The organism is Streptomyces iranensis (assembly GCF_017874715.1).
GTDB classification, from domain to species: domain Bacteria; phylum Actinomycetota; class Actinomycetes; order Streptomycetales; family Streptomycetaceae; genus Streptomyces; species Streptomyces iranensis.
This window is the reverse complement of record NZ_JAGGLR010000015.1, coordinates 115,343-230,685: the sequence shown is the minus strand read 5'-3', so window position 1 is coordinate 230,685 and position 115,343 is coordinate 115,343. Positions and strand designations below refer to the sequence as shown.

Below are 115,343 nucleotides of genomic sequence, written 5' to 3'. Positions count from 1 at the left end.
GAAAGAGAAGTGGTGGTGAACGACCGTCACCCGTCGGGGGCCTCTCCGACCGTCCCCGCTCCCGACGCCTCGTATCCGTACGACGAGGCTTACGGTCAACGGCAGGACACAGCGCACGGCTACGTCGGGTACGACGGGTACGACGGGTACTCCACCGGCAACTTCGCCCACCTGGCCACCGCCTATGGGGACGGTGACCCGCTCTACGGCGACAGCGATCCGCTCTTCGGTGCGCTTCCGGGCGCCTATGACGGCGGGCAGGGCGCCCACAGCGGTCAGTACGACGCCTCGCAGTGGGCCACGGTCGACCAGCACCACCAGACCGGGTCGTACGCCACCGGCCACTACGACACGGCCCATTACGACTCCGGCGCCTACGACACCACCGCTATGTGGGCCGCCTCCGGCTATCACCTGCCGACCGGCATCCCCGCCCAGCAGGACGCCGAGACCGGCGCCCAGTGGGATATCGGCGCCTGGGACACGGGCGCCACCGGCCATACCGAGATGCCGGATCAGTGGGGCCACGGCGCGGGGTACGAGGCCGGGGCGTACACCTCAGGCGTGGACACCGGTCAGACCCAGGTCTGGGACACCTCCGTCTACGGGACCGTGGACGAGGCGCGGTACGACAATTCGGGGCTGAACCATCCGGGCTTCGACCAGCAGGGGGTCGACCAGCAGGGCTTCGACCAGCACTCCGGCTTCAATCAGCCCGAGCACGAGCCCAACGCCTACGACCAGACCGCCGCGTTCGAACAGGCCGTCATCCCCGAGCAGCCCGGCGCGTTCGAGCACACCGCCGTCTTCGAGCACACCGCCGTCTTCGAGCCGGTCGACGAGCCCGACCAGCCGTACGGCCCCGGCCCCGGCCCCGGCCCCGGCCCCGAAGCGGAACCTGAACCCGAGGCGGCGGTCATGCGGGAATCCGCCCCCTCCCCTCGCCGGGAGGCGAACCGCGGCCGCCGCCGTACCACCTCGGCCCGCCCCAAGCGCTCCGCGCTCCTCACCGTCGCCGTCCCCTCCGTCTGCGCCCTGGGCGTCACCGCCGTGGCCGCCGCCTCGGTCAGCGGCGTGGGAAGCGACAAGAAGGACGAGTCCACCACTCAGGCCGCCCCCGACACCGCGGCGGCCCCCGTGAAGCCCTCCGTCGCCAACAGCAAGCTGGACTCCCAGCTCGCCGGGGTCCGGGAGGGCGCCGACGACTTCCGCGACCGCGCCAGCCGCACCCAGGAGCGAATCGACCTCCAGGCGCGCCAGGCCGCCGAGAAGAAGCGCAAGGCGGCCGAGGCGGCGCGCAAGGAAGCGCTGCGGCCGAAGTTCGCGCTGCCCGTCGCCCAGCACGGCCTGAGCGCCCAGTTCGGCCAGGCCGGTATCAACTGGATGTCGGTGCACACCGGCATCGACTTCCCGGTGAGCTACGGGACGCCCGTGATGGCCGCCACCGACGGCACCGTAAAGACGCAGTGGAACGACGCCTACGGCAATATGGTCATTCTGACCAGCCCGGACGGCACCGAGACCTGGTACTGCCACCTCAGCAGCGCCAAGATCCGCTCCGGGACCGTCAAGGCCGGGGACACCATCGCGTACTCCGGGAACTCCGGTAACTCCACGGGCCCGCATCTGCACTTCGAGGTCCACCCCGGCGGTGGCGCGGCCATCGACCCGCTGCCCTGGCTGCGCGGCAAGGGCCTCGACCCGACCTGATCCGGCAGGGCCGCCGACAGCCCCGCTGTAGCGCGCCCACCGGCGCGCTACAGCCTCGGCGTCCAGCCCCGGCCGGCCCCCGCTACAGCTTCTCCACCGGTGCGTACCGCAGCAGCAGCCGCTTCGGCTTCTCGTCGCCGAAGTCGATCGTCGCCTCCGCGTTGTCCCCACTGCCCTTGACCGCCACCACCGTGCCGAGCCCGAACGAGTCATGGGTGACCCGGTCGCCGATGGCCAGGGCGACCACCGGGCGCTCCTTGGCCCGCCGGGTGGCGAACCCACTGCCGCCGGTGCGCGAACGCGACGTCGACATACCGGACGACAGCCCCGACGGCGGGGTCGAGGCGATGCCGCCCATGGACGCGGACGGGGTGGCGGGCCCGGTGCGCCGCCAGCGCACATACTGGTCCGGGATCTCCTCCAGGAAGCGGGACGGCGGGTTGTACGCGGGCTGTCCCCAGGCGCTGCGCATCGTCGAGCGGGTCAGGTAGAGCCGCTCGCGGGCCCGGGTGATGCCGACATAGGCCAGCCGCCGCTCCTCCTCCAGCTCCTTGGTCTGGCCGAGCGCCCGCATGTGCGGGAAGACGCCGTCCTCCATGCCGCTGAGGAAGACGACCGGGAACTCCAGGCCCTTCGCCGTGTGCAGGGTCATCAGCGTGATCACGCCCGAGCCGTCGGTGTCCTCGTCGGGGATCTGGTCGGAGTCGGCGACGAGCGCGACCTGCTCCAGGAAGTCCGCGAGGGTGCCGGGGTTCTCCTCGCCGCGGTCCTGCTCGAACTCCAGGGCCACGGCGGCGAGCTCCTGGAGGTTCTCGATCCGGGTCTCGTCCTGCGGATCGGTGGACGCCTGGAGCTCGGCCAGATAGCCGGTGCGCTCCAGCACCGCCTCCAGGACGGTGGCCGGGCCCGCCCCGGACTCCACGATGGTGTGCAGCTCCTCCATGAGCGTGTTGAACCGCTTGACGGCGTTGGCCGAGCGGGCCGCCATGCCGTACGCCTCGTCGACCCGGCGCAGCGCCTGCGGGAAGGTGATCTTCTCGCGCAGCGACAGCGCGTCGATCATGGCCTCCGCGCGCTCCCCGATGCCGCGCTTGGGCACGTTCAGGATCCGGCGGAGCGGGACGGAGTCCTCGGGGTTGGCCAGCACCCGCAGATACGCGAGGACGTCCCGGACCTCCTTGCGCTCGTAGAAGCGCACACCGCCGACGACCTTGTACGGCAGCCCGACGCGGATGAAGATTTCCTCGAAGACACGGGACTGGGCGTTGGTGCGGTAGAAGACCGCCACGTCCCCGGCCTTGGCGTCGCCCGCGTCCGTCAGCCGGTCGATCTCGTCGGCGACGAACTGGGCCTCGTCGTGCTCGGTGTCGGCCACATAGCCGGTGATCTCGGCCCCGGCGCCGGCGTCCGTCCACAGGTTCTTCGGGCGGCGGTTCTCATTGCGCTCGATGACCGCGTTGGCAGCGCTCAGGATGGTCTGGGTCGAGCGGTAGTTCCGCTCGAGGAGGATCGTCCGCGCGGTGGGGTAGTCCTCCTCGAACTGGAGGATGTTACGGATCGTGGCGCCCCGGAAGGCGTAGATCGACTGGTCGGCGTCGCCGACCACGCACAGCTCGGCGGCCGTGGTCTCCTCGGTGTCGGTGCCCACCAGCTCGCGCACGAGTGTGTACTGCGCGTGGTTGGTGTCCTGGTACTCGTCCACCAGGACGTGCCGGAAGCGGCGGCGGTAGTGCTCGGCGACGTCCGGGAACGCCTGGAGCAGATTGACCGTGGTCATGATGATGTCGTCGAAGTCCAGCGCGTTGGCCTCGCGCAGCCGCGCCTGGTACATCACATACGCCTCGGCCAGCGTCTTCTCAAAACCGTCCGATGCCTGCCCGGCGAAGGTCTCCTCGTCGATCAGCTCGTTCTTGAGGTTGGAGATCTTGGCGCTGAAGGACTTCGGCGGGAACCGCTTGGGGTCGAGATCCAGATCCCGGCAGACCAGCGACATCAGCCGCTTGGAGTCGGCCGCGTCGTAGATCGAGAACGACGAGGTGAAGCCCAGCTTCTTCGACTCCCGGCGCAGGATGCGGACGCAGGCGCTGTGGAAGGTGGACACCCACATCGCCTTGGCCCGCGGGCCGACGAGCTCCTCGACGCGCTCCTTCATCTCGCCCGCCGCCTTGTTGGTGAAGGTGATGGCGAGGATCTGGCCGGGGTGGGTGCCGCGGGCGCCGAGCAGATAGGCGATGCGGTGGGTGAGCACCCGGGTCTTGCCGGAGCCGGCGCCCGCGACGATCAGCAGCGGCGAGCCGGTGTGCTCCACGGCGGCCCTCTGCTGCTCGTTCAACCCCTCGAGCAGGGCGGACGGGTCCACGGCGGGCCGGGCCGCGCCGTCCCGGTAGTGGGCCTCCCGGTGCACGGGCGCGTCGAAATCGCCGCTGAAGAGGTGATGCGGCACGTCCTCGGCACCACCGTGGCCAGGGTGCGCCGAATCCTCGGGCGGCGGTGGCCGCTCCTCGTCCGGAGAAGGCCCGAGGTCCGCCAGGAAGCTGTCGTCAAAGAGGCTGCTCATCGCTCCCCGAGTCTAGGCCGCCCCACTGACAGCCGACGCCCGAACATCACGAAACGGTTTCGGGCAAAACGGCTACCAGTCTTCACAGGAGCCCCACGTGTTGGCTACCGTCCTGCGTCAGGCGGCCCGGAAGATCCGTCGGCGAACCACGTCGGCACGGGCGGCCTCCGCCGAGTCCGTTACGCCGTGAGGCGCCCGGAGCCGGGGACCCGCCCTCCTGGCCCCTTCGGGGAGGAGGGGCCCTCGCAACACCGGGGTGAATCGGCCCGACCGGTATGGCACGCGAGTGCCGTCCGGACACGGCCGTAGGGCAACCTTCCGAACCGCCCGAACCCGACAGCTAACCCGGTAGGCGGTCCACGGAAGGAGTCGCCTCCCTTGGCGTCGCACCGCAAGCCGCGGAGCCGAATACCCGCCCCGCTCACCGGGTACAGCCGCCGTACGGCCGTCGGGTTCACCACGGCCGCCCTCGCATCCGTCACCCTCCTCTCCCAGTCGGCCAACGCCGCGCCCACCGATCCCAAGCCGGCCGCCCAGTCGATCGAGAAGGTGAAGGAGAAGGTCGACACCCTCTACCACCAGGCGGAGACCGCCACCCAGCGCTACAACGCCGCCAAGGAGCGCACCGACCAGCAGCGGGCCAAGGTCGACAAGCTGCTGGACTCCGTCGCCCAGCGCACCGAGAAGCTCAACGAGGCGCGGCGCATGCTCGGCACCTACGCCACCGCCCAGTACCGCGACGGCGGAATGGCCCGCTCCGCCGCGACCCTGCTGTTCTCCAACGATCCGCAGGACGTCTTCGACCAGTCGCATCTGATGGACCGGATGACCGGCCGGCAGAAGCAGGCCGTCGACGACTTCCAGAAGCAGCGGGTGAAGGCCGCCAAGGAGCGCGGTAAGGCCGGCGAGAGCCTCGCCTCGCTGACCGCGTCCCAGAAGCAGCTGAAGGTCCAGAAGAAGACCGTCCAGGGCAAGCTGACCGAGGCCCGGCGGCTGCTGGCGAATCTGACCGCCAAGGAGAAGGCACGGCTGGCGGCGATCGAGAAGAAGAAGGCGGAAGAGGCCCGCCGTAAGGCCGCCGAGCTGGCCGAGAAGCAGCGGCAGGAGGCGGCCGCGCGCAAGAAGCAGCAGGAGCAGAACGCGGACGGCTCCGGTTCGACGGCGCCCTCCACGCCCTCTGTCCCGGCCAACAGCTCCAAGGCGGCCCAGGCCATCGCCTTCGCCAAGGCGCAGCTCGGCAAGCCGTACGTCTGGGGCGCCACCGGGCCCAGTTCCTTCGACTGCTCGGGGCTGACGCAGGCGGCCTGGAAGTCCGCCGGGATCTCGCTGCCGCGCACCACCTGGGACCAGGTGAAGGCCGGTACGCGCGTCTCGACGTCCCAACTCCAGCCGGGCGACCTCGTCTTCTTCTACGACGACATCAGCCATGTCGGCCTCTACGTCGGCGACGGGATGATGATCCACGCGCCGAAGCCGGGCGATGTGGTGAAGAAGGCGCCGATCACGGAGATGCCGATCTACGGGAGCGTGCGGCCCTCGTAGGGCCCTGACCCCGACGATGCCGCTGCCCGGGGCCGGACCCCGGGCAGCGGCATCGTCTCGGCTCAGCGGCGCCGTCAGCGCCTCGCGGCGCCGTCGGTGGCTCAGGTGCCGGGCTTGCGCCCGTAGACGTACACGTCGTCGCCGTTCTTCAGCAGGCTCCAGTACTTCTTGGCGTCGCCCTTACGCATGTTGACGCAGCCATGGGAGCCGGGCGGCGACCATACGCTGCCGGCGATCGAGTGAAACGCCTGGCCGCCGTCGAAGAACTGGCTGTAGGGCATGGCGACCTTGTAGAGCGTCGACCAGTGGTCGATGTTCCGCCAGTAGACCTTCTTCAGCCCGGTGCGGGTCTCGAAGCCGTCCCGCCCGGACCGCACCGGCACCGGTCCGTAGACCAGCCGGGAGCCGTCCTGGACCCAGCTCAGCTGGCGGGTGAGGTCCACGCAGGCGATACGGCCCTTGTTGGTGGGGCACTTCCTCGCCGCGTTCGGATTGTGCCCGGCGGCCTTCTGGGCGCTGATGAGGCTCATCACGCCGGAGGTGATCGGGCCCGCGTAGCCGATCGTCGGACTGATGCCGTGGTCGATCTGGAACTTCTGGATCGCGAGACAGTCCGCCCGCGACTGCCGCCCGTCCACGGGACGGCCCAGGAACCGCTCGGCCTGCTTCTGGTACGGCCCCGCGGTGGTCGTGCACGACGACGCGGCCATGCTCACCGGTGTCACCGTGCCGGCCGACCGGCCCAGCGGCCGTGCCTGAGCCTGCGCCGGACCGGCGACGGCCACCGCGAGCGGCATCGCCATCCCCGCCAGTCCCAGCGCGACGCCCATGCGCCGCCTATGACTTCTGACTGCCCCCACTACCCCCATTGGCCACTCCTCTCGACTGCCTCGCTCTTTACTAAGACAGCTCGCGAGTGCAAACGGTTGCCTCGGGATCGTGTCGCAATTGCCTTGGGATTACCCCCAGAACATTAGTTCGTCAGGTCCACAGCACGGCGATGAAGATGTTTGCCGTTGTCAAGGCACCCACCGCGCCGAAGGCGGCCGACTCTACCTTCTCCTCGTCGCGCTTCACATAGACCAGGCCGAGGATTACGACCAATAGCGCCAGCTTTATACCGATTTTGACGGTATTGACGCTGTTGTCGTCCGCCTGATTGAGCCCGACCAGCGCCACGCCGGTCACCAGCATGGTCAGCGCGCCGTGCAGCATCGCCGGGATCATCCGGGCCTCGCCCGCCCGCGCGGCTTTGAGCTGCGCGAAGAAGCCACCGAGCAGCGCGCCGATGCCGACGATGTGGAGGCCGACGAACACGTGAATGAGTACGTCCATGGCTCCGGAGACTAGCCGCGCGCATATCATCGCCCGGCACTCGGGTGGGGCCCTATCACCGCTTCGATCACGGCCGCCCCACACTCCCCACCACCCCACTCGCCGGGCGATCAGCAGTCGTCACGGGATCGACGAAATCCGTGCACTCCCGTTCAACCCCCCGCACGGCCCCCACTTTCCGGCCTAGCTTCCTCCTCCAGGTGGCAGTCCGCTTCCCGTCAACCGAGGGTCCCCGCCTCATGGCGGACTGCCACCTGCCCGTCCGCTCCCCACAAGGGTCCAGGATCTGCCGAATGTCCTGGATTGCCCAAACTGGCTTGCCCAAGAAAGACCAGGTGAACCGCCGCAGTGGCGTCGCACAGGAAGCCCAAGCAGCGCTCGCTCACCAGCAGCACCGCCCGCGCGGCCGCGCTCCTCGCCCTCACCGGCGCCGCGTCCGCCACCCTCCTCGACGGCACCGGGCACGCCGAGAACCGCCTCACCCCCGCTCAGGTCAAGGCGAAGGTCGATGAGTACCAGCGGGAGGCCGAGGAGGCCACCGAGAAGTACAACGGCGCGAGGGAGAAGGCCGACAGGGCCCGCCGGACGCTGGAGGCGCTGCGCGACCAGGCCGCGCGCCGCACCACCCGGCTCAACACCGCGCGCAACGCCCTCGGGGCCTTCGCCACCGCCCAGTACCGCTCGGGGACGATCGCCCCCGCCCTCCAGCTCGCCCTGTCCTCCTCCCCCGACCAGTACCTGCAGCGCGCCTCGCTCGCCGAGCGCGCGGGGAGCCGCCAGGCCGCCCTGATCGCCACCATCGGCCGCCAGGAGCGGAAATTACGCCAGGTCCGCGGCGAGGCGGCCGACCGCCTCGCCGCTCTGCGCGCCTCCCGGACGACCGCCGCCCACCACAAGCGGACCGTCCAGGAGAAGCTCGCCGCCGCCGATCGCCTCCTCGACCGGCTGACCCTCGAGCAGCGGCAGCGCCTCCTGGCGGCGCGGGGCGGCGACAAGGCCGCCGACTCCCTCGCCCCCGCCGCGGGCCGCGCCGCCCGCGCCGTCACCTACGCGTACGCGGCCCTCGGCAAGCCGTACGTGTGGGGCGCCACCGGCCCCCACGGCTATGACTGCTCGGGGCTCACCCAGGCCGCCTGGCGCGCCGCCGGGGTCGCCCTGCCCCGCACCACCTACACCCAGATCAACGCCGGACAGCGCGTCACCCGCGATCAACTGGCCCCCGGGGACCTGGTCTTCTTCTACTCCGGGATCAGCCATGTCGGCCTCTACATCGGCGGCGGCCGCATGATCCACGCCCCGCACCCCGGGGCCCCGGTCCGGTTGGCCTCCGTGGCGGACATGCCCTTCGCGGGGGCGGCCCGCCCGGCGTAGCGGTCCCCCGGTCCCGGCCTGGTGACACAAGGCAGACTGGCCGCATGCCACGCGAAGCCGAAATCGGGCCCGAACCCTCCGTCGTGCTGTCGGGGTACGGCCCGGTGGGCCGGGCCTACGCCGAGCGGCTGATCGGCGGCGCGCTGCCGCTGCGGCTCGCCGCCGTGCGCACCAGCGCGGCCGAGGGGCTGCCGCCGGAGCCGCGCACCGGCTGGGGCCCGCTGCCGCCGCTCGCCGAAACCCTGGAGCGTACGGGGGCGGCGGTACTGGCCCAGGCCGTGCCGTCGTCCCCTGCGGTGCGTGAACAGGCCGCCGCGGACGCGCTGTCGGCCCTGCGCCGAGGCGTCCATGTGGTGACCGCCACCAAGAGCCATCTGCTCAGCCACTGGGGCGAGCTGGGCCGGGCGGCGGCCGAGGGCGGCAGCCGCATCCGGATCTCGGGCGCCACCGGAGCCGCCCTCCCCACCGCCGACCTCGCGCGGATCGGGGTACGCGGCCTCGGCTGCCGTACGCTGCGCGCCTGCCCCAACGGCACCGCGACCTTCGTCCTGGACCGGCTCGTGGACGGCGACGCGCTGCCCGACGCGGTCGCGGAGGCCCAGCGGCGCGGTATCGCCGAGGCCGACCCGACGGCCGACCTCTCCGGCGCCGACGCGGCCGTGAAGGTACGGCTGTTGGCGGCGCTGCTGTGGGGGTGGGACGCGACGGCCGTAAGGACGGAGGTCGGCCTGGGGATCGACGCCGGGACGGCGGAGACGGCCCGTACGGCCGCCGCGCGGGGCCGCCGTCTGCGGTCGGTCGCGACCGCGACCGCCGATGAACCCCTCGTCGTGCGTGTCGCGTTGGAGGAGACGGAACCGGGCGACCCGCTGTATGCCCTCAGGGGCCCCGAGAAGGCCGCCGTCTACGGCTGCCCCGAGGCGGGCGACATCACGGTGAGCGGCGGCCGCTCCAGCCCCCTGGGCGCGGCGCTCGCCATGGTGAAGGACACGCTGGATGTGGCGGGGCCGGTGGGTTACGGGTTCGCCTGAGCGGCGGTCTGTCGACGGAGGGGGAGGCGGAGGGGGTGACGGCGCTCTGTCGGCGGGGTACGGGGGATGACGGCGCTCTGTCGGCGTGGCGTCGGTGGCGACCGTAAGGCTGACACGCGTTCAACGTGAGCCCCATGGGGCACCGTCCCCGCCCTTACGAACGCAAGGAGCCCCCGCATGCCTTCCGCGGCCCCGACCGAATCCCCGACCGAGCGGTGGGATGTCCACAGCCTTCCACGGGCCGACGGACAGACCTTTCTGGTGACCGGAGGCAACGCTGGGATCGGGTACTTCGTCGCCGAACAGCTCGCCGGTACGGGAGCCACCGTCGTCCTCGGCAGCCGCGACCCGGGCAGGGCGGACGCAGCCGTGGCCTCGATCCGCTCCCGGGTCCCCGGCGCCCGGGTGCGTCATATCCCGCTGGACCTCGCCGATCTACCGTCGCTCGAAGCCTCCGCGGAAGCGCTGGGATCGGGCCGCCTGGACGCGGTCGTCCACAACGCGGGGGTGAAGTTCGACCAGCCGCCCCGCCGGGAGACCGGGGACGGCCATGAGGCGATGTTCGGCATCAACCACCTCGGGCACTTCGCGCTGACCCACTGGCTGGCACCACTGCTCACGGCCGCCCCCGAGGGCCGGGTCATCACCACGGGCAGCTTCGTGGCCACGTCCGAACGGCTGGATCTGGACGACCTCGAGAGCACCCGCGACTACGAGCCCGAGCGCACCTATGGGCGCTCGAAACTGGCCCAGATGCTCTTCGGTTTCGAACTCGACCGACGGCTGAGGGCGGTCGGCAGCACGGTGCGGAGCGTGGTCACCCACCCCGGCGGCGCGCTCGACTCCCTCACCCCGTCCCGCCCGCCCCTGCACGTCCGCACACCCGGCGAACGGCTGCGGGGTCTGCCCGCCGGAATCCTCGTCCAGGGCAAGGACGCGGCCGCCTGGCCCGCCGTACGAGCGGTCCTCGACCCGTCCATCACCGGCGGCGAACTATGGACCCCGCGCCACTTCGCCCTTCGCGGCACCCCCCGCCGCCGCCCCGTCCGAGGTCATCTGGCGGACGCGGAAGTCGCGGCCCACCTGTGGTCGGCAAGCCGCGACCTGACGGGGCTCGAACCGCGGTTCGGCCCGGCGTGAGGCCCGGCGCGAGGCTGGGCGTGCGGCCCGGCGTGCGGCTGGGCGATCAGGGCGCGTAGTCCTCGCGACCCGCGGTCTCAGGCCCGGCTGCCGCCGTCCACGCGGAGGACCACGCCCGTCACATAGGAGGCGCGGTCGCTGAGGAGCCAGGCCGCGGCCTGGGCGATCTCGTCGGGGGCGGCGGCGCGGCGGAGTGGGGCGTGGGTGGTGATGCGCTCGACGATGCCCGGGGAATCCTCCTCCCATGCGCGGATCATCTCGGTGAGGGTGGCTCCGGGCGCGATGGCGTTGACGCGGATGCCCTCCGGGCCGTACGTGACGGCGGCGGACTCGGTGAGGCTGTTGACCGCGCGCTTCATGGCGCCGTAGGCGGGGAGTTCGGGGTTGCCCATGAGGCTGCCGACGCTGGAGTTGTTGACGATGGCGCCGGTTCCGGCGGTGGCGCGGATGGCGGCGACCTCGGCGTTCATGGCCAGCCAGGGGCCCCGGAGGTTGACGGCGTAGACATGGTCGAAGTCGGCCTGCGGCAGCTGGTCCATCGGGCCCGGCTGCTGGACCGTCGCGCCGTTGTTGAAGGCCACGTCGAGCCTGCCGTACAGCTCCACGGTCCGGTCGACGGCGGCGCGGACGCTCGTCGCGTCGGCCAGGTCGCACACCACGTGATCGGCGGTGCCGCCGGCCGCGCGGATCTCCTCGGTGACCGTCTTGAGCTCGGCCTCCGTACGGGCCGCCAGCAGCACCCGGGCGCCCTCCCGGGCGAAGAGGCGGGCCGCGGCGGCGCCGATGCCGCGCCCGGCGCCGGTGATGAAGGCGACCTTGCCCGCCAGGAGCCCGGCGGTCGGGGTGAGGGGCGAGGCTTCGAGAGTGGTGTTCGGTGTGTCGTTCATGCTTCCGAGACTGCTGCGGGCGCCGGGGCCCAACCAGGCACCGGCTGTACCTGGCTGAGCCTCCGGCCGTCCGCGCACACTGAAGGCGTGGACAGACGAGAGCTGGCGGCGTTCCTGCGCAGCCGACGTGAGCGGATCACGCCCGCCGATGTGGGGCTGCCCGCCGGGACGCGGCGCCGGACGCCGGGGCTGCGGCGCGAGGAGGTGGCGCAGCTGGCGTTCATCTCGACCGAGTACTACACGCGGCTGGAGCAGGCCCGCGCCCCGCGCCCGTCCCGCGAGGTGCTGACCGGGCTGGCCCGCGCCCTGCGGCTGGGCGACATCGAGCGCGATCATCTGCACCATCTCGCGGGCGCCCCTCCGGGCCCGCCGGCCGGGCCCTCCCGCGAGGTGCGGCCGAGTATCGCGAACCTGCTGCGGCGGCTGCCGAACGCGGCGGCGATCGTGCTCTCCGCGACATATGAGGTGATCGCCTGGAACGATCTGGCCGCCGCCCTCATGGAGGACTTCTCCGCCCTCTCGCGCCGCGACCGCAACTTCGTCCGCCGCGCCTTCCTCGGGCCGCACCCGGACGGGCGGCGGCTGTACGGGGTGTCGGACGCGGACGAGTTCGCCCAGACCTCGGCCCAGGGGCTGCGCGCCGCGGCCGCCCGCTACCCGGAGGACCCCGAGGTGACCGAGCTGGTGGCCGAGCTGCGCTCGAGGAGCGAGGAGTTCGCCCGGCTGTGGGAGTCCCACGATGTGTCCGCCCAGCCCACTCTGTGCAAGACGCTGCACCATCCGCTCGTCGGGCCCATCACCGTCAACTGCGATGTGCTGGACATCGCCGACCGGGATCAGCGGGTGATCATCTACACCGCCGACCCCGGCTCACCGGCCGAGGAGGCGCTGCGGCTGCTGTCGGTCGTCGGCACGCAGCGGATGGGGGTGCCGGGCTGACCCGCCGCGCCGTCCGTTCCGCTCCTGCTACTGCTCCTGCTCCTGCTCCTGCTCCCGTTCCTGCTCCCGCTCCCGCTCCCGCTCCCGCTCCCGCTCCCGCTCCCCAGGCTCAGACCAGGCGGCGGGCCGTCGCCCAGCGGGTCAGCTCATGCCGGTTGGAGAGCTGGAGCTTGCGGAGCACCGCCGAGACATGGCTCTCGACCGTCTTCACCGAGATGAACAGCTGCTTGGCGATCTCCTTGTAGGCGTAACCGCGCGCGATCAGGCGCAGCACCTCGCGCTCGCGCTGGGTGAGCCGGTCCAGGTCCTCGTCCACGGGCGGGGCGTCGGTGGAGGCGAAGGCGTCGAGGACGAAACCGGCGAGGCGCGGGGAGAAGACCGCGTCGCCCTCGGAGACCCGGAAGATCGCGTCCACGAGATCGGTGCCGGTGATGGTCTTGGTCACATAGCCGCGGGCGCCGCCGCGGATGACGCCGATGACGTCCTCGGCGGCGTCCGAGACGGACAGCGCGAGGAAGCGCACCGGGCGGTCCTGGTCGGCCATCAGCGAGGCGCTGCGGCGCAGCACCTCGACGCCGCCCCCGCCGGGGAGGTGGACGTCCAGCAGCACGACCTCGGGGCGGGTCGCGGTGATCACGGTCACGGCCTGGTCGACGTCGGCCGCCTCGCCGACCACCTCGACGCCGGTCCGGGCCGTCTCCCCGATCTCGGCCTGTACCCCGGTGCGGAACATGCGGTGGTCGTCCACGAGCACCACGCGCACCCGCCGCGCCGCCCCGGCGTCGTCCGACCCGGAGCCCCCGGCTCCCGCCGGGCCGGGCGCGGCGCCCGGCACACGCTGCGCCCCGGGGCCGCTCGTCGCGTTCGTACCGCCCGTAGCGTCGGTCATGTCGTCGCCGCCCTCTCCATCTCCAGCTCCACTTCCGTGCCCCCGTCCGGCACGGATCTCAGCCGCGCCGTGCCGCCGTTCCGCTGCATCCGGCCGATGATCGATTCGCGTACGCCCATCCGGTCCTCCGGCACCGCGTCCACGTCGAAGCCGGGGCCGCGGTCGCGCACGGAGATGAACACCGTGGCCCCCTCGACCTCGGCGAAGACCTGGACGGCCCCGCCGTCGCCACCGTACTTGGCCGCGTTGACCATCGCCTCGCGCGCCGCCTGTATCTGTGCGCCCAGTTTCTCGTCCAGGGGGCAGTCGCCGACCACCACCACCTCGATCGGGACGCCGTGGTGGTCCTCGACCTCCGCCGCCGTCTTCTTCACCGCCTCCGCCAGGGTGTCCGGCTCCTCGGCCTCGTCCTTGCCCGTGCCCTCCGGCCGGTAGAGCCACGCGCGCAGCTCCCGCTCCTGGGCGCGGGCGAGGCGGGCGACCTCGCGGGGGTCCTCCGCGCTGCGCTGGATCAGGGTGAGGGTGTGCAGCACGGAGTCATGGACGTGGGCCGCCACCTCCGCCCGCTCCTGCGCGCGGATGCGCATCAGCCGTTCCTCGGAGAGGTCCTGCGTCATCCGCACCACATACGGGCCCACCAGCAGCGCGATGCCGACAAGGACAGCCAGGGCCGCCTGCAGCACGGCCCCCAGATGCTTGGCCGAGCCCTGGAGGACGACGATCCCGGACACCCCGGCGGCCACCAGCACGACCCCCGTGGCGCCACGGGCCAGCGGCAGGACCCGCTTGCTGCGGCTGAGCTCGACCCACTGGGCGCGGCGGGCGTTGTCCGCCTGGCGCCAGAAGAGGGCGGCGCCCGCGCCGATGAGGAGGAGTGGCCAGATGTAGGTATTGGCGCGGCCGAGGTGGAAACCCTGGACGAAGATCCCCATGCCGACGAGAAGGGCGACCAGGGCGATGATCTGGCCCCGCTCCGGCCTGCGGGCCAGGATCCGGCGGCGGCCGTCGGGGCCCACGGCGGTGAGCGGACGGCCGGTGGTCGTCTCCACGCCGCCGACGCCGAGCGGGACGATGAACCAGAAGAGCGCGTAGACGAGCGCGCCGAACCCCTCCGCCATGAACAGCGCGATGAAGACGATCCGCACCCAGGCGACCGGCAGCCCGAGATGCCCCGCGAGCCCGCGCGCCACACCGCCGAGGAGGCGGCCCTCGGCACTGCGGTAGAGCTTGCGCGGGGGTGGCTCGGGGGCCGTGGGGGGCACTGCGGCGGTCATGGCTCGATCGTCACACGCCCGGCCGACAACGGGCATCAGGGTCGCCCCTGATCGTTCCCCGACCTGCGGCCCGGAGGCCGGGAACCAGAGACCGGGGGCCAGGGCCCGGGGACCGCCGCGCTCAGGGGTCGCCGGGCCCCGGGGTCCGGCCGCCGTCACCCCGCGGCAGCGCCCGCGGCCCCCTCAGTCGTCCGGCGTCGCCCTGCCCGACCGGCGGCGGAACGCGTACGTGAGGGCCGAGGTCAGGGCCGCGACGCAGAGGCCGCACAGGAGGGCCGGAAGGGCGATCTCCGGGCGGACGTCCCACTCCCCGGCCGCGTCCATCCCGTACGCGGCGGCCACGCCCAGGATCACCAGCCCGGCCACCAGCTTGCCCGGCTCGAACGGATGGCGGGACCGGTCGGGGGCCGCGTGCCCCAGCGGGTGACCGCGCGAGTGGTCGGCCCGATGACCGAACCGATGACCGAACGAACGGCGCCTCATGAGCGCTTCACCTCCACCGCACCCAGCCCCATCTCCAGCTTCAGCGAGACCGTGCCCTCGGCCTTGCCGCCGCCCACCGGCTCCAGGGTGAGCTTGCGCTCCCGGCCCGGTCCGATGTCGACGTTGTGCTTGTCCCGCTTCGCGCCCGGCAGCCAGATGTCGCCGATCCCGACCTCGATGTCCAGCCTCACCCGGGCGTCGCGCGGGACCGTCACGGCCAGTTTGCCCGCGCCCATCTCCACCCGGCTGGAGACGGAGCTGCCCGCTTTCAGGGGCAGCCGGTCCAGCTTCAACTCGGCGACGCCGCCGCCCAGCTCATAGCCGTCGCGCAGCGACGCCACGGAGGTCGGGGCCCAGGTGCGCCGGGCCCAGTCGGGGGTGACGGCATCGGGGAGGGCGGCCGCGCCCGCCAGCAGCGCGCTCGTCAGCAGCGCGAGGAACACCGTGCCGCCGCCGGCCCGCCCCCAGCGGGAGCTGATGACGAGGGCGAGCCCGAAGACGCCCAGCGCGCAGGCGAACCCGATCTCGAGGCTGGTGCCCAGCGGCTGCGAGGACCATCCCGCCCGCGCCCCCACCACGGCGGCGGCGACCGCCACCAGGAAGGCCCAGCCGCCGATGGAGGCCCGGTCCGGCACCCGGCGGGCCCGCTCCGCCTTCGCCTCCCGCTTGTCGTACGGGCCGTCGTCCGGCCCCCACAGATAGCCGGTCCGCGACCCGGCCCCGGCGCCGAGCGGCCCGGTCGTACCGTCCTTGACGATCGGGTCGCGCCACCAGGAGGGGCCGGGGCCGCCGCGCGTGGGCGGCGCCTTGGTCTCCGGCGGCGCGTCGGCGACGGCCTGGGCCGTGGCCGCGTCCACCGCGCCCACGCTCTCCGCCTGCCGCCGGTGGTGCGACCAATAGCCCGCACCGGCCGCCGCGAGGGCGAGCATGAACGAGAAGTACATGACGCCGCCGTTGTTGACCATCGACAGGAAGAGCCCACAGCCCACCAGCGCCACCAGCACCGCCGTCAGCCCTGGGCCCTCGACCCGGCCCGAGAGCAGTCTGCGCCCCTCGTTCTCGTCCTCGCCGTGGAACGGGATCAGCAGCCAGCAGAACCCGTACACGATCAGACCGAGGCCGCCCGCGACGGCCAGCACCGACAGCACCACCCGGAAGATCACCGGGTCCAGATCGCAGTAGCGGCCGAGCCCTCCGCAGACCCCCGAGATCACCTTATGGTCACGACTGCGCCGAAGGGGCGTCTGTGACAGGCGGGAACCGGACGCGGCCTCGGCCTCGTCCGCCACGGTGGGTGCTTCGGTCATGCGTCCATGGTGACAACAGGGCCGTACTCGCGACATCCGGCATGCCCCTAGGTCTTCCCTGAGATCTCCCCGGGGGTCACGGCGGCTATCGTGTCGCATCGAACGTGTGCGGGAGGGGAGAGCGGTGTCGGACGAAGGCCACCTGATAGCCGGACGTTACCGCCTGGTCGAGAAGATCGGCCGTGGTGGCATGGGCGAGGTGTGGCGCGCGGAGGACGAACTGCTGGGCCGCCAGGTCGCGGTCAAGCAGCTCTATGTCTCTCCGCACCTAGCCGATGACGAGCTGACGACCCTGCACGAACGCACTCGCCGCGAGGCGCGCAGCGCGGCCCGCATCACCCACCCCAACGTGGTCGTGGTCCATGACGTGGTGGACCACCACGGACTGCCGTGCATCGTCATGGAGTACGTGCCCTCCACGACCCTCGCCGACCTGCTGAAGGACGGCGGACGCGTCTCGCCGGACGAGGCCGCCCGCATCGGCCGCGGCATGATCGCCGCGCTGCGGGCCGCGCACGCGGCCGGGGTGCTGCACCGGGACGTCAAGCCAGGCAATGTGCTGCTCGGCCCCGAAGGCCGGGTCGTGCTCACGGACTTCGGCATCGCCATGGCCACCGGCACCTCGACGCTGACCAAGACCGGCGAGGTCGTCGGCTCCATCGACTACATCGCGCCCGAGCGGGTCAGGGGCCGCAAGCCCGGCCCCGCGTCGGACCTCTGGGCGCTGGGGGCGACGCTCTATCAGGCGGTCGAGGGGCGGCCGCCGTTCCGCAAGGCCACGGCGATCGAGACGGGTTACGCGATCGCCGTGGATCCGCTGGACCCGCCCATACGTGCGGGCGCGCTGACCCCGTTGATCGAGAGCCTGCTGGCCAAGGAGCCCGAGCTGCGGCCCACGGCCGAGGAGACCGAACGGACCCTGCGGCTCCCGGCCTCGGAGCCCGAGACGACATCGCTGCAGACCCCGCCGCTCGATACGACCACCAAGAATCCGCCCCTCGACGCGACCATGAACCTGTCGACGCGGCGGGAGCCCGGTACGGGCACGGACCGGGCCACGGGCACGGACGCGCACGCCGCGCCGAACGCGCCCACGACACCGACCCCGTATCAACACACGACCCACACACCGAGCACTCCGCACAACGCGATGAGCGCTCCGCACAACCCGCTGAACGCTTCGCACACTCCGAGCACACCGCACGCGTCGGACCCACGGTTTCCCTCGCACCCCCCGGGCACCGGGAACACACCCGGCTCACAGCACACCCCGCCCACGCCCACGCCGTTCACCGCCTCGACGCCGTCCATGACCGCCCAGACGCCGGTGACCCCGCCCGCCCCCGCTCCGGCGCGCAAGAGCCGTAAGGGGGTGTGGACCGCCGCGGCGACGTCCCTGGCGGTCGTGGCCGTGGCGGGCGGCATCTATGTGTTCGGCCTCGACCACGACAACGGCGGGGGGAACGGCGGGGGGTCCTCCGCCACGGGCAAGCCGTCGGCCGCCCCGACCAGGCCGTACAACGCGCCGTCCGGCTACCACATCGTCACCGAGAAGAAGTTCGGCTTCTCCCTCCCCATCCCCGACGGCTGGACCCGCCAGGAGCAGAACGACCCCGACGGCAACACGGTCGACCGCACCCAGGAGGTCCGCTACCTCGACCCCAACGGGCTGGCCGGTTTCAGGATCAACGTCCTGGACTTCGCCTCCGGCAACCAGGTCCAGCACTTCGAGGACCTCGAGGTCGCGTTCAAGGACAAGAGCGAGTACCCGATCTACGAGCGGCTGCGGCTGCAGGAGACGAAGTACCAGGGCATGCCCGCCGCGATCTGGGAGTTCAAATTCCGCGGCGAGGTCCGGATGTTCCGCGCGATCGACCTCGGCTTCGGCAATGAGGGCGACAAGGAGTACGCGATCTACCTGAGCGCCCCGGACGCGGACTGGAGCACCTACCGGCCGATCTTCGACGAGGTACGGAACGGCTTCCGCATCATCAAATGACGGGGCAAGACCCGGGGGCACGGGCACGCCCCGCGTGAAGAGGCGCGCCCCGTGAAGAGACGCGCCTCCCGTGAGAGCCGCGAGCTATGCGAAGAGCCGCGAGCCGTGCGAAGAACCGCGAGCCGTGCGAAGAACCGCGAGCTATGTGAAGAGCTGCGAGCCCTGACGGCGCCGGCGCCGGGAGATGACGACGTCCAGGGAGAGATACGGCGCCCCGGCCAGCACCAGCGGCAGCCACGCCATCAGATAGGCCAGGTCGTTGCCGTAGTAGTACGGGTCCGACTGCCAGCTGACGGTGAGCCACAGGCTCAGCGAGATCAGCGCGCCGCCGAAGGCGGCCAGGCGGGAGAGGAGGCCCACCAGGATGCCGAGGCCGACGGCCAGTTCGCCGTAGGCCATCGCGTAGCCGAAGGCGGTGGGGTCCTTGAGGGCCTGGTCGACCAGCCACGGCACGGCCGAGGTGTCCCGCACCTGGCGCATCAGCTCGCCGATCGAGCCCGAGCCCGAGTCGGACAGGAAGGCCGAGTCGGTGAGCTTGTCGATTCCGGCGTAGAGGAAGGTGACGCCGAGGAAGATCCGCAGCGGCAGCAGCGCGTAACGGCCGGCGGTGGCTCTGATCCCCATGGGCTGCTGCTGCCCGCCTATACCGCTCACGCCACCCATCCCGCCCATACCGTGCACGCTCCCGCCGCTGCCCGCCGTACCCGAACCGGCCATACGATCCGCGTGTCTCATGCCGCCCGCCTCTCCCGTCACCCCGCCGTTTGGTTGCGTGTTCGACGAAACCATACGGAGCGGCCGGCCGGAACGACTCAGTCCATAACATCGATGGGATAGCGGTTGGTCTCCGCCCCCGAGGCCGTCACGACCTGCACATCCACCCGGCCCGGCTCCACGTCCACCGGGACCGGCACGGTGAGCGCGGTGTCCGTGGGGCTGCTGAAGCCCCCGGCCACCGGGACCAGCGGGACATGGACGTGCACCGTGCCGATGCGGACCATCAGCTTGGCCAGCCGGTCCGGGTCCTGGGCGCCCGGCGGGACGAAGCCGCTGCCGCGGACCTCGATGTCGTCGCCGGTGCGGATCGGGGCGTCGCGGTCGATGGCGCCCTCCTCGGGGAGGGCCCGTACGACGGACAGCACGGTCGGGCGGCCGCCCTCCGCGTACTTCCCGGTCAGGTACATCACCACCGACACGGCCGCCAGCAGCGCCAGGCCCCACGGCACATCGGGCAGCCGCCACGGCTCGCGGGCGAGGCGGACCGCGGTGAAGGCGAGGGCCACGGTGTGGACGACGACGTACTGCACATCGGCGAAGCTGCCGCGGCCCGCGTCGTCGGTCAGCAGATCGGCGGCGCGCGGGCGCACGGCCCGCACCTTCTGGAGCCGCTGCGCCCGCACCCGGGCCGCCACGACGAGCCGCGCCAGCACCGCGGCCGCACACGCCAGCGCGGCGACCGTAAGGAGCCCGGCGGTGTGGCCGAGGGCGAGCCCGTCGGTCAGCCGCTGCCGGTCGCCGGGGGCCACGGCCAGCTCGACGCCGAGCACCAGCACCGCGAAGACCGCGATCAGCAGCCAGGCGGCGGCGACGGTACGGGAGGTGGAGAGGCGGTTGTCCTCGCCGACGAGCGGGGCGAGCGGGCCGCCGTCCGCGCGGTGCAGCCGGGCGGCGAGAGTCAGCAGCGCGGCGGTGACCACGGCGGCGGTGAGCCCGGCCGTCCGCGCGACCGACCAGCCCGCGCCGATCGCCGTGGCCAACTGGCCGATCAGCAGCGCCCCGGCCGCGCCCCACACCACGAACACCGTGCGCAGCCACACCCGGTGGCGCCAGGCCGAGGTCTCGGCGCGGCCGCTGTCGGCCATCGAGCGGGCCGCGTGGGCCAGCTCGTCCGAGACCCACTGCCGGGACGCCCCGGCCGAGTGGGCGAGAGCCTTTGGAAGGCCCTCTCCGGCCGCGAAACGCTCCCGTAGGGCCACGAACGTGGCCACGGCCCTCCGGTGGCCCTCACGGGCCCCCTGAGGGCATTCACAGCCCTTGTGGCCGTGCGGGTGCCCATGAGGGTGCTGGCCTTCTGCCGTCGTGGCGTTCTCCGCCTGCTCCACCGCCACGCGGGTCGCTCCGTCGTTCACTCGTTCCGTACGGGACCGCGGGTTCGCACGGCACCGCTCAACTGACATGTGTTGAGAGGGGATTGTGCCGCACCGCGGAGGGTGTCAGCTCAGCAGGTCCGGCTCATCGCGGGTGATCTGCAGATACAGAGGTTGATAGTTGATCCACGCCACAAGATCGTTTCCCAGCTGCTCACGCGTCCGCATCGCGTCGGCGTAGTCGATGGGCACCGGCTTGCCCGACGCCTTCGCGGTCAGCTGCACCTGGGCGGCCCGCTCCATCGTGATGAACCACCACGCGGCCGCGTCGACCGAGTCCCCGACCGTCAGCAGACCGCGATTGCGCAGGATGAGGGCCTTGTGGCCGCCGAGCGCGGCGGCGATCGCGCGCCCCTCGTCCTCGTCCACGACGACCCCCGTGGTGCCCCCGTAGACCGCGTGGTCCTCGAAGAACGCGCAGACCTCCTGGGTGATCGGCTCCAGCGGCTCGCCGAGCGCGGCCAGCGCGCGGCCGTGCACCGAGCGGCTGTGCGCGACGGCCACGACGTCCGGCCGCGCCTGATGCACGGAAGAGTGAACGACAAAGGCCGCCTGGTTGACGTGGGCGCGCCCCTCGACCACCTGGCCCGCCTGATTGACGAGGAGCAGATCGCTCACGGTGATGTGGCCGAAGGGCATGCCGAACGGATTCACCCAGTAGCAGTCGGTGAACTCCGGGTCCCGCACGGTGATGTGGCCCGCGACCCCCTCCTCGTACCCGAACCGCCCGAACAGGCGCAGCGCCGCGGCCAGCCGCTCCTTGCGATAGCGGCGCTCGTCATGGGGCGAGGTGTGCTGCGGGGGCATGGTGAACCGCAGTTGGTCGGTCGGTATCGGGGTGGGGGTCTGCGGCTGGTTCGTCATCGGCAGCTCCGCTCCTCTGGTGTGCTGGAGCGGAAGCTACCTCTGGGTATCGCAGGAGGCCAGAGTCAGGACGGTGCGGGGCGGGCCTCGGCGCGGGCCGGTCACTCCCACTCGATGGTGCCGGGCGGCTTGCTGGTGATGTCCAGCACCACTCGGTTCACCTGGTCCACCTCGTTGGTGATGCGGGTGGAGATCCGCGACAGCACGTCGTACGGCAGCCGCGACCAGTCCGCCGTCATCGCGTCCTCCGAGGAGACCGGGCGCAGCACGATCGGGTGGCCGTAGGTGCGGCCGTCGCCCTGGACGCCGACCGAGCGGACATCGGCGAGCAGGACCACCGGACACTGCCAGATGTCGCGGTCCAGACCGGCGGCGGTCAGCTCCTCGCGGGCGATGGCGTCGGCCTCGCGCAGCAGGTCCAGGCGCTCCTTGGTGACCTCGCCGACGATACGGATGCCCAGGCCCGGCCCCGGGAAGGGCTGGCGGTGGACGATCTCGTCCGGCAGGCCGAGCTCCTGCCCGACCATCCGCACCTCGTCCTTGAACAGCCGGCGCAGTGGCTCGACCAGCTGGAACTCGATGTCGTCGGGCAGCCCTCCCACATTGTGGTGGGACTTGATGTTGGCGGCGCCGGTGCCGCCGCCGGACTCCACCACATCGGGGTAGAGGGTGCCCTGGACCAGGAACTCCACGTCCTCACCGGCCGCGCCCGCCTCGGCCACCAGCTCGGCCTGCGCCTGCTCGAAGACCCGGATGAACTCCCGGCCGATGATCTTCCGCTTCTCCTCGGGGTCGGACACCCCGGCGAGCGCGGCAAGGAACCGCTCCTCGGCCTCGACGACCTTCAGCTGCACTCCGGTGGCCGCCACGAAGTCCTTCTCGACCTGCTCGGACTCGCCCTTGCGCATCAGCCCATGGTCCACGTAGACGCAGGTCAGCTGGTCGCCGATGGCCTTCTGGACGAGGGCGGCGGCCACGGCGGAGTCCACACCGCCGGACAGCCCGCAGATCGCGCGCTTGGTGCCGACCTGCTCCCGGATCGCGGCCACGGACTCCTCGACCACATTGGTGGTGGTCCAGGTGGGCTCCAGGCCGGCGCCCCGGTAGAGGAAGTGCTCCAGCACCTGCTGGCCGTGGGTGGAGTGCATCACCTCGGGGTGGTGCTGCACGCCGTACAGCCTGCGCTCGTCGCATTCGAAGGCCGCGACCGGCACCACGTCGGTGGACGCGGTGACGGTGAAGCCCTCGGGGGCCTGGGAGCAGGCGTCGCCGTGCGACATCCACACCTGCTGCTCGTCGGGGGTGCCCGCGAAGAGCGTCGAGCCCTGCTTGGTGACGGTGAGCGCCGTACGGCCGTACTCCCGCGCCCCGGTGTTGTCCACGGTGCCGCCGAGCGCCTTGGCCATCAGCTGGAAGCCGTAGCACATGCCGAAGACGGGGACGCCCGCCTCGAAGAGCGCGCGGTCGAGCGTGGGCGCGCCCTCGGCGTAGACCGACGAGGGGCCGCCGGAGAGGATGATCGCCTTGGGGTTCTTGGCGAGCATCTCGGCAACCGGCATGGTGGACGGAACGATCTCGCTGTAGACCCGGGCCTCACGGACCCTGCGGGCGATGAGCTGGGCGTACTGCGCGCCGAAGTCGACGACCAGGACGGTGTCGGGGGCGGCAGCAGGGGACGCTGATGGCACTTCGGCGGCCTTCCGGCGGTGGTGGCGTGCGATGGAACATGACTGCGGTGGAACATGACTGCGGCGGGGCCACGGCTTCGGGGCGGGACCACAGGTTTGGACTTTCGATTCTAACGGGCCCATAATCGACGCCATGTCCACGCACATGACCTTCGTCTTTACCTATGGCACCGGCCCGTCCGGCTGCCATGGTCGTGCTGCGTAAACACTGACAGCGACTTCCCAGGCGCCCCGGGCCGGCAAGGCCCGGGGCGTTCTGTCTTCTCTCCGGGTCTCGACCGGACTCCAGGGCTCCGCGACCCGGACCAGGAGATACGGACATGAGCAGCAGCGTTTCGGCCACAGAGGCCGCCAATGTGATCGGCACCGCGCGGGAGCGGATCGACGCCCTCGACGGGCAGATCCTCGATCTCGTCCGGGAGCGGATGGCCGTCTCGGCCACCGTCCAGGAGGCACGGATCGCGGCGGGCGGGCGGCGGGTGCACCTCTCCCGCGAGATGGAGATCCTCGACCGCTACCGGCAGCGGCTGGGCAAGCCCGGCACGACGCTCGCCATGACGCTGCTGGAGCTGTGCCGGGGCCGGGTCTGATCCCTGGCCGGGTCTGATCCCTCCGCCCTCGCGGCCACGGGCAGGCCTTCACCGTCCGGGATGAGCCCTTGACGCGGACCGGGGCCGGGGGTCACGGGCAGGCGAAGGGCCCCGGGAGCGCCCGAACGGGGCGGGCGCCCCCGGGGCCCTAGGCGGTCAGCACCGGCGTCAGGGCAGCGCCGGTGCTGAGATGCGGCGCCGGGGGGTTGCGCCGCTGGCTTATGGGGCCCGTATGTCAGGGGTGTCTGAACGGCGTACGCCCGCGTGGTCGGACCAATGTCGGGGTGTGACCGGGGGCGTTTTCCCTCTCAGCATCGTGGTGGATGCGGAGCGCCGGGCGCAACCGTTTCGACCGGATACGGTCGGCCCCAGGCGTCCCCGGGGCCGACCGCCCTTAGGTGGTGACCGGGCTGCTGTCCCCTGCCGACCGGTCACCTCGCCGAAGCGAGGTCCCACGACGGGCCGCCTGAATCACCACAGGGGCCGCGTCTCATCGCTGCGGCGGATCTGAGCCACGCGTGGATTTTCCGGGCCGCTCCTGGCTGGCGCGGCACCGGGCACAACGAGCCCGCGCGCGGGCCGGTCACGCGCCGTACGGGTGATGACGTGGGAGGCAGGGCGCCCAGCGCGGATTCTGTGACCATTCTGTGAGCAACTGTGAAGGCAACCTTTCAGCCATTCGCCTGGTCATGTACGTGCAAACGCAGGGCCATACCCGCGCCCCACCGCGACGGCCTCCCACACGCGTATCGCCCACCCCGGCGATGCGTACGGACCCAGAGAGGTCTTCATGAAGCTTCGCCGCGCCCTGGCGGCCGCCGCAGCGACGGCCGCCATAGCCCCCGCCGCGCTTCTCGCGGCCCCCGCTGCCTTCGCGGAGACGCCGAGCGAGAGCCCGTCGCCGTCCGCCTCCGACACCGTGACGCCGTCCCCGGAGGACCCGGCGCCGTCGGAGACCCCGACCGACGATGCCACGCCGACCACCCCGGCGCCGTCCACGAGCGCCACCCAGGCTCCGACCCCCGGCGACCCCTCCGGCACTCCCTCGTCCACCCCGACCGAGACCGCCACCCCGACCCCGACCCCGACCTCGACCGAGGGACCGGGCGAGGGCGAGTGCGCGGACGACGGGGACTACAACGAGGACCCGGAGCTCAGCACGACCCTGGTCGGCCTGCCGTCGAAGGTCGTGGCGGGCAGCGGCTTCCACGGCTTCAAGTTCCAGGTGAAGAACGAGTCGGACCGCGCCTACCAGCGGGTCGACTTCGGGGTCTTCGCGGGCACGGTGCACGAGTCCGCCCCGGACGGGACGGGCAAGTACCTGACGCTGCAGTACAAGGACCCCGAGTCCGGCGCCTGGAAGGCGATCTCCACCGACGAGAGCGACCCGGGCTCCGGCTACGTCGGCTACACCGATGTGCGCCCCCACGAGACCCTTACGGTCGACCTCCGGCTGAGCGTCGCCAAGAGCGCGCCCGAGGGCTTCGGCTACGCCATCAGCGTCGGCGTGTACGCGGACGACGAGGGCAACTGCGTCTACTCGACCGGTGAGTACTACGAGTTCGACGTGCTGAAGGCGGGTTCGACGCCGGGCGATGTGCCGCCGGCCGACCCGAAGCCGCAGGGTGGCAAGAAGCCGCTGCCGCACAAGCCGAAGGGCGACACGGAGATCAGCCCGCAGGGCAGCCTGGCCGAAACGGGTTCCTCCTCCGCGCTGCCGATGATCGCCGTGATCGGCGGTGTGGCGATGGCCGCGGGCGGTGGCGCGGTCTTCGTGGTCCGTCGCCGTCGCGCCACGGTCTGACGGTCCTCGCGACGGTTCCGAGGGGTGCCGTACGGGCTGGTCTCCGGCCCGTACGGCACCCCGGCGGTCAGGCGGGCGGCGGAGCCCGTACGGCGCCCCGGCGCTCAACTGCCCGGCGCTCAGGGGCGCGGCGGGACCTTCGGCACCGGCAGCAGCGGGAGCCTCAGCGCCCCGAAGGCGTCCGCCGGTACGGCGGGGCTGCGCGGCGGGACGGGCCGCAGGCGCTCGTACGGCGCCTCCGGGGCCGGACGCGGGTCGGACTCGCCCTTGTTGGGCCAGAGGGACATCGCCCGCTCGGCCTGCGCCGTGATGGTCAGGGACGGGTTGACGCCCAGATTGGCCGAGACGGCGGCGCCGTCGACCACATGGATGCCCGGATGGCCGTAGAGCCGGTGGTACGGATCGATGACGCCCTCCTCCGGGGACGCCCCGATCGGGCAGCCGCCGAGGAAGTGGGCGGTCAGCGGGGTGCCCATGAGCTCTCCGACATTGCTGCCCGCGAAGCCGTTGATCGAGTCGGCGATGTGGCGGGCGGCCTCGGCGCCCTCGGGGATGTGGTCGGGGTTGGGCTCGCCGTGGCCCTGGCGGGCGGTGAGCAGCCCCTTCCCCGGTCCCTTCGGCTTGCGGTAGGTGGTCAGCGAGTTGTCGTGCGTCTGCATGACGAGGCCGATGATGGTCCGCTCCGACCAGCGGCGGTTGGACAGCGAGCGCACGGCCAGGGTGGGATGCCGGAGGTTGGCGCCCAGGAAGCGCAGCCAGCGCGGAACACGCCCGCCGTGCGGGATCTGCAGGATGGAGAGCATCCCCATCGCGTTGGAGCCCTTGCCGTAGCGGACGGGCTCGATATGGGTGTTCTCGTCCGGGTGGATGGACGAGGTGATCGCGACGCCCCGGGTGAAGTCCGCCCGCCCCTCCCCGCCCCGCGCGCGGCGGTAGCGGCGGTCGGTGGTCTGCGCGCCCACCAGGGCCTCGGAGTTGGTGCGGGTGAGGACGCCGAGCCGCTCCGAGAGGCGCGGCAGCAGCCCCTTGTCCCGCATCGTGTGCAGCAGCGTCTGGGTGCCGTAGGTACCGGCGGCGAGGACGACGTACCGGGAGCGCAGCGCCTTCGGCTTGCCCTTACGGCGGTTGTCGGTCGGGACGGTGGTGACCGTACAGCCGCCGTGGGGGTCGTCGCACAGGGCGACGACGGTGGTCATCGGGTGGACCACGGCTCCGGCCCGCTCGGCGAGGTGGAGATAGTTCTCGTTGAGCGTGTTCTTGGCGCCGTGGCGGCAGCCGGTCATGCACTCACCGCACTCCGTGCACGCCTTACGGGACGGGCCCGCGCCGCCGAAGTACGGATCGGGAACGGGCCCGCCCGGCGCGGCCTTCGTGGTGCCGTCGGCGTCGTGGCCGTCCCCGAAGAAGACCCCCACGGGCGCCATATGGAAGGTGTCGCCCACGCCCATCTTCTCGGCGGCCGCCTTGAGGTGGACATCGGACGGGGTGAGGGTGTGGTTGAGGCGCGCCCCGAGCATCCGCCGCGCCTGGTCGTAGTACGGGCTCAGCTCCTCCCGCCAGTCGGTGATGTGCCCCCACTGGCGGTCCCGGAAGAACGACTCGGGCGGTACGTAGAGGGTGTTGGCGTAGTTGAGCGAGCCGCCCCCGACCCCGGCGCCCGCCAGCACCATGACCTTGCCCAGGACATGGATGCGCTGGATGCCGAAGCAGCCGAGGGCCGGGGCCCAGAGGTAGTTGCGGAGGTCCCAGGAGCTCTTGGGCAGGGTTTCGGGGGTGAACCGGCGGCCCGCCTCGAGGACGCCGACCCGATAGCCCTTCTCGGTCAGGCGCAGGGCCGACACCGATCCGCCGAATCCCGAGCCGATCACGATCACGTCGTAGTCGAAGTCACCGTCGTCGGCGAAGTCCTCGTCGTGGCCGGGCTCTCGCACCCGCTTTTGGGCAGACTTCTCCCCTGACACTGGTACCTCCATTGAAATGTGCTGGTCAGCGCAGGCGCAGTGCCTTGAGCGCACGCAGGCTGCGGGTCATGAAGTCCGCGTATTTCTCGTCCGTCATCCCGAAGGCCGGGCCGAGCGGCATCAGCCGCTGCTGGGCGACCGTCTGCGGTTCGGTGAACCTGAGGATGCCCTCGGAGCCATGGCGGCGGCCGAGGCCGGAGTCGCCCATGCCGCCCATGGGCGACGCGACGCTGCCAAAGGCGGCGGCGTAGCTCTCGTTCAGGTTGACGGTGCCCGCGCGCAGCCGGGTGGCGATCGCGCGGCCGCGCCGGGAGTCCTTGGTCCAGACACTGGCGTTCAGACCGTAGGACGTCGCGTTGGCGCGCTCGACGGCCTCGTCCTCGTCGCGGAAGCGGTAGACGGAGACGACCGGGCCGAAGGTCTCCTCGGTGCAGACGGCCATCGGGGACTCCACGCCGTCCAGGATCGTCGGCTCGTAGAAGTACGGGCCGATGTCGGGGCGGGCGCGGCCGCCGGCGAGCACCGTGGCGCCCTTGGAGACGGCCTCGTCCACATGGCGGGTGACGGTCTCCAGCTGGCGCTCCGAGACGAGCGAGCCCATCTCCGCCCCGTACGCGAGGGCGGTGCCGAGCCGCATGGCCTTCGTACGGGCCGCGAAGCGCTCCAGGAAGTCGTCCGCGATCGACTCGTGGACGTACAGCCGCTCCATGGAGATGCACAGCTGCCCGGCGGAGGCGAAGCTGCCGCGCACCGCGCCGTCGACCGCGCGGGCGAGGTCGGCGTCGCGCAGCACCAGCATGGCGTTCTTACCGCCGAGTTCGAGGGAGCAGCCCACCAGGCGGGCGGCGGCGGCCTGGGCCACCTCGCGGCCGGTGCGGGTGGAACCGGTGAACGCGACGTAGTCGGCGCGCTCGACCACTGCGGGACCCACCACCGGGCCGTCCCCGATCGCGATCTGCCACACCCCGGCCGGAAGTCCGGCCTCGACCATGAGCTCGCGCGCCCACAGGGCGGACAGCGCGGTCTCGGTGTCGGGCTTCATCACCACGGCGTTGCCCGCCACGAAGGCGGGGATCGCATCGCCCACGGAGAGCTGGAGGGGGTAGTTCCAGGGCGCTATGAGGCCCACGACCCCGCGCGGCTGGCGCAGTTCGGTGACCTTGGTGAGGGTGGGCACCGCGCCCAGATGCCCCTTGGGGCGCAGATACGCGGGCGCCTTACGGCCGTAATGGCGGGCCACGATGGCGACGCCCTGGACCTCCTCCTGGGCGTGCAGCCGGGTCTTGCCGGTCTCCAGCTGGATCAGGTCCAGGATCTCCGGCTGGCGGCGCAGCAGCAGGTCGTGGAAGCGCAGGAGGACGGCGGCGCGCCGCCGGACGGGCGTCGCGGCCCAGGCCCGCTGGGCGGCGCGGGCGTTCTCAAAGGCGGTGGCGACGTCCTCGGGGGTGGACTCGGGCAGGGCGGCGGCGAGGACTTCCCCGGTGAACGGGGTGTGGCTGACGGTGGTGCCGCTGCCGCCGACGCCCCGGGTGAGCCGGGTGACCAGCTCGGGAGTGACGACGTCGGCGGCGGTGCGGATGCCTTCGGGGGCGACCGGGTTGCCGACGCCGCCCTGCGTGATGTGCGAGTCCGTCATGGGGGCGAGGGTAGGCCCGCCCGACGGCTTTGGGTACCCGGCGGTAACAACTTTCACCCCGTGGCCCCGGGCGGACCCGTCCAACTCCCTCAGAGCTTGTCGATCTTCAGATTCCGCACGACCCGCTCGTAGAGCTCCTCGCCGTCCCTCTGGGCGTCGCCGTTGGCGGGCATGGAGACCGTCAGATCCCAGGCGACCTTGGCCTTGTTGACGTAGAGGTGATCGCGCTTCACATACCGGATGGGGTTCTTGTTGCTGCTGGTGCCGTACGGCAGATAGGAGGTGGTGACGTCCCGCGCCTCCTTCCCCTGCTGCTTCGACCCGGCCTTCTCGCTCTTGGCCTCCTCGACCGTCGCCCCGCCGCCGTCCTTGTAGAAGGCCACGATCTGGTCCGCCGCCGCGTCGAGGTCCGCGGGGTCGTTCTCGCCGTCGGGGGTGGACCGCCGCAGGGAGACGCTGAAGACACCACTGGGGTCGTAATACGTGACCACCGGGTTGTCCGAGTCGCTGTCGTCCTGGACCCGCCGGTACTCGCCCGGCACGGCCAGGGACGCGCCCACGACATCGCGCTCCTCCCGGACCGTCCAGCCCGACGGCAGCCCCTCACTGGAGAACGGCTTCATGATCGTGAGCACCAGGGCGGCCGCCACCACCAGCACCAGACCGCCAAGACCGAGCTGCGCCTTACGGTTCTTGTGCAGGATCGGCGGCACGAAGCGGCTGCCCGCGGACTGCCCGCCGCCCGGCGGGTATCCGGCCGTGGCGAGCATGGTGGGCACCGACTGCGGCTCCCGCGCCGCCGCCGCCAGGGCCTGCCGCACCTCGGGCACCGCCGGGCGCGTCGCCGGGTCCTTGCGCAGCAGTTGCATGATCAGCGTGGCGAGCGGGCCGGTGGCCCGCGCGGGGACCTGCGGTTCGGAGCCGAGCACGGCCTGGAGGGTCGCGGGGGCGTGGGAGCGGCGGAACGGCGACATGCCCTCGACGGCCGCGTACAGCACGACGCCGAGCGACCACAGGTCGGACTCCGGCCCCGGCCGCTGGCCCAGCACCCGCTCGGGCGCGATGAACTCGGGCGAGCCGACGAAGCCACCCGTCTCGGTGAGCCCCTGCTCACCCTCGATCTGCGCGATGCCGAAGTCGGTGAGCACCACCCGGTCGCTCCGGCCGAGCAGCACATTGTCCGGCTTCACATCGCGGTGCAGCACGCCCGCCTCATGGGCCGCCGCCAGCGCGCCGAGCACGGCGAGGCCGATCCGGGCCGCCTCGCGCGGATCCAGCGTGCCCTCCGTCAGCCGGTCGCCCAGCGACTGGCCGCGCACCAGCTCCATCACGATCCAGGGGCGGCCGTTCTCCACCACCACGTCGTGGACGGTGACGACGGAGGGGTGGTCGATCCGCGCCGCGGCGCGCGCCTCGCGCTCCATCCGCTGATAGACGGTCTGCCGCTCGCGCTCGGGGAGATGGTCGGGAACGCGCGGCTCCTTGACCGCGACATCGCGGTCCACGATCTGGTCGTGCGCCCGCCAGACGGTGCCCATACCGCCGTGGCCGAGGCGGGAGACGAGCTGATAGCGGCCGCCGATGAGCCGCCCGCTGCTCGGGTCCTGCGCGGCGGGCCGGTCTCCGGCGGGCGCCGCTTCGCCAGGCCGCTGTCCGGCGGGCGGCTGGGCGCCGCCGCGCGGATCGGCGAACCGCGTCGGCTCGTACGCGCCCCGCGACGGCCCCGCCGCCCCGGCCGCGGCCTCCTGGCCCGGCCGCTGGGCCCCCTGGAACCGCTGGGCTCCCTGGGGCGCCTCATGTGCCTCGGGCGCTTCATGTGCCTCGGGCGCCTCGGGTGGCGGCTGCGGCGCCGGCACCGGGGCGGCCGGAGCGTGCGGTGGCCGCAGGCTGTAGCTGGTGGGCTCGTTCGCCCGTCCCCCGTCGTTCGTCATGCGCCCATCATTACCCGGTCGGCGGCACCGCTGTGGAGGCGCCGTGGGCGCTCGTGACAAAGCCGTTGCGACGTCATTCAGTTCGCCGCGCCGGGGCGCGTGAACGTGGCGGCGGCGGTGTCGAAATGCCGCTTGCCCAGGGATTTCTCACCCACGGGGGCGGATAGCCACAGGTCGTACATTTTGCCGTCTTCGTTCCAGCTCAGGTCGTATGTCTGCCGTGAGCCGCCGTCGTCGGCCGAGCCGTTCCAGATGAACGCCCACAGGGCGGCGGGGCGGCCGTTGTGCTCGGTCTCGATGACCTGGCCGCTGCGGTAGCCCGGATAGTCCTGCGGGCCCTTGGCGTCCGCCTTACGGCTGAGCCCGAGCGGGCCCTCGGGGCTCTGCTCCTGAACGTGGATCCCGATCCGGAACTCCATACCGGGCGAGTTGTAGTAGACCCGGGGCGCCTTGTACTCGCGGGCGAACCCCTCGGGCACGGCGAGCGAGAAGCCGACCGGGTCCTTGACCAGCTCATAGCCCTCGGGAATCCGGTCCGACGGGTTCGCCGTGGACTCGGAGTCCTTCACGGGCCGCTGCGGCGCCTTCTCGGGGGCGCTCGGGCCCCGCGAACTCCCCTTGTCGGCGCTCTGACTCGTACGCCCGCCCAGCGCCGCGTCGCCGTCACCGCCCCCGTCGTCCAGCAGCGCCACGACGCCCGCGGCCACACCGGCGAGCGCGACCACCGCCGCGGCCGCCATAAGGACGGCACGGCGACGCCCGCCACGGCCGGAACGGGACCGGGCGGCGGGGGCGGCCGGGGCGGCCACGGGGGCGGAGGCGGCCGGGTGCGCGGAAGCGGGGAACGGCGCGGGGGAGGACACCGGAGACACCGGGGGCGGCGCGGGTACGGAGGCCGACGAACCACGGCCGTCCCGCCCGAACGGCACGCTGGGCTGGGTCGGGGTGTACTCCAGCGGGATCTCCGGAGTGTCGCCCACCTCCTGGGCCATCAGCAGCATCCGCTCGACCTCGTCGGCGCTCAGCCGCTCCTCCGGAGCCCGCCGCAGCAGCCCCTCGACGACCGGCGTCAGGGGCCCTGCCGCCTCCGGCACGGGGATCTCGTCGAAGACGACGGCGTGCAGCACCCCGGCCAGCGACTCGCGGTGGAACGGGGATTCACCGCCCACCAGCGTGCAGAGCAGCACCCCGAGCGACCACAGGTCCGACTCCGGCCCGGTCCGCCGCCCCGACATCCGCTCCGGCGCGGTGTATTCGGGCGAGCCCACGAACGAACCGGTCTCGGTGATCGTGGTGGACCCGGTGACCTGCGCGATCCCGAAGTCCGTCAGCACGACCCGGCCGGTGCCCGACTCCACCAGCACATTCGCCGGCTTGATGTCGCGGTGCAGCACCCCGCGCATATGCGCGGCGCGCAACGCGCCCAGCAGCGCGGCCGCGATCCGCCCCGCCTCACGCGCCCCGACGGGACCTTCCGCGCCCAGCCGGTCGGCGAGCGAGCACCCGTCGACCAGCTCCATGACGATCCAGGCGCAGTCGTCCTCCTCGATCACGTCGTGGAGGACGATCACGTTCGGATGCTTGATCTGTGCGACGGTCCGGGCCTCGCGCAGGGTGCGCTCACCGCGCAACTGCGAGTCGAAGGCCGTGAGCCCCTCGTCCACATGGAGTTCCTTGACCGCGACATCGCGGCCCAGCAACTCGTCGACGGCCCGCCAGACCGTGCCCATTCCGCCGCGTCCGAGCCGTGTGGCCAACCGGTAGCGGTTGGCGATCAGACGGCCCTCTCCCCCGGTACCCATGGGCTCATCTTGCCTCACGACACCGAGGCCCTCGAACACCGGACCACCAACCCGCCCGCACGGGCGATTGAGTCCGGGCGTGCCATACGGAAGTCTAGGATCCGCCGATGTTAAAGGGGCGGACCGCGGCCGCCCCTTATCGGGCACCTTCGCGCTTCCGGCCCCTGAGGTCTTCCGGCCGGGGGCACCTCCCAGCGGTAGCTGGGGGCGAGCCGAAGGGGCGCGTCGCTGTCGAAAGGGAGTCGCGCGCAGGGAGCGAGGACTGCGATCGACATGCGGCTCCGCCGCGTGGGCGACCGAGCACGTCGACCGTCGACAGGGGGCACCTCCCAGCGGTAGCTGGGGGAGGCTGAAGCGCCCCGGAGGCGAACCGAGCCTCAAAAAAGTGGGCCGCCCCGCAGCGGGGGTCCACGGGGCGGCCAGTCAGAGGGGGACGGGAAGGGTCAGCCAGTGACCTTCCACGTCCGGGAGCCGCTGAGCAGCTTGCGCAGGGCCGGGTCCTTCACCGCACTCGTGGCGTCCGTCGCCTTCGCGGTGACCTTGTGGGTCGTCCCGTCGCTCGGGACACCCAGCGACGCCGGGGTCACGCTCGTCCTGCCGTTCGCGGCGGTGACCTCCGCCCCATCCACGTACCACTTCAGCGACGCGCCCTCGGGCACGTCCACCTCGATGCCGGCCGACCGTTTGACGGCCGTCGCGGTGGCCGTACGGCTGCTGAGCGCGCTGGCGTGGCTGTAGAAGCCCGCGATCATCGCCTCGCGGCCGGGGAGGCTGAACTCCCGGCCCAGGGTGCGCATGATCGAGTTGTCGGTGGGGCGGTTGATGCCCTTGGGGTAGTAGCGGCCGCCCTCGTAGGCGCCGACCGTGCCGCCGTCGGGCGAGGTCTGGCCGATCCAGCGGTACCACTTCTTCTGCTGGGCGGTCAGCTGCGCCGCGCTCAGCTTGGTGGCGTTGGACTCGGCGGGCTCGGCGCCCGTGTAGGTGCCGTACTCCGGGTAGAAGTACTCGTCGGCCAGCTTGCCGAGCGAATGGCCGGTCTCGTGGACCGCGATCTGGTCGGAGTCGGCGTGGTCGGAGGCGGCGGTGGCGATGCCGTCATAGCCGACCTGCGAGGTGAGGGTGTAGCCCGCGCCGCCGTACTTGGTGGAGTTGGACAGCACGACCACCAGATCGGCCTGCGGCGCCTTGGCCGCGTACGACTCGACCTTGGCGGTGTCGACGCACAGCAGCCGCTCGATGTCGTCGCACCAGAAGTACGAGCCGAGGGCGGTGTCCTTGACGACGTCCTTGGACGGGTCGCCGGAGACGCCGGACTGGTTGGAGACGGCGTCCACCGTCCAGACGTTGAAGAGGTCCTTGTACGAGGCGTAGGGCTGCACGGCGGACATCTGCTGCCACTTGGAGCGCGCGTCGGAGTGGAAGTCCTCCTGCTGGCCCGCGGTGTAGCCGTCGCCGATGAAGACGACGTCCAGCTTGTCGGCCGTGGTGCCGTTGTCGACGACCGAGCCGACCTGGCCGTCGGCGGCGGCCTCCTTGGCGGACAGGGAGCGCGCCGCGCGGGCCAGCCGCTCGGGAGTGGCGGCCGGGGCCTCGGTGTGGCGGGGGTGGCCGCCGGGGCCGGTGAAGTACTCCACGTCCAGGGCGCGCTGCGACGAGGCGGCGTCAGCGGCGGCGGCCGAGCCGGACGCTCCCGGCGACGCCGTGGCCGGCGCGGTCATGGCCGCGGCCGCCGCCAGGGCGATGCCTCCGGCGACGGCCGCGGTGCGCAGGGGGATGCGGCTGCGTATGCGGCTCCGTATGCGTCTGCGCACGGTGACTCCCGAAGTCCTCGCGATAAGCGGCCAGTTAAGCAGGATTAATTCGCCGCTCAACCTAAGGGGTCCGGGTGTCGGGGGCAATGGGAATTAGGGAAGTGGCTAGGAAATCGGGCACCGCACAACCATGCGGCGCGCTCCTCGCTCAACCCCTCCCCTCCTCCCGCCCAACCCCGCCCGACCTGCCGCTCGGCCGCTCCCCGCTCACCCCCTCCCGTCGCGCGCCAGCCGCAGCAGCCGGTCCAGCACCCGGCGGCCCCCGGCCCGGATCCCGTCGTGCTCGAACTCGTCCGTCACCCAGGTGCGCATGGACCGGATCGCCCGCGCGGTGGCCAGGGAGTGCTCCGTGTCCACGTACAGGTCGTCGTGGTAGATCACGGCGGCCACCGGCACGGTGTTACGGGCCAGCCGCTCGGTGTCGTACAGCGGGCCCCAGCCGGTGCGCGCGGCGAACAGCTCGGCGGTGCGGGCGAGCGGGCGCAGCGCCGCGTGGGTGTCCAGCATCCAGGGGTGCACCGTCTCGCCCGTAAGGAGCACAGGACGGTCCTCCGCGACCGCCTTACCGGCGTCGAACGCGGGGAATTCGGCGCGGACCCGCTCCGCGGCCCAGTCGGTGGCCCGGCCGTCCTGGGCGTAGGTGGACTCCAGCAGGAGGCTGAAGAGCGGAATGGCGGCGCGGGAGAGCACGGCGGCCACCTGCTCGCGGAAGGCGTCGCTCAGCCGCGGCCCGTCGGCGGTGGGCACGAACGCGTCCTCCAGCAGGTAGTGCAGCCGGTGCGAGCCGTCGCCGGCGCCGAGCAGGAAGCCGAGCTGCTGGAGGGCGGGGACGGTGAGCCGGGTCCCGTCCGTCAGGACCTCCTCGTGGTCGGCCAGATGCCGCACCAGGGCCCGGACGGTGTCCGCGTCCCGCGGATAGCGGGCGTAGTGGGCGAGGGTCTTGCGCTCCATCCGCGGATAGGCGGTCCGGTAGACGGCGTCCGCGTCGGTGCCGGGGTCGATCGCGGGCAGCCCGCCGGCCAGCAGCACCGCGTCCAGCCCCTCGGGCGCGTGGGACAGATAGCTCACCGCACAGAAGCCGCCGAAGCTCTGCCCGAGCACGGTCCACGGGCGGTCCCCCATGAGCCGCCGCCGGATCAGCTCACAGTCGCGGACGATCGCGTCGGCGCGGAAGTGGGAGAGGTACTCGGCCTGTTCCCCGGGTCCGCCGCGCAGCGGCAGCGTCTGGCGGTTGGCCGGGGTGGAGCGGCCGGTGCCGCGCTGGTCGAGGAGGAGCACGCGGTATTCGTCCAGCGCGCGGTCCAGCCAGCCGGAGCGGCCCACCGGGCGGTCCGCGCCACAGCCGGGCCCGCCCTGGAGGTAGACCAGCCAGGGGAGCCGCTCGCGCTCGGCGGCGGATTTGCCCGCGGCGACGACCTCTCGTGCGTAAAGCCGGATCAGCTCGCCCTCGGGAGCCTTATGGTCGAGCGGTACGTCGAAGTGATAGTCGGCGAGGAGCAGTTCCGGCTGACGGACGGTCGTCACGGCGCCCGACCCGGTCGGTACCGCTGTGCTTGCCTGCTGCATCCTTCAATCCTCACGTTAAATGGACTTAGCCCGGCGATTAAGTTACCGCCGGGGAGAAGAGGGCACGGTGGCCGACAGAAGCGCCGGTGACGGGCGGACGGCGGGAACGGCGACGGGGGCGGCCGGGGCGGAGTCGACCGCCGAGATAGGGCGCCGGGTGCTGAGACTGCGTACCGAACGCGGCTTCACCCAGCGGCAGCTGGCCGAGCCCGCGTACACCGCCGCCTATGTCTCCACCCTCGAGGCCGGGAAGGTGCGCCCCTCCGAGGCCGCGCTGCGCCATCTCGCGGACCGGCTCGGCGTCAGCTACGAGGAGCTGACCACCGGCCGCTCGCCCCGCGACGCCACCCGGCTGCGGGCCGCCGTCACCGACGCCCGGCGGGCGCTGGCGACCGGCGCCGCCGAGGACGCCGCCGTGCTCTTCGCGGAGGTGCGCGACGAGGCGGAGCGGCTCGGGTTCGCCGAGGAGCGCTCGGCGGCCCTGCTGGGGCTCGGCGACTGCGCGCTGGAGACCGGTGACCTCACCGTCGCCCGCGACCACTTCGAGGCCGTGGAGGGGCTGCTCGCCGGGGAACCGCTGCCCCGCCGGATCCCGGCGATCCGGGGCCGGGCCGTGGCCCATCTCCTCGCGGGCGAACTGCGCTACTCCTGCTATCTGCTGGAGAGCTCCATCGACGAGCTCAACGCCTCGGGGCTGCACGACCCGTACGCGCTGCTGCTGCTCTATACGGCGGCCATCGCGCCCTATATGGACATGGGGGCGCACGCCCGTGCCGTACGCGCGGCCGAGTTGGCGCTCGCGCTGGCGCCGAGCGTGGACGACCCGGGGCTCATCGCCCGGATGCACCGCGGGGTGGCCCGCACCCTGATCGCCGAGGGGCGGACGGCCGAGGCCGACGCCTCCCTGGCCAAGGCGCAGGAGCTGTACGAGCAGCTGCGCATCCACACCGACCTGGCGCACTGCCACTGGATGCGCGGCTATGTGCACGCCCAGGACGGCAATCTGGAGCGCGCCGAGCGCGAACTGCGCACCGCCCGCGACATGCTGGCCTCCAAGCGGGCCGCGCTGTTCACCGTGCAGGTCGAGGTCGAGCTGGCGGATGTGCTGCGCCGTCGCGGCCGTACGGCGGAGGCGGAGGCCCTGCTGCTGCCGCTGCTGGCGAGCTCCCCCGCCGCGGGGCCCGCGAACACCGCCGGAGAGCCGGACGCGGCGCCGGGTGAGGCGCCGGGCGACGCCGGGCCGGGTGAGGCCGGGCTGACCGCCGACCGCGGCGCGGTCCACGCGGGCGGGGCCCACCGGCTGCTGGGCCTGATCGCGGACGAACACGGCGACGCCGAGGCCGCGGAGGAGCACTACTGCGCGGCGCTGTCCCTGCTCGAACGCACCGGCGCGGCCGGTGACCTGGCCGACCTGTGCCGGCTGCTGGGCGATCTGCTGCGCCGGGAGGGCCGCCAGGAGGCCGCGATGGACGCCTACCGCACCGGGCTCGGCCACCGCGCCGCGCCCGGCACCACCACCCTGGGCCCGGCCCCCGCCGAGCCCCCCATGTGAGGCGTCCATCGGCCCCTCCCCGCCCCCACCGACCGCCCGCCCGGCCCCTCCCCGTAGCTTCTCGGGGGCCGGCCGGCGCCTGGGTCGCCGGGCCGAGCGCCTGGTCGGGGCGCACCGCACGGCAGGCGGTCGGAGAGACGAACAGGCCGCCGCGTGTGGGGGTCGCGGCGGCCTGACCGCGGCAACGCCCCGCTGCCGGGTCCGCTGATCGCGCATCGGGAGGCACTCCGGCGCGGTCACGGGGCTGGGGTTCGGGACGACCCCACGGGGTGGTGCGGCTTGCGATCCACTCTGCCCGCTGGGAGCCGCCGGGGAAATCCACCATTGGTCTGCCGTCACCCCCGCCGACCGGCGGGGGTGTTCCCTCCCACTGACGGAGCCAACCACTCCATATTCGCTCTCGGATGAGGCAGGCTGTCCGGACAATGGGCATGACAGCTGAGGACAGGGAGCGGCCGGTGATCCGTGTGGCTGTAGTGGACGACGAGGCGCTCGTACGATCCGGTCTGCGACTGATCCTGGGCACGGCCCCGGACATCGAAGTGGTCGCCGAATGTTCCGGAGCCTTCGCGGTGGACACGGTGCTGGGCAGCAAGGCCGATGTGGTGCTGCTCGACATCCGGATGCCGGACGCCGACGGGCTCAGCGTCCTCAGACAGTTGCGGGCCGCGCCCGCCTCCCCCGCCGTGGCGATGCTGACGACCTTCGACGTCCAGGAGTACCTGGCGGCCGCGCTGCGCGCCGGGGCCGCGGGCTTCCTCCTCAAGGACACCGATCCGGAGCAGCTCGTACGGGCCGTGCGCACGCTCGCCCAGGGCGGCAGCGTCCTCGACCCGGCCGTCACCCGCGCCGTGATCGGCGGCTATCTCGCCGCCGAGGCGGAGGCGACGGCCGCCGCGGCCGTCGAGGCGCTCACCCCGCGCGAGCGCGAGGTGCTGACGCTGCTGGGCGAGGGCCTCGCCAATCCGCAGATCGCCGAGCGGATGGGGCTGGCGCCCAGCACCGTCAAGGACCATGTACGGGCGGTGCTCGGCAAGTTGGGGGGCCTCAACCGCGTCCAGGCGGCGATCGTCGCCGACCGCGCCGGGCTCGTCACCAGCCGTCCGCCGATAGGTGGCCCACGATGAGCGTCTCCCCGCTGCCCCCGCCCCGGAGTTCGTCCCCCGGCACACCGGGCACACCGGGCACACCGAGCACACCCGGCACACCCGGCGCGTCCCCGGCCGCGTCGCCCGCGCTCGCCTCCTCCCTCTCCTCGCCGCCGCCCGCCCCGGCCTCCCGGCGGCGGCCGCCGCAGGGGCTCATGCGCTGGGGCTCGCTGATCGTCCCCGTCCTCCTCGCGGTCGCCGACGCGCTGCTCGTCAACGGCGTCACCTTCGGCCTGGAGCTCAACGTCTCGCTGGTGGCGGCGGCCGCGCTGCTGGTGCGCCGGAAGCTGCCCGCGCTGGTCTTCCTGGTCACGCTGCCGGGAATCCTCATCGGCTACGTCTGGTTCGCGCCGATGATCGCCCTCTACACGGTGGCCCGGCTCCGCCCCGACCGGCGGCTGCTGGGCATCTCCGCGCTGCTGCTGGCCGCCGCGCACTTCATCCCCTGGCCGGTCTCCGACTTCGAGTCGACCGCGTACCGGGAGAACACCCTCACGCTGATCGACGCGTGTGTGACCTCCGTGGGACCCATCGCGCTGGGCCTCCTGGTGCGTACGCGCGGGGAGCTCGCCGCCCGGATCGAGGACCTGACCCGCAGCCGCCGCCACGCCGACGAGCTGATCGCCGAGCAGGTGCTGTCCACCGAACGCGCCCGGCTCGCCCGCGAGATGCACGACGTGGTCGCCCATCAGGTCAGCCTCATCAGCCTCCAGGCCGGTGCGGTGCAGATCAGCGCGGAGGACGCGAAGGCGCGGGAGGGCGCGCGGACCATCCGCGAGCTGTCCGTGCGGACCCTGGACGAACTCCGCCATATGGTCGGCATCCTGCGCGCGGCGGGCGGCGACCACGAGGAGCTGACCCCGCAGCCCCGGCTGGCCGATCTGCCCCGGCTGATCGAACTCAGCGCGCTGAACGTCAGCTTCGAGACGGACAGCGCGACCCAGCGGCCGGACCACTCGGAGGCGGTGGAACGGGCCGCCTTCCGCATCGTCCAGGAGGCGCTCACCAACGTCCGCAAGCACGCGCCGGGGGCGCGGGTGACCGTACGGGTCAACGACGCGCAGCCGGAGGGACCGGAGGCGGCGGACGGGCCGGAGGCGGCAGAGGGGCCAGGGGCGGCAGAGGGGCCGGGAGGGGATCGCGAGGCGGTACGGGGAACGGCTCGCGGACCGGCGCCCGGGGCGGCTCAAGCGGCGGAGGAGACCCGGGGCCTGCGGGTCGAGGTGCGCAACGGCCCGCCCGACGCCTCCGCCGTGGCCCCGGGGCTGCCGGGCGGCGGTCACGGTCTGGTCGGGCTGCGGGAGCGCGCACAGCTGCTGGGCGGCACGCTGGAGGCCGGGCCCACGAAGGAGGGCGGCTTCGTCGTACGGGCCGACTTCCCCAAGACCCCGCGCGTCGCGGGTCCGGCGGCATGAACGGGCCGCGCGGCGCCCTGGGCGGGCATCCGGGCGCCCTGGGCGGGCGTCCGGGCGCCCTCGGCGGATCGGTGGAAGTCGGCTGCGGTTCGGTGGCGCCCCGAAGGGGCGCGGGCTGTGTCGATGTGCGGCTCCGCCGCGCGGGCGCGACCAGCCACGACGGCGCCGCGGACGATCGACGGCAGGTCGGGGCACTGCCGGCGGAGCGCTCAGGCCGACAGGGGGTCGACCGCGTCCTCGTCGTCCTCGTCCAGCTCCGTGGCCGCCCCCAGGTCGGGGTAGACGTCGAACAGCCGCCGCACTCCCAGGGCCGCCAGCACCCGGTGCACATGCGAACCGTGCGCGGCGTCCTGCGGCGGCAGGATCAGCCGCAGCCGACCCGAGCACGACCGCATCAGCCGACGCGCCGCGATCAGTACGCCGACCCCGCTGGAGTCGCAGAACCGGACCTCCGAGAGGTCCAGAACCAGCCAATGGCGGCCCTCGGCGACCGCGTCGTGGACGTGTTGCCGGACTGCGGGCGAGGTCACCAGGTCCATCTCTCCAGAGACCTGGAGAACGACCCACTCCCCCCGCCGGTCCTCCATCACCTTCAACGTCACGCGCCCGAAGCCCTTCGCTCGCCGCTAACCGGAATTCGCTGTTCCCGGGCGGCTGCCCGCCCGTCGGCGCATGAAACTCCCCCAGGCATACGCCTTGAGGGACGACCCTATGCCGCGCCGAAGCGTTTCGTCTCCCCGATCCTGCGCAAAGCGACCGTCCCAATACCATGCGCGGCCTCGTTCTCACGCACTTTGCCTGATGGACGCGTGTTGTGAGAGCCACCGGCATTACATTCGATATGAACGTGGGCATAGTGCCTGGAGGGCCGGCCGGACAACTCGGGATTGGGGGCCGCATGGCGAACGACGCACCGCCCCGCTGGGATCGCAGGATGCAACAGCGTCTGGCACGCGGCGAAGCGGCCGCACTTGCCGAGCTCTATGACCGATTCGCCTCGCTTGTCCACACTTTGGCATATCGGGTCCTCGAGGACGACACCGGTGCCGACCGCGTCACCCGGGAAGTCTTCGGCTACGTCTGGGAGAACCCGGACGCGTACGACCCCCAGCAGGGCTCGCTGCGCGCCTGGATCGCCATGCTCACCCAGCGCCAGGCGGTGCACCGGCTGCGCGCGTCGCAGACCGCCACGGCCTGCGAGGACACCCTCACGAGCGAGGCCCTGGAGGAGCGGATCCGCGAGGCGTCCGTGGCCGCCCGCGCCGACTACATCGTCACCTCCATGCCCGCCCCGCTGCGCGCCGCCCTGGAGCTCGCCTACTTCGACCGCCGCGACTACCGCCAGGCCGCGGCCGCCCTCGGGGTGACCGAGGACGAGGCCAGGCGCCGCCTCCGGCTGGGCCTCCAACTGCTCTCCACCGCCCATGTCCAGCCGCCCCGCGCGGTCTCGCCTCCCGGCTACGGACGGGCGCTGTGACCGGGCGCGGCGGGCCGGACCCGTACGACGACGCCTACGGCGAGAGCTCCGGCGGCACCGGGGACGGAAGAGACGGGCCCGGACGGGGCAGCGACGCGGATCTGCCGTCCCACCCCGCCGGGCCACCACGCATACCGCCGCCGCGGTCGGCCGCCGAGGACAGCGGCCACTGGCCGGGCGCCCTGGACGGCGGCATCCCCGCCCCGCGCCCGCCCACGGCGCACGAGGCACGGGCGGACGAGGCCTGGGCGGACGAGACACCGGCGGACGAGACACCGGCGGAACGGGCACCGAAGCCTGGACCGGAGCCCGATACGGCATCCAACCCGGAACCCACCGCAGGCTCCGAACCGGAAGCGACACCGACACCGAAGCCGACACCGAAGCCGCACCCGGGCCATGAGCGAGAACCAGCCCTGGGCCCCGAACCGGAACCGACCCCGCGCCCCGCCCCGGAAGCAAATCCGGAATCGGAACCGGAATCCGAACCGCACCCGGAACCAGAGCCGCGTCCGGCCCCGGAACCACCCGTCCCCGCGAAGCTGCCCGCGGCCGCGCCCGCCCCACCGGCCCCGCCCCTGGCGGCGCCCACGCCCTCCGCGGCCCATCCGCTCTCGCACGATCTGCTCCGCTCGCTGCTCGGCGCCTGGGCGCTGACCGCTTGCTCGCAGGAGGAGACCTCCGCCGTCGAGGCGCATCTCAACCACTGCCCCTCCTGCGCCGAGGAGGCGCTGCGGCTGCGCGACGCCGTCGGGCTGCTGCACACCGAGCACAGCCTGGACCTCGACCCGATGCTGCGCTCCCGGGTGCTCGCGGGCTGTCTGGGCCGCCGCCCGGCCCGGATACCCATGCCCGGCTGGGCCAGTGCCTACGACGCCGAGGCCGCCCGGCTGGACGCGCTGCTGCGCGACATGGGCGAGGCCGAGTGGCGTGCGCCGGTGCGGCTCAAGTGGTTCGACGGGCGGCGGCTCACCGGCCGGGACACCACCGTCGCCGGGGTGATCGGCCATCTGATGGTCGTGGACGGCATCGTCGCCGCCTCCCTGGGCCTCCCCGACCCGATGGGCGCCGCCGCCCCCGGCTCGCCCCAGGCCCGTACGGAGGCGTACTGGCACCACGAGCCCGGCGCCGCGTACGGGGCCGGTCCGCCCGGTGCGGTACGGGAGCTGTGGCGCGAGCAGGGCCATGCCCTGGTCCGTACGGTGTCCTTCGCCGGGCGCGGGGTCGCGGAGCTCGATGTGCCGTACGGGGAGTTCGCGCTGCCGATCCGCGACGCGTTCCTCGACCGCGCCCTGGAGTGCTGGGTGCACGCCGGGGACATCGCCGAGGCCATCGACTACCCCTATGAACCACCGGCCTCCGCCCACCTCAAGGCCATGATCGACCTGTGTGCCCGGCTGCTTCCGGGGACGCTGGCCGAGCGGCGCCGGGCCGGGCTCGCGTCCCCGCCCCGCCGGCTGGTCGAGGCGGGCACCCCGGGCCGTACGCTCCATCTCCAGGTGGAGGGCACGGGCGGCGGCGACTGGTACATCCCGCTGGACTCCCCGGCGGCGATGGCAGCGCCGGAGGAGGCGGTGGCGACGATCGCGCTGGACCAGGAGGCGTTCTATCTGCTGGCGTCCGGGCATGTGCCGCCGCAGGAGGCGGCTGCGGGCCTGTCCGGGGACACCGAGGCGATCCGGGATGTGCTCTTCGCCACAGCGTCCCTGTCCCGCCTCTGAAGCGTCGGTGTCCCGCCTCTGAAGTGTCGGTGTCCCGCCTCCGGGTGGTCCTCCGAGTCAGTCGAAGACGACCGTACGGTGCCCGTTGAGCAGCACCCGGCGCTCGCTGTGCCACTTCACGGCGCGGGCCAGCGCCTGGCACTCCACATCGCGGCCGACCGCCACCAGCTGGTCCGGGGTGAGCCCATGGCCGACGCGCTCGACCTCCTGCTCGATGATCGGGCCCTCGTCCAGATCGGCGGTCACGTAGTGGGCGGTGGCCCCGATCAGCTTGACCCCGCGCGCATGCGCCTGGTGGTACGGCTTGGCGCCCTTGAAGCTCGGCAGGAAGCTGTGGTGGATGTTGATGATCCGGCCCGACAGCTCCTTGCACAGGTCGTCGGAGAGCACCTGCATATAGCGGGCCAGCACCACCAGTTCCACATGCTCCGCGCGCACCAGGTCCAGCAGCCGGGCCTCGGCCTCCCGCTTGTTGTCCTTCGTCACGGGGATGTGGTGGAACGGGATCCCGTAGGAGCCGACCAGCGCCTGGAAGTCGGTGTGGTTGGAGACCACCGCGGCGATCTCGACCGGCAGCGCGCCGATCCGCGACCGGAAGAGAAGGTCGTTCAGGCAGTGCCCGAACTTGCTGACCATGAGCAGGATGCGCATCTTCTCGTCGGCGCGATGGATCTCCCAGTCCATCTGGAAGGACTCGCCGACCGCGGCGAAGCTGGCCCGCAGATCCTTCACCTTCACCGGCGAGACGGCGCGGAAGGCCACCCGCATGAAGAAGAGCCCGGTGTCACGGTCCCCGAACTGCTGGCTGTCCTCGATGTTGCAGCCGGTCATGAACAGAAAGCTCGACACGGCGTGCACGATCCCCTGCTTGTCCGGGCAGGACAGCGTGAGGATGTACTGGTCGGGGACGGGATGCGACTCGCTCATGACTCCATAGCGTCGCACACCCGCGACGGAGCCCCACACCCGCGACGGCGTTCAGACCGCCTGCGTCATGATCGCCAGCACTTCGAGGGTGCGCGGTGGGATGTCCGGATCCTCGCCGTCGTTGGTGGCCAGCCGCACATGGGCCTCGCGGGCCGCTCGTACGGCCTCCGGCCAGCCATGGTGCTCGAGGTACGCCGAGACGGGGGCGTCCGCGCCCGCCTGGTGCATGATCCTCAGCACCCGCAGCACGGCGACATCGACCAGCGCCGCCTCCTGCGAGTCGCGGAAGATCGTGCCGACGTACTTCTCGGCGGACCAGTTGTCCAGCCAGGTGTCCTCGACCAGCCGGTAGACGGCGTCCGTCACATCGCCGTACCCAGGCTGGCCGGCCAGCCAGCACTCCTGCTGGAAGACGGGATCCGAGAGCATATGCAGCGCCGAGCGCACATTGGTGCGCCAGCGCCACCAGGGCATGTCGTTGACAGGCATGACTCCCATGGTGGTCGAGCGACGGGCGCGACGGGAAGACTTCTCCGAACCTTGCACAGTCACCGATCGTACGTTCTTCACACATAGAGACGGATCAGCCCCCGCTGTTCACCTCTACGTCACCATCCCTTGTCTTGTCATAGCGGCTGCGTTCCTCGCGAAGCACCAAGCTCGCTTGCCATGACCGGACGGCGACGCCCCTCCTCCCGCCCCTTCCGAGCCGCCGTCGCGGCAGTGTGTACGGCGGTCGGCGCGTCGCTGCTGTCCGGCTGCGGCGCGGTGCTGTCGAACAAGAGCGACAGCGACCCCATCACCGTCATGACCTGGGCCCCCGAGGGCACCAAAGCCACCAATATGCCGGGAATGCCCGCGATGGCGAGGGCATTTGCCCGCTGGGTCAACGACTCCGGCGGCATCCACGGCCGCAAGCTCGAGGTCGTCACCTGCAACGAGCGCAACGACGCCGTCCAGGCCGCCGGCTGCGCCCAGCAGGCCAAGGAGGACAAGGCCGTCGCGGTCGTCGGCTCGTACAGCCAGTACGGCCGGTCCTTCATCTCCCCGCTGGAGGTCGCCGGCATCCCCTACATAGGCGGCTACGGGCTGACGCAGGAGGAGTTCGACAGCCCGTACTCCTATCCGGTCAACGGCGGCCAGGCCGCCCTGCTGGTGGGCAACGGCCGCCAGCTGGCCTCCCGCTGCGAGCGCACCGCACTGGTGCGCCCCGACACCATCGCGGGCGACGAACTCCCCCAGCTCCTCAATACCGGCCTCAGGGCGGGCAATCGCGCCGACGCCCATGACGTACGCGCCCCCGAGGGCGCGGGCGACTACAGCAAGCAGGCCACCACCGCCCTGGAGGGCGTCGGCGCCGACAGCTCCCTCGGCGGCGCCGACCAGGGCGCGGCCCTGGAGAACTCGTGCGTCTCCGCGGCGCTCGGCAACCGCACCGGCACCTTCTTCGACTCCTTCCGCCGGGTGCAGGAGAACCATCCGAAGGTGCGGATAGCCTCCATCCTCGGCGGCGTCCGGCAGTCCCTGATCGACTCCACCGGCGGCACCTCCAGCCCCCTGGAGGGCACCTACGCCACCGGCTGGTACCCGGCCGGGGACGATCCGCGCTGGAACTCCATGAAGAAGGTCATCAACAAGTACGCCTTCGACGACAACCGCATCGACCCGGACGACCCCGGCACGCAGACCACCTGGATCGGCTACACGGTGCTGCGCTCGGTGCTGATGTCCCTGCACGCCGACGACATCAGCGCCCGCACCGTGCGCAACGCGCTGGACAACGGCCACGCGGTCAACACCGGCGGGCTGACGCCGACGCTGCGCTGGGGCTACGACGACACGCTGCACGTGCCCAACTACTCGCGGATCGTCAACGCGGACGTCACCTACCAGATGGTGCGCGACGGGCGACTGGTCGCGGTGCGCAAGGGCTTCGTCAACGTGTCCAAGATCCTGGAGCGCTACCACCCGGCGGACTGAGCCACGGGCCGGGCCGGGGACGGCGGCGCCGCCCCCGGCCGCCCGGTCACAGGTCGGTGGCCTGTCACAGGTCGGTGGCCTGGCGCGGGGTGAGGCCGTACTGGGAGGCGATCGGGTTCCACAGCCCCGAGGCCGTCTTCTTGGCCTGAGTCGCCTCGCCGCTCGCCCGCTCGGCCGCCCCGACCCGGGGCGAACGGCGGGCCTTGCCCTTGGGGCAGCCCTTCTTGCCGCCGACCTGGTCGGCCCAGGCCGCGTACTCGTTGTCGGCCCTGGCCGAGGACTTCCACGCCCTGGTGAGCGACGCGGTCAGCCGCGCGTGGTCGGGCAGCTTGTCCACCGACAGCTTGCCCAGCCGGGTCACCAGGTCATTGCGCTGGCCCGCGGCCGTCCGCAGATCCGATGCCGCCGTGCTCAGGTCCTTGCAGGACTTGATGCTGTCCACGGCCTTGATCACCGATGCCCGGCTGTTGTTGCTGTCGGCGAGCAGCGCGTCCAGCGTCTTCGCCTGCGTCTCGACGGGGTCGACGGCGGCCTTGGACGACTCCGCGGCGCTCGGCGAAGCGCTGCTCAGCGTCGAGTTGTCCTTACCGTCGTCATCGCCGCCCATACTGAGCACGGCTCCCGCGGCGAGTCCGGCGACGGCGCAGCTCGCCACCACCACAACGCCGATGATCATGCCCCGCGACATCCGGCGCCGCCCACCGCCGCCATGACCGCCGTCACCATGGCCGCCGGACGGCGGTTGCGGAACGTCCGGGCCGAACTGCGGAAGCTGCTGCGTCTCATCGGCGCCCCCGGCACCGCCCGCACCGCCGGCGTCACGGAACAGACCGTCGAACTCCGAGGGCGGCGGCCGGTCCCCGGGACGGCCGGGACGGATCGCGTACGGGGCGCTGCCGGGCCGCTCCGGAATCGGCGCGGACGCGGCGGGCGCGGCGGGCGTGGGCGGGAGCACCGCGGTCTCCTCCGCGGCCGCGGCCGCGGGGGGCTGCTGGCGGTGGGCGCCCCGGCGGCCGGGGCGGACGGCGCGCAGCTGGGTGGTGGACTCGGCCGGTGACTCGGGCCGGTTCTCGGGCGGCAGCGGCGCGCTCTTGACCGGGGCGAGCGTGGTGGTGGGGGTGTCCAGGGGCGGCGGGGCCTCACCCGGGACCGGGGGTATGACCTGGGTCGCGTCCGCGTCCCCGGCGGGCTGCGGCGGCATCACCTGGGTCTCGTCGGCGGCCTGGTACGGCAGCTGCTGGGGCTGGTACGGCGACGGGACGTTGTGCGGCGGCTGAGCGTTGTGCGGCGGCTGGACGTTGTGCGGCGACGGGACGTTGTGCGGCGGCTGGGCCGGTCTCTCCGGAGTCGTCCAGCCCTGCTGCTGCCCGTACGGCTGCGCCTCGGGCGGCGGCGGAGCGCCGAACTCACCCGACGGCGGCAGTTCGCCCTGCTGCGGCGGTTCCGGAGCGCTCTGCGGCCCCCAAGGCTGCCCCCACGCCTGTCCCCCGGCCGGGGCCCCCTGTTGGGCGTCCGAGGGCCTGTAGTCCCCCTGGGCAGGCAGCACAACCCCCTCGCGCACGGGGTGCGCGGGCGGGACCGCGGGAAGCCGCGGCTCATTCCCCTGACCGCTCTGCGTCACCGGGACTCCTTGGTTATACGGAACGACGGAATCGTCGGGTCACGCTACCGGTTCCCCAGAGGGCGCGGTGCCCATGAGCCCATCGGGACGGAGAGAGACTGGTCACCGCGACATGGGGCACATCACCACGATCGGGGGCGATATGAACCCCATCCGTACCCGCGATAAACACAACGCAACACACTCCACAACACCCATGCCTCACCACATGCGCATCAGCCACCACAACACAACGCACCCGTAGCACCCACACCGCATCCCAGGGCGAATCAGGCCGGATCTCAGGCCACCTGCACCTGGAGCCGCGCCCCGAACTCCCGCACCACCGGCTCGTCCCGGTACGGCTCCAAGCGCTGCTGGAAGTCGTCCAGATACTCCGCCCCCCGGTTGGACCGCAGCGTGCCCAGCAGATCCACCGCCTGGGTGCCGACATGGCACGCCTGCTCCACATCGCGCTGCTGCACATGCGCGGTGGCCAGCAGCAGCAGCCCGATCGCCCGCCGCCGCACACGCCCCTCCGGATGGCCCTCCAGGGCCTCCTCGGCGCGCCGCCGGGCCTGGTCGGCCTGGCCCAGGTCGCGGTGGCAGTGGGCCAGCTCATCGGCGAGATAGGCATGGTCGAAGTGGCGGATCCAGTTGGGTTCGTCGCCCGTGGCGGGGCCCGAACCGCTGCCCACCGCCCGCTCCATGGCGTCCAGCGCCCGCCCGGCCGCGGACTGGCTTGCCCGTGCGTCCCCCATCAGGGCGTGACCGCGCGCCTCGGCCGCCAGGAACATCGATTCGGCACGCGGCGGCACCTGGCCGCGGGCGCCCTCCTGCGCGGCCTTCGCCAGCTGGGCGATCTCCCGGGGATTGCCCAGCTGGGCGGCGAGATGGCTCATGCTGGCGGCGAGCACATAGCCGCCGTAGCCCCGGTCCCCGGCGGCCTGGGCGAGCCGCAGCGCCTGGATGTAGTACCGCTGGGCGAGACCGGACTGACCGGTGTCGACCGCCATATAGCCGGCCAGCTCCGTCAACCGCGCGACGGCCGCGAACAGTTCACGGCCGACCGCCTCGGTGTACGAGCCGGCCAGCAGTCCGGAGACCACGCTGTTCAGATAGTGGACGACGACAGGGCGCACATGGCCGCTCCCGTAGCGGTGGTCCAGGTCGACGAGCGCGTCCGTCGTGGCCCGCACCGCCGCGACATCCGACCGCCCCACCCGGGCGCCCGCAATGCGCGCCACCTGGGCGTCCGCGCCGGTGATCAGCCAGTCGCGGCTGGGCTCGACCAGCGCCGAGGCGGCAACCGTCGAGCCGCTGAGGAAGTCACGGCGCCCCACATCGCTGCGCCACAACTCGCAGACCTGCTCTATCGCGCCGAGGACGGTGGGCGAGAACTGCAGACCGACCCCGGAGGCGAGGTTCTTGCCGTTGGCCATGCCGATCTCGTCGATCGTGACCGTACGGCCGAGCTTGCGGCCGAGCGCCTCGGCGATGATGCCCGGCGCCCGGCCCCGTGGCTGCTGGCCACGCAGCCAACGGGCCACCGACGTCTTGTCGTACCGCAGATCGAGACCGTGCTCGGCGCCGCACATATTGACCCTGCGCGCCAACCCGGCGTTGGAGCAGCCGGCTTCCTGGATGAGCGCTTGCAGCCGTTCGTTCGGCTGCCGCGCCACAAGCGGCCTAGCGGCCATGGCATTACCCCCAGTGACTGCTTGCGTTCTCGGCGTATCCGTTCCTGTTGCTGAGTGATGCCCCGCAGATATCGCAGGTATACGGCGAATGCGGAACTTGCCCGTATTGACCGCATAGACCGCATCGTTCGCGTACGGCGCCGATCCGAATCCGGGGCCGCCCTCCCCCTGGCGCTGCGGCCTGGCCGCCGGACACTCGCACGCCCGTCACGCATGGTGGCTACCCGCTTACGCAGCCGCAACCCCACACGCGCCCCCGCCCGTGCACCCATGCGCCCCGCCGTGCCGTCACCGCGCACCCCGGACCCCCGACGGCACCGCCCGTGCGGGGGTCCGGCCGTAACCCTCGTTGACGGCGGAAGTTGTCCTGTGCGTGGAAGAGACCATGGACGTGACAGGACCAACGCGGTTCCCCGCGGGAACCTCGCAGATCCCTCAGCAGCGCGGGGAGCGGCTGCGCGACGCGGCGGTGCGATACGCCGAGGAGCGGCACTGGGACGTGCTCTCCGGCACCTGGCTCGAGGCCGTGGACGGAGTGGAGCGCTGCTCCTGCGGAACCGCCGACTGCCCGGCCCCCGGCGCCCATCCGACCGGCCGGGACTGGGTGAACCAGGCCACCGGCAGCGCGGTCGTGATCCGTCGTATGTGGGCCAGGACGCCGCGCGCCTCCATCCTGCTGCCCACCGGCCGCACCTTCGACGCGCTCGACGTCCCGGAGTCAGCGGGCTGTCTGGCGCTCGCCCGCATGGAGCGCCGCCAGGTCGAGCTGGGCCCGGTCACCTGCACCCCCGGGCGCCGGATGCTCTTCTTCGTCCTCCCGGGCGCCGCCGCCAAGGTCCCCGACCTGGTGCGGAATCTGGGCTGGCCGCCGAACGCGATCGACCTGACCGCCCGCGGCGAGGGCGACTACGTGGTCGCGCCGCCGACCCGGGTGGGCGTGCGCGGTCCGGTCCAGTGGGCCCGGCGGCCCACCGCCGCCAACCGCTGGCTGCCCGACGCGGAAGAGCTGGTGAGCGCCCTGGCCTACGCCTGCGGCCGCGAGCGCCGCTGACACTCCGGAGGGCTCCCCGGGACGGCCCCTATCGTGGAGCGACGGCGGGGGCGTCGTGACCGGCCCCCGCGTGATACGTCAGTGGGACACGTCCCACGGGAAAACGGGGTAAGCCGGTGCCGCAGGAGCAAGCAGCAGACAGTACCCAGCCACAGTCGTCCCGGGCCGCCGCCGTGCGGGTGAGCGGCCTGTGGAAGCGTTACGGGGAGCAGGTAGCGGTCGCCGGGATCGATCTGGAGCTGCCCGCCGGGCAGTTCATCGGACTCGTCGGACCCAACGGCGCCGGTAAGACCACCACGCTTTCGATGATCACCGGCCTGCTGCGCCCCGACAAGGGGACCGTGGAGATCGGCGGCCACGACGTCTGGCGGGACCCGGTCGAGGTCAAGTCGCGGATCGGGGTGCTGCCCGAGGGGCTGCGGATGTTCGAGCGGCTCTCCGGCCGGGAGCTGCTCACCTACACCGGGCGGCTGCGCGGGCTGCCGGGCGCGGAGGTAGACCGGCGCGCCACCCAGCTGCTGGACGTCCTCGATCTCGCGGGCTCCCAGAGCAAACTGGTCATCGACTACTCCACCGGTATGCGGAAGAAGATCGGACTGGCCGCCGCGCTGCTCCACAACCCCGAAGTCCTCTTCCTCGACGAGCCCTTCGAGGGCGTCGACCCGGTCTCCGCCCAGACCATCCGCGGCGTCCTGGAGCGCTACACCCGCTCCGGCGCGACCGTAGTCTTCTCCAGCCATGTCATGGAGCTGGTGGAGTCGCTGTGCGACTGGGTGGCGGTGATCGCGAGCGGGCGGATCCGGGCCCATGGCCCACTGGCCGAGGTGCGGGGCGACGCGCCCTCCCTGCAGGACGCCTTCCTGGAACTGGTCGGCGCCAACCGGAGCCAGGCGGGCCAGAGCCTCGACTGGCTGGGCGGCGGCGCCCGATGACGCTCACCGACCCGCTCGACGCCAAGGGCCCGCTCGGCAGCGCGGCTCCCGCACCGCCCGCCGTCCCCACCGGCTCCCCCACCCCCGTCTTCGTCTCCCTGAAGCTGGCGCTGCTGCGCAACGGGCTGCGCCAGTCCAGCGGCCGGCGGGCCGCGTACATCACCTCGCTGGTGATGACCATGCTGTTCGCCGTGTTGCAGCTGCTCGGCCTGGTGCTGCTGCGCGGTACGAACCACGCCGACGCGCTGGTCACGCTGCTGACGGCGGTGCTCGCCCTCGGCTGGGCGGTGATGCCCCTGTTCTTCCCCGGCGGCGACGAGACCCTCGACCCGACCCGGCTGGTGATGCTGCCGCTGCGGCCGCGCTCGCTGATCACCGCGCTGCTGGTGTCCTCGCTGATCGGCATCGGCCCGCTGTTCACCCTGACCCTGGTGGCCGGTTCGGCGATCGCCGTCGCGCACGGGGCGGCCGCCGCGGTGGCGGGCGTCGTGGCCGTGGTGCTGACGGTGCTGGTGTGCGTGGCGCTGGCCCGCGCCGTCGCCACGGCCAACACCCGCCTCCTCACCAGCCGTAAGGGCCGCGACATGGCCGTGCTCAGCGGTCTGTTCGTGGCGATCGGCGCGCAGTTCGTGAACCTCGGGGCCCAGCAGCTCGGCGGTAAGAACGGCCTGTCCGTGCTGGAACCGGCCGCCGCGGTGCTGCGCTGGGTGCCGCCCGCGGCAGCTGTGGACGCCGTCCAGGGCGTGAGCGACGGCGCCTACGGGGTCGCCGCTGCCCAGTTCGCGCTCACCGTCGCGGCGTTGGCGCTGCTGATGTGGTGGTGGCGGGGCACCCTCACCCATCTGATGACCACGCCGGACGCCTCCACGATCCAGGCGGCGGCACCGCGCGAGCGGCGGTCCTCCGGCGCGGCCGACACCCCGGATGCCTCGAACACCCCGGACGCCTCGGGCCCGTTCGCCCGGCTGCTGCCCTCCGGCCGCACCGGCACGGTGCTGCTGCGCACGCTGCGCTATGCCGTACGGGACCCGAAGACCAAGTCGGCATGGGTCACCTCGCTGGGCGTCGGCCTGCTGCTCCCGTTCATCACCGCGGCCCAGGGCAACGGCTCGATCTACTGGGCCTGCTGGGCGTCGGGGATGCTCGGCATGCTGATGTACAACCAGTTCGGCCAGGACGCCTCCGCCTTCTGGATGGTCGCCCAGACGATCTCCTCGCCCCGCGACGCCTATCTGGAGCTGCGGGGCCGTGCGCTGGCGCTGCTCCTGGTCGCCGTACCGTACGTGGCGGTGGCGGTGCTCGGCTGCGCCGCGGTCCTGAAGAACTGGTCGGCCGCCCCGGAGGCGCTCGGCATCGCCCTGGCGCTGCTCGGCTCGATGCTGGCGACCGGCGCCCTGACCTCGGTACTGGCCCCGTACTCCATTCCGCAGGACAGCGGCTACAAGAACGTCGTCCCGGGGCAGGCGGGGATCGCCTGGATCAGCATCCTCGGCGGGATAATCGTGGGTTCCGTACTCTGCGCGCCGGTGCTGGGCCTGACGATCTGGCTGCATGTCTCCGGGACGCACGGCTTGCTGTGGGTGGTGTTCCCACTGGGCGCGGTGTACGGCGCGGCCATCGCGGAGACCGGTCTGCGGGTGGCGGCGCCGCGGGTCGCGGCGCGGCTGCCGGAGATCCTGGCGGCGGTCAGCAAGGGGTGACGACCCGGGGGCATGGGCACGGGCGACGGGGCCGGGGGCGAACCCCCGGCCCCGCCGCTTGCCGTCGTACGAAGCCTCCGCGCCCGGCCACCGCGCACCCAACTCCCGCACGCCCAGCTCCCGCGCACCCAACTGCCGCGCACCCAACTGCCGTAACGTTCCGGCTAGTCGAGATACTTGCTGTACACCCAGCCTCTGGTCCCGGCATGAATTCCGGTCGTGGTCCGCTTGAGGATCTTTCCGTAGGACCAGCTGTTCTCAAAGCCCCGGGTGCGGCAGAAGTACCGGAAGGAATCCCCTCGGTAAAGCGTCCCTATAGCGCGGTACCGCTTTCCCGGTCCGGTGCGGAATCTGGCGCCACTGGTCGAGACCTTGAAATTGACATCCGGGGAATTGAACTGACACGCCGATGACCCCACCGCCGACGCCGTTGGCGCCAGGGCGATGGAACCGCCCAGCATCAGCGCCGCCGAGAGCACGACCATCGAGGCTTTACGTTTGATCTTCACGCGACCACCCCCCATGATCAGTTAATTCATTGTGCGCCAAGGAGCGTAGCACCCGTCAATCCGGAAGCTGAGGGCCCGGTAAAACCCCGACGCCCCCTCGGCGAGTCGCCGACGGCCCGGTGCGGCTGACCAGTTGAAAGCCGAAGGGAATTGTCAGCCGAGCGCCTCCGGGGTGAGCCCCGCGGCATCGGTATGGCCCGACAGCGCCAGCGTCAGCTCGAACTCGGCCAGCAGCGCGCGGATCACATGCTCCACCCCCGGCTGCCCGTCCAGTCCGAGCCCATAGGCGTACGGCCGCCCCAGCAGCACCGCGCGGGCGCCGAGGGCGAGCGCCTTGAACACATCGTCACCGGTGCGCACTCCGCTGTCGAAGAGCACCGACAGCCGGTCGCCGACCGCCTCCACCACCCCCGGCAGCGCGTCGGCCGCCCCGATCGAGCCGCCCACCTGGCGGCCGCCGTGGTTGGACACGACGACGCCGTCCATCCCCGAGTCCGCCGCGCGCCGGGCGTCGTCGGGGTGCAGCACGCCCTTCAGCACGATCGGGCCGTCCCAGTGCTCGCGCAGGAACACCAGGTCCTCCCAGGTCTTCCCGGGGTCGCCGAACAGCTGCACAAAGTGGAGTACCGCGGCGTCCCGGTCCTCGTGGACCGGCTTGGCGAGCCCGGCCTGGAACGCCGGATCGGTGAAGTAGTTGGCGGTGCCCACACCGTGCAGGAACGGCAGATACGCCTGGTCGAGATCGCGCGGCCGCCAGGCCAGCAACGGGGTGTCGAGGGTGACCACCAGGGCCGTGAAACCACAGGACTTGGCCCGGCTCAGAAAGCTCCTGGTGACCTCGCGGTCCTTGCCCCAGTAGAGCTGGAACCACCGCTCACCGTCGCCCATCGTCTCCGCCACCCGCTCCATGGGCGTACTGGACGCGGAGGAGAGGATGAACGGCACGCCCTGCGCCGCGGCTGCCCGCGCCGCCGCGCACTCCGCCTCCGGGTGCATGATCGACAGCACCCCGATCGGTGCGAGCGCGAGCGGCGCGGGCAGCCGGGTGCCGAACAGCTCGACCGAGAGATTCCGCCGCCGTACGTCACGGAGCATCCGGGGCACTATCCGATGCCGGTCCAGCGCCGCCCGGTTGGCCCGCTCGGTGCCGCCGCTGCCCGCGCTGCCCGCCACATAGCCCACCGGCCCCGGCCCCAGCCGCGCCTCGGCCAGCTCCTCGAGCCGGGTGAGATCGGCGGGAAGCCGGGGAACGGCGCCGGTCATCCCGTTCAGATAGATCTCGTACTGAAATGCCGCCCAGTCCTTGCCGGGTTTCGGTTCCGTGCTGTCGCCACCGATCATGTGCTTCCCTTCACCTGTCCATTACTGGTCAATTTCCCATTGTTGTAAGGGAGTAGACGACTCGTAGGATCGGCGAACCGTCGATCGCGTTCAAGGGATCACACCGGAACGCGATGAGGCCACGTTCCCGCATTGGAGTTCCACTTGCCGCTGACCAAGTCAACGTGGCTGCGTGCCTGCGCGCCCGTTGCCGTACTGGCTCTCGCCCTGACCGCGTGCGGACCATTCGGTGAAAAGGGCGATACATCCGAGAACGCACGGCACGCTTCCCGCTCGGGTGTCACCGATGGTCACCAGGGCGGTGCGCAGAAGGTCGGTATGCGATCGGACGGTGAGCCGCCGCTCCAGCCGGGCCAGGCCGCCACGCGTGCGTTCAAGGAGGACACCGGGGTCGAGCCCACCTATCGGATCGCGGCACAGAAGGTCGACATCGGCACGGCGGCCGAGGCGAAGGCGCTGGTGTCGAACCCGGCGGACGCCGAGGGCAAGGTGCCCGCGGTGGCCTATGTGAAGTACACCCATCTGCGCGGGGCCACGATGAAGGAGTATCCGCGGGTCGGGGACTACGCGGAGGTGTACGCGGACGGGCGGCGGGGGGCGAAGGTCACCGGCGGCGATGCCGGACGGCCCAAGGGATGCGCGGACTCGGATGAGATCAAGAACTGGAGGAGCGGGCAGAGCCATCTGCTCTGCAACACCTTCCTGATTCCCTCGCGGGCGAGGTCGGTCGAGGTCATGTGGACGGAGATCGGCGGCGAGCCGTTCGTCTGGAAGTTCTGAACGGGGCGCCGACTCATTGAAGTCGGGCGCCGAAGGGCCACGCCGGGCGGCTAGACGGGCAGGACCGAGGCCAGGAAGGGCTCCACGGCGCGGCGCCAGCCGTCCGGCTGGTCGTAGTGCACGAGATGGCCCGCGTCCACCACCTCCGCATACTGCCCGCGAGGCAGCACGCGGACCATCTCCTGCGCCTCCGCACGGCCCAGCTCACCGTCCAGCCCGCGCACGACCAGGGTGGGGCACTCGACCAGCGCGAGCTCCTCCCAATGGGCGTCATGGACCCAGGTGTCACGGACCTTCAGCATCTGGCGGCAGGAGAACGCCGGGCGCCAGCCGTCCGAGCGCTCGGCCATGACCTCGGCGAAGAAGTCGCCCCGGGGCGGATTCGGGCGCTCCAGCGTCGGATCGTCCTCACCGAACCACTTGCGCACATCGGCGAGCGTCGCGAACGGCACCGGCCAGGAGCGGAACCACTCGGCCCACTCGCGCTGCGAGGCGGCGCCGAGGGCCGAGGCCCGCATATCGCAGATGACCAGCGCCCGGACCAGATCGGGGCGGCGGGCGGCCAGCTGCCAGGCGGTGAGGGCGCCCATGGCATGGCCGATCAGGGTCACGGGGGCGAGGCCGAGCTGCTCCACGGCCGCCTCGGCGTCGTCCACATAGGTGGAGCGGTCGAACGGCCCCTCGGCCGGCTTCTCGCTGCGGCCATGGCCGCGCTGGTCGAGGGCGACCGCCCGATGGCGGGTGGAGAGCCAGCGGGCCGTCTCCGCCCAGTGGGCGGCCCGGCCCAGCAGCCCATGGAGCAGCAGCACTCCGGGGCCCCGCGCTCCCTCACGGCCAGCGCCTGCCTTGGGCGGATCGGTGAACTCCCAGGCGGCGAGCCGCACGCCGCCGGCCCCGCTCACTTCGATACGTCGCACCATGTGGTCTGGCACCTCCAACCCTCTCTCGAACACCCTCACAGTATCGAACTCATATTCGAACACGGGGGCATTGCCGTCCAACACCCCTCGTTCGAGTGACCGTGCTCGGGGATTGATCGTCTGCGCCCTGGGGAGACAGCTAGCGGGAGGCGGACTGCTCGGGGAAGGGAGTCCGCGGGGGACGACCCTGGGAGCTCGGGGCTCCGGGTCACCAGGGCCCCGGGTCGCACCGGCCGCGTTCGCGCGGGCCATGCGACCCGGGGCCCACCGGGGGGACATGGGGAAGCGAGGCCCCGGCACCTGACGGCACCGGGGCCCTCGCTCAAGAACACCCCCTCGGCGGCACAGCCCATCGGGCCCACCGGATCCCCTCCCCTGACGATCCGAGCGTCAGCGACAGCGTCGCACGCGGCGGCCCGGCCCGCTCGGTTTCCGTTGACTCCGGTATCGGGAAAATCCGTCGTCGCAGGTCGTGACGGCCGAATGACTTGAACCGGGTGTATCGGTCAGCGTGTCGAGACGCCGGAGGTTGTGCGGGGGTGTGTTCGCGCGGCGTTGGGAGGCGCGGTCAGCGCGGTATTGGGAGGCCCGGTCAGCGCGGTATGGGGAGGGCGGTCACCGCGCTGTTGGGAGGGCGCCGTCAGCGCACTGTTGGGAGGGCGCCGTCAGCGCGCTGTTGGGGAGGCCCGGTCAGCGCGCTGTTGGAAAGCGAGGTCAGGGAGCGTCAGCGCTTGGCCACGAAGACATGCGAGGCGATCTCCGCCTCCAGCTCCGCCGCCTCGCCACTGCTGCCGACCAGCACCCCGCCCGCCGACTCGGTGACGCTCACCACGGAGCCCGGCTGCACCCCGGCCCGCCGCAGCGTGTACATCACCTGGGCGTCGGCCTGGATGGGCTCGCCGATGCGGCGCACCACCACCGTCTTGCCCTCCGAGCCCGGCTCCAGCTCGCGCAGGCTCACCATGGACTCGTCCAGGAACGGATCGGCCTCGGCCTTCTCGCCCAGCTCCTCCAGGCCCGGAATCGGGTTTCCGTACGGCGACTCGGTCGGATGGCGGAGCAGCTCCAGCACCCGCCGCTCCACCGCCTCGCTCATCACATGCTCCCAGCGGCACGCCTCGGCGTGGACCTGCTCCCACTCCAGCCCGATCACATCGACGAGCAGGCACTCCGCGAGCCGGTGCTTGCGCATCACGCGCGTGGCCAGCCGACGGCCCTCGTCGGTCAGCTCCAGATGGCGGTCGCCCGCGACCGTGACCAGCCCATCGCGCTCCATCCGCGCCACCGTCTGGCTGACCGTCGGACCGCTCTGCTCGAGCCGCTCCGCGATCCGGGCGCGCATGGGGACCACGCCCTCCTCCTCGAGCTCGAGGATGGTGCGGAGATACATCTCCGTGGTGTCGATCAGTCCGGACATGCGTGCCCCTCGAAGTGTCGTGCGGTGGCCCTCAACCAATTCTGACGCATCCCACCGACAACGGGGCCGAGTCGGCCCCTTCCGCCGCAAGGGACCGGGCTGCTATTCACAGCGTCATGATCGAAACCCCCCACAGGGAAGGCGACGCGTTGATGAGCGAGTCCAAACCGGCCGGGCAATTCTTCGACGCGGCCATCGGCCTGCTGCGGCAGGTGCGGGACGAGGAGGGCGAGCATATCGCCGCGGCGGGCACCCTGATCGCCGATACGGTCGCCGCGGGCGGCCGCCTCTTCACGTTCGGCGCCGGGCACTCCTCCCTGCCCGCGCAGGACGTCGTCTACCGCGCGGGCGGGCTCGCGCTGATGAACCTGCTGCCGGTGCCGGGGGCGGTGGGCGTGGACGTCGTCCCCGCCACCCTGGGCAGCGCGCTCGAACGCGTCGACGGGCTCGCCACTACCGTCCTCGACAGCAGCCCGCTCCAGGCCGGGGACCTGCTGATCGTGATCTCGCTGTCCGGGCGCAACGCCCTGCCCGTGGAGATGGCCATGAGCGCGCGGGAACGCGGCGTCAAGGTGATCGGGGTGACCTCGGTCGGCTACGCGACCGGCACGACCTCGCGCAACCCTTCCGGTGGCTTCCTCAAGGACCACTGCGACCTGGTCGTCGACAACAAGATCGCGGTCGGGGACGCGGAGCTCACGGCGGCCGGCGTCGGCGCGCCCTTCGCGCCCGCGTCCACCGTCGTGACGAGCGCGATCATGCAGTCCATGGTGGCGGCCGGGATCGGGGAACTGGCCGAGCGTGGGATCGAGCCGCCCATGTTGAGGTCGGGGAACGTGGACGGCGGCCACGAGTGGAACCGTAAGGTGATGACCGAGTACGGGGACCGGATCTTCTACCGCCGGTGACGGTCCGCCGCATGTGATCCGCCGACCGGCGCCCCCCGCGGGCGCCGGGCGCGCACCGGTTCCAGGTCCGGCGCCAGCGCTGCCCAGCACGGCGTCAGCGCCCGCGTACGGCCAGGTCCACCGAGGCCGCGACCCGGGCCGCGACGTCCTCCGCGTACGTCGCGTCCGTCCGGTCGAAGGCCCGGCGGCTGGAGGTGCGCAGAAAGGTGACCACGCCGAGGGTGCGGCCGCGGCTGCGCAGCACCGCGCACAGGCCGTGCACCGCGCCCTCCGGCCATTTGCGGACCGCGGCCCACTGGGCCGCCCCCGACTCGTCCGAGCGTCTCGCGCTCGCCCGTACCGAACCGCAGCGCTCGACCGCCTGGAGCGCCGGATGGCCCTCCGGGTAGGCCAGCGGGATGCCGCCCGGGACGACGGGCGGGCAGGGGCCGGGGGCGCCGGTGGGCGTGGCCGCCGCCCGGACCAGCCGGATCCGGTCGGCCGGGGCGCCCGGCGGCGGGTCCAGGACCAGATCGATCAGGGCGTGGTCGGCGAAGCCCGCCAGCGCGAAGTCCAGGTGGACCGAGGCGGCCTCCATCGAGTCCTCGCATTCGGCCGCCGCCCGCGCCGCCCGGTGCAGCTGGTTGCCCCGGAAGCGCATCCGGGCGCTCTCCTGCTCCTGGCCCTTCACCTCCGTCACGTCCTGGAAGATCCAGGCCACTCCGAGCGGCGCCGGTTCCTCGGTGAGCGGTGAGGCCAGCCGCAGGAAGCCGCTGCGCCAGCAGCGGCGCCGCGTCGCCGCCCCGGCCTCGCCCCGGTCGCCGCCCTCGCCGCGCACCGCCTCGTCATCGTCGAGCAGTTCGTAGCGCACGCCCTCCGCGCCCTCGAGGCCGTCCGCCGCGTCGGCGTCGGCGTCCCGCAGCGTCACCCACAGCTCGGTGGGCGCCGGGGGCACGCCCTCCGCCAGGACGTGCTGGAGCGCGGCCTCCGCCTCCTCCACGCCCTGGTCCAGGAAGTCGCCCAGCGGCCGTCCGGGCGCGGCCTTACGGGCGGTGCGCAGCGCGCTCGCCGCGTTGGCGTTGACGACGGCCACCCGCAGATCCGCGTCGACCAGGACCACGTTCCAGGACGCGTCGTCCAGCAGCGCCTCGCTCAGCGCGATCGACCGCTCCAGGTCGACCTGGGCGTGCACCTCGCTGAAGGCGCAGTACACCCCGGCCGGGCGGCCGTCCGCGCCCGGCACCCCCGAGGACTGCGTACGGACCAGGACCCGGCCGCCGTCCTTGGTCAGCAGCGCGAACTCGTGCACCTTGCGCCCCGCGGCGCCCATGGCCTCCGTAAGGCGCGCCTCGACGTCCCGGGCGTCCCCCGGGCGGGCCGCCCAGCCGCCCAGCCCCTTGCGGCCGACCGCCTCCGCCGCCGTCCACCCGAGGATGCGCTCGGCCTCGTGGTTCCAGTGGGTCACCGTGCCGTCGGCGTCGAACGCGCACAGGGCGGCGTCCATCCCGTCGAGCAGCGCGGCGAGCAGTTCGGAGTCGGGCCGCTCGGGGCCGTCCGGACAGTCGGGGCGGCCGGACGGCGACGGAGCCGCGCCCGGCTGTCCCGGGACCCCCCGCGAGGACCGGGCGGAACGCGCTGGACGTGCGGGTTCGGAACGTTGTGAAGCGCTCACCTGACACCCCTTGCTGGACGTGGCTGTCTGTGGTGGGGCACGTCGGACATTGAACTCGAACGTGACGCGCGCCACACCGCATTCGTCGAAATCGTTGCCTCACGGAAATTCGCTTGTGTGTGGCAGGAGGGGGTTCTTAGTCTGTCGGTACACGAGAAGGGAGGTGGTTCGGCAGATGTATGAAATCCGGACGCGTGAGGTGACTGCGGGCTAGCAGTCCGTCGTCGCGCTCAGCGCATTCGCCGGACCGGCGCACCAGAGGTGCGCAGCCGGCCAATCCCAAGCAGTCACCCGACCCGCGGGTCGCCGGTACGTCCGACCGGCCCCCTTCCGCCTCAGGGCGTCAGGGGAACAGACCCGCGGGTCGTCTGCGTTCTCAGGGCGTTCTCAGCGGTTCTCAGCGATTTCTCAGGGCGTTCTCAGGTCGAGCCCCGAGAACGAGGCGGCCCCGCCACGAGGCCCTTACGGCCGTCGGCACCCCCTTACGGACGCAGCGACCGTACGGCCTCGGCGCGCCCCCTTACTGGCACAGCGCCCTTACGGCCTCGGCGCTCCCCTTACGGACGCAGCGCCCCTACAGCCTCGGCGCCCCATACGGGCACAGCCGCCCCCTTACGGGCGCCAGCCGCCCCACTACGGGTACAGCCGCTCCACCCGCCAGCCGCCCTTCTCCTCCGGCAGCCGGACGTACCGCAGCCGGTCGTGCAGCCGGTTCTCCCGGCCCTGCCAGAACTCCACCGCCTCCGGCACCACCCGGAACCCGCCCCACTCCGGCGGCACCGGCACCTGCTCGCCGGGCGGATAGCGGTCCGCCAGCTCCTCGTACGAGCGGTCCAGCTCCTCCCGCGAGCCCACCACCGTGGACTGCGAGCTCGCCCACGCCCCCAGCTGCGAGCCGTGCGGCCGGGTGCGGAAGTACGCCGCCGTCTCGTCACGGCCGGTGCGCCGCGCGGTGCCCGTCACGATCACCTGCCGGGCGATGGGGTGCCAGGGGAAGAGCAGCGCGACATGCGGGTTCTCGCCCAGCTCACGGCCCTTGCGGGAGCCGTAGTTGGTGTAGAAGACGAAGCCGCGCTCGTCGAAGCTCTTCATCAGGACCGTGCGGGAACTGGGGCGGCCCTGCGCGTCGGCCGTCGAGACGACCATGGCATTCGGCTCGAACAGCCCACTGCCGACGGCGTCCTCGAACCACCGGGTGAACTGCCGGAACGGATCACCCGCCAGGTCCGCCTCGTCGAAGCCGGCCGCTCGATAGTGCTCGCGCATGGCGGCCGGGTCGTACGAACGCGCGGAGGAAGCCGAGGGCTCCGAGTCAACGTGAGGCACGGGCATATCTTGCAACATCATCGGTCCGTCGCACGGGCGGCCCCGGAAGAGCGCTCTCCCTCCCCCACCCCCGCACCCCGTAACCCTCCGGCGATCCGGAGGGGATGTGCCACTTCTCACGCTTCCCCATGGGCAGCGCACATACCAGACTGAGCGAACCACGCGCCGCCTGTTCGGCGCCTGGGCAGGCACCACCCCCCGTGTCCCGGAGGTCACTCCCCGCCGCGGTTGGGTGACCACCACCCGCACGGGGCACATCACGGAGTGACCGGTACGGACCGCGAGCCGTGTCAGGCGGCCGCGTAACCGTTCCGGCACCGTCCGCCGCCGACCGTCGTCCCGCAATGAGGAGCCGCCTGATGTCCGACTTCGTACCCGGACTCGAAGGAGTCGTCGCGTTCGAGACGGAGATCGCCGAACCCGACAAGGAGGGCGGCGCGCTCCGCTACCGAGGCGTGGACATCGAGGACCTGGTGGGCCATGTCTCCTTCGGGAACGTCTGGGGTCTGCTGGTCGACGGCGCCTTCAACCCGGGGCTGCCGGCCGCCGAGCCGTTCCCCATCCCGGTCCACTCCGGGGACGTCCGGGTCGATGTGCAGTCCGCGCTGGCCATGCTCGCGCCCGTCTGGGGCCTCAAACCGCTGCTGGACATCGACGAGGAGCAGGCCCGTGAGGACCTGGCGCGCGCGGCGGTGATGGCCCTGTCCTACGTGGCCCAGTCGGCCCGTGGCCAGGGGAGGCCGATGGTGCCGCAGCGGGAGATCGACAAGGCCGGAACCATCGTGGAGCGCTTCATGCGGCGCTGGCGCGGTGAGCCGGACCCCAAGCACGTGGCCGCCGTCGACGCGTACTGGACCTCGGCGGCCGAGCACGGCATGAACGCCTCCACCTTCACCGCCCGCGTCGTCGCCTCCACCGGCGCCGATGTGGCCGCCGCGCTCTCCGGCGCGGTGGGCGCCATGTCGGGGCCGCTGCACGGCGGCGCGCCCTCCCGGGTGCTCGGCATGATCGAGGAGATCGAGCGCACCGGGGACGCCACCCGCTACGTCAAGCAGGCCCTGGACCGGGGCGAGCGGCTGATGGGCTTCGGCCACCGGGTCTACCGCGCCGAGGACCCGCGGGCGCGGGTGCTGCGGCGCACCGCCAAGGAGCTGGGCGCACCGCGCTTCGAGGTCGCCGAGGCACTGGAGCGGGCCGCCCTCGACGAGCTGCACAACCGCAGGCCGGACCGGGTGCTGGCGACGAACGTGGAGTTCTGGGCGGCCATCGTGCTGGACTTCGCCGAGGTCCCGGCGCCCATGTTCACCTCGATGTTCACCTGCGCCCGTACCGCGGGCTGGAGCGCGCACATCCTGGAGCAGAAGCGGACCGGCCGTCTGGTGCGCCCGTCGGCCCGGTACATCGGCCCCGGCACGCGCAGCCCGCACGAGGTCGACGGCTACGGGGACACCGCCTCGCGGTAGGTCAGCTCGCGGTCGGTCAGGAGGCGGTCGGTCAGGAGGCGGCCGGGGCGGGGCGGTCGTGGGCCGGATGGTCGTCGGCGGGGCGGTCGTTGGCAGGGCTGTCGTCGGCGGGGCTGTCGCCGACCGGGTGGTCGTCCGGATCCTTCGGGGTCAGGATCCCCTCCAGGATCCGCGACCACTGGGTCACCACCCGCTCCCGGCGGTGGCCGTCGTCCGTCAGCAGATTGGCCAGGCCGAGGCCCCGTCCCATGTCGAGCAGCCCCTGGACAGCCTCCCGGACGCCCGGCACCGACTCGTCGGCACCCAGCAGCTCCACCGCCATCCGATGCGTCTCCCGGCCGATCTTCGCCTCCAGGGCGGTCACCCGGGCGCCCAACTGCTCCTCGTACGAGGCCGCCACCCACAGCTGGAGTGCGGCCCGGAAGAGCGGGCCGGTGTAGAGGGTGACCAGCGCCTCGACCACCGCGGGGACGCGGCCCTCCCCGTACGGGGCGGGGAGGGCGCGCAGCTCCGCCGAGCGCTCCTCGGCGACATGCTCGACGGCGGCCGTGAAGAGGTCCTCGCGGGTCGGGAAGTGGTGCTGGGCCGCGCCCCGCGACACCCCGGCCCGCTCGGCGACCACCGCGACCGTGGAACCGGCCCAGCCGCGCTCGGCGAGGCAGGCCACGGCGGCTTCCAGCAGCCGCCTACGGGTGGCGCGGCTGCGGTCCTGCTTGGGGTCGCGCAATGCCGTACGGGGGGTCATCGGGACGCCCCGGCGGAGCCCGTGGCCGCCGTGTCCCCTGCCGCCCCCGCGTCCGGTATCGCCCCCGCGTCGGCCGCCGTCTGCCGCACCCACGCCGGGTCGCGCCGCTCCAGGAACGACGTCATGCCCTCACGCGCCTCCTCGGAGGCGAAGAGACGGGCCGACAGCGCGGCGAGCGCCTCGCCGTCCCGGTCGAAGGCGCGCAGCACGTCGGCTGTCACCAGCCGCTTGGACTCGGCCAGGCCCTGCGGGGAGCCCCGGCGCAGCCCGTCGAGGACCGGCGCCAGCGCCTCGTCCGCGTCCCCCTCCGGGTCCGCGATCGTCACCAGCCCGATCCGGGCCGCCTCGGCGGCGTCGAACCGCTCACCCGTGAGGTAGTAGCGGGCCGCCGCGCGCCGGTCCAGCCGGGGCAGCAGCGGCATCGAGATGACGGCCGGGGCGAGGCCGAGCCGGGCCTCGGTGAAGGCGAAGCTCGCGCCGCGCCCGGCCGCCGAGATGTCGCAGGCCCCGAGCAGCCCGAGCCCACCGGCCCGTACATGCCCGGTGACGCGGGCGACCACCGGCTTGGGCAGCTCCACGATCGACCGCAACAGGTCCACCAGCCCGGACGCCCCGGACGCCGAGGGCGGTTCGGTCAGATCCGCGCCCGCGCAGAAGGTGGTGCCGGTGTGGGTGAGCAGCACCGCCCGCACCCGGTCGTCCCGTCCGGCCGCCGCCAGCGCCTCGCGCAACTCGGCGACCAGGCGCGAGGAGAGGGCGTTGCGGTTGTGCGGCGAGTCCAGGGTGAGGGTGGTGATCCCGCGCGCGGAAGCGGCCCGTACGAGGGGCGTAAGCGCCGCGGACGTGGTGGGCCCTCCAGTCGGTGGTCCTCCAGTCGTAGAGCCTCCGGCCGGTGGTCCTCCAGTCGGCGGCTCCCCGGCGGTAGGGCCTACGGTCAGCGGGCGGTCGGCCGTGGGGCCGGTCGTGGGGCCGTCGGTCATGGGGCGGTCGAACTCCTTTCCCTGGCGCGCAGTTCACGCCTGAGGATCTTGCCGGTGGCCGAGCGCGGCACGGCGTCCGTGAACTCCACACGGCGCACCTTCTTGTACGGGGCCACCTGCCCGGCAACGTACGCGATCAGGTCGTCCTCCGAGATCCGGGTCCCGGGCCTGGGCACCACATATGCCTTGGGGATCTCATTGCCCGCCGCGTCCGTCACCCCGATCACGGCGGCGTCGACGACGGCCTCATGGGCGAGCAGCACGGCCTCCAGGTCGGCCGGGGCGACCTGATAGCCCTTGTACTTGATGAGCTCCTTCACCCGGTCCACCACGTACAGCCAGCCGTCCGCGTCCACATGTCCGACGTCGCCGGTGTGCAGCCAGCCCTCGGCGTCGATCATCGCGTCGGTGTCCTCGGGGCGGCCCAGATAGCCCTTCATCACCTGCGGTCCGCGGATGACGATCTCGCCGTCCTCGCCCAGGGCCAGGTCCGCACCGCTGTCCGGGTGCACGATGCGCATCTCGGTGCTGGGGAGCAGCTTTCCGACGGTCCCGGGCGGGGCGTTCTTCGCGTCGCGCGGCACCAGATGGGAGCCCGGGGACAGCTCCGTCATCCCGAACGCCTGGAGCAGCGGCGGTACACCGAGCCGCTGGGCGCACGCCTCCGCGAGCCGGGCGTCCAGCGGGGCCGCCGCGCTCAGCACATACCGCACCGACGACAGGTCATGGCCGTCCACCGCCGGATGCTTGGCGAGCGCCAGCACGATCGGCGGGGCCACATAGAGCGCCTGGGCGCGGTGCTTCTCGATCGCCGCGAGGAAGGTGTCGAGTTCGAAGCGGGGCAGCACGATCACCGTGCCGCCGTTGCGGAGTGGTGCGTTCATGAGCGCCGTAAGGCCGTAGCTGTGGAAGAACGGCAGAACAGCCAGCACCCGCTCCCCCGGCCGGTTCGGCACCAGCGTCTCCACCTGCGCGAGGTTGGTGGCCACGTTGCGGTGGGTGAGCATCACCCCCTTGGGGGTGCCGGTGGTGCCGGAGGAGTACGGCAGGACGGCGATGTCCTCGGCCGGGTCGATCTCCACCACGGGTTCGGGCGCGGTGCCGCTCAGCATGGAGCGCAGCGAGCGATGGCCGCTCGCCTCGTCACAGACGAAGATCTCCCGTATTCCGCCCGCCCGTTCGGCGGCCTGCCGGGCCACACCCAGCAGCGCCGAGACGGTGATGATCCACGACGCGGCCGCGTCCCGGAGCTGCTTGGCGAACTCCTCCGGCGTGGCCAGCGGATGCACCGTAGTGACCGCGGCCCCGGTGCGGGTGGCGCCGTAGAACGCCGGTGGGTACATGATCGAGTTGGGGCTGTGCAGGGCCACCACATCGCCTTTGCGCACCCCCGCCTCGGCCAGCGCGGCCCCGATCCGGCGCGTCGCGCGGTCCAGCGCGGCATAGCTCAGGGCCGCCCCGGTCACACCGTCCACCAGCGCGGTCAGGTCGCCGAACTCCTCGGCCGCGCGGGCCAGTACGGCGTCGTGGATGGGCAGATCGACGGGCGGTACATCGGGATACTCGCTGCGCAGCACCATGGCCGCTCCCCTCAGCTCTGATGGACCTACCTGTCCGTTCTGCCCTACCCACGAGCTCCCTACGACTTCGGCGGGTCCGGCGCCGGCTCAGCGGGCCCGGCGCCGACTCAGTACGACTTGGGCCCGCTCAGTACGACTTGGGCAGGCCCAGGGTCTGGTGGGAGACGTAGTTGAGGATCATCTCCCTGCTGACGGGGGCGATCCGGGCCACCCGGGCGGCCGTGATCAGCCGCCCCAGCCCGTACTCGGCGGTCAGGCCATTGCCGCCCAGGGTGTGCACGGCCTGGTCCACCGCCTTCACCGCGGCCTCCCCGGCCGCGTACTTGGCCATGTTGGCGGCCTCGCCCGCGCCCGCGTCATCGCCCTCGTCGTACAGGTACGCCGCCTTCGCCATCATCAGCCGGGCCAGCTCCAGCTCGATATGGGCCTGGGCGAGGGGGTGGGCGATCGCCTGGTGGGCGCCTATGGGCTCCTTCCACACCTGGCGGGTACGGGCGTAGTCCACGGCCTTGTCGAGCGCGTAGCGGCCCATCCCCAGCGCGAACGCCGCCGTCATGATGCGCTCCGGGTTGAGCCCCGCGAAGAGCTGGAGCAGCCCCGCGTCCTCGTCGCCCACCAGCGCGTCGGCGGGCAGCGTCACATCGTCCAGCACCAGCTCGAACTGCTTCTCCGCGGCGGCCAGCTCCATGGGGATGTGGTGGTGGGAGAAGCCGTGGGTCCCGCGCGGGACGATGAACAGGCAGGGCTTGAGCTTCCCGGTTCTGGCGTCCTCCGTGCGGCCGACGACAAGGACCGCGTCGGCCTTGTCCACACCGGTGATGAAGACCTTACGGCCGTTGAGTATCCAGCCGCCGCCCTCGTCCCGGCGGGCGGTGGTGGTGATGCGGTGCGAGTTGGATCCGGCGTCGGGCTCGGTGATGCCGAAGGCCATGGTGATGCTGCCGTCGGCCAGACCGGGCAGCCAGCGCTCCTTCTGCCCGGCGGTGCCGAACCGGGCGATGACGGTGCCGCAGATGGCGGGCGAGACGACGAGCATGAGCAGCGGGCAGCCCGCCGCGCCCAGTTCCTCCAGGACGATGGACAGCTCGGTGATGCCGCCGCCTCCGCCGCCGTACTCCTCGGGGAGGTTGACGCCGAGATAGCCCAGCTTTCCTGCCTCGGCCCATAGTTCGGCGGCCCCATCGCCCTCCTGGGGGCTGCCCGGGGCATGTCCCTTGGCGAAGGACGACACCGCGGCGCGGAGCGCCACGCGCTCCGGGGTGTCCACGGGCGTGTGCGGGCTGGTCATGGACGGCTCCTCCCACGTGCGTGCGTTGTGCGGGCCACGTGCGCCGTGCTGTACGGGCCCCTTGCGGTGCGTTGCGCGGTCCGGCTGTGATGCGTTGCGTCGCGGGCCGTTACGGTCCCGCGCGGCCCGCGCCGGCTGCGCGGACTGTGCGGCCCGTGCGGTGCGCGGGGCCGGGTCACTCCTCCGCCGCCACGACGGCGAGCAGGGCTCCGACCTCGACCTGGCGGCCGGGGACGGCGTGCAGGGCGGTGAGCACCCCGGCGGCGGGCGCGGTCACGCGGTGCTCCATCTTCATGGCCTCCAGCCACAGCAGGGGCTGTCCGGCCTCGACCCGGTCCCCGACCGCCACCTCGGCCACCCGCACCACCGTGCCCGGCATGGGCGCCAGCAACGAGCCGGGTTCGGTGCGGGCGGTGGGGTCGGGGAAGCGGGGCAGTGCGGTGAACACATGGCCGCCCTGGGGCGTGTCGACATAGCGGCGGTCCCCATAGGCCGTCACCTCGAACGTCCGCCGGACCCCGGCCACATCGAGGACGACCCGAGCCGGCTCGACGTCCCGCCCCGGCTCGGCGGTCAGCAGCCGGACCTCGGAGAGGCCCTCCGCGAGCAGCCCGTCACGGGTGAGGCGGTAGCGCACCTCGTGCTCGGTGCCGTCCGGTTCGGCGCGGTAGTTCCTCAGCTGCGGCTGGGAGGGCACATTGCGCCAGCCGCCCAGCCGCCCGGCCACGGTCGGCGGCCGCCGCGCCGCGTCGGCCAGGGCGGCGGCGAGGGCGGCGAGGGCGGCGAGCGGGACCGCCTCATCGTTATCGGGGGCGTCAGCGGTCAGCTCGGGCAAATGGCGTTCGAGGAACCCGGTGTCCATACGGCCCGCCTCGAACTCCGGGTGGCGCAGCGCCCGTACGAGCAGCTCCCGGTTGGTCACCGGGCCGTGGATCCGGGCCCGCTCCAGCCCGTGGGCCAGCCGCCGCACCGCCTCGGCCCGGGTGGGGGCCACGGCGATGACCTTGGCCAGCATCGGGTCGTAGTGGACGCCGATCACGTCTCCGCCGTCCGGCCCGGAGTCCACCCGCAGCCCGGGGATCTCCAGCCGGTGCAGGATCCCCGTCTGCGGCCGCCAGTCGCGCGCCGGGTCCTCGGCGTACAGCCGCGCCTCGACGGCGTGCCCCCGGGGCACCGGAGGCTCGGCGCCGAGCCGCTCCCCCTCCGCGATCCGCAGCTGGAGCGCCACCAGGTCGAGTCCGTGGATCTCCTCGGTGACCGGGTGCTCGACCTGGAGGCGGGTGTTCATCTCCAGGAAGTACGCCCGACCCGACGGCGAGACCAGGAACTCCACCGTGCCCGCGCCCTCGTAGCCGATCGCACGCGCCGCGTTCGCCGCCGACTCGGCCAGGGTGTGCCGCAGTTCCCCGTCAAGACCGGGGGCCGGGGCCTCCTCGATGACCTTCTGGTGGCGGCGCTGGAGGGAGCAGTCGCGGGTGCCGAGGGTCCATACGGTGCCGTGGGTGTCGGCAAGCACCTGGACCTCGACATGGCGGGCGCCCTCCATATAGGGCTCCACGAAGATTTCGCCGTCGCCGAAGGCGGAGGCCGCCTCGGCGCGGGCGGAGTCGAGTTCGGCGGGGAGCGCGGCCAGTTCGCGCACCACCCGCATGCCCCGGCCGCCGCCGCCCGCCGCCGCCTTGACCAGCACGGGCAGATCGCGGGCGGTGACCTCCGCCGGGTCGAGCGGATCGAGCAGCGGCACACCCGCCTTGCGCATGATCTCCTTGGCCCGGGTCTTGGAGGCCATGGCCTCCATCGCCTCGGGCGCCGGCCCCACCCACACCAGCCCCGCGGCCCTTACGGCGCGCGCGAAGTCGGCGTGCTCCGAGAGGAAGCCATAGCCGGGGTGGACGGCGTCGGCCCCGGCGGCCAGGGCCGCCTTCACCAGGAGATCGCCGCGCAGATAGGTGTCGGCCGGGGCGTCGCCCGGCAGCCTTACGGCGGCGTCGGCCTCGCGCGCGTGAGGCGCGTCGGAGTCCGCGTCGGAATGCACCGCGACGGTGGCGATACCGAGGTCACGGCAGGTGCGGACGATACGCCGGGCTATCTCGGCGCGGTTGGCGACCAGCAGGGAACGGATCACGGGTTCCTCACTCCCCTGCAGGAAGACGCCGAAGCGAAACCATGACGCACACCCCGCACCAACACGGCGGACGAGAGGAGCGAACGGGCGGACAAACAGGCACGGCTCACGGGTTCCTCACTCACATCCGGAAGACGCCGAAGCCACCGCGCGCGCCCTCGACCGGCGCGGTGTGCAGGGCGGACAGACACAGGCCGAGCACGGTGCGGGTGTCGCGCGGGTCGATGACGCCGTCGTCGTAGAGCCGCCCGGAGAGGAAGAGCGGCAGCGACTCGGACTCGATCTGCTGCTCCACCATGGCGCGCAGCGCGGCGTCGGCCTCATCGTCGTACGGCTGCCCCTTGGCGGCGGCGGACTGCCTGGCGACGATCGACATCACCCCGGCGAGCTGCTGCGGGCCCATCACGGCGGACTTGGCGCTGGGCCAGGCGAAGAGGAAGCGGGGGTCGTACGCCCGGCCGCACATCCCGTAGTGACCGGCGCCGTACGAGGCGCCGATGAGCACCGACAGATGCGGGACGCGGGAGTTGGAGACGGCGTTGATCATCATGGCGCCGTGCTTGATGATCCCGCCCTGCTCGTAGTCGCGGCCGACCATGTAGCCGGTGGTGTTGTGCAGAAAGAGCAGCGGGATGTCGCGCTGGTTGGCGAGCTGGATGAACTGCGCGGCCTTCTGCGACTCCTCGCTGAACAGCACCCCCTGGGCGTTGGCCAGGACCCCGACCGGGTAGCCGTGCAGCGCGGCCCAGCCGGTGGCCAGGCTGCGCCCGTACAGCGGCTTGAACTCGTCGAAGTCCGAGCCGTCGACGATCCGGGCGATCACCTCGCGCGGATCGAAGGGGACCTTCAGATCGCTCGGAACGATGCCGAGCAGCTCCTCGGCGTCGTACTTCGGCGGTTCGGCGGGCCCCGGATCGGAGTGCGCCTTGCGCCAGTTGAGGCGGGCGACGACCCGGCGGGCCTGGTGCAGCGCGTCGGGCTCGTCGGCGGCGAAGTAGTCGGCGAGCCCGGAGGTGCGGGCGTGCATCTCGGCGCCGCCCAGCGACTCGTCGTCGCTCTCCTCGCCGGTGGCCATCTTCACCAGCGGCGGACCGCCCAGGAAGACCTTGGAGCGCTCCTTGACCATGATCACGTGGTCGGACATTCCGGGGATGTACGCGCCTCCGGCGGTGGAGTTGCCGAAGACCACGGCGATCGTGGGGACTCCTGAAGCGGACAGCCGGGTGAGATCCCGGAACATCGCCCCGCCGGGGATGAAGATCTCCTTCTGGGAGGGGAGATCGGCGCCGCCGGACTCGACGAGGCTGACCACCGGAAGCCGGTTGACGCGGGCGATCTCATGGGCGCGCAGCGCCTTCTTGAGCGTCCAGGGGTTGCTGGCCCCGCCGCGTACGGTCGGATCGTTGGCGCTGATCAGGCACTCCACACCGGAGATCACCCCGATGCCGGTGACGATCGAGGCCCCCACCGGATAGTCGCTGCCCCAGCCGGCCAGCGGCGACAGCTCCAGGAAGGGGGTGTCCGGGTCCAGCAGCATCTCGATCCGCTCGCGGACCAGCAGCTTGCCGCGCTTGCGATGGCGCTGGACGTATTTCTCACCGCCCCCGGCGAGCGCCTTGGCGTGCTCACCCTCCAACTCGGCGAGCTTGGCGAGCATCGCCTCCCGATGGGCCGTGTGGTCGGCGCCTGCGGGGTCGAGCGCGGACGCGAGTACGGTCACAGCGATACCTCCGGTATGTCCGGGCGGCGCGAGGGCGGCCCATCGCCAACGGCTGTGGCCCGGAGGCCGGAACGGGGGGTCACAGCAAGACCTCCGGTATGTCCAGATGGCGGGAGCGCAGCCATTCGCCGACGGCCTTGGCCTGGGGGTCGAAGCGGGCCTGCGCGGCGACGCCCTCGCCGAGCAGGCCGTCCACGACGAAGTTCAGGGCCCGCAGCCGGGGCAGCGGATGGCGGGTGACGTTCAGTTCGGCCGTCTCCGGGAGCAGTTCCCGCAGCCGGTCGGTGGTGAGGGTGTGGGCCAGCCAGCGCCAGGCGGCCTCGCCGCGCGCCCAGACGCCGATATTGGCGCTGCCGCCCTTGTCGCCGCTGCGGGCCCCGGCGACCGCGCCGAGCGGGGCGCGGCGGGTCGGGCCCGGCGGCAGCGGGGGCGGCAGCGCAGGCTCGTCCACCGGGCCGCCGGCGGCGGGCGTGGCGGGCGTGGTGGGCGCCGGGGGAACTGACAGCCGGGAGCCGTCCGGCAGTACGGCGGTGTGCGGCACGGTGTCGGCCAGGGTCTCCACGGCCTCGAAGACGCCGTAAGGGGAGCCCTTTCCGGGCGGGGCAGTGACATGGAAGCCGGGGTAGCTGGCGAGGGCCAGTTCGACGGCCGCGCCGCTGATCACCCTGCCCACCGCCGCCGGGTCCCGGTCGCGCACCACCAGCCGCAGCAGTGCGCTCGCCTCCTCCTGTACGGCCGCGTCGGGGTGGTCGGTACGGGAGAGGGTCCAGCGGACCTCGGCGGGGCGGCGCTTGCTCATCGCCCCCTCCATCTGGTCCCGCACGAGCGCCGCCTTGGGCTCGATGTCCAGGCCGGTGAGCACGAACACCACCTCATTGCGGTGGCCGCCGAGCCGGGTCAGCCCGGTCTTGAGGGTGCGGGGCGGCGCCTCGCCCCGTACGCCGTGGACGCGCACCCGGTCCGGGCCGTCCTGGACCAGCCGCACCGAGTCCAGCCGGGCGGTGACATCCGGGCCCGGATAGCGGGCGCCCGCCGTCTCGTAGAGGAGCTGGGCGGTGACGGTCCCGACCGTGACGGCGCCGCCGGTGTGCGGATGCTTGGTGATCACGCTGGAGCCGTCGGGGTGGAGCTCGGCGAGGGGGAAGCCTGGGCGGCGCACGTCGTGCTCGGCGAAGAAGGAGTAGTTGCCGCCGGTCGCCTGGGTACCGCACTCCAGGATGTGCCCGGCGGCCACGGCTCCGGCGAGCGCGTCCCAGTCGTCGGCGGCCCATCCGAAGTGCGCGGCGGCCGGGCCCGTCACCAGCGCGGCGTCCGTCACCCGCCCGGTGACCACCACATCCGCGCCACCGCGCAGACAGGCCGTGATCCCGGCGCCGCCGAGATACGCGTTGGCGGTGACCACGCCGGGCCCCCAGTCGCGGGCGCCGAGGAGGTCGTCGCCCTCGACATGGGCCACCCGGCAGCCGATCCCGAGCCGCTCGGCGAGCTCGCGGATCGCGTCCGCCAGCCCGGCCGGGTTGAGCCCGCCCGCGTTGGTGACGAGCCGTACGCCGCGCTCCATGGCGAGCCCCAGGGTGTCCTCGAGCTGGCGCAGAAAGGTCGTGGCATAGCCCCGCGCCGGGTCCTTGGCACGGTCCCGGCCCAGGATGAGCATGGTCAACTCGGCGAGGTAGTCACCGGTCAGCACGTCCAGGGGCCCGCCGGTGAGCATCTCGCGCAACGCGTCGAAGCGGTCGCCGTAGAAGCCGGAGGCGTTGCCGATACGGAGGGGACGGGGCGGAGGGGTCACGCGGCACCTCCGGGGCGGTGTCCGGGGATGTCGCTCTGCGGGGCGGGGCCTGCGGATGCGCCACTCCGCGGCGCGGGGCCTGCCGAGGCGCCACTCCGCGAGGCGGCGCTTGCGGGGGCGCCACTCTGCGAGGCGGCGCTTGCGGAGGCACCGCTCTCCGGCGCGGGGCCTGCGGAGGCACCGCTCCGCGGCGCGGGGCCTGCCGAGGCGCCACTCCGCGAGGCGGGGCCTGCGGGGCCGCCTCCGTCGTCGCCACCCACCGGGTACTCCGTCCGCTGCCCCGGAGCGCGTCCCTTGCCGGGCGGCCCCGCGAACGCCTGGGCGATGTCCAGCCAGCGGTCCGCGTCCGGCCCTTCGGCGCGCACGGCCAGATCGTCGCGGTGGGCTCGCTGGGTCACCAGCAGACAGAAGTCCAGCGCGGGCCCGGTGACCCGCTGAGCGGCGCCCTCCGGCCCGTACGCCCACACCTCACCGTCCGGAGCCGTGAGTTCGACGCGGAACTCCTCGGCCGGCGGCTCCATCCCCCGCGCCGCGTACGCGTAGCCCCGCGCCCGGACGCCGATCCGGGCCACATGGCGCAGCCGGGCGGTGGGGGCCCGGTGCACACCCAGGGCGTCGGCGACGTCCTGGCCGTGCGCCCAGGTCTCCATCAGCCGGGCGGTCGCCATCGACATCACGCTCATGGGCGGCCCGTACCACGGCAGCCGGGCGCGCGGCGGCTGCGCGGCCAGCGTCCGGATCAACCGCTCCCGCCCCTCGCGCCAGCGGCCCAGCAGCACCTCGGGCGGCTCGGCCGCGCCACGCTCTGCGCCCTCGTCCACGAACGCGTCCGGCGCGGCCCACGCCCGGCGCACCTCGTCCGCGAACCCCTGGGCGTCCTCGGCGGCTTGTACGGCCCGCTCGTCGGTCCACGCGAGATGGGCGATCTGGTGGAGGATGGTCCACCCGGGCGCGGGCGTCGCCATCCGCCACTCCGCGCCCCCGAGCCCGGCCACCAGGCCGTCCAACTCGTCCCCCTCCGCCCGCAGGTCGCCGAGCAGAGCCTCCGTCTCGGACACGCGTCGCTCCCGTCGTCGAGTCTGTCGGGTGTCGGCCTTCTCTTGCCCTCGTCGAGTGCTTCGAGTGCTTCGATTGCCTCGAGTGCTCTCGTCGAGCGAGGGTGGCAGCGCGACGAGAAACAATCAAGCACGCTTGCATGATTCAGCCGGTTGAAACGGTCCGTCAGGGCGCGCCAATAGTGGGCCGGTCGGCTCGATGAGGTGTGTGGCTCGGCCGACCAGCCCCCGGCAACCGCGACCGGCTCGTCCTACGGCAGCCGGTCCGCCAGGATCTCGGCCAGGTGGCGGCCCTTCTGGCCCGCCAGCTGGGTGAGCTGGGTGCGGCAGGAGTAGCCGTCCGCCAGGACCTCGGTGCCGGGTTCCGCGGCCCTTACGGATGGCAGCAGTTGCTCCTCGGCACAGGCCGCCGAGACCTCGTAGTGGCCCTTCTCGAAGCCGAAGTTGCCCGCGAGGCCGCAGCAGCCGCCGCTCAAGGTGCCCGTAAGGCCGGCGCGTTCGCGGAGGCGGCGTTCGGCGGTGTCGCCCAGGACGGCGTGCTGGTGGCAGTGGGTCTGGCCGACGACGGGGCGGTCGATCCTCGGGGGCCGCCAGTCGGGGGCGTACCGCTCCAATGCCTGGGCGAACGTCGAGACGGACTCGGCGAGGCGCGCGGCGCGCGGGTCGGTGGTGAGGAGTTCGGGGAGGTCGGTGCGGAGGGCGGCGGTGCAGCTGGGTTCGAGGCCGACCACCGGGAGCCCGGCGTCCAGGGCCGGGGCCATGACGTCCAGGGTGCGCCGCATGACCGTGCGGGCGCGGTCGAGCTGGCCGGTGGAGACCCAGGTCAGCCCGCAGCACACGGGCTTCGGCGGGACGACCACCCGCAGCCCGGCCGCCTCCAGCACGGCGACCGCCGACCGGCCGACGGACGGGGAGAGGTGGTTGGTGAAGGTGTCGGGCCAGAGGACGACGGTCTGTCCGTGCCCGGACCGTCCCGATCCCGATCCGGCCCCGGCCCCCGCTTCGCGCGCCGCCTCGCGGACCCGGTCGCGCCACCACCGCGTGAAGGGCTCGTGGGCCAGTTCCGGGATGTCGCGTTCGGAGGCGATGCCGCCCAGGCGTTTGGCCAGGGTGGCGAGTGGGCTCACCCCGGCCAGCGCGTTGGCCGCCGGGGCCGCCCGCAGGAGGGACGCCGCGCGCAGCCACACCGGGAGCCAGCCCATCGAGTAGTGGGCCGCGGGGCGCAGCCGGCCCTCGTAGTGGTGGTGCAGGAACTCCGCCTTGTAGGTGGCCATGTCGACCTCCACCGGGCAGTCGCTGCGGCAGCCCTTGCAGGACAGGCACAGGTCGAGCGCGTCCCGTACCTCCTCCGAGCGCCAGCCGTCCTTGACGACCTCGCCCGCGAGCATCTCGTGCAGCAGCCGGGCGCGGCCGCGCGTGGAGTGCTTCTCCTCGCCGGTGGCGCGGTACGACGGGCACATCACGCCGTCGCCGGACACCGACTCGTTACGGCACTTGGCGACGCCCACACAGCGCCGGACGGCCGCCGAGAAGTCGCCCTTGTCGTGCGGATAGCCGAACTCGACGTCCACCGGGCGCCTCGGCAGCGAATCGAAGCGCAGGTTCTGGTCCAGGCGCTGGGGGCGGGCCAGGACGCCGGGGTTGAGGCCGCCCTCCGGGTCCCACAGGTCCTTGAAGCGGGAGAAGAGGCCGACCATCTCCGTCCCGTACATGCGCGGCAGCAGCTCGGCACGGGCCAGGCCGTCGCCGTGTTCGCCGGAGAGCGAGCCGCCGTGCGCGACGACGAGATCGGCGAGGTCGGCGGAGAAGGCGCGGAAGACCCGGATGCCGGGCTCGGTCAGCAGGTCGAAGTCGATACGGACGTGGATGCAGCCGTCCCCGAAGTGTCCGTACGGAGTGCCGCGCAGCCCGTGCTGGGCCATCAGGGCGCGGAAGTCGCGCAGATACGCGCCGAGCCGGGGCGGCGGCACCGCGCAGTCCTCCCAGCCGGGCCAGGCCTCGCTGCCTTCGGCCCTACCCGGAATACGCAGTCGGGTGGCGGTCCCGGAGGCGTCCTCACGCACCCGCCACAGGGCGCGCTGCCCGGCCGGGTCGGCGACCACGGTGTGGTCCGTGGTGGCCTCGGCGGCGGCGCGGGCCACCTCCTGGGCGCGGGAGAACGCCTCCTCACGGGTGGCGCCGCCGACCTCCACGAACAGCCAGGCGCCGCCCTTGGGCAGCCCGGTCGTCCCGGCGACCAGATCGGCGGCCATGCCCTCGACGGTCAGCGGACCGTACGGCAGCAGGGTGTGCGCGGCCTCGGCCGCCGCGCTCTCGTCGGGGTAGCCGAGCACGGCCAGGGCGCGGGCGCCGGGCACCTCCACCAGCCTTACGGTCGCCTCCGTCACCACGCCGAGGGTGCCCTCGCTGCCGGTGAGGGCACGGGCGAGGTCGGCGTTCTTCTCGGGCAGCAGCTCGTCCAGGGCGTAGCCGGAGATCCGGCGGGGCAGCTCGGGGAAGCCGGTACGGAGCAGGGCCAGATGCTGGCCGGCCAGGGACCGTATGCCGTCGCGGAGCCGGGCGGGCAGGTCGTGCAGGCCCTGGGCGGCGCGCACCCGCTCCCCGCCGTAGGTGAGGACGTCCAGCTCGTGGACGTTGTCGGCGGTGGTGCCCCAGGCCACGGAGTGGGAGCCGCAGGAGTTGTTGCCGATCATGCCGCCGAGGGTGCAGCGGCTGTGGGTGGACGGGTCGGGGCCGAACGTCAGCCCATGGGCGCCGGCCGCCGTACGGAGGTCGTCGCAGATCACGCCCGGCTGGACGACTGCGGTGCGCCGCTCGGGGTCGAGCGAGAGGATGCCGCGCATATGGCGGGTGAAGTCGAGGACGACGCCGAGCCCGGTGGCCTGGCCCGCGATCGAGGTCCCGCCGCCACGGGGGACCACCGGCACCCCGCGCTCCCGGCACACGGCCAGCACCGCCGCCACATCGTCGCCGTCGCGGGGCGCGACCACTCCGGCGGGGACCCGCCGGTAGTTCGACGCGTCCATGGTCATCAGGGCCCGGCTCGCCGTATCGAAGGAGACGTCCCCGCGAACGGCTCGTCGCAGCGCCTGCTCCAGCTCGTCTGCCTGGTGATCAGCCATGCCCTCCATGGTCCACGGCGAGGCGGCCGTTGAGAATGTCCAATTCCGATTCATGGCCGCTTCATGGTCAGCATGCATGGCCCTGTGCATGGCCTGTGCATGGCCTGTGCATGGCTCGTACACGGATGCTTCACGGCTTCGGCGCACGGTCTGCCTCACGGCCGCCTCATGGCCGCTCCATGGCCGCCATGCATGGCCCGCATGGCCCGCATGGCCGCCTTGAGGCCGCCATGTCCGCGATCGAGCCCCTATACCGGCACATCCTCGCGCGTCAACAGGATGTGGACATACCGTCTCAACCGCTGGACGGACGGTCGGACCGCGGCGGCCGACGGATTAGGCTTCGGCTCGTGGCTGAGATCCGGATTCCCGATGACATCAAGCCCGCCGACGGACGCTTCGGCTCGGGCCCCTCCAAGGTGCGCACCGAGGCGCTGAGCGCCCTGGCCGCGACCGGAAGCTCCCTGCTGGGCACCTCCCACCGCCAGGCCCCGGTCAAGAACCTGGTCGGCACCGTACGCGAAGGGGTGCGCGAGCTCTTCCAACTCCCGGAGGGGTACGAGGTCATCCTGGGCAACGGCGGCTCCACCGCCTTCTGGGACATCGCGACCCACGGACTGATCGACTCCAAGTCGCAGCATCTGTCCTTCGGCGAGTTCTCCTCGAAGTTCGCCAAGGCGGCGAAGCTGGCGCCGTGGCTGGAGGAGCCCACGGTGATCACCTCCGACCCCGGCACCCACCCGGAGCCGCGCGCCGAGAGCGGCACGGACGTCTACGCCTTCACCCACAACGAGACCTCCACCGGTGTCGCCATGCCCATCCAGCGGGTGGCCGGCGCCGACGATGGCGCGCTGGTGCTGGTGGACGCCACCTCCGGGGCGGGCGGTCTGCCGATCGACATCGCCGAGACGGACGTCTACTACTTCGCGCCGCAGAAGTCCTTCGCGGCGGACGGCGGCCTGTGGATCGGCGTCTTCTCGCCCGCCGCGCTGGAGCGCGCCGCCCGGATCCACGCCTCCGGCCGGCACGTCCCCGAGTTCTTCTCCCTGCCGACCGCGATCGACAACTCGCTGAAGAACCAGACGTACAACACCCCGGCACTGGCGACGCTCTTCCTGCTGGACGACCAGCTGAAGTGGATCAACGGCCAGGGCGGTCTGGACTGGGCGGTGCGCCGCACCGCGACCTCCTCGCGCACGCTGTACGGCTGGGCCGAGGAGTCCAAGTTCGCCACCCCGTTCGTGGCCGACCCGGCCAAGCGGTCGCAGGTCGTCGGCACGATCGACTTCAACGAGGAGATCGACGCCGCCGCGGTCGCCAAGGCGCTGCGGGCCAACGGCATCGTGGACACCGAGCCGTATCGCAAGCTGGGCCGCAACCAGCTGCGGGTGGCGATGTTCCCGGCCGTCGACCCGGCGGACGTCGAGGCCCTGACGGCGTGCGTCGACTACGTCATCGAGCACCTCTGAGGGGCTTGCCCCGAACGCGAAGGGGCCCGCGGCCGATGATCGGCCGCGGGCCCCTTCGCGCGCGCTGACGACCAGCCCCGGGATCAGCTCCGGGATCAGCTCCGGGATCAGCTCCGGCGGAAGAGCTTGCGCAGCCCCAGGAACACCACCAGCGCGCCGACGAAGGTGAGCCCGGCCTTGACCAGGTTGCCGTTCTTGTCGTCGTCGGTGAGCTTGCCGTCGACGCGGTCGGAGTACTTTCCGTCCTTCTTCTGCTCCTTCGCGGTGGCGTCCGGCAGCAGCTCCCCGCCGAGATCCACCGGCGTCACCTTGGAGCCCGCGCCCTCGGTGCCGTACATGAGGGTGCCGCCGTCCGGGGTGAAGGTGACCGACTCGCCCTGCCGCTGTATCGGCAGCCCCGGCTCCTCCTCCAGCCGCGTCGGCTTTCCGTTCCGCCAGCGGTACTCGGCGGCCGAGAAGTAGCCGCGGAGCACCAGCCGGGTGCCGTCCGGGGAGAACGCCCCGTCCGTGACCTCCATGTCGAGGTCGGAGACCCGCTGGAAGACATTCACCCCCGACGGGCTCAGCGTGGTCGGTCCGGCGTACAGCCCGGCGTCCTCGTCGCTCTTGCTGGCGATGTAGACACGGCCGGTCTTGGGATGGACCATCAACGCCTCGGCGTCGCGCGGCCCGCCCTGGTACTTGACGGTGAACTGGGTCGCGGTGACGGTGGTGTCCTTCAGTCGCTTCGGCTCCGGGAAGCGGTAGATCCACACATGGGACCACTGACCGCCCAGGTTGTCGCCGATGTCGCCGACGTAGATATTGCCGTCCGGCCCTATCGAGATCGCTTCCACATCGCGGGGATCCCCTATCCCGCGCAGGGTGACTCGCGCGACCGTCTTCCCGGTCCTGCCGTCCACCGCGTAGACGTACGGGCCGTCCGAGCTGTCGTTGTGCGTCCAGTAGACACCGGGGTGCAGGCGGCTCGCGACGAGACCGCTGGACTCGGTGATCCGTGAATCCTGGATCGTGAAGGTGGACGGCGACGACGAGTCGTCGGCGGTGGCCGGGGCGGCTGCGGACACGGCCAGCAGCGCGGCGGCACCGAGTACGAACGGAAGCGGACGCATGGGCCCAAGCCTGCCATCCCGCCGGGGGCGTCCGGCGCCGGAACCACGCCGAGGGGCCCCTCCGGCCACGCATGGCTGCCGCCTGGGCAGGGGACCCGCCTTCCGCCCAGCCATCCGCCCACGCCCGGCTCCCGCGATCCAGCCTGACTCCCGTGATCAAGCCCGACTTCCGTGATCGTGCATGACTTCCGCGATCACGGGCAGATAACGTCTGTCAATTATTTGTGCGGGCGACCACCCCGAAATAACCCCGAGATTATTTGATCTCATCCGGGGATTATTTCGGCGAGAAATTTATCGGTCATTGACGGCATAGCGGGCGGCGGCATTGCAATGCAGAAAGGCCCCGCTTACGGTCTGGGCTCATGAGCGAATACAACCAGTCCTCTTATGCGCAAACCGCACCGCCCGCACATTCCGCCGGTGCCCCGAGCCACGGTGCGGCACCGGCCGCGCCGTCCAAGAAGATCGCGATCTTCGCGATCGTCGGCTCGGTCATCGCACTGGTCGGCTCCATGGTGAACTGGGTGGTCTCCGACGCCGAGGGCGCCACCGGGGGCATCAAGGGCATCGACGGCGACGGCATCATCACGCTGATCATCGCCCTGGTCGCGGCGATCCTGTTCATCGCCGCCATGGCCACCAAGAAGGCGGCGCTCTACCTGGTCGGCGGCGTTCTGGGGCTGGCCATGGCCATCGTCGCGGTCATCAACATGGCGGACCCCGAGCGGCTGCTCATCCAGAAGCTGAAGGACGAGGAGGGGGTGTCGCAGCAGGTCGCGGAGAAGGCGGTGGAGCAGGCCTCGAAGCTGTACGACATGACCGCGGGGCCGGGGCTCTACATGGTCCTGATCGGCGCACTGATGGCCCTGGCCCTCGGCGTTCTCGGCTTTATGAAGTCCCGCGCCGCTCGGTAATCCGCTCAGTAATCCGCCCGGTAATCCGCCCGGTAATCAGAAAAGACCGGTCGCGTTCGGCGACCATATTCTGCGGCCATCTCCGGCGATCACGCCCGATTGAATTCCGACCGGAGCCGCAAAACCCAAGACGCCCGCTTTTTGACCGCACGGGGGGCCAAAAAGCGGGCTTTCGGGTTTTCCACGGGGAATTCTCGGCCGGGGCCCTGCCGCCACCGATGACCGAGCACCCGGCCCGTCCCCCTTGATTAGAGCGCACTCCAACGGCTTGGCTGATCCCCATGGAGTACACGCAGCTCGGACGCACGGGTCTCAAGGTCAGCCGTATCGTCCTCGGCACCATGAACTTCGGTCCGCAGACGGAGGAGGCCGACAGCCACTCGATCATGGATGCCGCGCTCGACGCGGGCATCAACTTCTTCGACACCGCCAATGTGTACGGCTGGGGCGAGAACAAGGGCCGCACCGAGGAAATCCTTGGGAGCTGGTTCGCCAAGGGTGGCGGGCGGCGCGAGAAGACGGTCCTCGCGACCAAGGTGTACGCAAACATGGCCGCCGAGGGTGAGCCCTGGCCCAACAGCGACAAGCTCTCGGCCGTGAACATCCGCCGGGCCGTGGACGCCAGCCTCAAGCGGCTCGGCACGGACTACATCGACCTCTACCAGTTCCACCACGTGGACCGCTCCACCCCGTGGGACGAGATCTGGCAGGCCATCGACGTCCTCGTACAGCAGGGCAAGATCGTCTACGCGGGCTCCTCCAACCACGCGGGCTGGCACATCGCCCAGGCCAATGAGACCGCGGCCCGCCGTGGTTCGTACGGGCTGGTCAGCGAGCAGTGCCTGTACAACCTGGCCGAGCGCCGCGCCGAGATGGAGGTCATCCCGGCCGCGCAGGGCTATGGCGTGGGCATCATCCCCTGGTCGCCGCTGCACGGCGGGCTGCTCGGCGGAGCGCTCCGCAAGGAGCGCGAGGGCGGGGGTTCGCGCAGCACGTCCGGGCGCAGTGCCGACGCGCTGAAGAACGCGACGGTGCGCGATCAGGTCCAGCGGTACGAGGACCTGCTGGCCAAGCACGGCATCGAGCCCGGCGAGGCGGCCCTGGCCTGGCTGCTCACCCGGCCCGGGGTCACCGGTCCGATCGTGGGTCCGCGCACGGCCGAGCAGCTGGCGTCGGCGGTACGGGCGTCGGAGCTGAAGCTGGGCGAGGAGGTGCTGGCGGAGCTGGACGAGATCTTCCCGGGTCCGGGGCCGTCGCCGGAGGCGTTCGCCTGGTAGCCGAGAGGCGCCTGGCAGCCGAGGGCGCCTGGCAGCCCAGCGGCTCCTGGCAGCCCGGAGGCTTCTAGCAGCCCAGCGGCGCCTGGCAGCCGAGGGCAAGAGCTATGGGGTGTGGGTGTGGGCCGCGGCGCGGCCCACACCCCCTCCTTCTCAGCCTCCGAGGGCGGCCGCCGCGGCGACGACGACGAGAATCAGCACCAGCGCGCCGCTCATGATCATGTTTCTGGTCTTGGGGTCCACACCTCGAGATTAGCCCGACCGCTCAGTGCCCCAGCGGCCAGGCCGCCACCACCTCGTAGCGCGGCTGCTGCCCGGGGACGCCCGGGGCGGGTGGATGGCTCCGCACCAGGCTGAGCTCGCCCACGGTCCACTCCCGGCCCGCGAAGTCCGTGAGCCCGTCCACGTACGGCGCGAGGCTGGTGGCGGAGCCGTGGCGCGGGGAGCCGTGCCGCGAGGAGCGGGCTCGGGCGATGGTCAGATGCGGGTGGTACGGGCGGTGCCGGTCCATCGGGACCCCGACCCGTCGGCCCCCCGCCTCGGCGGAGTCGGCCAGCCGCCGCAGGGCCTCGCTGTCGCCGTCGGCGCCCACCCACACCACCCGGTCGTCGAACCGGCCGCCGCCCGCGAGCCGCAGCTCATGGGGGCGGTGCCGATGGGCGGCGCGGGCCAGCCGGGTGTGCAGCTCGGGCAGTACGTCCTCGGCCACCTCGCCGAAGAAGGCGAGCGTGAAATGCCAGCCCTCCCGCTCGGTCCAGCGCAGCCCGTCCGCCCCCGGCAGCGCCCGGAGCGCCTTGACCCGCGCGGCCAGCTCGGCGACGGCCGCCTCCGGCGGCAACACGGCGGCGAAGAGTCTCATCCGCCCAGTCTCCCGCACCGGGGGTGGGGAGCTGGAGCCCCTCAGATGGTTGGCAACTCAGCCCCGCCGGAGGTTGTGACTCAGCCCCTCCGGGGTTGGCAACTCAGCCCCTCCAGGGGGCACCTCCCAGCGGTAGCTGGGGGAGTTTGAGGAGCGGGGCCGGGGCCCGGGGCGGAGCCCCGGCGAGGCCAAAGGGGCGGGCGGTTCAGGCCGTGGCGGCCAGCGGCTTCTCCTCCGTCTCAGGCGTGCGCGGCACGAAGATCACATGCGGGCGGCCCCGGCGCAGGTCCAGCTTCACCCGCAGGCCGCCGGACCGGACCAGGATCAGCCCCACCGCGGCCGCGGCGGCCGCCGAGATCAGGCCGCCCGCGGCGAAGCCGATGCGCGCGCCGTAGGTGTCGGTCACCCAGCCCACGAGCGGGCCGCCGATCGGCGTACCGCCGACGAAGACCATCATGAACAGGCTCATCACCCGGCCCCGCATCGCGGGATCCGTCGCGAGCTGGACGCTGGAGTTCGCGGTCACGTTGAACGTCAGGCTAAAGATCCCGATCGGCACCATGAGCGCCGCGAAGAGCCAGAAGTACGGGGTGACCGCCGCGACCATCTCCAGCACGCCGAACATCAGCGCGGCCCCGACCAGCAGCCGCCGCCTGGCCACCACCCGCCGGGCGGCGAGCAGCGCGCCCGTCACCGAGCCGATCGCGATCAGAGTGTTGAGCAGGCCGTACGTGCCCGGCCCGGCGTGGAAGACATCGTCGGCGAAGGCGCTCAGCCAGATCGGGAAGTTGAAGCCGAAGGTGCCGATGAAGCCGACGAGCACGATCGGCCAGATCAGATCGGGGTTCCCGGCCACATAGCGCAGCCCCTCCCGCAGCTGTCCCTTGCCGCGCGGCGCCCGCTCGACCTTGTGCAGCTCGCTGGTGCGCATCAGCAGCAGCCCGATGATCGGGGCGCCGAAGGAGACTCCGTTGATCAGGAAGGCCCAGCCGCTGCCCACTGCGGTGATCAGCACACCGGCGACCGCCGGGCCGATCAGCCGGGCGGACTGGAAGTTCGCGGAGTTGAGGCTGACCGCGTTCCGCAGGTCCTTGGGGCCGACCATCTCGTTGACGAAGACCTGGCGGGTCGGGTTGTCGACGACGGTGACCATGCCGAGCAGGAACGCGATGAGATAGACGTGCCAGACCTGCACATGGCCGCTGAGGGTGAGGGTGGCGAGGGCGAGCCCGCACAGCCCCAGCGCGGTCTGGGTGAACAGCAGCAGCCGGCGCCTGGGACATCGGTCCGCGATGACCCCGCCGTAGAGGCCGAAGAGCAGCATGGGCAGGAACTGCAGCGCGGTGGTGATGCCGACCGCGGTGGAGGAGCCGGTGAGACTCAGGACCAGCCAGTCCTGGGCGATCCGTGACATCCAGGTGCCGGTGTTGGAGATCATGGCACCGGTCGCGAACAGGCGGTAGTTGCGGATCCTCAGCGAACGGAAGGTCCCGCCCCGGGTACGCCCCCCGGTGACGGCGGGCGCGGGGTCGGATACGGAGATTCCCGGGGTTCCGGGCGTTCCGGGGGTCGCGGGGGTTCTCGGGGTTCCGGAGATTCCCGGGGTTCCGGGGGGTCCGGAGATTCCCGGAGCTCCTGGGGGTCCGGAGGTTCCGGGGGATCCCGGGCTTCCGGGGTTTGCGGGGTTCTTCGGTGCGGGTGCGGAGTCTGCTCCGGGTCCCGTACTCAAGTGCGTTCGCCTCCTGGCTGTCTCGGGTGGTTCTTACATATGCGCGAGCTTCTCCAGCACGGGCGCGGCGGCGCGCAGCACGTCCCACTCGTCCTCGGTCAGCTCCCCGACCAGCTCGGCCAGCCAGGCGTTGCGCTTGCGTCGGCTCTCTTCGAGCATGGCTTCTGCCCGCTCGGTCGGCGAGACGACTTTCTGCCGCCGGTCCTCCGGATGCGGTTCGAGCCTGACCAGTCCCTTGGCCTCCAGCAGCGCCACGATGCGGGTCATCGACGGCGGCTGGACGTGCTCCTTGCGGGCCAGCTCGCCGGGGGTGGCGGAGCCGCACTGGGCCAGCGTGCCCAGGACCGCCATCTCGGTCGGGCTGAGCGATTCGTCCACCCGCTGGTGCTTGAGCCGCCGCGACAGACGCATCACCCCGGACCGCAGGGCACTCACGGCGGCCGCGTCATCGGGGGGCGCCTCCGCCTGGTGCTGGGGGCGGGACAGATCGGGCATGGTCTTTAGCATAACTCATTACCTCGTCTAATGAAACCCTGGTGACATCCCTATTTCTATTTCACCCGAACGAGTGAGTTGACTCCGGGTAGTGACGTACGGCGGCACGCATGAGCGCCCAGGACCACGGGGGTCCTGGGCGCTCAGGGCGGAACGCTCATGCGCCAGGGCGCGGGACGGCGTGACCACGTACACCAGGGGGCTGGACGACGACTCGGCTCAGGCGGGGCTGAGCTCGGCTCAGGCGGGACCGGGCCCGACCCAGGTGGGGCTGAGCTCGGCTCAAGCCGGACCGAGCTCGGCTCAGGAGACGCCGAGTGCCTGTTCGATCGGGTTGAGCAGGAAGTACACCAGGAAGCACAGCCCCACCGCGCCCAGCAGCCACGGGATCTCCCGGGTCCGCCGGGTGGCGATGCGCAGCAGCAGGAACGAGAGGACGCCCAGCCCGATCCCGTTGGTAATGCTGTACGTGAACGGCATCGAGATCATGGTCAGGAAGGCCGGGATCGCGATCGTGGAATCGCTCCAGTCGATCTCCTTGACGTTCGCCGCCATGATCAGGAAGCCGACGACCACCAGCGCGGGGGTCGCGGCCTGCGAGGGCACCACCTTGGCCAGCGGGGTGAAGACCAGCGCCAGCAGGAAGAGCGCGCCGGTCACCACGTTCGCGAGTCCGGTGCGCGCCCCCTCCCCGACGCCCGCCGTGGACTCCACGAAGCAGGTGTTGGCCGAGGCCGAGCCGAAGCCGCCGCCCGCGACCGCGACGCCGTCCATCATCAGGATCCGGCCCATGCCCGGCAGCTGACCGCGCTCATCGGTCAGCCCGGCCTCCTCGCCGACGCCGATGATCGTGCCCATCGCGTCGAAGAAGCCGGACAGCAGCACGGTGAAGACGAAGAGACAGCCGGTGAGCAGGCCGACCTCATGGAAGCCGCCGAAGAGGCTGACATCGCCGACGAGGCCGAAGTCCGGGGTGTCGACCACCTTCTCCGGCACCGAGGGAATGGTCAGCCCCCACTGGGCGTCCGGGATCTGGGCCAGGGAGTTGATCACGATCGCGACCACGGTCATGGTCACGATGCCGATCAGGATCGCGCCGCGCGTCTTGCGGACGATCAGGATGAAGGTGAGCGCGAGACCGGCCACAAAGACCAGCACCGGCCAGCCCTGCAGCCGCCCGGCCATACCCAGGCCCAGGGGGACGGTGGTGTGCGCGGAGTCGGGGTTACGGCTGACGAAGCCGGAGTCGACCAGGCCGATCAGGGCGATGAAGAGCCCGATGCCGATCGCGATCGCCCGCCGCAGCCCGGATGGGATCGCGTCCATCACCCGCTGCCGCAGCCCCGAGGCGACGAGGATCATCAGCACCAGACCCGCGAGCACCACCATGCCCATCGCGTCCGGCCAGCTCATCTTGGGCGCGAGCTGCAGCGAGACCACGGCGTTGATGCCGAGGCCCGCGGCGAGCGCGATGGGGACGTTGCCGATGATCCCCATGAGCAGCGTGGTCAGGCCCGCGATCAGGGCGGTGGCGGTGACCAGCTGGCCGTTGTTGAGCTGATGCCCGAACTTGTCCGTACCGGCCCCGAGGATGATCGGATTCAGTACGACGATGTAGGCCATCGCAAAGAACGTGGCCAGTCCGCCCCGGATCTCCCGGGAGATCGAGGAACCACGCTCGCTGATCTTGAAGAACTTGTCGATGCCGTTGGCGGGGGGAGTCGGAGCCTGCTGCTTACTGGCGTCGACCGGCGCGGTGGCCGAGGGGGACATGAAGGACCTCAGTGTGCGTGAACATCAACAGCGGGCCCTTTGGACGATCGAACAAGACATTCCACTCAGACCCAGAAGTATTCAGTATGAAACTATCAAGGTCCGATCGCCAAACCGGTCCCGTCGAGGCCCCTGTGAGGTCCGGCACGGCCCCGGCCGGGCCCATGACCGGCCCCCTTAAGCTGTGGCCATGACGAAGTGGACCCCCAAGCACGAGGCGCCGGAGCCCCTCGAGGGCAATGTCGTGGCCACGATCACCGGCGGCACGATCGTGTGGTTCGTCCTCTTCCTCGCCCAGCTGCCCTTCTACGGCTGGTTCCACGAGCACGGACATCTGTGGTGGCTGTGGACTTGCCTGGCCGGCGGCGGCCTCGGGCTGCTCGGCATCTGGTACGTACGGGCCCGGGAGGCGGCAATCCGCCGGGACTCGCGGAACGGCGACGCGCGGACGGCCGACGCGCAGAACGGCTGACGCGCCCCCCGAGGCCGACGCGACCCCCCGAGCGCGCACAAGGCGGCGCCCGTGACGGCGCGGCGCCGGACCGTCCGCCGCCCCCGGCAGCGGTCCGGCGCCCTGGCCTGGTGTGCGGGCGCGCTCCCCTCCTCATGACGCACCCGCTCACCCGTCCGCGCTGCGCACTGAAAAGTGGTGCGCACAGAAAGATGAGGGCCCCGCCGCAAGGACGCGCGGGCGGAGCCGGACGGGCCAACTGTACGATCTTCACGGGTCGTTCACAATGTTGCGGAAGCCTCACGACGGGCACTTTGTTCGAGAACTACCGTCTTGTGGTCGTCAACTCACCAGTAATGTGAGGGATATGACCGGTAACCGCTTTCGTGCCGATGAGATCGACACCAGTAAGCCGCACTCGGCCCGCATGTATGACTACTTCCTGGGCGGCAAGACCCACTACGCGGTCGACACCCACGCCGCCGAACAGGTCGAGGCCGTCTGGCCCGACGTCAAGCCGTGGACCCGTGCCAACCGGTCATTCATGCACCGCGCGACCCGCTGGCTCGCGGGCGAGGCGGGCATACGGCAGTTCCTGGACATCGGCACCGGCATCCCCACCGAGCCCAACCTCCACCAGGTCGCCCAGAAGGCCGCCCCTGGCTCCCGGGTCGTCTACGCGGACAACGACCCGATAGTGCTGGCCTACGCGCAGGCCCTGTTGCTCTCCACGCCCGAGGGCCGCACCGCCTACATCCACGCGGACGTCAGCGATCCGGAGGGGATCCTGTCCGCCGAAGATCTGAACGACACCCTCGATCTGTCCCAGCCGGTCGCCCTGTCGCTGAATGCGATCATGCACTTCATCGCGGACGAGCAGAAGCCGTACGAGATCGTGCGCCAACTGGTCGAGCCCTTGGCCTCGGGCAGCTATCTCGTGCTCTCGCACGGGGCGCTCGACCCCCGCCCCGGGGTCTCGGACGCGGTCACCAACCTCTACCGCAGCAGCGGCATCCATGTGCAGGGACGCACCCAGGAAGAGATCCTTCCGTTCTTCGACGGGCTGGAGCTGGTCGATCCGGGCGTGGTGATGCCGCACCGCTGGAAGCCCGACGGCGAGCAGGCCAGGGCCGAGGCGGAGGCCAGGGAGCTGTGGATCTTCGCGGGCGTGGCACGCAAGCCCTGACCGGGGCGGGCCTTGCCCCAGGGCAAGGCCCGCGCACGCCCCGTACGCGCGCCCCTCAGTCGAACCAGCGGGCCCGCGCCAGTTCCTCCGTACGGGTCAGATCCTCCAGCAGGGCCGCCACCTCGAACCGGCGCGCCCAGTGGCCGGCGGCCCAGGACAGCCCGGCCGCGACGCCCTCGACCGTCGAGGCGTGCAGGGTGCCGTCCACATACCGCCAGTCCAGCTCGATCTCAACCGGGCCCGCGCCCGCGCCCGCGCCTTCGCCGTCACCCGGGCCCGCGCCCTCACCCGCGCCCGCGCCCTCGATCAGCAGTTCCTCGTGCTCGATGTACGACAGCGGGGCGCCCGGGAGGAGTTCGCGGACTGCCTCGGGCACCTCATGCGGATCGCCCTGTGAGGTCACCCGCGCCGGGTACGCCTCGCTCAGCCGCCGCACCTGGAACAGCTCGGCCAGCTCCGCCGCCCGCGTCGGCCGTACGGGCAGCAGCGCCCGGCCGTCCGCCTCGGCCAGCGGCATCAGGTCCGGGGCGTCCGCGACCAGCGCCTCGCCCGCCTCGACCACCGTCGGCTCACCGTCCACGACGGCGCGCAGCTCATCCGGCAGGGTCACCTGCTCGGGTTCCAGGTCGGCCAGCTGCCCGTAGATGGCGTGCAGCTGGGCGGGGGCCACCTCGCGATCCGGGTCGGAGAGGCGGGCCAGCAGTTCGGCGGCGCCGCCCGGCTCGTCCAGCAGCGCGGCGACGGAGGTCCGTACGCCCAGCGCCCGCAGCACCTGCTCGTCCTCGAACCCGGCCGCGTCCACCGCCTCGTACAGCCCGGCCAGCAGCGGATCGCCCCCGGCCGCGCGCAGCCCGGCGGGGCGGCGGCCGTCCAGCACCGGATGGCCGCGCAGCCACCACGCGGTGTACGAGCGCACGATCTCCGTCGTGCCGTCCGGCAGCAGCACCCGCACCGGCGCGGTCAGCGCGTCGCGCAGCGGCGGCTGGGCGAGCATGGCCAGCGCCCGAGGCCAGGCCTCGTCGTCGACCAGGTCCAGGTCGCGTACGGCCACGATCTCGGTGGCCACCGGCGGCACCGGCGTCTCCGGCAGCCGGTCCAGCACGTCCTCGCACCACACGTCGACGGCGTCCAGCACACCGGCGTCGTCCGGTTCGGTGAAGTCGCCCTCGCGGGGCTCCAGTTCATCCGGGTCCAGCACCACATCGGCGGCCCTGACCAGGGTGAAGCCCGCCAGCACACCGACCGCGGCGAGCGGCTGCTCACCCCAGCGCTCGGCCAGCTCGACGTCGCACGCGGCCAGTTCGCCCTCCCGCATGACCTGCTCGAAGGCGCTGCCGGGGAGGACCAGCTCACCGGCCGGGGCCAGCTCACCGTCCTCGTCGGGCAGCGCGAGCGCGGCCAGCCACGGCTCGTCGCCGGGCGCCAGCCGGGCCTGCTGGACCAGGCCGAGGACGGTGTCGGCCAGCGTGTCGGCGTCCAGCGCCGCGCCCAGGCCGCCCTCGCCCTCCTCCGCGAACGGGTCGTACTCGTCCTCCGCCTCCAGCGAATGCGCGACGGCGGTCCGAACCTGGGGGGTCGTCAGCACGGCGCGGGGCGTGGCAGGGGTCGCGCCGAGCTTCTCCAGCAGCGGATGGGCGGCGTCCGGATGTGCAACTTTCAGACCGAGGCGAGCGAGGGTGCGATGCGTATCGCTGACCGCGGCGCCGCGCTCGGGGGTCCGCGCGGGCGCGCCGGACTCGACGGTTCCGGCAGGCCCGGCGATTCCGGCAGGCCCGGCGGTTCCGGCGGACTCGGCGGTTCCGGCGGACTCGAACGGTCCGGCGGGCTCGGTGGTGACGGCGGACTCGAACGGTCCGGCGGACTCGGCGGTTCCGATGCTGTCCAGGCTGTGCAGGCCGCCGCCGCTGTCGAGGCCGTGCAGGCTGTCCAGGTCGCCGTCGGTCTCGCCCGGCAGCGGCAGCAGCACCTGCCGGGGCCCGATCGTCGTCCGGCCGTCCGCCAGCGGCACCGGCAGCCCGCTGAGCCGGTCCGGGTCGATGCCGCCCAGCGAGTCGTACAGCCGCCGCCACCAGGCCGGGGCGCGCTCCACCCCCGCGAGCCGGTCGATGAGCTCGCCCAGCGGCACCCGGGCCACGCCCAGCACCCGCAGCTCCGAGCGGCGCTCGAGACCCGCGGGCAGCAGCGTCGGAAACAGCTCGGCCAGCACCTCCACCGTCTCCGCGCCCGCGCCCTCGACGATCTCGGCGTCCCGGGGCCGCAGCGCGTACGGCTCGCCCTCGGCGCCGCCGCGCGCCAGCACGTCGTCGTCCCAGTCGGCCGGGGCGGGCGCGGGCGGGGCGGCAGTCGGCTCCCCCGCGGCGGGGCCGCCCTGGGCGGCGTCCGGGCCGAGCGCCTCCGGCGAGCCGAGCCAGCCCGCCGCGGCCTCGGCCACGGCCGCGTCCTCCGTGCCCACGCCGACCGCCGGTGCGGCGGCGCTGGGCAGGAACGGCACCCTCGGCAGCCGCTCCAGCACCCGCTGGCGCAGCTCCCCGTCCAGCTCGCCCCGGCCCAGCTGGCCCGGGACCAGGTCGATCGAGCCGACCGAGACCGGATGCCAGTCGCGCAGCAGCGTCGCGTATGCCTCGGCCGCGCGGTCCAGCAGGAAGTCCGTGAGCGGCCCGGGGGCGGTGTGGCGGCGGGTGGGCTCCAGCGGGAAGGACGCGATCAGCAGCGCGGGCATGCCCAGCGGCTCGTCGGTCGGCGTCGGGGCATGGACCACCGGGGCGGTCGCGGGCCGCGTCGGCGCGCCCTCCGCGTCCACCGGAACCGCCCAGGTAACCGACCACACCGGGCGCAGCCGCTCCTCCACCGGGCGGTCGGCCAGCAGCTCCGGCTCCAGCCGCCCGCCGACGCTCTCGGTGCGCCAGCGCCTCGTACCGCGCTCGCCGCTGTCCTCGACGACGGTGTACGGGCCGTCCTGGCGGCGGCGCAGCGTCCGGGTGCCCTCGACGGTCTCGACCACGACCTCGGCCAGGCCGGGGAGGGTCAGCAGCAGCGCGTCGTCGATCCCGGCCAGCAGCCGCTCCGCCACGTCCAGCGCGGCGCCGTCGCGCAGCGGCAGCACCACGACGGTGTCGTAGCCCTCCGGAGCGCTCCCCTCGGCGGGCAGCGGCAGCCGCAGCAGGGGGACGTGGCCGTCGCGGCGGCGCAGTTCTTCGGCGAGGCCGGGGCCGGCGGCAGCGGCGCGCTGGGTCAGCTCCCGCGCCTCGGCCAGCGACCAGCGCACCCCGCCGGTGCGGCCCACGACCGCGGGCTCGTCGCTCACCGCGAGCACCGCCGCGAAGCCGACGCCGAACCGCCCGACCGCGCTCTCCGGATCGTCCCGCTTGGCCGACGCCCGCAGGGTGGACAGCGACTCGACGCCCGCCGCGTCCAGCGGCGCCCCGGTGTTGGCGACGGCCAGCACGGCGGGCTCGCCGTCCGTGGCCGGCCGCAGGGTCAGCCGCAACCGACCGGGCACCCCGGCGCGGGCGGCGGCGTCCGCCGCGTTCTGGGCCATCTCGACGACCAGCCGGTCCCGGTGGCCGCCCAGCGCCAGGTCTTCCTCGGCGTTGGCGTCCTCCCGGAACCGGGCGGGCGACGCGGCCCAGGCGTCCAGCACGCCGCGCCGCAGCCGCGCGGTCCCGAACGGGTCCGCGTCCTCGGTCGCGCCTCGCACCATCGCCGTGCTGCTCACGTCTCGCCTCCGGAAGTTCCTGGTCGGGGTCCGTCCTGCGCCACGGCGCCACACCGCCGAGTCCCCCGCGGTGCGGATCCCCCCCACCGCGCTCGCCGTTCCCTGACGTGCCGCCCTTGCTAGCCGCGAACGTACCGCTATCCGGCCCCAAACGACGCCCCGGGCCCCACACAACCGGATTCTCCCCCTCACCTCGGGGCCCGCGGGCCCCGTCCCACCCGGTTCCTGCCTCGGGTACGCCGCTTGCCCCAGGGGATGTGCGGCAGATCTTGGCGCCTGCGGCGGGCTGTTCCCCTCCCCGCCCCTTCCCACAACTGGGGCTTCGCCCCAGACCCCGGGGTCCAGGGGCGAAGCCCCTGGTAACGGGGAGGGGCAGGGAGGGGAAGGCATCGATATGCGGCTCCGCCGCGTGGTCCGCCGGACCCCCATAGGCGCCCCTGGGCACCGCAGCCCCGGCCGGGGGGCGGCACCCTGTGGGAAGACCGCCAGGTGAGGGCGAACCGGGGGGCCGGACTCCCCATTGGGACCTGACCCCTCCCTGCCCACACGTCGCCGGGCGAGTCCGAGAGGCGGCGTGTCCGGGGCTACGGCGACCAGCGGCCGTCGGCCGACGGCCGTCGGCCGACGAGGCGACAGCCGCGAGGGGGCGGGGGCGCTGACGCCGCAAGGGGCCGGGGACGCTCGCGCCGCGAGGGGCCGGGACCGCTGACACCGCAAGAGGCCGGGGACGCTGGCGCCGCGACGCACTGGAGCGCGCGCCTCCGCCGGGGCGGGAGTCCGCAGCCGCCGTCGCGGCGACCGTGCGCCGGGCTCCGACCCCGGGGCCGCCGTTCTGCAGCAGCCTGGCCGGGGGCGGCGTTCCCCAGCGGCGGGGCCAGGCACGGCATTCCCCAGCACCTGGCCAGGGACGGCGTGGGGCGGGCCCCGCGCTCCTCAGCTGTGGCCGAGCTCCTCTGGGGGCGTGTCCGGCTCGACAGAGCCGCTCGTGCGGTCCGGGTGGAGGGGAAGGGGTTCGACGACGGTTTCGTCGACTACGGGTGCGGCCGGGCGGGGCGGCTTGGGCATGACGGCGGCCTCGGAGTGGGCGCCGCAGCCGTACGAGAGGGAGACGACGCGGCCGTCCGCCGGGCTGAACTCGTTCGCGCAAACCCCGAACGCCTGCCCCAGCGAGCCGCCGAGGGCCACCAGGAAGCCGCAGCTCGCGCAGGTGCCGGGGGCCGCCTGGGCCATGGGGGTCTTGGGGCCGTACGCCTCGTCCCAGCGGTCGGCCGCGACGTGGAGGCCGTAGCGGGACAGCACCCGGGCGCGGCGCATGCCCAGTTCCTCGGCGACGGCCGCGATCGAGCCGGCCGTAGGCGTGGCGGTCTGTGCCGCGGGGGCGCCGACCGTCACATCGGCCTCCTCCACCGCCGCGAGCTGCTGCATCTCCTCCGAGACCGCGGAGTTGGGCGGCGGGGCGTCCTCGCCCGAGTAGCCGGGCTCCAGGCGCAGATCCTCGGCCTCGGTGGGGAGCAGATCGCCCGGCCCCATGTCGCCGGGGCGCAGCCGCTCGCTCCAGGGCACCCACTCCGGCGCGAGCAGCGCGTCGGGCCCGGGGAGCAGCACCGTCTCGTCCAGGGTGACGGCCTTCGCACGGGAGGCGCGGGTCACCGTGACCGCCCAGCGCCAGCCGCGATAGCCCGGCTCGGGGCTCTCGAAGAGATGCGTGACCACGCGGTCGCCCTCGGCGACAGCGCCCAGATACTCGCCCACCTGCCCCGGACGGGCGGCTTCCACGGCCGCCTCGCGGGCGAGTTCGACCGCCTCGGCGCACAGGCGGTCGGGGGTACGGCTTCGCATCGCACTCACAGGATCGATTCTCTCTTCCACGCCGTCGCAGCCGTCTGACCTGGTGCGCCAGCCGTACGGCCGTCGCGGGACCGCGGACGGAGCGGACCATGGGGCCGCGTCGACGTCCGCGCCCATCCGGCCTTCGGGCGCACCTTGTACGTCCCATTCTGCGGGATGGCTACTCGGCACACGGCCAGGAACGACCCTCGGTGGCGCGGTTACGCACGCTACCTTGTCCGGCCGCACCGGCCCTACCCCCGTCTCATCCTCACCTCCCGCCACGGTGCCGTACGCCCCCTCCCCGCGCGCCCCCGCGAAGCCCCCGCGAAGCCCCCGCGAAAGAGCATTTCCGCTGGACAGCGGGGTGTTGCCGATCTCCGCCGACGGCGCCGCCATCCGGAAAGCCGTCGAAGGTCTGACGCTTCGGCCGCTTGGGCTGCACCATGGTCAGGTGGCAGGAACGCGGTGGTACAGCGGCGGCTCGACCAGGAGGTCGGGCCGCTGGATCGTCCACGCGCTCCGTCTCCCCTTCGCGCTGCGCCTCCCTTTCACCGCGGCCGGGCGCGGCATCCGCCGGGCCACCCACGCCCACGGCGCGGGCGAGTCGGGGCTCGGCAAGCTGATCGAACTGCACGCGGTGAACTCCGCGGGCGACATGCTGATCACCGTCGCCCTCGCCTCCACGATCTTCTTCTCGGTCCCGACCGACGAGGCCCGCGGCCGGGTCGCGCTCTACCTGGTCATCACCATGGCGCCGTTCGCGCTGCTCGCCCCCGTCATCGGCCCGTTGCTCGACCGCATTCCGCACGGCCGCCGCGCGGCGATGGCGGGCGCGATGCTGACCCGCGTGGTGCTCGCGCTGACGATGGCGGGCGCGGTGGCGGGCGGCGGGCTCGAGCTCTATCCGGCGGCGCTGGGCGTGCTGGTGGCGTCCAAGGCGTACGGAGTCGTCCGTTCCGCCGTCGTTCCACGGCTGCTCCCACCCCACTTCTCCCTGGTCAAGGCCAATTCACGGGTCACCCTGGCCGGGCTGCTCGCCACCGGCGCGGCGGCCCCGCTGGGGGCCGGGCTGCATCAGATCGGGCCGAGCTGGCCGCTGTACGGGGCGTCCGCGATCTTCCTGCTGGGCGGATTCCTGTCGTTCACCCTGCCGCACAAGGTGGACTCCTCGAAGGGCGAGGCCAGGGCGCAGCTGACCTCGGGGCAGCGCCATCTGCATCTCCCGGTCACGGTGCGTAAACCCAAGGCCAGGGTGGGCAGGGCCAGGACCGCCCCGGCGGTCGGTGGGGACGGATCCGCCTTCTCCCGGACCGCCTTCTCCCGGACTGCCTTCTCCCGGACTGCCTTCTCGCGGACCGCCTTCTCGCGGACCGCCTTCTGGAGGGGGCGGTCCCGGCGGCCCGGCCTCCGTACGGTCGGCCCCTCCGTACTGCACGCCCTACAGGCGTGTGCTGCGCTGAAGACACTGTCCGGGTTCCTCACCCTCTTCCTCGCCTTCCTCCTCCGCGACCAGCCGCTGGGCGGACTCGGCCCCGAGATCTCGCTCGGCCTGGCCGCGGTCTGCGCGGGCGGCGGCAACGCGCTGGGTACCGCGATCGGCGCCTGGCTGCGGGCGCGCGGCCCGGAACTGATCATCGCGGTGGTGCTGAGCTCCGCCCTGGGCGTGCTCATCGTGTCGGCGGCCCTCTACGGCGCGGTGACGGTGGCCGCCGTGGCCGCCACGGCCGGGATCTCCCAGGCGCTCGGCAAGCTGTCGCTGGACGCGCTGATCCAGCGTGACGTCCCGGAGGAGGTCCGCACCTCGGCGTTCTCGCGCTCCGAGACGACGCTCCAGATGGCGTGGGTCGTCGGCGGCGCCATCGGCATCGTGCTGCCGCTCCACGGAGTGCTGGGGATGGCGGTCGCCGCGGCGGTGATCGCGCTGGGCACGGCGCTGAGCGTCCGCGGACTGCTGAGCGCCTCCCGGCAGGGGGCGCCGTATCCGCGGGTGGCATGAGTTCTGGGGGCTACGGGTGGCTGAGTTCTGGGCGCAACGCGCGGCGTGAGTTCTGGAACTACGGGCGGCGTGAGTTCTGGGAGCTACCGGAGGCGTGCGTCCCTGGCGGGACCGCCGTCGGCGAGTCGTACCCGCGCGCGAGGCGATCGATGGGGCCAGATAGCCTGCCCGCATGACCGCTGCGCTGTTTTCCAGGGGCAAGGGCCGCCGCGCCGTCACCGCCGCCTGTGCTGTGTCCCTCGGGCTCGTCGCCCTCTCCGCCTGCGACAAGCCGACCCCGCTGGCAACGGTGACGGTCGGTTCGAACACCGTGACGACCGAGGCGAGCAACGGCTGCTACGGCGACGGCAAGGACCTGAGCTCGAAGAAGTTCAAGGACTGCCTGTCCGCCAAGCCCGAGAAGACGATCAAGGTGACCTCTGGGGACAAGGTGCGGCTTGGGGTGGACCCCGAGATCGCCAAGTCCAGCTGGGGCCTGATCGCCAACAACCCGGTCATGGCCGAGGCGAGCAAGGAGACGTACCGCAGCTTCGACAGCGACACGCTCTTCGCCAAGCAGAACCCGCAGACCGGCCAGACCACGCTCGAGAAGAAGGTCACGATCACGGTCGCCGAGCTCGGCAAGAGCAGCCAGGGCGTCAAGGGCATCTGGCGCTTCACGCTGGAACGGGACTCCTGACGGGACTCCCGACGGGACTCCCGACGGGACTCCTGACGAGCGGAACTCCGCAGGGCTGGGCCCGGTCGCACCGGGCAACCGGCCGCGCCGTGACAGGGTTGTATGTGACAGGGGGGAGCCACCCATGCGCGTACTGATCGTCACGGCCGTACCAGCCGAGCGGGACGCCGTCGTACGGGGCGTCGGCGCCACGGCCCCCGAGTTGGCCGAACTCCCCGTCCCCGGCGGGGTGCTCCACCGGCTGAGCCCGGCGCCGCCCACCGGGCCGCCGCTCACCGTGGACGTCCTGGCCGCTGGGGTCGGCCCGGCGGCCGCGGCGGCCGGAACCGCCGCCGCCCTCGCCGCGGCCGCGGTCGCCCGCACCCCCTATGACCTCGCCGTATCGGCCGGTATCGGTGGCGGCTTCACCACCACGCTGCCCGCCACCACAGCCACGGCGCGGCCCACAGCCACGGCGCGGCCCGCCGCCACAACGCCCGGCACCGCAGCGCCCTCTACCGCAGCGATCTCCACCCCAGCGCCCGCCGCCACCGCGCCCACCGCCGCACACCTCGGCTCCGTCGTCGTCGCCGACGCCATCGTCGCCGCCGACCTGGGCGCCGAGACCCCCGACGGCTTCGCCGCCGTCACCGACCTGGGCTTCGGAACCGTCGAACACCTCCCGCCCGCCCCGCTCGTCGCCGCCGTCGCCGAGGCGACGGACGCCGTGCGCGGCACCGTGCTCACCGTGTCGACCGTGACCGGTAGCGCCGAACGGGCCGCCGAGCTGCTGCGCCGCCATCCGCGCGCCGTCGCCGAGGCCATGGAGGGCTTCGGCGTCGCGGAGGCCGCCGCGGCCCAGTCCGTGCCCGCCCTGGAAGTACGGACCGTCTCCAACGCCGTCGGACCGCGCGACCGCGCGGCCTGGCGGATCGGGGAGGCACTCGATGCGCTCACGGGCGCCTTCGCGACCATCGCTCCCCTCCTCGGCACCTGGACCTTTGACCCGGAAGGAGCCCGGCAGTGACTGAGCCCCTGAGCGATCCCCTGACTGAGCCTTTGGCTGCGCCATTGACTGGGCCTTTGAGGATCGCCTACTCCCCGTGCCCCAACGACACCTTTGTCTTCCACGCCTGGGCCCACGGCCGCGTCCCCGGCGCGCCCGCGCTCGATGTCACCTTCGCGGACATCGACATCACCAACGGGATGGCCGAGCGCGGTGAGTTCGACGTACTGAAGGTGTCGTACGCCGTACTGCCGTGGGTGCTGGACGACTACGCGCTGCTGCCCTGCGGCGGCGCGCTCGGCCGCGGCTGCGGTCCGCTGGTGCTCTCGCGGCAGCCCGGCGATGGGCAGCAGCTCACCGGCAAGGATCTGGCGGGGAAGACGGTCGCGGTGCCGAGCGAGCGTTCGACCGCGTATCTGCTCTTCCGGCTGTGGGCCGCCGCCGAGGTGCCGGGCGGGGTCGGCGAGATCAAGGTGCTGCCGTTCCACGCGATCATGCCCGCGGTGCGGGACGGCGAGGTCGACGCCGGGCTCGTCATCCACGAAGCCCGGTTCACCTATCAGAATTACGGACTGCACTGCCTGGCTGACATGGGCGAGCACTGGGAGCAGACCACCGGTCTGCCGATCCCACTCGGCGCGATCATCGCCAAGCGCTCGCTGGGCGCCGAGCGGCTGCGGGAGCTCGCCGACGCCGCCCGGACATCGGTACGGATGGCCTGGGACGACCCGGAGGCGTCGCGGGCATATGTCCTGGACCACTCCCAGGAGATGGACCCGGCCGTCGCCGATCAGCACATTGGGCTGTACGTCAACGAGTTCACCGCCGACCTCGGCGAGAGCGGCTACGCCGCGGTGCGCGGGCTGCTGACCCGCGCGGCGGCCGAGGGGCTGGTACCGCCCCTCGGACCCGGGGCGCTGGACGCGTTCTGACGCTTCGGCAAGTGGTCCCACGTCAAGCGGAGCCGGATGGATATCCATCCGGCTCCGCTGACGAGATGTCGTATGTGCCGATGCGCGCCGGGCCACTCAGGTCGAACTCAGACCAGCCTCAAACCAGACTCAGGTCGAATTCAAACCGGACTCGGGTCAGACGTCGAGCTGGTCGGCCACCGCCCGCAGCATGCCCGCGATCTTGTGGCCGTGTGCCTTGTCCGGATAGCGGCCGCGCTCCAGCTGCTGCGTCACATTCTCCAGCAGGGTGGTCAGATCCTGGACGATGGACGCCAGCTCGTCCGGCTTGCGGCGCTGGGCGGCCGCAACGGAGGGAGTCGGATCGAGAACGGTGACGGACAATGCCTGATCCCCGCGATTTCCGGCCACCACGCCGAATTCCACGCGCTGCCCCGGCTTCAGTGAGTCGACGCCTTCCGGAAGCACCGACGAGTGAACGAAGACGTCGCCACCGTCATCGCGGGAGAGAAAGCCAAAGCCCTTCTCACTGTTGAACCACTTGACCTTGCCGGTAGGCACGTCTGTCTCGTCCTCGTCGCTCGTCGGAAAACACGGAAAAACAGCTCTCGATAGCACTACAGCGGGTCGTAAGACCCGCCACCACCAAGGCTAATGGTCCCGAGCCTGGTGACAAGACGTACCCGGGTGGTTCCTATGCGCGCTCTGGCACGGATCTACCCTGGTCCGGTGAGTAATGAAACCCCGCACCGCGGCGGCTCCCCCGGCCACCCTCGAGAGGCGCCCCTTCCCGGCGACCGGCTCATCCGGTCCGGCGTCATCGTCTTCGCCATCGGAGCGGTGGCCACGCTCGTCACCGTCGCGCCGCTTTTCCTGGGCGCGGATCCGCTGCCCTCGGTGGCGTACGTCGTCTGCATGCTGATGGGCGTCGGCTTCGCTCTCGCCGCCGTCGGGCTGCTGCGCTCCATCGCGGCACAGCGGCGGGAGGCCGCGGCCGCCGCCCGGGTGTCACGGCCACCCGTACCGCCGTCCGGGTGAATCGGGTGAACCGGGTGCATCAGGTGAACTGGCTGAGCTGGTGAACTGGCTGAGCTAGTGGGCTCATGAGCTGGTGGGCTCACGAGCTGGTGAGCTGATGAACTCGTGAACTCGTGAGCTGGGCGGATCAGCCCGCCGTGCGGTCGCCTATGTAGCCCGACAGCCAGGCCGGGAACGCCGTCAGATCGTCCAGCACGACATCCGCGCCGGCCGTGAGCAGCTCATCCACCGCACAGGGCCCGGTGGCAACCGCCACGGACAGCGCACCGGCCGTACGGGCGCCCCGTACGTCACCCGTGTGGTCCCCGACGTACACCGTCGCCCCGTACTCCCGCAGCGCCTCCGCCTTGGCCTCGGCCCACAGCCAGCCGATGACCGCGTCCGCCTCGATGCCCAGGTGGCTCAGGTGCAGCTTGGCGTTGGGCTCGTGCTTCGCGGTGACGACGATGGCCCGGCCGCCCGCCCGCCGCACGGCCTCGATCGCCTCCCGCGCCCCCTTCATGGCCTGGGTGGGCGCGATCGCGTACTCCGGGTAGAGCTCGCGGTAGAGCTCGCCCATCTCCTCGACGCGTTCATCGAGAAACCAGTGCGCCAGCTCCTGCTCCAGCGGCGGGCCGAGCCGGGTGATGGCGAGGTCGGAGTCGACGTAGGTGCCGGTCCGGGCCGAGAGCGCCTCGAACGCCACCTTGATGCCCGGCCGGGAGTCGATGAGGGTCATGTCGAGGTCGAAGCCGACGGTGAGAGCGGAGTGCGAAGACATGCCCGCCATTGTGCCTCGGCCCACCCCATACACTTAGCCTCGCCTAACTTCGTAGCCGACGAGCGAACGGACGCGATGACCGCCGACCGGACCAGCAACCGCCCTACCAGAGCCCCCCTGGTCCGCGCCTCCCCGGCCCCCACTTCCCCGGCCCCCACCTCTCTGGCGTCCACCTCTCCGGCCCCCACCTCTCCGGTCCGCGCCTCCCTGGTCCGCCGCCGCCTCGGCTGGACGGCCGCGGCCGTCGTCGCCCTGCTGCTCGCCGTTCTGCTGAGCCTCGCCGTGGGCAGCCGCCAGATCGCGCCGAGCGCGGTCCTGGACGCGCTGCTGCACGGCGGTTCGAGCGACGCCGCCGACATCGTGCTGTCCCTGCGACTGCCACGCACCCTCATCGGGCTGATGGTCGGCGCTGCGCTCGCCATGGCGGGCACCGTGATGCAGGGCGTCACCCGCAACCCGATCGCCGACCCCGGCATCCTCGGCATCAGCCAGGGGGCCTCGGTGGGCGTGGTGCTCGCGATCGCCTTCGCCGGGGTGCACACGCTCAGTGGCTTCGTCTGGTTCGCCTTCGCGGGCGCGGGGCTGGCGTCGGTCGCCGTCTACGCCATCGCCACCAGCGGGCGGGGCGGCGCGACCCCGGTCAAACTCGCGCTCTCCGGCGCCGCGATCAACGCCCTGCTGGTGTCGGTGACGACGGGCGTGCTGACGACGAAGGCGGCGGCCCTGGATGAGTTCCGCTTCTGGCAGATCGGCTCACTCGCCGGGCGGGACACCGGGATCGTCGGCCAGATCTGGCCGTTCCTGCTGGTCGGCACGGTGCTGGTGATCGCGGTGGCACGCGGTCTGGACGCGCTGGCGCTCGGCGAGGACGTCGCGAAGGGGCTCGGCCAGAACGTGGGGGTCGTACGGATCGTCGCCGCCCTCGGCGCCACGATCCTCACCGGCGTCGGGGTCGCCGCCGCCGGTCCGCTCGCGTTCATCGGCCTCGCGGTCCCCCATATCGCCCGCGCGGTGGTCGGTACCGACCACCGCTGGGTACTGCCGATGGCCGCCCTGATCGGCCCGGTGATGCTGCTGGTCTCGGATGTGGTGGGCCGGGTCGTCTTCCCGCCGAGCGAGGTCCCGGCGGGCGTGATGACGGCGCTGATCGGGGTGCCCTTCCTGGTCACGCTGGTGCGCCGGAAGGCGGTGGCCGCGTGAGCGCGCTGGAGAGCCGTACCGACGTCCGTACGGTCCGCGCGGGGGGCCGCCCGGGGGTCCGCCCGGCCGGGTACGGCCTGATCCGCATCAAGGCCAAAGGGCATGGCGGAGGTCGTGGAGGGCATGGCGGACGTGGCGGATCGTTCCTGCTGCACCGCCGCTCGGCCCTCGTCGCGATCGGCCTGGCCCTGGCCACCGCCGCCGCCTGCGTGACGTATCTGTGCGTAGGCGAGAGCTTCATCGCCCCCGGCGACGCCGTGAAGGCCGTCCTGCACACCCAGTGGGGCCTCGGCCAGGCCACCCCGAACGACCTCGTCGTCGGCACGCTGCGGCTGCCCCGGATGACGCTCGGCCTGATGGTCGGCGCCGCCTTCGGCATCGCGGGCGCGCTGATCCAGACGGTGGCCCGCAACCCCCTCGCGAGCCCGGACATCATCGGCGTGAGCCAGGGCGCGAGCGCGGTGACCGTGGGCGCGATGACCTACGGGGTCAGCTCCTACGCCGTCCTGCCGTACCTCTCCGTCCTGGGCGGTCTCGCCGCCGCCGCGCTGGTGTACGTCTTCGCCTGGCGCGGCGGGCTGCAAGCGGCCCGCTTCGTGCTCATCGGCATCGGCTTCGCCGTCGCGCTGCGCTCGATCACCCATCTCTTCCTGACCAAGGGCGACTATCTCGTGGCCCAGCAGGCAAAGGTGTGGATGACCGGTTCGCTCAACGGACGCGGCTGGGGCGAGGCCACTCCCCTCGGCTGGGCGCTGCTGGTGCTGTTGCCCGGTGTGCTGTGGGCGGCGCGGGCGCAGCGCACGGTGTCCATGGACGACGACACGGCGACCGCGCTGGGCGTACGGCTCGGGCGGGCGCGGCTGGGTCTGGTGGCCCTCGGCGTCGTACTCGCGTCGATGGCGACAGGCGCGGCCGGCCCGGTGGACTTCGTAGCACTGCTCGCCCCGCAGATCGCCCGCCGGATGACCCGGACCGCCCAGATCCCGCTGCTGTGCTCGGCCCTGACCGGAGCGTTCATCGTCGTCACCGCCGATCTGCTGGCCCGCAAGCTGTTCGCGCCGACCGAACTGCCGGTGGGTGTGCTGACGGCGGCGGTCGGCGCCCCGTATCTGATCCACCTGCTGCTGTCTTCCGGGGGACGCGGCCGTAAGGGAGGCACCGCCGCATGAGCGCTTCGGCGTCCACAACGGGAACGAGCCCGGAGACCAGCCCGACGGAGACCGCTTCCGCGAACCGGCCGAACCGGCTCACCGCACGCGAGCTGACCCTCGCCTACGAGGACCGCACCGTCGTGGACGGGCTGGACCTGGAGATACCCGACGGCGAGGTCACGGTCATCGTCGGCCCCAACGCCTGCGGCAAGTCCACCCTGCTGCGCGCCCTCGGGCGGCTGCTGCGGCCACGCGGCGGCGCCGTGCTCCTCGATGGCACGGATCTCGCGCGCATCCCGACGAAGAAGATCGCCCAGTCCGTGGGGCTACTCCCGCAGACCCCGGTCGCGCCCGAGGCGATCACCGTCGCCGATCTCGTCTCCCGTGGCCGCCAACCGCATCAGCGGTGGTGGCAGCAGTGGTCGGAGGAGGACGAACGGGCCGTCACGGACGCCATGGAGCGCACGGACGTGACGGCGCTCGCCGACCGCCCGGTGGACGAGCTGTCGGGAGGGCAGCGGCAGCGCGTATGGATCGCGATGGCGCTCGCGCAGGAGACCGATCTGCTGCTGCTGGACGAGCCGACGACGTATCTGGACATCTCCCACCAGGTGGAGGTGCTGGACCTGGTGCGCCAGCTCAACCACGAACGCGGCCGTACGGTCGTCGCCGTCCTCCACGACCTCAACCAGGCCGCCCGCTACGCCGACCATCTGATCGCGATGAAGGGCGGCGGCATCGTGGCACGCGGCCGCCCGGAGGGCATCGTCACGGCGGAGCTGGTGCACGAGGTCTTCGGCCTCGACTCGGTGGTCGTCCCGGACCCGGTGACCGGCAGCCCCCTGGTCGTCCCGGGCACGCCTTGGCAGGCCGCCGAGCAAGGCTGAGCGGAGGGGCTGGCCCCCGCCAGAGGCTTACGCGCCCGGCGTCAGCCCTTGCACCTCGCTCGCGTCAGCGCCTGCGCCTCGCGCGCCAGAGGAGGAACAGCACCGATGCGATGGCGGCGCCCCGGACGACGTAGGGCCAGGTCTCGGTCAGGGCGTCCTTCCAGCCGTGCTCGGGGATCGGCTCGCCCCACTTGCCGTCGGCTCGGCCATACAGCCAGATCGCGGCCCCGGCCGCGACCAGGCCTGGCATGCCCAGCGCCGCCCACTTCGCCTCGGCAGAGGAGCGGCGGTAGGTGCTGTAGTACGCGATCACCCAGCCGAAGGCGATCAGGATGATGTTGCCCAGGGCGGCGCCCGCCACGAGGAGTCCGACCGCCACCAGCAGCACCGGGCCGAGCCCGGACAGCCATGTGGGAACGCCGCCCCCGCCCGCGGGCTGACCGGCCGTCTTACCCGCCTTACCGGGCCCGAGCAGTACGCGGCGCAGTCCGCCACGCTGCTTGCCCCCGGCCTCCGCCTTCTTGGCCCCGGCCTCCGCCTTCGCCTCCGCGTCCGCGTCCGCCTCGGCCTCGGCCGCTTCCGCCGCCGCCTTCTCCTCGGCCTCGCGCCGCTCCTGGCGCTCCTGCTCGGCCGACTTGCCCTTACCGAGCAGTTCGGGGATCTCGATCCCGCCGGTGAACCCCTCGACCGCGCCATACTGCGCGTCGCGCTGCTCGGGCTGGGCGAACGGGCTCGGCTCAACGTGCCACCAGTCCATGTCGGACTCGCGCGGGCCCAGTTCGTCCTCGCCCGCGAGGTGCGGCGGCGAGGCGGCGTTGGACGGGGGCGTGGCGGGGGTGGCGGGCCTCGGCTTGATCAGGGAGGCGGCGCCGTCGCCCGAAGTGCGGTGGGCGCGGCCGTCCCCGTTCCGGCCGGTGCCGGGCGCCCCCGGGGCGTCCTCCTCGCGCGGGGCGGGCACCTTACCGGTGAGACCGCTGCTCTTGGCGAGCCCGGCCAGCTTGTCGCGGGCCGCCCGCGCCGCCCCGGCGGCCCCTCGCGGTGCCGCACCGCCGCCCGCACCGCTGCCCGCACCGCTGCCCTCCGTACTGGGCTCACCAACCATTCCCCCCGATCCCGGATCGGGGCCTCGGCCACCCGCGGCGGCCACCACATCGGCCGGTGAGCCCAGCTTGGACAGGATCCGCTTCACCCCGGCCGGGCTGTCCGCCCCTCCGGTCGCCCGGCGATGGTCGATATCGGCACGGAGCCCGGATACCAGCCGCATACGTTCACCGGACGACAGACCCTGCTGCTGAGCCAGGTCACCGACACGGCTCAGATAGTCGTAGACGAGCTTTTCGCTCTCGATCCCCACCAAGACCCCTGAGAATGCGCACCGTCGGCGTATCAGTCGGCTCCGACCGTACCGCGCGGAACCGGAATCCCGCCGCATCCCCTCTGTCCCGCACCCCGCGGGTACTGTGGATCGAATGAGCAGTTCATGGAATCGAGAGGGCTGACATGCCCGAAGAGACCAGCTCGCGCAACCGGGAGGCATGAGTTGCCCGCAGACACCGGCCACGGGGACAGCGGTCCACAGGATCGCGTCCCCCGGGGCGGCGGCCCACGAGACGGCGGCCACGGCGACCGTGGCCGGGGCGACGGTGGCCGCGGTGACCGTGGCCGGGGTGACCGTGGCCGCGGGGTGCCGCGCACCCTCGCCGAGGAGCTGCGCACCCGGCCCGACGACGCCCTCGCCGCCCTGCTGCAGGCCCGCCCCGATCTGCTCTCCCCGGTCCCGAACGACCTCACCCAGCTCGCCACCCGCGCGGGCACCCGCGCCTCGGTGGTACGAGCCGTGGAGCGTCTCGACCGATTCGCACAACAGACCGCCGAGGCCCTGGCCGTCGCGCCCGACCCCTGCCCGTACGAGACCCTGCGGGACCTGCTCACCGGCGACGAGGGCGCTGAGGAGGCCGGGGGTACCGGGGACGCCCGGGGCACGGATGAGCTCCAGGGCCCCGGAGGCGTTGGGGGTGCCGGGGGTGCCGGGGGTACCGGGGGTACCAGAGGCGCCGGGGGTGCCGGGAGCGCCCAGCCCCCAGGACATGCCTCAGCCGCCGGGGCCGCGTCGGGCGTCGGCGCCGCGTCGGGCAGCAGCGCCCCTCAGGGTCGCGGGCCTGCCTCGCCCGCGGAGATCGCCTCGGGCACCAGGCCTGGCTCGGCCGCCAGGCCTGACTCGGCCGCCGGGCCTGACCCTGCCACCGGGGCCACCGGGACCGCCGCGGGCGTCGGCGCCCCCCTGCGCGCCGAGGAACGCGCCGCGATCGTCGCCGAGTTGCCGCGGGCCGTGGCCACGCTGCGCGAGCAGGCCCTGATCTGGGGTGGGGACGATCGGCTTCGGCTCGTCCGGACCGCTCGGGAGCTGCTCGCGCCCTCGCCCACCTCGCCCTCCCCCACCGGGCTCGGCCCGACCGTGCAGGAGGCCACGTCCGGGATGTCGCCGGGGCGGCTTCAGGAGCTGCTGGCGGCGGCCGGGCAGTCGCCCACGCACGATCCCGTCACGGCGGCGGCGGCCCTGGCCGAACTGTTCCGGGACCGCGCCCGGATGACGGCGCTGCTCGACGGGGCGCCGGCGGGCGCGGCGGCCGTGCTGGCCAAGCTGACCTGGGGGCCGCCGTACGGGGAGACGTCCGTCGCCTCCCCCACCCCGCCCGTCGGCTGGCTGCTGGACCACGGGCTGCTGCTCCCGTCCGGGCCGCGCAATGTCGTACTGCCCCGCGAGGTCGCCCTGCATCTGCGCCACGGCCGGGCGCACCGCGCCCCCGAGCCGTTCGCCCCGCCGCTCTCGCCCACCACCGAGCACGATCCACAGGTTGTGGATAACACCGCGGCGGGTCAGACCTTCACCGCCCTGGCCACCGTCGAGGAGCTGCTGGGGCAGTGGGAGACCGCCGGGCCGCCCGTCCTGCGCGCGGGCGGGCTGAGCGTCCGCGACCTCAAGCGGACCGCCGTGGCGCTCGACGTGTCCGAACCGGTGGCCGCCTTCTGGATCGAGCTGGCATACGCCGCCGGGCTGCTGGCCTCCGACGGCGAGACCGACGAGCGCTACGCCCCCACCCCCGCCTACGACGACTGGCTGCGGCTGCCCGCTGAGGAGCGCTGGGCGCGGCTCGCCGCCGCCTGGCTGCCCGCGACCCGTACCTCGAGCCTGGTCGGCGGCCGGGACAGCAGGGGCCGTACCCTCGCCGCGCTCGGCCCGGAACTGGACCGCTCCCCGGCCCCCGAGGTCCGCCGCCGGGTCCTCGAACTCCTGGCCACCCTCCCGCACGGCGCCGCGGCCTCCCCCGACGTCTTGCTGGCCCGGCTGCGGTGGGAGCGGCCGACCGGCCACCGCGGGGCCCCGGCCCCCACCGCGTCCACCCCCGGTGCGGCCGCCCCTTCCGGGTCCTCCCCCGGGACCGCATCGTCCGCCGCCACCTGGTATTCCGCGGCCGTCCCCGGGGCCGCATCCGCCGCCGCCTCGCCCACCGCCGCCTCGCCCATCGGTGAGGACCTGCGCTCGCGGCTGGCCCGCTGGGCTGTCACCGAGGCCGAAATGCTCGGGGTCACCGGTCGGGGCGCGCTCTCCGCCCACGGCCGAGCCCTGCTGGAACGCCACCCGGACGAGCCGACTGCCGCCGAGAGCGAACTCGCGTCCGCGCAGGCCGCCCGGCTGCTCGCGCCGCTGCTCCCCGACCCCCTCGATCACGTCCTGCTCCAGGCCGACCTGACCGCCGTCGCGCCCGGCCCGCTGGAACGGCCGCTCGCCGAGACGCTGGGCATCCTCGCCGACGTCGAGTCCAAGGGCGGCGCGACCGTCTACCGCTTCACGCCCGAGTCCGTACGCCGCGCACTCGACGCCGGGCGGACCGCCGACGATGTGCACACCTTCCTCGCCGCGCACTCCCGCACCCCGGTGCCCCAGCCGCTCGCCTACCTCGTGGACGACGTGGCCCGCAAGCACGGCCGACTTCGTATCGGCGCCGCCTCCGCGTATCTGCGCTGCGACGACGACACGCTGCTCGCCGAGATCCTCGCCGATCGCCGTTCGGCGGGGCTGCGGCTGCGCCGCCTCGCCCCCACCGTGCTGGCCGCCCAGGCGCCGCCGGACACGCTGCTGGAGGGGCTGCGGGCGATGGGGTACGCCCCGGCCGCCGAGTCCGCCGAGGGCGATGTGCTGGTCAGCCGGGCCGAAGCCCAGCGCACCCCGCCCCGTAGGCCGCCCGTCCCGGTCCCGGAGGGCCCGCCGGTGCCCGACACCGCCCTGCTGGGCGCGGCGGTGCGCGCCATCCGCGCCGGGGACCTCGCCGCGACCGCACCCCACAAACCGACGGTCGCGGCCGAGGCGGGGCCGGAGACCGCTTCCGGCCCGGAGACCGCTTCCGGCTCACGGCCCAGGGCCGGGGCTGGGGCTGGGGCTGGTTCCGGGGCCGAGGTCAGGGCCAGGTCCGGGTCCGGGTCCGGGTCCGGGTCCGCCGCCAGTGGCGACCGGCTGCCCCGCACCACCTCCGCCGACACCCTCGCCACCATGCAGGCCGCGGCCCTGACCGGCTCCAACGTCTGGATCGGCTACGTCAACGCGAACGGCGCGGCCACCCAGCGCGTGATCGCCCCGGTCCGGGTCGAGGGCGGCTTCGTCACGGCGTACGACCACACGGCGGACGAGGTCCGTACGTACCCCCTGCACCGCATCACGGGCGCCGCCGAGCTGGCCGAGGACGCCACGTAACACGCCCGACACGCCCACGCCCGACACGCCCGAAGGGCCGTCCGGTCCAGGGGCGGGGTGGGGCTACGGCACGCAGGAACAGCTCACGCCGCGGGCGGTGCCTCGGTCCCTCGCCGGGTCCACCGGTGCCACCAGTGGCGGCGGCGCGGGTGCAGGGCGTGGCCGAGCCAACGGCCGGCCACGACATAGCCGATCAACGCGCCCGAGGTGTTGAGGATGACGTCGTCGATGTCGAAGGCCCGGCCCTCGACGATGAGCCCCTGAACGGTTTCGACGGCCACCATCGCCAAGGCCGTCACCACGACCACCCGCACCGCGCCCCGCGCCTTCGGCACCAGCATCGGCAGCAGCACCCCGAAGGGCGCGCCGAGCAGCACATTGCCGCCGATCTGCTTCACCGTGTCCTGGAAGGCGGGCTGGTCGACGTAGGCGCGCAGCGAGCGTCCCGGATGCAGATTGGTGTGGACGAGGTCGACGGAGCCGGGCTGGGGCACGAGCGTGGCCTTGGCGAGCGCCGCCGCAAAGCCGACCATGCAGACGAACGCCAGGAGCAGCACCATCGCCCGCGCGAGGCGCGCGCCGAACGAGGTGCGCTGCAGCAGCGCCTTCTCCCGGGCGCCCTGGGGCTCGGGCGGTTCGGGGAGTTGGGGAGGCTCGGCGATCCGGCCCTTGGCGGGCTGGGCCTGGGTGGGCTGGGCCTGGGTGGACCGGCGCTTCGCGGTCTGCGTCTTCGCCGACTGGCCCTTCCCGGACTGGCCCTTCGCGGACTGGGCCTTCTCAGTCCGGGCCTTCGCCGTCGGCGCCTTCGAGGTCTGCGACTTCGCGCTCTGCTTCTTCGCGGTCACGGACCCCTTCGTCAGGCCACCGGTCTTCCGGCCACTGGCCGCCTTCTTCTGGCCCCCCGTCGTCCGGGAACCCGCCTGCGGCTTCTTCTCCGCGGACCTCTTGTCCTTCTCCCCCGACCTCTTCTCCGCCGTCCGCCTTACCGTCGTCCGCTTCTCCCCAGACCTCTTCTCCGTCGTCCGCCGGATCTCCCATCCAGCGATGCTGATCACAGGGACTCGCCTCCCGCCCATGGCTCCGTTGTCGCCGCTCCGTCGGTCCATATCCGTCTTCGCCGCTTGCCCGTAGCCGCCCGGAGTATCCCTGTGGCTCTCCGCCACATATCCCCCTCGCGCTGCGCCCCGTATCCCTCTCCCTCTCCGCCACGCCTTCTCGATGGGGGACACTGGTTCTTTGGTCGGCCAGCACGAAAGGACCCAGGCGCGTGAATGGACCCCTCATCGTCCAAAGCGACAAGACGCTCCTGCTCGAGGTGGATCACGAGCAGGCGGGCGCCTGCCGCCGCGCCATCGCGCCCTTCGCCGAGCTGGAGCGAGCGCCCGAGCACATCCACACCTACCGGGTGACCCCGCTCGGGCTGTGGAACGCCCGCGCCGCCGGGCACGACGCCGAGCAGGTCGTGGACGCTCTCGTGGCGTTCTCCCGCTACCCGGTCCCGCACGCCCTCCTTGTGGACGTCGCGGAGACCATGGCTCGCTACGGGCGGCTGCGGCTGCTCAAGCACCCCACCCACGGGCTGGTCATGGAGACCAGCGACCGCCCGATCCTCGAGGAGATCCTTCGGTCGAAGAAGATCCAGCCGCTGGTCGGGGCCCGGATCGACCCGGAGACCGTCGTCGTCCACCCCTCCGAGCGCGGCCAGATCAAGCAGACGCTGCTGAAGCTGGGCTGGCCCGCCGAGGACTTGGCCGGTTATGTGGACGGCGAGGCGCACCCCATCGAGCTGCACGAGGACGGCTGGGCGCTGCGGCCGTATCAGACGCAGGCCGTGGAGGGCTTCTGGCATGGCGGCTCGGGCGTCGTCGTGCTGCCCTGCGGCGCCGGAAAGACGCTGGTCGGGGCGGGTGCGATGGCCACCGCCAAGTCGACCACGCTGATCCTGGTCACCAACACCGTCTCCGCCCGCCAGTGGAAGCACGAGCTGGTGCGCCGCACGTCGCTCACCGAGGAGGAGATCGGTGAGTACAGCGGTACGCGGAAGGAGATCCGCCCGATCACCATCGCCACGTACCAGGTGCTCACCACCAAGCGGAAGGGCATCTACCCACACCTCGAGCTGTTCGACTCCCGCGACTGGGGCCTGATCGTCTACGACGAGGTGCATCTGCTGCCGGCGCCCGTCTTCAAGTTCACCGCCGACCTCCAGGCGCGGCGGCGGCTCGGGCTCACAGCGACGCTCGTCCGGGAGGACGGCCGGGAGTCCGATGTCTTCTCGCTCATCGGGCCGAAGCGCTTCGACGCGCCCTGGAAGGAGATCGAGGCGCAGGGCTACATCGCGCCCGCCGACTGTGTCGAGGTCCGGGTCAATCTGACCGAGGCCGAGCGGCTGGCGTACGCGACCGCCGAGACCGACGAGAAGTACCGCTACTGCGCCACGACCGACTCCAAGCGGCGGATCACCGAGGCGCTGGTCGCCCGGCACAAGGGGCAGCAGACGCTGGTCATCGGGCAGTACATCGACCAGCTCGACGAGTTGGGCGAGCACCTGGACGCGCCCGTCATCAAGGGCGAGACCACCAACGCCCAGCGGGAGAAGCTCTTCGACGCCTTCCGGCAGGGCGAGCTGTCGGTGCTCGTCGTCTCGAAGGTCGCCAACTTCTCCATCGACCTCCCCGAGGCCACGGTCGCCATCCAGGTCTCCGGCACGTTCGGCTCCCGCCAGGAGGAGGCCCAGCGGCTCGGCCGGGTGCTGCGCCCGAAGGCCGACGGCCATCCGGCGGTCTTCTACTCGGTGGTCGCGCGCGACACGATCGACCAGGACTTCGCTGCGCACCGCCAGCGGTTCCTGGCCGAGCAGGGGTACGCGTACCGGATCGTGGACGCGAGCGAGCTGCTCGCGGACGAGGACGTCTGACGTTCGGGACGAGGACTCTGACGTTCGGCCCGTCACCGGTCGCCCATCCCCCCCATGACCCCGGCCCCATGACTTCTGTCATGACGGGCCGGTGATTGGCGGCTCTGCCCGGGGCGTTCCCCGCCCGGAAGGATCGTGGGTGTCAGCAGGACACGGCACCACATGACGCCGAAAGGGCGGGGGACATGGCCATCAGCATGCGCACACGCAAGGGCAAGACCACCGACATCGACCTGAGCGGGATCAAGCCGCTACCGCTGTGGTTCTTCTGCTTCGAGGGCGTCATAGGGGCCGCGTACGACCTGACCAAGGCGTGGGACGACGCCTGGATGGTGCTCATCGGGATCGCCCTGGTGAACATCGTCGTCGGGGCGACCGTGCTGCGCCGCCGGAAGAAGCTGATGCGCGCGATGCTCAAGAACTCCCGCACCCGGAATATCGCCATCGGGCTGCTCGCGCTCCGCGTCGGCCTCCATCTCGTTCTCGCCGCCCTCGGCGCCCCGGTCACCTCGGTCGCCGGGCATCTGGCCGTCGCCGTCCTGATGGGCGCGACGACGGTGACGCTGATGTGGTTCAACCAGCGTGTGACCTTCCGCGCGCTGCGGCTCGCCTGACCGGTCCAAGGGCGACTCGTCCGAGGAGCCGCCCCGGGGCCGGGGGAGCCGCCTTCTGGACGGCTCCCCCGGCCCCGTCATAATTCATTCGCCTCCCCGACATGCCCTGGCTACAATCGCCGGTCTTGCCGCCTCCCGCGTTCCGAACGGGAGAGCCGCCGCCCGGACGGAAACCGGTCGGTATCTCGTACCGCGCGTCCGTACGCGTCCGTACCCGCACACCCGTTTTGTGCACTCGCTTGTGTGTACTCGCTCGCCGGAGGCTACGCCGTGCCCTCGCACGCCCCTGACCACCCAGATCCGCTCTCGGAACCGCTCTCGGAACCGCTCTCAGCACCCGTCTCGGACCCCCTGGCGGACGACCCTCTTACGGACCCCCTAGCGGACCCTCTTACGGACCCCCTCGCGCGGGAGCGCGCCCATCTGACCGCGTCCCGCGCCGCGCTGCGCGCCATGCGCGCCGACGTCGAGGCCCTCGACCTCCGGGACGTCGCCGCGAACTGGGTCAACGCCGAAGCGCTGCACCACCAGGTCAGCGAGCGCATCAAGGCCCTCGCCGACCTCGCCGACACCCCGCTCTTCTTCGGCCGCCTCGACTATCTGCACGCGCCGGACGCGGAGACGGCGGAGGGCGCCGAGGGGGAGCGCCCCGCCGCCGGAGGCGGCTCGACGGACACTTTTTACATCGGCCGCCGCCATGTGCACGACGCGGACGGCGACCCCATGGTCATCGACTGGCGTGCCCCCGTCTCCCAGCCTTTCTACCAGGCGTCCAAGAAGGCGCCGATGGACATCGGGCTGCGCCGCCGCTTCGGCTATACGGGCGGCGAGCTGACAGCGTACGAGGACGAACGGCTCTCCGACCCCACTGAGGACGAGCGGACCAGCAAGCTGCTCCAGTCCGAGATCGAGCGCCCGCGCGTCGGCCCCATGCGGGACATCGTGGCGACGATCCAGCCGGAGCAGGACGAGATCGTCCGCCAGGGGATCGGCGGCACCATCTGCGTCCAGGGGGCGCCGGGCACCGGTAAGACGGCCGTGGGGCTGCACCGGATGGCGTATCTGCTGTATGCGCACCGCGAGCGGCTGGCCCGCTCCGGCACCCTGGTCATCGGCCCGAACCGCTCCTTCCTCCACTACATCGAGCAGGTCCTGCCCGCCCTCGGCGAGCTGCAGGTGGCGCAGGCGACCGTCGAGGACCTGGTGACCCGGCCGTCCCTGGGCGCGGTGACGCGGGGCACCGACTCCGCCGACGCGGCCCGTATCAAGGGCGACGCCCGGCTGGCCGAGGTGCTGCGCCGCGCCCTGCGCTCGTACGTCACCGGGCCCACCGAGCCGTGCGTCGTGGTGCGCGGCTCACGCCGCTGGCGGGTTCCCGCGTACGAACTGGAGGAGATCGTCGAGGAGTTGCTCACCCGCGACATCCGCTACGGCGCGGCCCGCGAGGCGCTTCCGCGGCGCATCGCGCACGCCGTGCTCGTCCGGATGGAGCAGGCGGGCGAGGCGCCCGACGACCGGGTCCAGGACGCGGTGGCCCGTAACCCCGCCGTGAAGGCGGCCGTCAAGGCGATCTGGCCACCGGTCGACCCGGCCAAGCTGGTGCTGCGGCTGCTCTCCGACGCCGACTTCCTGGCCGAGCACGCGGACGGCGTCCTCGACGCCGACGAGCAGAAGACCGTCCTGTGGGCGAAGCCGGTGCGCGGGGTGAAGTCCGCGAAGTGGTCCCCGGCGGACCTGGTGCTGATCGACGAGGCAGCCGATCTCATCGAGCGCACTCCGTCCCTCGGCCATGTGGTCCTGGACGAGGCACAGGATCTCTCCCCCATGCAGTACCGCGCGGTCGGCCGCCGTTGCAGCACCGGCTCGGCGACCGTGCTCGGCGACATCGCCCAGGGCACCACCCCATGGGCGACGGCCAGCTGGGAGGAGGCCCTGATCCACCTCGGCAAGGAGGGGGCGGGGATCGAGGAGCTGACCCAGGGCTTCCGGGTGCCGCGCGAGGTGATCGCGTACGCCTCCCGGCTGCTGCCCGCGATCGCCCCCCGCCTGTCGGAGGCCACCTCGATCCGCGAGGCGGCGGGGGACTTCTCCGTACGGGCCGTGGGTCCGGCGGAACTGGACACGGCCGTGATCGCCGCCTGCCACGAGGCCCTGAGGCACGAGGGCTCGATCGGGCTGATCGCGGCCGACGCCCGCATCCCGGCCCTGGCCCAGGCCCTCGACACGGCGGGCCTGACCCACCTCACCCCCGGCGAGGAGACCAGCGCGGAGTCCCGCCTCACCCTCGTCCCGGCGACGCTGGCCAAGGGTCTGGAGTACGACTACGTGGTACTGGACGAGCCGGCCGCCGTGGTCGACGGCGAACCCGACGAACGCACGGGGCTGCGCCGCCTGTACGTGGCCCTGACGCGCGCGGTCTCGGGGCTGACGGTGGTCCATGGGGCACCGCTGCCGGAGCG

At 72.4% G+C, this 115,343-nt stretch carries 86 protein-coding genes, 1 pseudogene and 1 riboswitch (1 of these 88 cut by a window edge); of the genes and pseudogenes, 38 read left to right on the top strand and 49 right to left on the bottom strand.

Annotated features, from left to right (window positions below; all coding sequences use genetic code 11):
• The first annotated feature begins 12 nt into the window (after nucleotides 1–12).
• Entirely contained in the window at nucleotides 13–1,710 is a 1,698-nt protein-coding gene (locus J2Z30_RS27225) for a M23 family metallopeptidase (protein WP_372453308.1), read from the top strand.
• An 82-nt stretch (nucleotides 1,711–1,792) separates the two neighbouring features.
• Here J2Z30_RS27225 and pcrA read toward each other — a convergent pair whose 3' ends face one another.
• Nucleotides 1,793–4,267, bottom strand: coding sequence for a DNA helicase PcrA (pcrA, locus tag J2Z30_RS27220; RefSeq protein ID WP_044573830.1), 2,475 nt, complete (start codon nucleotides 4,265–4,267; stop codon nucleotides 1,793–1,795).
• 158 nt (nucleotides 4,268–4,425) lie between these two features.
• A riboswitch (cyclic di-AMP (ydaO/yuaA leader) is annotated at nucleotides 4,426–4,637 on the top strand.
• 8 nt (nucleotides 4,638–4,645) lie between these two features.
• Here pcrA and J2Z30_RS27215 point away from each other — a divergent pair.
• A complete protein-coding gene (locus J2Z30_RS27215; protein ID WP_044573828.1) occupies nucleotides 4,646–5,809 on the top strand; it encodes a C40 family peptidase in 1,164 nt (387 codons plus the stop codon).
• A 101-nt stretch (nucleotides 5,810–5,910) separates the two neighbouring features.
• On the opposite strand, the gene J2Z30_RS27210 is transcribed toward J2Z30_RS27215, so the two are convergent.
• Nucleotides 5,911–6,678, bottom strand: a complete 768-nt coding sequence (locus tag J2Z30_RS27210; protein WP_044573825.1) for a L,D-transpeptidase — start codon at nucleotides 6,676–6,678, stop codon at nucleotides 5,911–5,913.
• Nucleotides 6,679–6,790: 112 nt separating this feature from the next.
• A complete protein-coding gene (locus J2Z30_RS27205) occupies nucleotides 6,791–7,144 on the bottom strand; it encodes a hypothetical protein (protein ID WP_044573822.1) in 354 nt (117 codons plus the stop codon).
• A 348-nt stretch (nucleotides 7,145–7,492) separates the two neighbouring features.
• On the opposite strand from J2Z30_RS27205, the gene J2Z30_RS27200 reads away from it, so the two are divergent.
• The 3 genes from J2Z30_RS27200 to J2Z30_RS27190 all read left to right on the top strand — a co-directional run bounded on the left by J2Z30_RS27200 (nucleotide 7,493) and on the right by J2Z30_RS27190 (nucleotide 10,686).
• Nucleotides 7,493–8,515, top strand: a complete 1,023-nt coding sequence (locus tag J2Z30_RS27200) for a C40 family peptidase (protein WP_044573819.1) — start codon at nucleotides 7,493–7,495, stop codon at nucleotides 8,513–8,515.
• Nucleotides 8,516–8,559: 44 nt separating this feature from the next.
• Complete coding sequence (locus J2Z30_RS27195) at nucleotides 8,560–9,546, top strand: homoserine dehydrogenase (protein WP_044573818.1); 987 nt, start codon at nucleotides 8,560–8,562, stop codon at nucleotides 9,544–9,546.
• Between the two features lie 177 nt (nucleotides 9,547–9,723).
• Entirely contained in the window at nucleotides 9,724–10,686 is a 963-nt protein-coding gene (locus J2Z30_RS27190) for an SDR family NAD(P)-dependent oxidoreductase (protein ID WP_044573815.1), read from the top strand.
• 77 nt (nucleotides 10,687–10,763) lie between these two features.
• Here the strand turns inward: J2Z30_RS27190 and J2Z30_RS27185 are convergent, their stop codons facing one another.
• Nucleotides 10,764–11,573 carry an SDR family NAD(P)-dependent oxidoreductase gene (locus J2Z30_RS27185; RefSeq protein WP_044573812.1) on the bottom strand — a complete coding sequence of 270 codons (810 nt, stop codon included), beginning with the start codon at nucleotides 11,571–11,573 and terminating at the stop codon, nucleotides 10,764–10,766.
• A gap of 87 nt (nucleotides 11,574–11,660) precedes the next feature.
• Here J2Z30_RS27185 and J2Z30_RS27180 point away from each other — a divergent pair, with 87 nt between their 5' ends.
• Nucleotides 11,661–12,512: a helix-turn-helix transcriptional regulator gene (locus tag J2Z30_RS27180; protein ID WP_044573808.1), complete on the top strand. Its 852-nt coding sequence runs from the start codon at nucleotides 11,661–11,663 to the stop codon at nucleotides 12,510–12,512.
• 109 nt (nucleotides 12,513–12,621) lie between these two features.
• Here J2Z30_RS27180 and J2Z30_RS27175 read toward each other — a convergent pair whose 3' ends face one another.
• The 4 genes from J2Z30_RS27175 to J2Z30_RS27160 all read right to left on the bottom strand — a co-directional run bounded on the left by J2Z30_RS27175 (nucleotide 12,622) and on the right by J2Z30_RS27160 (nucleotide 16,465).
• Entirely contained in the window at nucleotides 12,622–13,401 is a 780-nt protein-coding gene (locus J2Z30_RS27175) for a LuxR C-terminal-related transcriptional regulator (protein ID WP_044573806.1), read from the bottom strand.
• Complete coding sequence (locus J2Z30_RS27170) at nucleotides 13,398–14,675, bottom strand: ATP-binding protein (protein ID WP_044573804.1); 1,278 nt, start codon at nucleotides 14,673–14,675, stop codon at nucleotides 13,398–13,400. Before J2Z30_RS27170 ends, J2Z30_RS27175 begins: the two co-directional genes overlap by 4 nt.
• 183 nt (nucleotides 14,676–14,858) lie before the next feature.
• The gene (locus J2Z30_RS27165; RefSeq protein WP_052701509.1) at nucleotides 14,859–15,158 is read right to left on the bottom strand and encodes a hypothetical protein; all 300 of its coding nucleotides are present in this window, start codon (nucleotides 15,156–15,158) and stop codon (nucleotides 14,859–14,861) included.
• Nucleotides 15,155–16,465, bottom strand: a complete 1,311-nt coding sequence (locus tag J2Z30_RS27160) for a PspC domain-containing protein (protein WP_044573802.1) — start codon at nucleotides 16,463–16,465, stop codon at nucleotides 15,155–15,157. Before J2Z30_RS27160 ends, J2Z30_RS27165 begins: the two co-directional genes overlap by 4 nt.
• Before the next feature lie 124 nt (nucleotides 16,466–16,589).
• Here J2Z30_RS27160 and J2Z30_RS27155 point away from each other — a divergent pair, with 124 nt between their 5' ends.
• The gene (locus J2Z30_RS27155) at nucleotides 16,590–18,464 is read left to right on the top strand and encodes a serine/threonine-protein kinase (protein ID WP_044573800.1); all 1,875 of its coding nucleotides are present in this window, start codon (nucleotides 16,590–16,592) and stop codon (nucleotides 18,462–18,464) included.
• A 141-nt stretch (nucleotides 18,465–18,605) separates the two neighbouring features.
• Here J2Z30_RS27155 and J2Z30_RS27150 read toward each other — a convergent pair whose 3' ends face one another.
• The 4 genes from J2Z30_RS27150 to guaA form a co-directional block, all read right to left on the bottom strand.
• Nucleotides 18,606–19,199 carry a DoxX family protein gene (locus J2Z30_RS27150; RefSeq protein WP_107073344.1) on the bottom strand — a complete coding sequence of 198 codons (594 nt, stop codon included), beginning with the start codon at nucleotides 19,197–19,199 and terminating at the stop codon, nucleotides 18,606–18,608.
• A 77-nt stretch (nucleotides 19,200–19,276) separates the two neighbouring features.
• Nucleotides 19,277–20,572: a hypothetical protein gene (locus J2Z30_RS27145; protein WP_078957360.1), complete on the bottom strand. Its 1,296-nt coding sequence runs from the start codon at nucleotides 20,570–20,572 to the stop codon at nucleotides 19,277–19,279.
• A 105-nt stretch (nucleotides 20,573–20,677) separates the two neighbouring features.
• Complete coding sequence (locus J2Z30_RS27140; RefSeq protein WP_020870576.1) at nucleotides 20,678–21,475, bottom strand: class II aldolase/adducin family protein; 798 nt, start codon at nucleotides 21,473–21,475, stop codon at nucleotides 20,678–20,680.
• Between the two features lie 101 nt (nucleotides 21,476–21,576).
• Entirely contained in the window at nucleotides 21,577–23,163 is a 1,587-nt protein-coding gene (gene guaA, locus J2Z30_RS27135) for a glutamine-hydrolyzing GMP synthase (protein ID WP_044573790.1), read from the bottom strand.
• Between the two features lie 320 nt (nucleotides 23,164–23,483).
• On the opposite strand from guaA, the gene J2Z30_RS27130 reads away from it, so the two are divergent.
• Complete coding sequence (locus J2Z30_RS27130) at nucleotides 23,484–23,753, top strand: chorismate mutase (protein ID WP_044573787.1); 270 nt, start codon at nucleotides 23,484–23,486, stop codon at nucleotides 23,751–23,753.
• A gap of 790 nt (nucleotides 23,754–24,543) precedes the next feature.
• Nucleotides 24,544–25,557, top strand: a complete 1,014-nt coding sequence (locus tag J2Z30_RS27125; protein WP_107073343.1) for an LAETG motif-containing sortase-dependent surface protein — start codon at nucleotides 24,544–24,546, stop codon at nucleotides 25,555–25,557.
• 119 nt (nucleotides 25,558–25,676) lie between these two features.
• Here the strand turns inward: J2Z30_RS27125 and J2Z30_RS27120 are convergent, their stop codons facing one another.
• From J2Z30_RS27120 to J2Z30_RS27095, 6 genes are all read right to left on the bottom strand, one after another.
• Entirely contained in the window at nucleotides 25,677–27,518 is a 1,842-nt protein-coding gene (locus J2Z30_RS27120; RefSeq protein ID WP_078956824.1) for a GMC oxidoreductase, read from the bottom strand.
• A gap of 25 nt (nucleotides 27,519–27,543) precedes the next feature.
• Entirely contained in the window at nucleotides 27,544–29,154 is a 1,611-nt protein-coding gene (locus J2Z30_RS27115) for a succinic semialdehyde dehydrogenase (RefSeq protein ID WP_044573781.1), read from the bottom strand.
• Nucleotides 29,155–29,243: 89 nt separating this feature from the next.
• On the bottom strand, nucleotides 29,244–31,085 hold the full coding sequence (locus J2Z30_RS27110; RefSeq protein WP_044573778.1) for a serine/threonine-protein kinase: 1,842 nt from the start codon (nucleotides 31,083–31,085) through the stop codon (nucleotides 29,244–29,246).
• A 77-nt stretch (nucleotides 31,086–31,162) separates the two neighbouring features.
• Entirely contained in the window at nucleotides 31,163–32,887 is a 1,725-nt protein-coding gene (locus J2Z30_RS27105; RefSeq protein ID WP_044573775.1) for a serine/threonine-protein kinase, read from the bottom strand.
• 443 nt (nucleotides 32,888–33,330) lie between these two features.
• A complete protein-coding gene (locus J2Z30_RS27100; RefSeq protein WP_107073342.1) occupies nucleotides 33,331–34,698 on the bottom strand; it encodes a M64 family metallopeptidase in 1,368 nt (455 codons plus the stop codon).
• Nucleotides 34,699–34,905: 207 nt separating this feature from the next.
• A complete protein-coding gene (locus J2Z30_RS27095; protein WP_044573772.1) occupies nucleotides 34,906–36,264 on the bottom strand; it encodes an alpha/beta fold hydrolase in 1,359 nt (452 codons plus the stop codon).
• 67 nt (nucleotides 36,265–36,331) lie between these two features.
• Here J2Z30_RS27095 and J2Z30_RS27090 point away from each other — a divergent pair, with 67 nt between their 5' ends.
• From J2Z30_RS27090 to J2Z30_RS27080, 3 genes are all read left to right on the top strand, one after another.
• Nucleotides 36,332–37,816 carry a helix-turn-helix domain-containing protein gene (locus tag J2Z30_RS27090; protein ID WP_345660111.1) on the top strand — a complete coding sequence of 495 codons (1,485 nt, stop codon included), beginning with the start codon at nucleotides 36,332–36,334 and terminating at the stop codon, nucleotides 37,814–37,816.
• A 458-nt stretch (nucleotides 37,817–38,274) separates the two neighbouring features.
• Nucleotides 38,275–38,943, top strand: coding sequence for a response regulator (locus J2Z30_RS27085; protein ID WP_044581798.1), 669 nt, complete (start codon nucleotides 38,275–38,277; stop codon nucleotides 38,941–38,943).
• Nucleotides 38,940–40,379: a sensor histidine kinase gene (locus J2Z30_RS27080; protein WP_063790956.1), complete on the top strand. Its 1,440-nt coding sequence runs from the start codon at nucleotides 38,940–38,942 to the stop codon at nucleotides 40,377–40,379. Before J2Z30_RS27085 ends, J2Z30_RS27080 begins: the two co-directional genes overlap by 4 nt.
• Before the next feature lie 209 nt (nucleotides 40,380–40,588).
• Here J2Z30_RS27080 and J2Z30_RS27075 read toward each other — a convergent pair whose 3' ends face one another.
• Nucleotides 40,589–40,966, bottom strand: a complete 378-nt coding sequence (locus J2Z30_RS27075; RefSeq protein WP_020870562.1) for an STAS domain-containing protein — start codon at nucleotides 40,964–40,966, stop codon at nucleotides 40,589–40,591.
• 311 nt (nucleotides 40,967–41,277) lie between these two features.
• Between J2Z30_RS27075 and J2Z30_RS27070 the strand changes: the two genes are divergently transcribed.
• The gene (locus J2Z30_RS27070; protein ID WP_044573763.1) at nucleotides 41,278–41,856 is read left to right on the top strand and encodes a sigma-70 family RNA polymerase sigma factor; all 579 of its coding nucleotides are present in this window, start codon (nucleotides 41,278–41,280) and stop codon (nucleotides 41,854–41,856) included.
• Nucleotides 41,853–43,577 (top strand): zf-HC2 domain-containing protein, encoded by a 1,725-nt coding sequence (locus tag J2Z30_RS27065; RefSeq protein ID WP_078956823.1) that lies wholly within the window; start codon nucleotides 41,853–41,855, stop codon nucleotides 43,575–43,577. The genes J2Z30_RS27070 and J2Z30_RS27065 overlap by 4 nt, the downstream gene beginning before the upstream one ends.
• A gap of 57 nt (nucleotides 43,578–43,634) precedes the next feature.
• Here the strand turns inward: J2Z30_RS27065 and purU are convergent, their stop codons facing one another.
• Together purU and J2Z30_RS27055 are read right to left on the bottom strand one after the other, a co-directional pair.
• Nucleotides 43,635–44,504, bottom strand: a complete 870-nt coding sequence (purU, locus tag J2Z30_RS27060) for a formyltetrahydrofolate deformylase (protein ID WP_044573760.1) — start codon at nucleotides 44,502–44,504, stop codon at nucleotides 43,635–43,637.
• 51 nt (nucleotides 44,505–44,555) lie between these two features.
• Nucleotides 44,556–45,002, bottom strand: a complete 447-nt coding sequence (locus J2Z30_RS27055; protein WP_044573757.1) for an SCO4402 family protein — start codon at nucleotides 45,000–45,002, stop codon at nucleotides 44,556–44,558.
• Nucleotides 45,003–45,173: 171 nt separating this feature from the next.
• Between J2Z30_RS27055 and J2Z30_RS27050 the strand changes: the two genes are divergently transcribed.
• Nucleotides 45,174–46,484: an ABC transporter substrate-binding protein gene (locus tag J2Z30_RS27050; protein ID WP_044573755.1), complete on the top strand. Its 1,311-nt coding sequence runs from the start codon at nucleotides 45,174–45,176 to the stop codon at nucleotides 46,482–46,484.
• Nucleotides 46,485–46,548: 64 nt separating this feature from the next.
• On the opposite strand, the gene J2Z30_RS27045 is transcribed toward J2Z30_RS27050, so the two are convergent.
• Together J2Z30_RS27045 and J2Z30_RS27040 are read right to left on the bottom strand one after the other, a co-directional pair.
• Nucleotides 46,549–48,105 carry a hypothetical protein gene (locus J2Z30_RS27045; RefSeq protein WP_078956820.1) on the bottom strand — a complete coding sequence of 519 codons (1,557 nt, stop codon included), beginning with the start codon at nucleotides 48,103–48,105 and terminating at the stop codon, nucleotides 46,549–46,551.
• A gap of 281 nt (nucleotides 48,106–48,386) precedes the next feature.
• A complete protein-coding gene (locus J2Z30_RS27040; protein ID WP_044573749.1) occupies nucleotides 48,387–49,784 on the bottom strand; it encodes an NsdA family TPR-like regulatory protein in 1,398 nt (465 codons plus the stop codon).
• A 385-nt stretch (nucleotides 49,785–50,169) separates the two neighbouring features.
• Here J2Z30_RS27040 and J2Z30_RS27035 point away from each other — a divergent pair, with 385 nt between their 5' ends.
• The 3 genes from J2Z30_RS27035 to J2Z30_RS27025 all read left to right on the top strand — a co-directional run bounded on the left by J2Z30_RS27035 (nucleotide 50,170) and on the right by J2Z30_RS27025 (nucleotide 53,467).
• Nucleotides 50,170–50,835: a bifunctional DNA primase/polymerase gene (locus tag J2Z30_RS27035; RefSeq protein WP_078956819.1), complete on the top strand. Its 666-nt coding sequence runs from the start codon at nucleotides 50,170–50,172 to the stop codon at nucleotides 50,833–50,835.
• Between the two features lie 116 nt (nucleotides 50,836–50,951).
• A complete protein-coding gene (locus tag J2Z30_RS27030; protein ID WP_044573743.1) occupies nucleotides 50,952–51,767 on the top strand; it encodes an ABC transporter ATP-binding protein in 816 nt (271 codons plus the stop codon).
• The gene (locus tag J2Z30_RS27025) at nucleotides 51,764–53,467 is read left to right on the top strand and encodes a hypothetical protein (RefSeq protein WP_044573740.1); all 1,704 of its coding nucleotides are present in this window, start codon (nucleotides 51,764–51,766) and stop codon (nucleotides 53,465–53,467) included. The genes J2Z30_RS27030 and J2Z30_RS27025 overlap by 4 nt, the downstream gene beginning before the upstream one ends.
• Before the next feature lie 164 nt (nucleotides 53,468–53,631).
• Here J2Z30_RS27025 and J2Z30_RS27020 read toward each other — a convergent pair whose 3' ends face one another.
• Both J2Z30_RS27020 and J2Z30_RS27015 read right to left on the bottom strand, forming a co-directional pair.
• A complete protein-coding gene (locus J2Z30_RS27020) occupies nucleotides 53,632–53,976 on the bottom strand; it encodes an SH3 domain-containing protein (protein ID WP_078956818.1) in 345 nt (114 codons plus the stop codon).
• 153 nt (nucleotides 53,977–54,129) lie between these two features.
• Nucleotides 54,130–55,317: a lactate 2-monooxygenase gene (locus J2Z30_RS27015; protein WP_044573737.1), complete on the bottom strand. Its 1,188-nt coding sequence runs from the start codon at nucleotides 55,315–55,317 to the stop codon at nucleotides 54,130–54,132.
• Nucleotides 55,318–55,635: 318 nt separating this feature from the next.
• Here J2Z30_RS27015 and J2Z30_RS27010 point away from each other — a divergent pair, with 318 nt between their 5' ends.
• The gene (locus J2Z30_RS27010; protein ID WP_245388476.1) at nucleotides 55,636–56,097 is read left to right on the top strand and encodes a hypothetical protein; all 462 of its coding nucleotides are present in this window, start codon (nucleotides 55,636–55,638) and stop codon (nucleotides 56,095–56,097) included.
• Between the two features lie 50 nt (nucleotides 56,098–56,147).
• Here the strand turns inward: J2Z30_RS27010 and J2Z30_RS27005 are convergent, their stop codons facing one another.
• Both J2Z30_RS27005 and J2Z30_RS27000 read right to left on the bottom strand, forming a co-directional pair.
• Nucleotides 56,148–57,017 carry an alpha/beta fold hydrolase gene (locus tag J2Z30_RS27005; protein WP_044573733.1) on the bottom strand — a complete coding sequence of 290 codons (870 nt, stop codon included), beginning with the start codon at nucleotides 57,015–57,017 and terminating at the stop codon, nucleotides 56,148–56,150.
• A gap of 724 nt (nucleotides 57,018–57,741) precedes the next feature.
• On the bottom strand, nucleotides 57,742–58,434 hold the full coding sequence (locus tag J2Z30_RS27000) for an iron-dependent transcriptional repressor DtxR (RefSeq protein WP_044573731.1): 693 nt from the start codon (nucleotides 58,432–58,434) through the stop codon (nucleotides 57,742–57,744).
• A 152-nt stretch (nucleotides 58,435–58,586) separates the two neighbouring features.
• Between J2Z30_RS27000 and J2Z30_RS26995 the strand changes: the two genes are divergently transcribed.
• A complete protein-coding gene (locus tag J2Z30_RS26995) occupies nucleotides 58,587–59,342 on the top strand; it encodes an SIS domain-containing protein (RefSeq protein WP_044573728.1) in 756 nt (251 codons plus the stop codon).
• A 94-nt stretch (nucleotides 59,343–59,436) separates the two neighbouring features.
• Here J2Z30_RS26995 and J2Z30_RS26990 read toward each other — a convergent pair whose 3' ends face one another.
• Together J2Z30_RS26990 and pdxH are read right to left on the bottom strand one after the other, a co-directional pair.
• Entirely contained in the window at nucleotides 59,437–60,993 is a 1,557-nt protein-coding gene (locus J2Z30_RS26990; protein WP_044581795.1) for a PAS domain-containing protein, read from the bottom strand.
• A gap of 633 nt (nucleotides 60,994–61,626) precedes the next feature.
• On the bottom strand, nucleotides 61,627–62,325 hold the full coding sequence (gene pdxH / locus J2Z30_RS26985) for a pyridoxamine 5'-phosphate oxidase (RefSeq protein WP_245388475.1): 699 nt from the start codon (nucleotides 62,323–62,325) through the stop codon (nucleotides 61,627–61,629).
• Between the two features lie 353 nt (nucleotides 62,326–62,678).
• Between pdxH and J2Z30_RS26980 the strand changes: the two genes are divergently transcribed.
• Entirely contained in the window at nucleotides 62,679–63,782 is a 1,104-nt protein-coding gene (locus J2Z30_RS26980; RefSeq protein WP_044573725.1) for a citrate synthase 2, read from the top strand.
• 31 nt (nucleotides 63,783–63,813) lie between these two features.
• Here J2Z30_RS26980 and J2Z30_RS26975 read toward each other — a convergent pair whose 3' ends face one another.
• The 9 genes and pseudogenes from J2Z30_RS26975 to J2Z30_RS26935 form a co-directional block, all read right to left on the bottom strand.
• Entirely contained in the window at nucleotides 63,814–64,527 is a 714-nt protein-coding gene (locus J2Z30_RS26975; protein ID WP_245388474.1) for a TetR/AcrR family transcriptional regulator, read from the bottom strand.
• A complete protein-coding gene (locus tag J2Z30_RS26970) occupies nucleotides 64,524–65,507 on the bottom strand; it encodes an enoyl-CoA hydratase family protein (protein ID WP_281062762.1) in 984 nt (327 codons plus the stop codon). Before J2Z30_RS26970 ends, J2Z30_RS26975 begins: the two co-directional genes overlap by 4 nt.
• Nucleotides 65,504–67,087 (bottom strand): 4-coumarate--CoA ligase family protein, encoded by a 1,584-nt coding sequence (locus J2Z30_RS26965; RefSeq protein ID WP_044573722.1) that lies wholly within the window; start codon nucleotides 67,085–67,087, stop codon nucleotides 65,504–65,506. The genes J2Z30_RS26970 and J2Z30_RS26965 overlap by 4 nt, the downstream gene beginning before the upstream one ends.
• A gap of 127 nt (nucleotides 67,088–67,214) precedes the next feature.
• Nucleotides 67,215–68,375 carry an acyl-CoA dehydrogenase family protein gene (locus tag J2Z30_RS26960; protein ID WP_044573721.1) on the bottom strand — a complete coding sequence of 387 codons (1,161 nt, stop codon included), beginning with the start codon at nucleotides 68,373–68,375 and terminating at the stop codon, nucleotides 67,215–67,217.
• 175 nt (nucleotides 68,376–68,550) lie between these two features.
• Entirely contained in the window at nucleotides 68,551–70,500 is a 1,950-nt protein-coding gene (locus J2Z30_RS26955) for an acetyl/propionyl/methylcrotonyl-CoA carboxylase subunit alpha (protein WP_044573718.1), read from the bottom strand.
• 121 nt (nucleotides 70,501–70,621) lie between these two features.
• Nucleotides 70,622–72,220 carry an acyl-CoA carboxylase subunit beta gene (locus J2Z30_RS26950; RefSeq protein ID WP_044573715.1) on the bottom strand — a complete coding sequence of 533 codons (1,599 nt, stop codon included), beginning with the start codon at nucleotides 72,218–72,220 and terminating at the stop codon, nucleotides 70,622–70,624.
• A 79-nt stretch (nucleotides 72,221–72,299) separates the two neighbouring features.
• On the bottom strand, nucleotides 72,300–73,931 hold the full coding sequence (locus tag J2Z30_RS26945; protein ID WP_245388503.1) for an acyclic terpene utilization AtuA family protein: 1,632 nt from the start codon (nucleotides 73,929–73,931) through the stop codon (nucleotides 72,300–72,302).
• 356 nt (nucleotides 73,932–74,287) lie between these two features.
• Nucleotides 74,288–75,067 (bottom strand): annotated as a pseudogene (locus tag J2Z30_RS26940) (TIGR03084 family metal-binding protein); the annotation flags it as partial.
• 248 nt (nucleotides 75,068–75,315) lie between these two features.
• Nucleotides 75,316–78,186 (bottom strand): FAD-binding and (Fe-S)-binding domain-containing protein, encoded by a 2,871-nt coding sequence (locus tag J2Z30_RS26935; RefSeq protein WP_044573711.1) that lies wholly within the window; start codon nucleotides 78,184–78,186, stop codon nucleotides 75,316–75,318.
• A gap of 350 nt (nucleotides 78,187–78,536) precedes the next feature.
• Here J2Z30_RS26935 and serC point away from each other — a divergent pair, with 350 nt between their 5' ends.
• Nucleotides 78,537–79,655, top strand: a complete 1,119-nt coding sequence (gene serC, locus J2Z30_RS26930; RefSeq protein WP_044573708.1) for a phosphoserine transaminase — start codon at nucleotides 78,537–78,539, stop codon at nucleotides 79,653–79,655.
• Nucleotides 79,656–79,762: 107 nt separating this feature from the next.
• On the opposite strand, the gene J2Z30_RS26925 is transcribed toward serC, so the two are convergent.
• A complete protein-coding gene (locus J2Z30_RS26925; protein ID WP_044573706.1) occupies nucleotides 79,763–80,767 on the bottom strand; it encodes a membrane protein in 1,005 nt (334 codons plus the stop codon).
• 365 nt (nucleotides 80,768–81,132) lie between these two features.
• On the opposite strand from J2Z30_RS26925, the gene J2Z30_RS26920 reads away from it, so the two are divergent.
• Both J2Z30_RS26920 and J2Z30_RS26915 read left to right on the top strand, forming a co-directional pair.
• Entirely contained in the window at nucleotides 81,133–81,684 is a 552-nt protein-coding gene (locus J2Z30_RS26920; protein WP_044573703.1) for a Trp biosynthesis-associated membrane protein, read from the top strand.
• Nucleotides 81,685–81,965: 281 nt separating this feature from the next.
• A complete protein-coding gene (locus J2Z30_RS26915) occupies nucleotides 81,966–82,961 on the top strand; it encodes an aldo/keto reductase (RefSeq protein WP_044573699.1) in 996 nt (331 codons plus the stop codon).
• Between the two features lie 262 nt (nucleotides 82,962–83,223).
• Here the strand turns inward: J2Z30_RS26915 and thpR are convergent, their stop codons facing one another.
• The 4 genes from thpR to J2Z30_RS26895 form a co-directional block, all read right to left on the bottom strand.
• Nucleotides 83,224–83,817, bottom strand: coding sequence for an RNA 2',3'-cyclic phosphodiesterase (gene thpR / locus J2Z30_RS26910; RefSeq protein ID WP_044573696.1), 594 nt, complete (start codon nucleotides 83,815–83,817; stop codon nucleotides 83,224–83,226).
• Nucleotides 83,818–84,022: 205 nt separating this feature from the next.
• A complete protein-coding gene (locus J2Z30_RS26905; RefSeq protein ID WP_044581790.1) occupies nucleotides 84,023–85,360 on the bottom strand; it encodes an MFS transporter in 1,338 nt (445 codons plus the stop codon).
• A gap of 219 nt (nucleotides 85,361–85,579) precedes the next feature.
• Nucleotides 85,580–86,041 carry a MarR family winged helix-turn-helix transcriptional regulator gene (locus tag J2Z30_RS26900; RefSeq protein ID WP_044573694.1) on the bottom strand — a complete coding sequence of 154 codons (462 nt, stop codon included), beginning with the start codon at nucleotides 86,039–86,041 and terminating at the stop codon, nucleotides 85,580–85,582.
• A 303-nt stretch (nucleotides 86,042–86,344) separates the two neighbouring features.
• Nucleotides 86,345–87,814 (bottom strand): NCS2 family permease, encoded by a 1,470-nt coding sequence (locus J2Z30_RS26895; RefSeq protein ID WP_044573691.1) that lies wholly within the window; start codon nucleotides 87,812–87,814, stop codon nucleotides 86,345–86,347.
• A 190-nt stretch (nucleotides 87,815–88,004) separates the two neighbouring features.
• Here J2Z30_RS26895 and J2Z30_RS26890 point away from each other — a divergent pair, with 190 nt between their 5' ends.
• Both J2Z30_RS26890 and J2Z30_RS26885 read left to right on the top strand, forming a co-directional pair.
• The gene (locus tag J2Z30_RS26890) at nucleotides 88,005–88,286 is read left to right on the top strand and encodes a DUF2530 domain-containing protein (protein ID WP_044573689.1); all 282 of its coding nucleotides are present in this window, start codon (nucleotides 88,005–88,007) and stop codon (nucleotides 88,284–88,286) included.
• A 346-nt stretch (nucleotides 88,287–88,632) separates the two neighbouring features.
• The gene (locus tag J2Z30_RS26885) at nucleotides 88,633–89,451 is read left to right on the top strand and encodes an SAM-dependent methyltransferase (RefSeq protein WP_044573686.1); all 819 of its coding nucleotides are present in this window, start codon (nucleotides 88,633–88,635) and stop codon (nucleotides 89,449–89,451) included.
• Between the two features lie 55 nt (nucleotides 89,452–89,506).
• On the opposite strand, the gene J2Z30_RS26880 is transcribed toward J2Z30_RS26885, so the two are convergent.
• The gene (locus J2Z30_RS26880; RefSeq protein WP_044581789.1) at nucleotides 89,507–93,151 is read right to left on the bottom strand and encodes a sacsin N-terminal ATP-binding-like domain-containing protein; all 3,645 of its coding nucleotides are present in this window, start codon (nucleotides 93,149–93,151) and stop codon (nucleotides 89,507–89,509) included.
• Nucleotides 93,152–94,099: 948 nt separating this feature from the next.
• Entirely contained in the window at nucleotides 94,100–95,005 is a 906-nt protein-coding gene (locus J2Z30_RS26875) for a DUF3027 domain-containing protein (protein ID WP_044573682.1), read from the bottom strand.
• 442 nt (nucleotides 95,006–95,447) lie between these two features.
• Here J2Z30_RS26875 and J2Z30_RS26870 point away from each other — a divergent pair, with 442 nt between their 5' ends.
• The 4 genes from J2Z30_RS26870 (at nucleotide 95,448) to J2Z30_RS26855 (ending at nucleotide 99,588) form a co-directional block, all read left to right on the top strand.
• The gene (locus J2Z30_RS26870) at nucleotides 95,448–96,992 is read left to right on the top strand and encodes an MFS transporter (RefSeq protein ID WP_044573676.1); all 1,545 of its coding nucleotides are present in this window, start codon (nucleotides 95,448–95,450) and stop codon (nucleotides 96,990–96,992) included.
• A gap of 172 nt (nucleotides 96,993–97,164) precedes the next feature.
• Nucleotides 97,165–97,671 (top strand): hypothetical protein, encoded by a 507-nt coding sequence (locus J2Z30_RS26865; protein WP_044573673.1) that lies wholly within the window; start codon nucleotides 97,165–97,167, stop codon nucleotides 97,669–97,671.
• Between the two features lie 124 nt (nucleotides 97,672–97,795).
• On the top strand, nucleotides 97,796–98,677 hold the full coding sequence (mqnB, locus tag J2Z30_RS26860; protein ID WP_044573670.1) for a futalosine hydrolase: 882 nt from the start codon (nucleotides 97,796–97,798) through the stop codon (nucleotides 98,675–98,677).
• A gap of 56 nt (nucleotides 98,678–98,733) precedes the next feature.
• Nucleotides 98,734–99,588 (top strand): 1,4-dihydroxy-6-naphtoate synthase, encoded by an 855-nt coding sequence (locus tag J2Z30_RS26855; RefSeq protein ID WP_372453307.1) that lies wholly within the window; start codon nucleotides 98,734–98,736, stop codon nucleotides 99,586–99,588.
• 156 nt (nucleotides 99,589–99,744) lie between these two features.
• Here the strand turns inward: J2Z30_RS26855 and J2Z30_RS51050 are convergent, their stop codons facing one another.
• Nucleotides 99,745–100,128 (bottom strand): cold-shock protein, encoded by a 384-nt coding sequence (locus J2Z30_RS51050; RefSeq protein WP_014177506.1) that lies wholly within the window; start codon nucleotides 100,126–100,128, stop codon nucleotides 99,745–99,747.
• Nucleotides 100,129–100,296: 168 nt separating this feature from the next.
• Between J2Z30_RS51050 and J2Z30_RS26845 the strand changes: the two genes are divergently transcribed.
• A complete protein-coding gene (locus J2Z30_RS26845; protein WP_044581787.1) occupies nucleotides 100,297–100,605 on the top strand; it encodes a hypothetical protein in 309 nt (102 codons plus the stop codon).
• Between the two features lie 127 nt (nucleotides 100,606–100,732).
• Here J2Z30_RS26845 and J2Z30_RS26840 read toward each other — a convergent pair whose 3' ends face one another.
• Nucleotides 100,733–101,374, bottom strand: coding sequence for an HAD family hydrolase (locus tag J2Z30_RS26840; protein ID WP_044573665.1), 642 nt, complete (start codon nucleotides 101,372–101,374; stop codon nucleotides 100,733–100,735).
• A gap of 66 nt (nucleotides 101,375–101,440) precedes the next feature.
• Here J2Z30_RS26840 and J2Z30_RS26835 point away from each other — a divergent pair, with 66 nt between their 5' ends.
• Genes J2Z30_RS26835 through J2Z30_RS26825 form a run of 3 tightly spaced genes read left to right on the top strand, consistent with a single transcriptional unit; the run spans nucleotide 101,441 to nucleotide 104,603 of the window.
• A complete protein-coding gene (locus J2Z30_RS26835; protein WP_372453306.1) occupies nucleotides 101,441–102,565 on the top strand; it encodes a FecCD family ABC transporter permease in 1,125 nt (374 codons plus the stop codon).
• Entirely contained in the window at nucleotides 102,562–103,734 is a 1,173-nt protein-coding gene (locus tag J2Z30_RS26830) for a FecCD family ABC transporter permease (RefSeq protein ID WP_372453305.1), read from the top strand. The genes J2Z30_RS26835 and J2Z30_RS26830 overlap by 4 nt, the downstream gene beginning before the upstream one ends.
• Complete coding sequence (locus J2Z30_RS26825) at nucleotides 103,731–104,603, top strand: ABC transporter ATP-binding protein (RefSeq protein ID WP_107073341.1); 873 nt, start codon at nucleotides 103,731–103,733, stop codon at nucleotides 104,601–104,603. The genes J2Z30_RS26830 and J2Z30_RS26825 overlap by 4 nt, the downstream gene beginning before the upstream one ends.
• A gap of 64 nt (nucleotides 104,604–104,667) precedes the next feature.
• On the opposite strand, the gene J2Z30_RS26820 is transcribed toward J2Z30_RS26825, so the two are convergent.
• The gene (locus J2Z30_RS26820; RefSeq protein ID WP_044581783.1) at nucleotides 104,668–105,957 is read right to left on the bottom strand and encodes a hypothetical protein; all 1,290 of its coding nucleotides are present in this window, start codon (nucleotides 105,955–105,957) and stop codon (nucleotides 104,668–104,670) included.
• A 471-nt stretch (nucleotides 105,958–106,428) separates the two neighbouring features.
• On the opposite strand from J2Z30_RS26820, the gene J2Z30_RS26815 reads away from it, so the two are divergent.
• Entirely contained in the window at nucleotides 106,429–109,353 is a 2,925-nt protein-coding gene (locus J2Z30_RS26815) for a helicase-associated domain-containing protein (RefSeq protein ID WP_372453314.1), read from the top strand.
• Between the two features lie 83 nt (nucleotides 109,354–109,436).
• On the opposite strand, the gene J2Z30_RS49895 is transcribed toward J2Z30_RS26815, so the two are convergent.
• On the bottom strand, nucleotides 109,437–110,408 hold the full coding sequence (locus J2Z30_RS49895) for a VanZ family protein (RefSeq protein WP_308280078.1): 972 nt from the start codon (nucleotides 110,406–110,408) through the stop codon (nucleotides 109,437–109,439).
• Between the two features lie 212 nt (nucleotides 110,409–110,620).
• On the opposite strand from J2Z30_RS49895, the gene J2Z30_RS26805 reads away from it, so the two are divergent.
• The 3 genes from J2Z30_RS26805 to J2Z30_RS26795 form a co-directional block, all read left to right on the top strand.
• Complete coding sequence (locus J2Z30_RS26805) at nucleotides 110,621–112,270, top strand: DNA repair helicase XPB (RefSeq protein WP_044573659.1); 1,650 nt, start codon at nucleotides 110,621–110,623, stop codon at nucleotides 112,268–112,270.
• 197 nt (nucleotides 112,271–112,467) lie between these two features.
• Nucleotides 112,468–112,884, top strand: a complete 417-nt coding sequence (locus J2Z30_RS26800) for a hypothetical protein (RefSeq protein WP_044581781.1) — start codon at nucleotides 112,468–112,470, stop codon at nucleotides 112,882–112,884.
• Nucleotides 112,885–113,154: 270 nt separating this feature from the next.
• Nucleotides 113,155–115,343, top strand: partial view of a HelD family protein gene (locus J2Z30_RS26795; protein WP_372453313.1) — the 5' portion only. It continues 13 nt past the right edge of the window; 2,189 of the gene's 2,202 nt are visible here — the first part of the coding sequence; its start codon is at nucleotides 113,155–113,157; the stop codon falls past the right edge of the window.

Bases quoted from the DNA above. Each gene is read 5' to 3' on its own strand.
- J2Z30_RS26840 (WP_044573665.1), bottom strand. From the start codon at position 101,374: ATGGCGGGCATGTCTTCGCACTCCGCTCTCACCGTCGGCTTCGACCTC.
- J2Z30_RS27110 (WP_044573778.1), bottom strand. From the start codon at position 31,085: ATGACGAACGACGGGGGACGGGCGAACGAGCCCACCAGCTACAGCCTG.
- J2Z30_RS26835 (WP_372453306.1), top strand. From the start codon at position 101,441: ATGACCGCCGACCGGACCAGCAACCGCCCTACCAGAGCCCCCCTGGTC.
- J2Z30_RS27010 (WP_245388476.1), top strand. From the start codon at position 55,636: ATGCGATCGGACGGTGAGCCGCCGCTCCAGCCGGGCCAGGCCGCCACG.
- J2Z30_RS26880 (WP_044581789.1), bottom strand. From the start codon at position 93,151: ATGGTGCGAGGCGCGACCGAGGACGCGGACCCGTTCGGGACCGCGCGG.
- mqnB (WP_044573670.1), top strand. From the start codon at position 97,796: ATGCGCGTACTGATCGTCACGGCCGTACCAGCCGAGCGGGACGCCGTC.
- J2Z30_RS27075 (WP_020870562.1), bottom strand. From the start codon at position 40,966: ATGGAGGACCGGCGGGGGGAGTGGGTCGTTCTCCAGGTCTCTGGAGAG.
- J2Z30_RS27130 (WP_044573787.1), top strand. From the start codon at position 23,484: ATGAGCAGCAGCGTTTCGGCCACAGAGGCCGCCAATGTGATCGGCACC.
- pdxH (WP_245388475.1), bottom strand. From the start codon at position 62,325: ATGCCCGTGCCTCACGTTGACTCGGAGCCCTCGGCTTCCTCCGCGCGT.
- J2Z30_RS27165 (WP_052701509.1), bottom strand. From the start codon at position 15,158: ATGAGGCGCCGTTCGTTCGGTCATCGGTTCGGTCATCGGGCCGACCAC.
- thpR (WP_044573696.1), bottom strand. From the start codon at position 83,817: ATGAGACTCTTCGCCGCCGTGTTGCCGCCGGAGGCGGCCGTCGCCGAG.
- J2Z30_RS27205 (WP_044573822.1), bottom strand. From the start codon at position 7,144: ATGGACGTACTCATTCACGTGTTCGTCGGCCTCCACATCGTCGGCATC.
- J2Z30_RS27080 (WP_063790956.1), top strand. From the start codon at position 38,940: ATGAGCGTCTCCCCGCTGCCCCCGCCCCGGAGTTCGTCCCCCGGCACA.
- J2Z30_RS27005 (WP_044573733.1), bottom strand. From the start codon at position 57,017: ATGGTGCGACGTATCGAAGTGAGCGGGGCCGGCGGCGTGCGGCTCGCC.
- J2Z30_RS27050 (WP_044573755.1), top strand. From the start codon at position 45,174: ATGACCGGACGGCGACGCCCCTCCTCCCGCCCCTTCCGAGCCGCCGTC.
- J2Z30_RS26895 (WP_044573691.1), bottom strand. From the start codon at position 87,814: ATGTCCCCCTCGGCCACCGCGCCGGTCGACGCCAGTAAGCAGCAGGCT.
- J2Z30_RS26890 (WP_044573689.1), top strand. From the start codon at position 88,005: ATGACGAAGTGGACCCCCAAGCACGAGGCGCCGGAGCCCCTCGAGGGC.
- J2Z30_RS27105 (WP_044573775.1), bottom strand. From the start codon at position 32,887: ATGGGTACCGGGGGAGAGGGCCGTCTGATCGCCAACCGCTACCGGTTG.
- J2Z30_RS27095 (WP_044573772.1), bottom strand. From the start codon at position 36,264: ATGCAGCAGGCAAGCACAGCGGTACCGACCGGGTCGGGCGCCGTGACG.
- J2Z30_RS26970 (WP_281062762.1), bottom strand. From the start codon at position 65,507: ATGACCGACGGCCCCACGACCGGCCCCACGGCCGACCGCCCGCTGACC.
- J2Z30_RS26980 (WP_044573725.1), top strand. From the start codon at position 62,679: ATGTCCGACTTCGTACCCGGACTCGAAGGAGTCGTCGCGTTCGAGACG.
- J2Z30_RS26925 (WP_044573706.1), bottom strand. From the start codon at position 80,767: ATGCGTCCGCTTCCGTTCGTACTCGGTGCCGCCGCGCTGCTGGCCGTG.
- J2Z30_RS27160 (WP_044573802.1), bottom strand. From the start codon at position 16,465: ATGACCGAAGCACCCACCGTGGCGGACGAGGCCGAGGCCGCGTCCGGT.
- J2Z30_RS27195 (WP_044573818.1), top strand. From the start codon at position 8,560: ATGCCACGCGAAGCCGAAATCGGGCCCGAACCCTCCGTCGTGCTGTCG.
- J2Z30_RS27175 (WP_044573806.1), bottom strand. From the start codon at position 13,401: ATGACCGACGCTACGGGCGGTACGAACGCGACGAGCGGCCCCGGGGCG.
- J2Z30_RS27125 (WP_107073343.1), top strand. From the start codon at position 24,544: ATGAAGCTTCGCCGCGCCCTGGCGGCCGCCGCAGCGACGGCCGCCATA.
- J2Z30_RS27000 (WP_044573731.1), bottom strand. From the start codon at position 58,434: ATGTCCGGACTGATCGACACCACGGAGATGTATCTCCGCACCATCCTC.
- J2Z30_RS26825 (WP_107073341.1), top strand. From the start codon at position 103,731: ATGAGCGCTTCGGCGTCCACAACGGGAACGAGCCCGGAGACCAGCCCG.
- purU (WP_044573760.1), bottom strand. From the start codon at position 44,504: ATGAGCGAGTCGCATCCCGTCCCCGACCAGTACATCCTCACGCTGTCC.
- J2Z30_RS27025 (WP_044573740.1), top strand. From the start codon at position 51,764: ATGACGCTCACCGACCCGCTCGACGCCAAGGGCCCGCTCGGCAGCGCG.
- J2Z30_RS27140 (WP_020870576.1), bottom strand. From the start codon at position 21,475: ATGACGAACCAGCCGCAGACCCCCACCCCGATACCGACCGACCAACTG.
- J2Z30_RS27055 (WP_044573757.1), bottom strand. From the start codon at position 45,002: ATGGGAGTCATGCCTGTCAACGACATGCCCTGGTGGCGCTGGCGCACC.
- J2Z30_RS26900 (WP_044573694.1), bottom strand. From the start codon at position 86,041: ATGCCCGATCTGTCCCGCCCCCAGCACCAGGCGGAGGCGCCCCCCGAT.
- J2Z30_RS27115 (WP_044573781.1), bottom strand. From the start codon at position 29,154: ATGACGGACTCGCACATCACGCAGGGCGGCGTCGGCAACCCGGTCGCC.
- J2Z30_RS26975 (WP_245388474.1), bottom strand. From the start codon at position 64,527: ATGACCCCCCGTACGGCATTGCGCGACCCCAAGCAGGACCGCAGCCGC.
- J2Z30_RS27150 (WP_107073344.1), bottom strand. From the start codon at position 19,199: ATGAGACACGCGGATCGTATGGCCGGTTCGGGTACGGCGGGCAGCGGC.
- J2Z30_RS26965 (WP_044573722.1), bottom strand. From the start codon at position 67,087: ATGGTGCTGCGCAGCGAGTATCCCGATGTACCGCCCGTCGATCTGCCC.
- J2Z30_RS26875 (WP_044573682.1), bottom strand. From the start codon at position 95,005: ATGCGAAGCCGTACCCCCGACCGCCTGTGCGCCGAGGCGGTCGAACTC.
- J2Z30_RS27040 (WP_044573749.1), bottom strand. From the start codon at position 49,784: ATGGCCGCTAGGCCGCTTGTGGCGCGGCAGCCGAACGAACGGCTGCAA.
- J2Z30_RS27190 (WP_044573815.1), top strand. From the start codon at position 9,724: ATGCCTTCCGCGGCCCCGACCGAATCCCCGACCGAGCGGTGGGATGTC.
- J2Z30_RS26865 (WP_044573673.1), top strand. From the start codon at position 97,165: ATGACCGCTGCGCTGTTTTCCAGGGGCAAGGGCCGCCGCGCCGTCACC.
- J2Z30_RS27210 (WP_044573825.1), bottom strand. From the start codon at position 6,678: ATGGGGGTAGTGGGGGCAGTCAGAAGTCATAGGCGGCGCATGGGCGTC.
- J2Z30_RS27015 (WP_044573737.1), bottom strand. From the start codon at position 55,317: ATGATCGGTGGCGACAGCACGGAACCGAAACCCGGCAAGGACTGGGCG.
- J2Z30_RS27035 (WP_078956819.1), top strand. From the start codon at position 50,170: ATGGACGTGACAGGACCAACGCGGTTCCCCGCGGGAACCTCGCAGATC.
- J2Z30_RS26920 (WP_044573703.1), top strand. From the start codon at position 81,133: ATGAGCGAATACAACCAGTCCTCTTATGCGCAAACCGCACCGCCCGCA.
- J2Z30_RS26935 (WP_044573711.1), bottom strand. From the start codon at position 78,186: ATGGCTGATCACCAGGCAGACGAGCTGGAGCAGGCGCTGCGACGAGCC.
- pcrA (WP_044573830.1), bottom strand. From the start codon at position 4,267: ATGAGCAGCCTCTTTGACGACAGCTTCCTGGCGGACCTCGGGCCTTCT.
- J2Z30_RS26995 (WP_044573728.1), top strand. From the start codon at position 58,587: ATGAGCGAGTCCAAACCGGCCGGGCAATTCTTCGACGCGGCCATCGGC.
- J2Z30_RS26885 (WP_044573686.1), top strand. From the start codon at position 88,633: ATGACCGGTAACCGCTTTCGTGCCGATGAGATCGACACCAGTAAGCCG.
- J2Z30_RS27185 (WP_044573812.1), bottom strand. From the start codon at position 11,573: ATGAACGACACACCGAACACCACTCTCGAAGCCTCGCCCCTCACCCCG.
- J2Z30_RS27070 (WP_044573763.1), top strand. From the start codon at position 41,278: ATGGCGAACGACGCACCGCCCCGCTGGGATCGCAGGATGCAACAGCGT.
- J2Z30_RS26915 (WP_044573699.1), top strand. From the start codon at position 81,966: ATGGAGTACACGCAGCTCGGACGCACGGGTCTCAAGGTCAGCCGTATC.
- J2Z30_RS27170 (WP_044573804.1), bottom strand. From the start codon at position 14,675: ATGACCGCCGCAGTGCCCCCCACGGCCCCCGAGCCACCCCCGCGCAAG.
- J2Z30_RS26800 (WP_044581781.1), top strand. From the start codon at position 112,468: ATGCGCACACGCAAGGGCAAGACCACCGACATCGACCTGAGCGGGATC.
- J2Z30_RS26945 (WP_245388503.1), bottom strand. From the start codon at position 73,931: ATGCTCACCGGCGGGCCCCTGGACGTGCTGACCGGTGACTACCTCGCC.
- J2Z30_RS26960 (WP_044573721.1), bottom strand. From the start codon at position 68,375: ATGACCAGCCCGCACACGCCCGTGGACACCCCGGAGCGCGTGGCGCTC.